The organism is Phycicoccus endophyticus (assembly GCF_011326735.1).
Classification (GTDB): domain Bacteria; phylum Actinomycetota; class Actinomycetes; order Actinomycetales; family Dermatophilaceae; genus Phycicoccus; species Phycicoccus endophyticus.
Genome location: NZ_JAANCN010000007.1, coordinates 57672 through 167766, shown reverse-complemented (window position 1 = coordinate 167766; position 110095 = coordinate 57672). Strand labels below are relative to the sequence as shown.

Annotated in this window: 124 protein-coding genes, 7 tRNA genes and 1 pseudogene (2 of these 132 only partly in view); 75 read left to right on the top strand and 57 right to left on the bottom strand. The window is 72.6% G+C overall.

What is annotated here, in order from left to right:
• Positions 1-1164 carry the 5' portion of an MFS transporter gene (locus G8D98_RS09960; RefSeq protein WP_229661746.1) on the bottom strand. It extends 54 nt beyond the left edge of the window, so only the first 1164 of its 1218 coding nucleotides appear in the window; the start codon lies at positions 1162-1164; the stop codon falls past the left edge of the window.
• Between the two features lie 102 nt (positions 1165-1266).
• On the opposite strand from G8D98_RS09960, the gene G8D98_RS09955 reads away from it, so the two are divergent.
• Positions 1267-2343, top strand: coding sequence for a LacI family DNA-binding transcriptional regulator (locus G8D98_RS09955; RefSeq protein WP_166102410.1), 1077 nt, complete (start codon positions 1267-1269; stop codon positions 2341-2343).
• 40 nt (positions 2344-2383) lie between these two features.
• On the opposite strand, the gene tig is transcribed toward G8D98_RS09955, so the two are convergent.
• From tig to G8D98_RS09940, 3 genes are all read right to left on the bottom strand, one after another.
• Positions 2384-3769, bottom strand: coding sequence for a trigger factor (gene tig / locus G8D98_RS09950; protein ID WP_166102409.1), 1386 nt, complete (start codon positions 3767-3769; stop codon positions 2384-2386).
• Positions 3770-3916: 147 nt separating this feature from the next.
• Positions 3917-4564: a potassium channel family protein gene (locus tag G8D98_RS09945; protein ID WP_229661747.1), complete on the bottom strand. Its 648-nt coding sequence runs from the start codon at positions 4562-4564 to the stop codon at positions 3917-3919.
• Between the two features lie 13 nt (positions 4565-4577).
• Positions 4578-5936, bottom strand: coding sequence for a TrkH family potassium uptake protein (locus tag G8D98_RS09940; RefSeq protein WP_166102407.1), 1359 nt, complete (start codon positions 5934-5936; stop codon positions 4578-4580).
• Positions 5937-6010: 74 nt separating this feature from the next.
• Here G8D98_RS09940 and G8D98_RS09935 point away from each other — a divergent pair, with 74 nt between their 5' ends.
• Entirely contained in the window at positions 6011-6967 is a 957-nt protein-coding gene (locus G8D98_RS09935) for a DUF389 domain-containing protein (RefSeq protein ID WP_166102406.1), read from the top strand.
• 74 nt (positions 6968-7041) lie between these two features.
• On the opposite strand, the gene G8D98_RS09930 is transcribed toward G8D98_RS09935, so the two are convergent.
• Positions 7042-7126: transfer RNA gene (locus G8D98_RS09930), tRNA-Ser, on the bottom strand.
• A gap of 90 nt (positions 7127-7216) precedes the next feature.
• Between G8D98_RS09930 and G8D98_RS09925 the strand changes: the two genes are divergently transcribed.
• Positions 7217-8416: a tyrosine-type recombinase/integrase gene (locus G8D98_RS09925; RefSeq protein WP_166102405.1), complete on the top strand. Its 1200-nt coding sequence runs from the start codon at positions 7217-7219 to the stop codon at positions 8414-8416.
• Between the two features lie 13 nt (positions 8417-8429).
• Here the strand turns inward: G8D98_RS09925 and G8D98_RS09920 are convergent, their stop codons facing one another.
• Both G8D98_RS09920 and G8D98_RS09915 read right to left on the bottom strand, forming a co-directional pair.
• A complete protein-coding gene (locus G8D98_RS09920; RefSeq protein WP_166102404.1) occupies positions 8430-8825 on the bottom strand; it encodes an ImmA/IrrE family metallo-endopeptidase in 396 nt (131 codons plus the stop codon).
• Between the two features lie 68 nt (positions 8826-8893).
• Positions 8894-9217 (bottom strand): hypothetical protein, encoded by a 324-nt coding sequence (locus tag G8D98_RS09915; protein WP_166102403.1) that lies wholly within the window; start codon positions 9215-9217, stop codon positions 8894-8896.
• Positions 9218-9325: 108 nt separating this feature from the next.
• Here G8D98_RS09915 and G8D98_RS09910 point away from each other — a divergent pair, with 108 nt between their 5' ends.
• The 22 genes from G8D98_RS09910 (at position 9326) to G8D98_RS09805 (ending at position 19632) form a co-directional block, all read left to right on the top strand.
• The gene (locus G8D98_RS09910) at positions 9326-9568 is read left to right on the top strand and encodes a helix-turn-helix domain-containing protein (RefSeq protein ID WP_166102402.1); all 243 of its coding nucleotides are present in this window, start codon (positions 9326-9328) and stop codon (positions 9566-9568) included.
• Complete coding sequence (locus tag G8D98_RS09905) at positions 9565-9771, top strand: helix-turn-helix transcriptional regulator (RefSeq protein ID WP_166102401.1); 207 nt, start codon at positions 9565-9567, stop codon at positions 9769-9771. The genes G8D98_RS09910 and G8D98_RS09905 overlap by 4 nt, the downstream gene beginning before the upstream one ends.
• A gap of 136 nt (positions 9772-9907) precedes the next feature.
• Positions 9908-10069, top strand: coding sequence for a hypothetical protein (locus G8D98_RS09900; protein WP_166102400.1), 162 nt, complete (start codon positions 9908-9910; stop codon positions 10067-10069).
• Entirely contained in the window at positions 10066-10338 is a 273-nt protein-coding gene (locus tag G8D98_RS09895) for a hypothetical protein (protein ID WP_166102397.1), read from the top strand. The genes G8D98_RS09900 and G8D98_RS09895 overlap by 4 nt, the downstream gene beginning before the upstream one ends.
• Before the next feature lie 3 nt (positions 10339-10341).
• Positions 10342-10698, top strand: coding sequence for a hypothetical protein (locus G8D98_RS09890; protein WP_166102395.1), 357 nt, complete (start codon positions 10342-10344; stop codon positions 10696-10698).
• Positions 10695-10934 (top strand): hypothetical protein, encoded by a 240-nt coding sequence (locus G8D98_RS09885; RefSeq protein ID WP_166102394.1) that lies wholly within the window; start codon positions 10695-10697, stop codon positions 10932-10934. The genes G8D98_RS09890 and G8D98_RS09885 overlap by 4 nt, the downstream gene beginning before the upstream one ends.
• A gap of 56 nt (positions 10935-10990) precedes the next feature.
• Positions 10991-11398, top strand: a complete 408-nt coding sequence (locus tag G8D98_RS09880) for an LPXTG cell wall anchor domain-containing protein (protein WP_166102392.1) — start codon at positions 10991-10993, stop codon at positions 11396-11398.
• Positions 11395-11712 carry a VRR-NUC domain-containing protein gene (locus tag G8D98_RS09875; RefSeq protein WP_229661748.1) on the top strand — a complete coding sequence of 106 codons (318 nt, stop codon included), beginning with the start codon at positions 11395-11397 and terminating at the stop codon, positions 11710-11712. The genes G8D98_RS09880 and G8D98_RS09875 overlap by 4 nt, the downstream gene beginning before the upstream one ends.
• A complete protein-coding gene (locus G8D98_RS09870; RefSeq protein WP_166102389.1) occupies positions 11712-12755 on the top strand; it encodes a hypothetical protein in 1044 nt (347 codons plus the stop codon). Before G8D98_RS09875 ends, G8D98_RS09870 begins: the two co-directional genes overlap by 1 nt.
• Entirely contained in the window at positions 12752-13756 is a 1005-nt protein-coding gene (locus tag G8D98_RS09865; RefSeq protein ID WP_166102387.1) for a hypothetical protein, read from the top strand. Before G8D98_RS09870 ends, G8D98_RS09865 begins: the two co-directional genes overlap by 4 nt.
• On the top strand, positions 13753-14223 hold the full coding sequence (locus G8D98_RS09860; protein ID WP_166102385.1) for a hypothetical protein: 471 nt from the start codon (positions 13753-13755) through the stop codon (positions 14221-14223). The genes G8D98_RS09865 and G8D98_RS09860 overlap by 4 nt, the downstream gene beginning before the upstream one ends.
• Positions 14220-14603 carry an HNH endonuclease gene (locus G8D98_RS09855; RefSeq protein ID WP_166102383.1) on the top strand — a complete coding sequence of 128 codons (384 nt, stop codon included), beginning with the start codon at positions 14220-14222 and terminating at the stop codon, positions 14601-14603. The genes G8D98_RS09860 and G8D98_RS09855 overlap by 4 nt, the downstream gene beginning before the upstream one ends.
• Positions 14600-14956: a hypothetical protein gene (locus G8D98_RS09850; protein ID WP_166102380.1), complete on the top strand. Its 357-nt coding sequence runs from the start codon at positions 14600-14602 to the stop codon at positions 14954-14956. Before G8D98_RS09855 ends, G8D98_RS09850 begins: the two co-directional genes overlap by 4 nt.
• Positions 14953-15549: a hypothetical protein gene (locus tag G8D98_RS09845; RefSeq protein ID WP_166102377.1), complete on the top strand. Its 597-nt coding sequence runs from the start codon at positions 14953-14955 to the stop codon at positions 15547-15549. The genes G8D98_RS09850 and G8D98_RS09845 overlap by 4 nt, the downstream gene beginning before the upstream one ends.
• A 314-nt stretch (positions 15550-15863) precedes the next feature.
• Positions 15864-16220 carry a hypothetical protein gene (locus tag G8D98_RS09840; protein ID WP_166102375.1) on the top strand — a complete coding sequence of 119 codons (357 nt, stop codon included), beginning with the start codon at positions 15864-15866 and terminating at the stop codon, positions 16218-16220.
• A 304-nt stretch (positions 16221-16524) separates the two neighbouring features.
• A complete protein-coding gene (locus G8D98_RS09835) occupies positions 16525-16968 on the top strand; it encodes a hypothetical protein (RefSeq protein ID WP_166102373.1) in 444 nt (147 codons plus the stop codon).
• A complete protein-coding gene (locus G8D98_RS09830) occupies positions 16965-17663 on the top strand; it encodes a hypothetical protein (RefSeq protein ID WP_166102370.1) in 699 nt (232 codons plus the stop codon). Before G8D98_RS09835 ends, G8D98_RS09830 begins: the two co-directional genes overlap by 4 nt.
• Complete coding sequence (locus tag G8D98_RS09825) at positions 17660-17959, top strand: hypothetical protein (protein WP_166102367.1); 300 nt, start codon at positions 17660-17662, stop codon at positions 17957-17959. Before G8D98_RS09830 ends, G8D98_RS09825 begins: the two co-directional genes overlap by 4 nt.
• Positions 17956-18849 (top strand): hypothetical protein, encoded by an 894-nt coding sequence (locus G8D98_RS09820; protein ID WP_166102364.1) that lies wholly within the window; start codon positions 17956-17958, stop codon positions 18847-18849. Before G8D98_RS09825 ends, G8D98_RS09820 begins: the two co-directional genes overlap by 4 nt.
• Complete coding sequence (locus tag G8D98_RS09815; protein ID WP_166102361.1) at positions 18846-19070, top strand: hypothetical protein; 225 nt, start codon at positions 18846-18848, stop codon at positions 19068-19070. The genes G8D98_RS09820 and G8D98_RS09815 overlap by 4 nt, the downstream gene beginning before the upstream one ends.
• The gene (locus G8D98_RS09810) at positions 19067-19321 is read left to right on the top strand and encodes a helix-turn-helix domain-containing protein (RefSeq protein WP_166102359.1); all 255 of its coding nucleotides are present in this window, start codon (positions 19067-19069) and stop codon (positions 19319-19321) included. The genes G8D98_RS09815 and G8D98_RS09810 overlap by 4 nt, the downstream gene beginning before the upstream one ends.
• A gap of 137 nt (positions 19322-19458) precedes the next feature.
• Positions 19459-19632, top strand: a complete 174-nt coding sequence (locus G8D98_RS09805) for a hypothetical protein (RefSeq protein ID WP_166102356.1) — start codon at positions 19459-19461, stop codon at positions 19630-19632.
• Positions 19633-19638: 6 nt separating this feature from the next.
• On the opposite strand, the gene G8D98_RS09800 is transcribed toward G8D98_RS09805, so the two are convergent.
• A complete protein-coding gene (locus G8D98_RS09800) occupies positions 19639-20145 on the bottom strand; it encodes a hypothetical protein (protein WP_166102353.1) in 507 nt (168 codons plus the stop codon).
• A 25-nt stretch (positions 20146-20170) separates the two neighbouring features.
• On the opposite strand from G8D98_RS09800, the gene G8D98_RS09795 reads away from it, so the two are divergent.
• From G8D98_RS09795 to G8D98_RS09680, 24 genes are all read left to right on the top strand, one after another.
• Positions 20171-20455 carry a hypothetical protein gene (locus G8D98_RS09795; RefSeq protein WP_166102351.1) on the top strand — a complete coding sequence of 95 codons (285 nt, stop codon included), beginning with the start codon at positions 20171-20173 and terminating at the stop codon, positions 20453-20455.
• Between the two features lie 99 nt (positions 20456-20554).
• Positions 20555-20830: a hypothetical protein gene (locus tag G8D98_RS09790; RefSeq protein ID WP_166102348.1), complete on the top strand. Its 276-nt coding sequence runs from the start codon at positions 20555-20557 to the stop codon at positions 20828-20830.
• Positions 20766-22349 carry a terminase large subunit domain-containing protein gene (locus G8D98_RS09785; protein WP_166102345.1) on the top strand — a complete coding sequence of 528 codons (1584 nt, stop codon included), beginning with the start codon at positions 20766-20768 and terminating at the stop codon, positions 22347-22349. The genes G8D98_RS09790 and G8D98_RS09785 overlap by 65 nt, the downstream gene beginning before the upstream one ends.
• 14 nt (positions 22350-22363) lie before the next feature.
• Entirely contained in the window at positions 22364-22627 is a 264-nt protein-coding gene (locus tag G8D98_RS09780) for a hypothetical protein (RefSeq protein WP_166102342.1), read from the top strand.
• A 1-nt stretch (position 22628) separates the two neighbouring features.
• The gene (locus G8D98_RS09775) at positions 22629-23894 is read left to right on the top strand and encodes a phage portal protein (RefSeq protein WP_166102339.1); all 1266 of its coding nucleotides are present in this window, start codon (positions 22629-22631) and stop codon (positions 23892-23894) included.
• A complete protein-coding gene (locus tag G8D98_RS09770; RefSeq protein WP_166102336.1) occupies positions 23891-24583 on the top strand; it encodes a head maturation protease, ClpP-related in 693 nt (230 codons plus the stop codon). Before G8D98_RS09775 ends, G8D98_RS09770 begins: the two co-directional genes overlap by 4 nt.
• 36 nt (positions 24584-24619) lie before the next feature.
• Positions 24620-25783 carry a hypothetical protein gene (locus G8D98_RS09765; protein WP_166102334.1) on the top strand — a complete coding sequence of 388 codons (1164 nt, stop codon included), beginning with the start codon at positions 24620-24622 and terminating at the stop codon, positions 25781-25783.
• Between the two features lie 76 nt (positions 25784-25859).
• Positions 25860-26162 carry a hypothetical protein gene (locus tag G8D98_RS09760; protein ID WP_166102331.1) on the top strand — a complete coding sequence of 101 codons (303 nt, stop codon included), beginning with the start codon at positions 25860-25862 and terminating at the stop codon, positions 26160-26162.
• A gap of 4 nt (positions 26163-26166) precedes the next feature.
• Entirely contained in the window at positions 26167-26637 is a 471-nt protein-coding gene (locus tag G8D98_RS09755) for a hypothetical protein (RefSeq protein WP_166102329.1), read from the top strand.
• A complete protein-coding gene (locus G8D98_RS09750; RefSeq protein ID WP_166102327.1) occupies positions 26634-27014 on the top strand; it encodes a DUF6093 family protein in 381 nt (126 codons plus the stop codon). Before G8D98_RS09755 ends, G8D98_RS09750 begins: the two co-directional genes overlap by 4 nt.
• Entirely contained in the window at positions 27011-27352 is a 342-nt protein-coding gene (locus G8D98_RS09745) for an HK97 gp10 family phage protein (RefSeq protein ID WP_166102324.1), read from the top strand. Before G8D98_RS09750 ends, G8D98_RS09745 begins: the two co-directional genes overlap by 4 nt.
• Positions 27349-27744: a hypothetical protein gene (locus G8D98_RS09740; RefSeq protein WP_166102320.1), complete on the top strand. Its 396-nt coding sequence runs from the start codon at positions 27349-27351 to the stop codon at positions 27742-27744. The genes G8D98_RS09745 and G8D98_RS09740 overlap by 4 nt, the downstream gene beginning before the upstream one ends.
• Positions 27745-27747: 3 nt before the next feature.
• On the top strand, positions 27748-28029 hold the full coding sequence (locus G8D98_RS09735) for a hypothetical protein (protein ID WP_166102317.1): 282 nt from the start codon (positions 27748-27750) through the stop codon (positions 28027-28029).
• Complete coding sequence (locus tag G8D98_RS09730; protein ID WP_166102315.1) at positions 28026-28568, top strand: phage tail tube protein; 543 nt, start codon at positions 28026-28028, stop codon at positions 28566-28568. Before G8D98_RS09735 ends, G8D98_RS09730 begins: the two co-directional genes overlap by 4 nt.
• Before the next feature lie 82 nt (positions 28569-28650).
• Positions 28651-29175 carry a hypothetical protein gene (locus tag G8D98_RS09725; protein ID WP_166102312.1) on the top strand — a complete coding sequence of 175 codons (525 nt, stop codon included), beginning with the start codon at positions 28651-28653 and terminating at the stop codon, positions 29173-29175.
• A gap of 56 nt (positions 29176-29231) precedes the next feature.
• Positions 29232-29534, top strand: a complete 303-nt coding sequence (locus G8D98_RS09720; protein WP_166102310.1) for a hypothetical protein — start codon at positions 29232-29234, stop codon at positions 29532-29534.
• Positions 29527-32301, top strand: a complete 2775-nt coding sequence (locus G8D98_RS09715) for a hypothetical protein (protein WP_166102307.1) — start codon at positions 29527-29529, stop codon at positions 32299-32301. The genes G8D98_RS09720 and G8D98_RS09715 overlap by 8 nt, the downstream gene beginning before the upstream one ends.
• 3 nt (positions 32302-32304) lie before the next feature.
• A complete protein-coding gene (locus tag G8D98_RS09710) occupies positions 32305-33111 on the top strand; it encodes a hypothetical protein (protein WP_166102304.1) in 807 nt (268 codons plus the stop codon).
• Between the two features lies 1 nt (position 33112).
• Positions 33113-34261, top strand: a complete 1149-nt coding sequence (locus tag G8D98_RS09705; protein WP_166102301.1) for a DUF5047 domain-containing protein — start codon at positions 33113-33115, stop codon at positions 34259-34261.
• Entirely contained in the window at positions 34258-35142 is an 885-nt protein-coding gene (locus G8D98_RS09700; protein WP_166102298.1) for a hypothetical protein, read from the top strand. Before G8D98_RS09705 ends, G8D98_RS09700 begins: the two co-directional genes overlap by 4 nt.
• 1 nt (position 35143) lies before the next feature.
• The gene (locus tag G8D98_RS09695) at positions 35144-35866 is read left to right on the top strand and encodes a hypothetical protein (protein ID WP_166102296.1); all 723 of its coding nucleotides are present in this window, start codon (positions 35144-35146) and stop codon (positions 35864-35866) included.
• A 31-nt stretch (positions 35867-35897) separates the two neighbouring features.
• On the top strand, positions 35898-36425 hold the full coding sequence (locus G8D98_RS09690; protein WP_166102293.1) for a hypothetical protein: 528 nt from the start codon (positions 35898-35900) through the stop codon (positions 36423-36425).
• 33 nt (positions 36426-36458) lie between these two features.
• Positions 36459-37424: a hypothetical protein gene (locus G8D98_RS09685; RefSeq protein ID WP_166102291.1), complete on the top strand. Its 966-nt coding sequence runs from the start codon at positions 36459-36461 to the stop codon at positions 37422-37424.
• A gap of 53 nt (positions 37425-37477) precedes the next feature.
• Positions 37478-37834, top strand: a complete 357-nt coding sequence (locus G8D98_RS09680; RefSeq protein ID WP_166102288.1) for a hypothetical protein — start codon at positions 37478-37480, stop codon at positions 37832-37834.
• A 116-nt stretch (positions 37835-37950) separates the two neighbouring features.
• On the opposite strand, the gene G8D98_RS09675 is transcribed toward G8D98_RS09680, so the two are convergent.
• Entirely contained in the window at positions 37951-38544 is a 594-nt protein-coding gene (locus G8D98_RS09675; protein ID WP_166102285.1) for a DUF4352 domain-containing protein, read from the bottom strand.
• Between the two features lie 1282 nt (positions 38545-39826).
• Between G8D98_RS09675 and G8D98_RS09670 the strand changes: the two genes are divergently transcribed.
• A complete protein-coding gene (locus G8D98_RS09670) occupies positions 39827-40600 on the top strand; it encodes a DUF3800 domain-containing protein (protein WP_166102282.1) in 774 nt (257 codons plus the stop codon).
• Positions 40601-40846: 246 nt separating this feature from the next.
• Here the strand turns inward: G8D98_RS09670 and G8D98_RS09665 are convergent, their stop codons facing one another.
• The 3 genes from G8D98_RS09665 to G8D98_RS09655 form a co-directional block, all read right to left on the bottom strand.
• On the bottom strand, positions 40847-41281 hold the full coding sequence (locus G8D98_RS09665; protein WP_166102278.1) for an excisionase family DNA-binding protein: 435 nt from the start codon (positions 41279-41281) through the stop codon (positions 40847-40849).
• An 83-nt stretch (positions 41282-41364) separates the two neighbouring features.
• On the bottom strand, positions 41365-41568 hold the full coding sequence (locus G8D98_RS09660; protein WP_166102009.1) for a hypothetical protein: 204 nt from the start codon (positions 41566-41568) through the stop codon (positions 41365-41367).
• 363 nt (positions 41569-41931) lie between these two features.
• Positions 41932-42002, bottom strand: a tRNA-Gly gene (locus G8D98_RS09655).
• 86 nt (positions 42003-42088) lie between these two features.
• On the opposite strand from G8D98_RS09655, the gene G8D98_RS09650 reads away from it, so the two are divergent.
• Positions 42089-42165, top strand: a tRNA-Pro gene (locus G8D98_RS09650).
• Positions 42166-42382: 217 nt separating this feature from the next.
• Here the strand turns inward: G8D98_RS09650 and trmB are convergent.
• The 4 genes from trmB to G8D98_RS09630 form a co-directional block, all read right to left on the bottom strand.
• Positions 42383-43063, bottom strand: a complete 681-nt coding sequence (trmB, locus tag G8D98_RS09645) for a tRNA (guanosine(46)-N7)-methyltransferase TrmB (RefSeq protein WP_166102275.1) — start codon at positions 43061-43063, stop codon at positions 42383-42385.
• A gap of 54 nt (positions 43064-43117) precedes the next feature.
• A complete protein-coding gene (locus tag G8D98_RS09640) occupies positions 43118-44230 on the bottom strand; it encodes a PP2C family protein-serine/threonine phosphatase (RefSeq protein WP_166102273.1) in 1113 nt (370 codons plus the stop codon).
• Positions 44231-44346: 116 nt separating this feature from the next.
• Positions 44347-44817, bottom strand: a complete 471-nt coding sequence (locus tag G8D98_RS09635) for a ribose-5-phosphate isomerase (RefSeq protein ID WP_166102271.1) — start codon at positions 44815-44817, stop codon at positions 44347-44349.
• On the bottom strand, positions 44814-45452 hold the full coding sequence (locus tag G8D98_RS09630) for a mycothiol-dependent nitroreductase Rv2466c family protein (protein WP_166102269.1): 639 nt from the start codon (positions 45450-45452) through the stop codon (positions 44814-44816). The genes G8D98_RS09635 and G8D98_RS09630 overlap by 4 nt, the downstream gene beginning before the upstream one ends.
• A gap of 111 nt (positions 45453-45563) precedes the next feature.
• Between G8D98_RS09630 and pepN the strand changes: the two genes are divergently transcribed.
• The 5 genes from pepN to G8D98_RS09605 are packed head-to-tail and all read left to right on the top strand — an operon-like array spanning position 45564 to position 52131.
• Entirely contained in the window at positions 45564-48116 is a 2553-nt protein-coding gene (gene pepN / locus G8D98_RS09625) for an aminopeptidase N (protein ID WP_166102268.1), read from the top strand.
• Complete coding sequence (locus G8D98_RS09620; RefSeq protein WP_166102266.1) at positions 48103-49059, top strand: mechanosensitive ion channel family protein; 957 nt, start codon at positions 48103-48105, stop codon at positions 49057-49059. Before pepN ends, G8D98_RS09620 begins: the two co-directional genes overlap by 14 nt.
• Positions 49056-49454, top strand: a complete 399-nt coding sequence (locus G8D98_RS09615) for a globin (RefSeq protein ID WP_166102264.1) — start codon at positions 49056-49058, stop codon at positions 49452-49454. Before G8D98_RS09620 ends, G8D98_RS09615 begins: the two co-directional genes overlap by 4 nt.
• 54 nt (positions 49455-49508) lie before the next feature.
• Entirely contained in the window at positions 49509-51311 is a 1803-nt protein-coding gene (locus G8D98_RS09610; RefSeq protein WP_166102262.1) for a glycoside hydrolase family 13 protein, read from the top strand.
• Position 51312: 1 nt separating this feature from the next.
• The gene (locus G8D98_RS09605) at positions 51313-52131 is read left to right on the top strand and encodes a glycerophosphodiester phosphodiesterase family protein (protein ID WP_166102261.1); all 819 of its coding nucleotides are present in this window, start codon (positions 51313-51315) and stop codon (positions 52129-52131) included.
• A gap of 25 nt (positions 52132-52156) precedes the next feature.
• Here the strand turns inward: G8D98_RS09605 and G8D98_RS09600 are convergent, their stop codons facing one another.
• Positions 52157-52783, bottom strand: a complete 627-nt coding sequence (locus tag G8D98_RS09600; protein ID WP_229661750.1) for a DUF8185 domain-containing protein — start codon at positions 52781-52783, stop codon at positions 52157-52159.
• A 7-nt stretch (positions 52784-52790) separates the two neighbouring features.
• On the bottom strand, positions 52791-53237 hold the full coding sequence (locus tag G8D98_RS09595) for an acyl-CoA thioesterase (protein ID WP_166102259.1): 447 nt from the start codon (positions 53235-53237) through the stop codon (positions 52791-52793).
• A 50-nt stretch (positions 53238-53287) separates the two neighbouring features.
• Between G8D98_RS09595 and G8D98_RS09590 the strand changes: the two genes are divergently transcribed.
• A complete protein-coding gene (locus G8D98_RS09590) occupies positions 53288-54643 on the top strand; it encodes a serine hydrolase domain-containing protein (protein ID WP_187566768.1) in 1356 nt (451 codons plus the stop codon).
• A gap of 216 nt (positions 54644-54859) precedes the next feature.
• A complete protein-coding gene (locus tag G8D98_RS09585) occupies positions 54860-56992 on the top strand; it encodes a RecQ family ATP-dependent DNA helicase (protein WP_166102258.1) in 2133 nt (710 codons plus the stop codon).
• Between the two features lie 9 nt (positions 56993-57001).
• On the opposite strand, the gene G8D98_RS09580 is transcribed toward G8D98_RS09585, so the two are convergent.
• From G8D98_RS09580 to G8D98_RS09560, 5 genes are all read right to left on the bottom strand, one after another.
• A complete protein-coding gene (locus G8D98_RS09580) occupies positions 57002-57721 on the bottom strand; it encodes an ABC transporter ATP-binding protein (RefSeq protein ID WP_166102464.1) in 720 nt (239 codons plus the stop codon).
• On the bottom strand, positions 57711-58493 hold the full coding sequence (locus G8D98_RS09575) for an ABC transporter ATP-binding protein (RefSeq protein WP_166102255.1): 783 nt from the start codon (positions 58491-58493) through the stop codon (positions 57711-57713). Before G8D98_RS09575 ends, G8D98_RS09580 begins: the two co-directional genes overlap by 11 nt.
• Position 58494: 1 nt before the next feature.
• Positions 58495-59670, bottom strand: coding sequence for a branched-chain amino acid ABC transporter permease (locus G8D98_RS09570; RefSeq protein WP_166102252.1), 1176 nt, complete (start codon positions 59668-59670; stop codon positions 58495-58497).
• A complete protein-coding gene (locus G8D98_RS09565; protein ID WP_166102250.1) occupies positions 59670-60671 on the bottom strand; it encodes a branched-chain amino acid ABC transporter permease in 1002 nt (333 codons plus the stop codon). Before G8D98_RS09565 ends, G8D98_RS09570 begins: the two co-directional genes overlap by 1 nt.
• Positions 60672-60759: 88 nt before the next feature.
• On the bottom strand, positions 60760-61902 hold the full coding sequence (locus G8D98_RS09560) for a branched-chain amino acid ABC transporter substrate-binding protein (RefSeq protein WP_166102247.1): 1143 nt from the start codon (positions 61900-61902) through the stop codon (positions 60760-60762).
• A gap of 354 nt (positions 61903-62256) precedes the next feature.
• Between G8D98_RS09560 and G8D98_RS09555 the strand changes: the two are divergent.
• Positions 62257-63438 (top strand): annotated as a pseudogene (locus G8D98_RS09555) (MFS transporter); the annotation flags it as partial.
• 29 nt (positions 63439-63467) lie between these two features.
• Here G8D98_RS09555 and yczE read toward each other — a convergent pair.
• Positions 63468-64292 (bottom strand): membrane protein YczE, encoded by an 825-nt coding sequence (yczE, locus tag G8D98_RS15490; RefSeq protein ID WP_308788810.1) that lies wholly within the window; start codon positions 64290-64292, stop codon positions 63468-63470.
• 62 nt (positions 64293-64354) lie between these two features.
• Here yczE and yczR point away from each other — a divergent pair, with 62 nt between their 5' ends.
• Positions 64355-65818, top strand: coding sequence for a MocR-like transcription factor YczR (gene yczR / locus G8D98_RS09545; protein ID WP_166102244.1), 1464 nt, complete (start codon positions 64355-64357; stop codon positions 65816-65818).
• Between the two features lie 32 nt (positions 65819-65850).
• Entirely contained in the window at positions 65851-66801 is a 951-nt protein-coding gene (locus G8D98_RS09540) for an acyl-CoA thioesterase (protein ID WP_166102242.1), read from the top strand.
• 50 nt (positions 66802-66851) lie between these two features.
• Here the strand turns inward: G8D98_RS09540 and treZ are convergent, their stop codons facing one another.
• The 5 genes from treZ to G8D98_RS09515 all read right to left on the bottom strand — a co-directional run bounded on the left by treZ (position 66852) and on the right by G8D98_RS09515 (position 75330).
• Complete coding sequence (gene treZ / locus G8D98_RS09535; RefSeq protein ID WP_338089126.1) at positions 66852-68585, bottom strand: malto-oligosyltrehalose trehalohydrolase; 1734 nt, start codon at positions 68583-68585, stop codon at positions 66852-66854.
• 233 nt (positions 68586-68818) lie between these two features.
• Complete coding sequence (treY, locus tag G8D98_RS09530) at positions 68819-71401, bottom strand: malto-oligosyltrehalose synthase (protein WP_166102210.1); 2583 nt, start codon at positions 71399-71401, stop codon at positions 68819-68821.
• A 4-nt stretch (positions 71402-71405) separates the two neighbouring features.
• A complete protein-coding gene (gene glgX / locus G8D98_RS09525) occupies positions 71406-73556 on the bottom strand; it encodes a glycogen debranching protein GlgX (RefSeq protein WP_166102208.1) in 2151 nt (716 codons plus the stop codon).
• Positions 73557-73675: 119 nt separating this feature from the next.
• Entirely contained in the window at positions 73676-74188 is a 513-nt protein-coding gene (locus tag G8D98_RS09520) for a nitroreductase family deazaflavin-dependent oxidoreductase (protein WP_205859754.1), read from the bottom strand.
• Positions 74185-75330, bottom strand: a complete 1146-nt coding sequence (locus G8D98_RS09515; protein ID WP_166102205.1) for an acyl-CoA dehydrogenase family protein — start codon at positions 75328-75330, stop codon at positions 74185-74187. The genes G8D98_RS09520 and G8D98_RS09515 overlap by 4 nt, the downstream gene beginning before the upstream one ends.
• Positions 75331-75411: 81 nt before the next feature.
• On the opposite strand from G8D98_RS09515, the gene G8D98_RS09510 reads away from it, so the two are divergent.
• Together G8D98_RS09510 and G8D98_RS09505 are read left to right on the top strand one after the other, a co-directional pair.
• Positions 75412-76080, top strand: coding sequence for a TetR/AcrR family transcriptional regulator (locus G8D98_RS09510; RefSeq protein ID WP_229661753.1), 669 nt, complete (start codon positions 75412-75414; stop codon positions 76078-76080).
• 55 nt (positions 76081-76135) lie between these two features.
• Positions 76136-76858 (top strand): class I SAM-dependent methyltransferase, encoded by a 723-nt coding sequence (locus G8D98_RS09505; RefSeq protein ID WP_166102203.1) that lies wholly within the window; start codon positions 76136-76138, stop codon positions 76856-76858.
• Positions 76859-76866: 8 nt separating this feature from the next.
• Here the strand turns inward: G8D98_RS09505 and G8D98_RS09500 are convergent, their stop codons facing one another.
• The 6 genes from G8D98_RS09500 to G8D98_RS09475 all read right to left on the bottom strand — a co-directional run bounded on the left by G8D98_RS09500 (position 76867) and on the right by G8D98_RS09475 (position 84614).
• On the bottom strand, positions 76867-77820 hold the full coding sequence (locus tag G8D98_RS09500) for an NAD-dependent epimerase/dehydratase family protein (RefSeq protein ID WP_166102200.1): 954 nt from the start codon (positions 77818-77820) through the stop codon (positions 76867-76869).
• On the bottom strand, positions 77817-78812 hold the full coding sequence (locus tag G8D98_RS09495) for a glycosyltransferase (protein ID WP_166102197.1): 996 nt from the start codon (positions 78810-78812) through the stop codon (positions 77817-77819). Before G8D98_RS09495 ends, G8D98_RS09500 begins: the two co-directional genes overlap by 4 nt.
• A 34-nt stretch (positions 78813-78846) precedes the next feature.
• Positions 78847-80529, bottom strand: a complete 1683-nt coding sequence (gene ettA, locus G8D98_RS09490; RefSeq protein ID WP_166102195.1) for an energy-dependent translational throttle protein EttA — start codon at positions 80527-80529, stop codon at positions 78847-78849.
• Between the two features lie 48 nt (positions 80530-80577).
• Positions 80578-81099 carry a single-stranded DNA-binding protein gene (locus G8D98_RS09485; RefSeq protein WP_166102192.1) on the bottom strand — a complete coding sequence of 174 codons (522 nt, stop codon included), beginning with the start codon at positions 81097-81099 and terminating at the stop codon, positions 80578-80580.
• A 144-nt stretch (positions 81100-81243) separates the two neighbouring features.
• Positions 81244-82908 (bottom strand): GTPase, encoded by a 1665-nt coding sequence (locus tag G8D98_RS09480; protein ID WP_229661754.1) that lies wholly within the window; start codon positions 82906-82908, stop codon positions 81244-81246.
• A complete protein-coding gene (locus tag G8D98_RS09475; RefSeq protein WP_166102190.1) occupies positions 82905-84614 on the bottom strand; it encodes a GTPase domain-containing protein in 1710 nt (569 codons plus the stop codon). Before G8D98_RS09475 ends, G8D98_RS09480 begins: the two co-directional genes overlap by 4 nt.
• Positions 84615-84637: 23 nt before the next feature.
• On the opposite strand from G8D98_RS09475, the gene thpR reads away from it, so the two are divergent.
• Complete coding sequence (thpR, locus tag G8D98_RS09470; RefSeq protein WP_229661755.1) at positions 84638-85252, top strand: RNA 2',3'-cyclic phosphodiesterase; 615 nt, start codon at positions 84638-84640, stop codon at positions 85250-85252.
• Positions 85253-85327: 75 nt separating this feature from the next.
• A tRNA-Arg gene (locus G8D98_RS09465) sits at positions 85328-85401 on the top strand.
• Positions 85402-85470: 69 nt separating this feature from the next.
• Here the strand turns inward: G8D98_RS09465 and G8D98_RS09460 are convergent.
• Positions 85471-86553 (bottom strand): alpha/beta fold hydrolase, encoded by a 1083-nt coding sequence (locus G8D98_RS09460; protein ID WP_166102187.1) that lies wholly within the window; start codon positions 86551-86553, stop codon positions 85471-85473.
• Between the two features lie 17 nt (positions 86554-86570).
• A complete protein-coding gene (locus G8D98_RS09455; RefSeq protein ID WP_166102184.1) occupies positions 86571-87233 on the bottom strand; it encodes a TetR/AcrR family transcriptional regulator in 663 nt (220 codons plus the stop codon).
• Positions 87234-87320: 87 nt separating this feature from the next.
• Here G8D98_RS09455 and G8D98_RS09450 point away from each other — a divergent pair, with 87 nt between their 5' ends.
• From G8D98_RS09450 to G8D98_RS09440, 3 genes are all read left to right on the top strand, one after another.
• Complete coding sequence (locus G8D98_RS09450; RefSeq protein ID WP_166102182.1) at positions 87321-88208, top strand: NmrA family NAD(P)-binding protein; 888 nt, start codon at positions 87321-87323, stop codon at positions 88206-88208.
• A complete protein-coding gene (locus tag G8D98_RS09445; RefSeq protein ID WP_166102180.1) occupies positions 88205-88900 on the top strand; it encodes an SDR family NAD(P)-dependent oxidoreductase in 696 nt (231 codons plus the stop codon). Before G8D98_RS09450 ends, G8D98_RS09445 begins: the two co-directional genes overlap by 4 nt.
• A gap of 91 nt (positions 88901-88991) precedes the next feature.
• Complete coding sequence (locus G8D98_RS09440) at positions 88992-89714, top strand: SDR family oxidoreductase (RefSeq protein ID WP_166102177.1); 723 nt, start codon at positions 88992-88994, stop codon at positions 89712-89714.
• Positions 89715-90005: 291 nt separating this feature from the next.
• Here G8D98_RS09440 and G8D98_RS09435 read toward each other — a convergent pair whose 3' ends face one another.
• The gene (locus tag G8D98_RS09435) at positions 90006-90584 is read right to left on the bottom strand and encodes a TetR/AcrR family transcriptional regulator (protein WP_166102175.1); all 579 of its coding nucleotides are present in this window, start codon (positions 90582-90584) and stop codon (positions 90006-90008) included.
• 83 nt (positions 90585-90667) lie between these two features.
• Between G8D98_RS09435 and G8D98_RS09430 the strand changes: the two genes are divergently transcribed.
• Positions 90668-91720, top strand: a complete 1053-nt coding sequence (locus G8D98_RS09430; RefSeq protein WP_166102173.1) for an NAD(P)-dependent alcohol dehydrogenase — start codon at positions 90668-90670, stop codon at positions 91718-91720.
• Between the two features lie 485 nt (positions 91721-92205).
• Here G8D98_RS09430 and G8D98_RS09425 read toward each other — a convergent pair whose 3' ends face one another.
• Positions 92206-93366 (bottom strand): PrsW family intramembrane metalloprotease, encoded by a 1161-nt coding sequence (locus G8D98_RS09425; protein ID WP_166102169.1) that lies wholly within the window; start codon positions 93364-93366, stop codon positions 92206-92208.
• A 68-nt stretch (positions 93367-93434) separates the two neighbouring features.
• On the opposite strand from G8D98_RS09425, the gene orn reads away from it, so the two are divergent.
• The 4 genes from orn (at position 93435) to G8D98_RS09405 (ending at position 95157) form a co-directional block, all read left to right on the top strand.
• A complete protein-coding gene (orn, locus tag G8D98_RS09420) occupies positions 93435-94106 on the top strand; it encodes an oligoribonuclease (protein WP_166102166.1) in 672 nt (223 codons plus the stop codon).
• A gap of 94 nt (positions 94107-94200) precedes the next feature.
• Positions 94201-94273 (top strand) — tRNA-His (locus G8D98_RS09415).
• Between the two features lie 123 nt (positions 94274-94396).
• The gene (locus tag G8D98_RS09410) at positions 94397-95014 is read left to right on the top strand and encodes a copper resistance CopC family protein (RefSeq protein ID WP_166102163.1); all 618 of its coding nucleotides are present in this window, start codon (positions 94397-94399) and stop codon (positions 95012-95014) included.
• A 67-nt stretch (positions 95015-95081) separates the two neighbouring features.
• Positions 95082-95157, top strand: a tRNA-Lys gene (locus G8D98_RS09405).
• A 36-nt stretch (positions 95158-95193) separates the two neighbouring features.
• Here the strand turns inward: G8D98_RS09405 and G8D98_RS09400 are convergent.
• The 11 genes from G8D98_RS09400 to G8D98_RS09350 form a co-directional block, all read right to left on the bottom strand.
• A complete protein-coding gene (locus G8D98_RS09400) occupies positions 95194-95457 on the bottom strand; it encodes a DUF3618 domain-containing protein (protein ID WP_166102161.1) in 264 nt (87 codons plus the stop codon).
• Between the two features lie 2 nt (positions 95458-95459).
• Positions 95460-95939, bottom strand: a complete 480-nt coding sequence (gene bcp, locus G8D98_RS09395; RefSeq protein ID WP_166102159.1) for a thioredoxin-dependent thiol peroxidase — start codon at positions 95937-95939, stop codon at positions 95460-95462.
• A gap of 74 nt (positions 95940-96013) precedes the next feature.
• A tRNA-Leu gene (locus G8D98_RS09390) sits at positions 96014-96095 on the bottom strand.
• Positions 96096-96142: 47 nt separating this feature from the next.
• Complete coding sequence (gene rdgB, locus G8D98_RS09385; protein ID WP_166102156.1) at positions 96143-96778, bottom strand: RdgB/HAM1 family non-canonical purine NTP pyrophosphatase; 636 nt, start codon at positions 96776-96778, stop codon at positions 96143-96145.
• Positions 96775-97521 (bottom strand): ribonuclease PH, encoded by a 747-nt coding sequence (gene rph, locus G8D98_RS09380; RefSeq protein ID WP_166102153.1) that lies wholly within the window; start codon positions 97519-97521, stop codon positions 96775-96777. Before rph ends, rdgB begins: the two co-directional genes overlap by 4 nt.
• A 10-nt stretch (positions 97522-97531) precedes the next feature.
• On the bottom strand, positions 97532-98335 hold the full coding sequence (locus G8D98_RS09375) for an MBL fold metallo-hydrolase (protein WP_166102150.1): 804 nt from the start codon (positions 98333-98335) through the stop codon (positions 97532-97534).
• Positions 98332-99159, bottom strand: a complete 828-nt coding sequence (gene murI, locus G8D98_RS09370; RefSeq protein WP_166102147.1) for a glutamate racemase — start codon at positions 99157-99159, stop codon at positions 98332-98334. The genes G8D98_RS09375 and murI overlap by 4 nt, the downstream gene beginning before the upstream one ends.
• 70 nt (positions 99160-99229) lie before the next feature.
• Positions 99230-99838 (bottom strand): DUF2017 family protein, encoded by a 609-nt coding sequence (locus G8D98_RS09365; RefSeq protein WP_166102145.1) that lies wholly within the window; start codon positions 99836-99838, stop codon positions 99230-99232.
• Positions 99838-100128, bottom strand: a complete 291-nt coding sequence (clpS, locus tag G8D98_RS09360) for an ATP-dependent Clp protease adapter ClpS (RefSeq protein WP_166102142.1) — start codon at positions 100126-100128, stop codon at positions 99838-99840. Before clpS ends, G8D98_RS09365 begins: the two co-directional genes overlap by 1 nt.
• A 44-nt stretch (positions 100129-100172) precedes the next feature.
• Positions 100173-101411: a homogentisate 1,2-dioxygenase gene (locus tag G8D98_RS09355; protein WP_166102140.1), complete on the bottom strand. Its 1239-nt coding sequence runs from the start codon at positions 101409-101411 to the stop codon at positions 100173-100175.
• A gap of 63 nt (positions 101412-101474) precedes the next feature.
• Positions 101475-102851 carry an HNH endonuclease gene (locus tag G8D98_RS09350; protein WP_166102137.1) on the bottom strand — a complete coding sequence of 459 codons (1377 nt, stop codon included), beginning with the start codon at positions 102849-102851 and terminating at the stop codon, positions 101475-101477.
• Between the two features lie 134 nt (positions 102852-102985).
• Here G8D98_RS09350 and fahA point away from each other — a divergent pair, with 134 nt between their 5' ends.
• On the top strand, positions 102986-104191 hold the full coding sequence (gene fahA, locus G8D98_RS09345) for a fumarylacetoacetase (protein ID WP_166102134.1): 1206 nt from the start codon (positions 102986-102988) through the stop codon (positions 104189-104191).
• Between the two features lie 22 nt (positions 104192-104213).
• Here the strand turns inward: fahA and G8D98_RS09340 are convergent, their stop codons facing one another.
• Genes G8D98_RS09340 through hppD form a run of 3 tightly spaced genes read right to left on the bottom strand, consistent with a single transcriptional unit; the run spans position 104214 to position 106672 of the window.
• Positions 104214-104594, bottom strand: coding sequence for an ankyrin repeat domain-containing protein (locus G8D98_RS09340; RefSeq protein ID WP_166102450.1), 381 nt, complete (start codon positions 104592-104594; stop codon positions 104214-104216).
• Positions 104595-104614: 20 nt separating this feature from the next.
• Complete coding sequence (locus G8D98_RS09335; RefSeq protein WP_166102131.1) at positions 104615-105376, bottom strand: RDD family protein; 762 nt, start codon at positions 105374-105376, stop codon at positions 104615-104617.
• A gap of 60 nt (positions 105377-105436) precedes the next feature.
• The gene (hppD, locus tag G8D98_RS09330) at positions 105437-106672 is read right to left on the bottom strand and encodes a 4-hydroxyphenylpyruvate dioxygenase (RefSeq protein ID WP_166102128.1); all 1236 of its coding nucleotides are present in this window, start codon (positions 106670-106672) and stop codon (positions 105437-105439) included.
• Positions 106673-106779: 107 nt separating this feature from the next.
• Here hppD and G8D98_RS09325 point away from each other — a divergent pair, with 107 nt between their 5' ends.
• Positions 106780-107268, top strand: a complete 489-nt coding sequence (locus tag G8D98_RS09325) for an Lrp/AsnC family transcriptional regulator (protein ID WP_166102126.1) — start codon at positions 106780-106782, stop codon at positions 107266-107268.
• Positions 107269-107313: 45 nt separating this feature from the next.
• On the opposite strand, the gene G8D98_RS09320 is transcribed toward G8D98_RS09325, so the two are convergent.
• The 4 genes from G8D98_RS09320 to G8D98_RS09305 form a co-directional block, all read right to left on the bottom strand.
• The gene (locus tag G8D98_RS09320) at positions 107314-109077 is read right to left on the bottom strand and encodes a DEAD/DEAH box helicase (protein ID WP_166102123.1); all 1764 of its coding nucleotides are present in this window, start codon (positions 109075-109077) and stop codon (positions 107314-107316) included.
• Positions 109078-109165: 88 nt separating this feature from the next.
• Positions 109166-109477, bottom strand: coding sequence for a DUF3039 domain-containing protein (locus G8D98_RS09315; protein ID WP_166102121.1), 312 nt, complete (start codon positions 109475-109477; stop codon positions 109166-109168).
• A gap of 21 nt (positions 109478-109498) precedes the next feature.
• Positions 109499-110059: a YqgE/AlgH family protein gene (locus G8D98_RS09310; RefSeq protein WP_166102118.1), complete on the bottom strand. Its 561-nt coding sequence runs from the start codon at positions 110057-110059 to the stop codon at positions 109499-109501.
• Positions 110060-110095: the final stretch of a DEAD/DEAH box helicase gene (locus tag G8D98_RS09305; protein WP_229661756.1), read on the bottom strand. Its footprint extends 1743 nt past the window's final position; the window shows 36 of its 1779 coding nt (coding positions 1744-1779); its start codon lies off the right edge, out of view; the stop codon is at positions 110060-110062.

Sequence of the window (110095 nt, the reverse complement as noted above, 5' to 3'; positions counted from 1 at the left end):
GGCGAGCAGCGCCAGTGCCCCGACGACGAGCAGCGCATGGAGGACGCCGGCGTGGTCGCCGAGGAACCCGAGCAGCGGGGGGCCGGCGAGGAAGGCGACGTACCCGATGGTCGCGACCACCGACATCCGGGCCGTGGCCCGCTCGGGCTCGTCGGCCGAGGCGCTCATCCCGACGGGGAAGCCGAGGGCGGCCCCGACGCCCCAGACCGCCGCGCCGACGAAGGCCAGCCAGGCCGGGCCGAAGACGACGCCGAGCGCCCCGAGCACGGCGAGCGCGAAGCTGACCCGCAGCACGGGGACCCGGCCGTGCCGGTCGAGCAGCGCGGTGCCGACGAGCCGGCCGGCCGTCATCGCCGTGAGGAAGGTCGCGAAGCCGAGCACGCCCGCCCATGCCGGCAGCTCGTGGCCCTCGACGAAGGCCACCGCGAGCCAGTCGTTGGCCGTGCCCTCGGTGAACGCCGCGGCGAGGACGACGACGCCGATCAGGAGGGTGCGCGGCTCGAGCCACGCCGAGGGCGCGGCCTGCGGGGCGCTCACCTGCCCGTCGTCGTCGCGCTCGACCAGGGCCCGGGGCAGGAAGCGCGGCAGGGCCCACGCCGCGAGCACGAGGGTGAGCACCGCGGAGGCGAGGAAGTGGGCGGTGAGGGGGATGCCGAGTGCGGAGGCGGCGGCCCCGGCGAGGGCCGAGAGCACCGTCCCGCCGGAGAACGCGGCGTGGAAGTGGGGCATGACCGAGCGGCCGAGCTCGCGCTCGACCGCGGCACCCTCGAGGTTCATCGCGACGTCCCACACGCCGATACCGAGGCCGACGAGGTAGAGACCGACCATGACGAGGTAGCGCGAGCCCTGGGCGTCGACGACCACCGCCGTCGCGAGCAGGCCGGTGAGCGCGAGGGCCATCCCCCCGAGCACCGCCCGCGCGGCGCCGACCCGGTCGACGACCCGCCCCGCGAGTGGGAGCCCGGTGACCGAGCCGGCACTCGCCGCGAGCAGGGTGACCCCGAGCTCGCCCGCGCTCAGGCCGAGGGCGATCTTGGTGTCGGCGATCCGCGCGGCCCACGAGGCGAAGACGACGCCGGCGAGTGCGAAGACGACGAAGACGGCGGTCCGGGCGGTCACGACCCGCTCGCGCGGGCGACCCGGAGCGGGCACGGTGGTCGTCACGGAGGTCCTTGTCGTCGTCGTCGAATCGATTCGATCGAACCGATTCGATATTGTCGTCGTCATGGACGGCGCTCGTCAACCCGACTCCGGGAGCGGACTCCGGTGAGCCGGAGCGGGGCCGGGCACCGGGCGACCCTGCGCGAGGTCGCCGCGCTCGCGGGCGTGTCGACCTCCACGGCCTCCCTCGTCTTCAGCGGCAAGGGGCCGGTGGCGCCGGCCACCGCGCGGCGGGTCCGGGAGGCCGCCGACCACCTCGCCTTCACCGGTCCCGACCCGCTCGCGTCCTCGCTGCGCCAGGGCCGGGTCGGCACGGTCGCGGTCGTCGTGGAGTCCCCCCTGCGGTTCGCCTTCCGCGACCCCTTCGCCCTCGCCGTGCTCGACGGGCTCGCCGAGGAGCTCGAGGCCGCCGGCCGCTCGATGCTGCTCGTCGCCCAGCCCGCCGAGCACCCGGGCCGGGCCGTCGACCAGCTCGCGACCCTGGCGCTCGACGCCGCAGTCCTGCCACTGTGCGGGGTGCGCGACAACCCCGTCGTGGACCATCTCGCGGCGCGGCGGGTCCCCCTCGTCGGGAGCGGGTCGCCGCTCGACCCGCGCGTCGTCCACGTCCGCACCGACGAGGAGGGGGCCATCGGGCTGACGACCCGGCACGTGATCGGGCTCGGCCACACCCGTCTCGCCCACGTCACGATGGCCCTCTCCCCCGGCGCCTCGACCGCGCCGGTGGCGCCCGGCGGCCCCGAGCGGGCGGACTACCCGGACGCCGAGGGGCGGCTGCGCGGGTTCCGGAAGCTCGCCGGGGAGCGCGCCCCGGTCGTCGAGGCCGCCGACCTGACCGTCGGCGCCGGCGAGCAGGCGGGCCGGCTGCTCCTCGACGTCCCGAGCGGGCGCCGGCCCACCGCGGTCGTCTGCCAGGCCGACCTGCTCGCGGCGGGCGTGCTCCGGGCGGCGGCCGCCCTGCACCTGCGCGTCCCCGAGGACGTCTCGGTCACCGGGTTCGACGGTGTGGACCTGCCGTGGCTGGACCACACCCTGACGACGGTCCTCCAGCCGGGCGTGGCCAAGGGGGCGGCGATGGGTGCGCTCGTGCGCCGCGCCCTCGCCGGAGAGCCGGTGGCCGACGAGGCCTTCCCGGTACGGCTGCGCGTCGGCTCGACGACCGGCCCGGCGCCTGCCGGCTGAGACCGGCGGGCGAGCGGTGGCCGGTCCCGGCCGCGGTGGCTCAGGCCTGGGCCGGCTCCTCGGCCTGCGCACCCTCCTGCGCCTCGGCAGCGGCCGCCGGCTCCTCACCGGTGGCGGCCTCCTCGGCCGTGCCCTCCTCGCCCGCTGCGGCGGTCTCGGACTCCGGCACGAGCTCGTCGAGGTCGACCGGGTTGCCGCTGGCGTCGGTGACGACGGCGTCGTCGAGGACGGCGGCGAGGGCCTTGCGCCGGGCGACCTCCTGGACCATCGCCGACACCTGGCCCTGCTGGTCGACGGCCTGGGCGAACTGGTTGGGGTCCATGCCGTACTGCTGGGCACTCATCACGAGGTACTCGATGAGCTCGGGCTGCTCGACGGTCACCTCGAGCTGCTCGGCGAGGGCGTCGAGGAGGAACTGCGCGCGCAGCGCCTTACGGGTGGACTCCTCCACCTCGGCGCGGTGCTCGTCGTCCTCGAGCCGGTTCTCGCCCTCGAGGTGGGAGTGCACCTCGGCCTCGACGATGCCGTCGGGAACCGGGACCTCGACGGTCTCGAGCAGCTGCTCGAGCAGCCGGTCGCGGGCCTGGATGCCCTGCTCGTACTTCTTGGCCTGCTCGGCCTGGCGCACGAGGTCGGCCCGCAGCTCCTCGAGGGTGTCGAACTCCGAGGCCAGCTGGGCGAACTCGTCGTCGAGCTCGGGCAGCTCGCGCACCTTGACCGACTGCACCGTCACGGTGCACTCGGCCTCCTGGCCCTCGTGATCGCCGCCGGCCAGGGGGGCGGTGAAGGTCGCGGTCTCGCCCGCCGACAGGCCGAGAAGCGCCTCGTCGATGCCCTGGAGCATGTTGCCGCTGCCGACCTCGTAGGAGACGCCCTCGACGGCGTCGATCTGCTCCCCGTCGATCTCGGCGGAGAGGTCGATGGAGACGTGGTCGCCGTCCTCGACCGCCCGGTCGACCCCGACGAGCGTCCCGAAGCGCTCCCGCAGGGCGGTAAGCCGCTCCTCGACGTCCTCGTCGGTGACCGCGACGTCGTCGACGGAGACCGCGACGCCCGTGAGCTCGGGCAGCTCGAGGGTGGGCCGCACGTCGGTCTCGACGGTGAACTCGAGGTCCTGGCCGTCCTCGAGGGGCACGGCGGTGACGTCGACCTCGGGCTGGCCGATGGCGCGCACGTCCTCGGCCTCGGCGGCCTCGGCGAAGTACTTCGGCAGCGCCTCGTTGACCGCCTCCTGGACGACGGCGCCGCGCCCGATCCGCTGGTCGATGATCCGCGCGGGGACCTTGCCGCGGCGGAAGCCGGGGACCTGGACCTGGGAGCCGATGCTGCGGTAGGCGTCCTCGAGCAGCGGCTTCAGCTCCTCGAACGGGACCTCGACGGTCAGCTTGACCCGGGTCGGGCTGAGGGTCTCGACGGCACTCTTCACTTCGGGGACTCCACCTGGGGTGTCGGGTTCACGGTCTCGCGTCGTGGGCGGGCGGCCACGCGGTCCGCGTGGAGCGGCCACCGGACACGACGCAAGGTCCCATGCTAGCGGCCGGGCCCGAGCGGGCCGAATCCGCCGGGTGCCCGGCTACTCCTCGTTGGAGAAGCGCTCGACCTTGGCCCGGTCGCCGGAGACGATGACGACGTCGCCGGCCTCGACGACGGTCTCCGGCACGGCGTAGGTGAAGTCCTGGCCGCGGTTCTTCACGCCGACGATCGTCACACCCCAGCGCGAGCGCACGCCCGCCTCCCCGAGGGTCTTGCCGAGGATGCTCTCCGGGGGCGTGGTCTTGACGATGGCGTAGCCGTCGTCGAACTCGATGTAGTCCATCATCCGCCCGCGCACGAGGTGCGCCACCCGCCGGCCCATGTCGAACTCGGGGCGCACGACGTGGTGCACGCCGACCTGCTCGAGGATCTTGCCCTGCGACTCCGTGGTCGCCTTGGCCCAGATGGTGCGTACCCCGAGGCTGCGCAGGACGAACGCCGTGAGGACGCTCGCCTCGATGTCGCTGCCGATGCCGATGACCGCGCGGCGGAACTCCCCGACGGACAGCTGCCGCAGCGCCTCGACGTCGGTGGTGTCGGCCTGGACGACGTGGGTGAGGCGGCCCGCGAGGTCCTGCACCCGCTTGGCGTCGTGGTCGATACCGAGCACCTCCACGCCGTCGTGCTCGAGCTCGAGGGCGAGCGCCTTGCCGAAGCGCCCGAGCCCGAGCACGGCGACCCCGCCCACGTCCGCGATGTTCTTAGCCAATGATCGGCGCCCCTTCCGGGAGGGAGTAGCGGCGTGCGTGCTCGCGCAGGGCGAGCGCGGACACCAGGGTGATCGGCCCGAGCCGGCCGACGAACATGAGGAAGACGAGGACGAGCTGGCCGGCGGCGCCCATGTGCGGCGTCAGCCCGGTGGACAGCCCGACGGTCGCGAAGGCCGACGTCGCCTCGAACATCACCTCGGGGATCGGGAAGTCGGTCAGCTCGGTGAGCAGCATCGTCGCGCCGACGACCGCCGCGATCCCGAGCAGCGCCACGGTGAGGGCCTGGCGGATGACCCGCGGCTCCACCCGGCGGTCGAAGGCGGTGACCTGCGGCTCGCCGCGCACCTCGGCGACGATGACGAAGAAGAGGAGGATGAACGTCGTCACCTTCAGCCCGCCCGCGGTGCTCGCCGAGCCGCCGCCGACGAACATCAGCAGGACCGTGCCGAGCAGGGTCTCCTGGCTGACCTGCCCGTAGTCCCAGGCGTTGAACCCGGCGGTCCGTGGCTGGACGGCGTGGAAGAACCCCGCGAGCACCTTCTGCAGGGGGTCGAGGGTGCCGATCGTCGCGGCGTTGTCCCACTCGCTGAGCGTCATGAAGAGCGTCCCACCGACGAGGAGGATCGCCGTCATCGTCAGCGTGAGCTTGGTGTGCAGGCTCCAGCGGCGCGGCCGGGTCCGCTTGCTCAGCTCGAGGACCACCGGGAACCCGAGCCCACCGACGATGACGGCCAGGCTCACCGGCAGCAGGACCCAGCCGTCGGTGAGGTAGCGGGTCAGGCTGTCGCTGTACAGGGAGAAGCCGGCGTTGTTGAACGCCGACACCGCGTGGAAGCCTCCGAGCCACAGGGCGTGGCGCACCGGCTGCCCCTCGACCACGAGGCGGCCGGTGAGCACGGCGGCGGTCAGCGACTCGGCGACGAGGCTGATGACGAAGACGCCGCGGACGACGGTGCGGACGTCCCCGAGGCCGACGCTCTTGGTCTCGACCGCCGCGTTGAGCCGGGTCCGCAGACCGAGCCGGCGCGAGACGAACAGCGCGAGCAGGGAGGCCAGGGTCATCAGCCCGAAGCCGCCGACCTGGACGAGCGCGAGGATGACCGCCTGGCCCGTGGTGCTCCAGTAGTGCTCGGTGTCGACGACGGTCAGGCCGGTGACGCACACCGCGCTGGTCGCGGTGAACAGCGCGGTCAGGGCGTCCGCACCGTGCGCACCCGCCCGGCAGACCGGCAGGAGGAGCAGCAGGGTGCCGACGAGCACCGCCGAGCCGAAGGCCGCGACGAGCACCTGGGCGGGGTGGCGGAAGCGGTACTTCTTCCAGCCCTCGCGGCGGGTCGCGCTCGTCGTCACCGGGTCAGCATGTCAGCCGCCGCGCACGTGTGGCGCAGACCCGCCGCCCCGACCGGCTGGGGCAGACTGACCGGGTGCTCGCCCTTCGGGTGTCGGTCCCCGCGGCCCTGACCGAGCCCGTGCTCGCGGTCCTCACCGGCGCGACCGCCGTCACCGGCCTCGCCGTCCTGCGCGGTGCCTCGCTCAGCCCCGAGGGCGACGTCGTCACCGCCGACGTGGCCCGCGAGGGCGCCAACGCCGTGGTCGACGCGCTGCGCGACCTCGGGGTGCACGAGGAGGGCACGGTCCGCCTGACGCCGGTCCCGACCTGGCTCTCGCGCGAGGCCTACGCGGCCGAGCGCCGTGCCCCCGGCGCCGGGGCCGACGCCGTCGTGTGGACCCAGGTGACCCACCGCGCCTACGAGGACTCCGAGCTGAACTGGGTCTACCTGTCGTTCATGGTGCTCGCGACCCTCATCGCCGGGGTCGCGGTCGCCGCGGACAACCTCGTCCTCGTCGTCGGCGCGATGGTGCTCGGGCCGGAGTTCGGGCCGATCGCCGCGGTGGGGCTGGCGCTCGTCCTGCGGCGCGCGCACCTGTTCGGGCTGGCGGTGCGCACCCTCCTCGCAGGCTTCGCCGCCGGGATCGGCGTGACCTGGGCCGCTGCGCTGGTGGCCCGGGCGCTCGGCTGGGTCAGCGCGCAGGAGGTGACCCACGGCCGGACGCTGACGTCGTTCGTGGCGCATCCGGACCACTGGAGCCTCGTCGTGGCGGTCATCGCCGGGTCCGCGGGAGTGCTGTCCCTGACGTCCGGGCGCACCCGCGGCCTGGCCGGGGTCTTCATCTCGGTGGTCACCGTCCCGGCGGCGGGCAACATCGCGGTCGCGGCCGCGGTCGGCGCCTGGGGCCAGGTGTGGAGTGCGGGCGCGCAGCTCGCGGTCAACCTCGTCGGCATGGCCGCGGCCGGGTGGGCGACGCTCGTCGTGCAGCGGGTCCTGTGGTCTCGGGTCTCGCCGCGCCGGGCGACGATGATGGGCCGGCCGCCGCTGTGACCGGTGGGGAGGAGGGGGCTACACGGGGCCGGACGTCGAGCCGGAGCGAGCACGGCGCGCGAGTGCCGGGCGCGCGGAGCGGGCGACGGGAATCGAACCCGCGTAGCCAGTTTGGAAGACTGGGTGGAGTACCATCTAGCCGACCGTCAAAACCGCCCCTGACCTGCCCGTTTACGTGCGGTGCCTATGCACGACATAGGCTGGGCTTGGGTACACCGTAGGGTACAGCGCGGATGATCGGAGGAGACGATGAGCAGCACGCGCACCACCCGCGCACGCCAGCGTCGACCCCAAGGTTCGGGGGGCCTGTTCCAGCGCGCCTCCGACGGACTGTGGGTCGGGCGCGTAGATGTCGGCTTCGACTCCCGTGGCCGTAGAGACCGCCGCCAGGTGTCGGCCAAGACTCGCGCCGAAGCAGCGCGCAAGCTCAAGCAGCTACAGCGCGACATCGCCAGCGGCAACATCCCCACAGCCGGCACCGGGGCCCGCACGACGGTGAAGTCGTGGTCGGACGCCTGGCTCCCCCAGCACGAGCGGACGGTCCGGCCGAACGTCTACGTCACCGACCGCGGAGTCGTGCGCCGGTGGATCGTCCCGACGATCGGCCACCGCCGCCTGGCCGACCTCACCCCCGCAGACCTGCGCCGCCTGGCCGACGCCGTCACCAACGCCGGCCGGTCGAGCTCGACCGCCCTCAACGTCCACGCCGTGCTCGTCAAGATGCTTCGCGATGCTCGCCTGGAAGGTCATGCGGTCCCCGATCGCATCTTCGACGCCCCTCGCCCTCGGCCGGCAGCCAGCGACCGTGACCAGATTCCGCCCGCTCACCTGCTCGCCATCCTGCGCGTGATCGCGGACCGCCCGGACACCTCACGATGGCTGTTCCGCATGCTGTACGGAGTCCGGCAGGGCGAGGCGCTCGGGCTGACTTGGGAGGCCATCGACCTCGACGCCGGCTCGTTCACCATCGAGTGGCAGCTCGAGCAGTTCGCCAAGGACGCCACCCTCCCGACCTGGCTGCGCACCCGACACCTGACCGGGACCATGTGGCTAGTCGAGCCCAAAACGAAGAACCGGAACGTCACGCTGCCGTTGCTGCCCTTCCTTGGGGCGAGTTTCGAGGCCTACCGGGAGACCGCTACGCCCAACCGCTACGGACTGGTGTGGACCGACGCCAGTGGTGAGCCGATTCGGGACCACCACGACCGCCGCGAGTGGCACGCGATCCAGCGAGCCGCCGGCGTCGCCCACCCAGCAGGACGGCCTTGGCACCTGCACGAGACGAGGCACACCGCGGCGTCCATCCTCATCGACGAGGGCACCGACCCGCGGGTCGTCGCCGCGATCCTGGGGCAGTCCAAGGTGGTCCAGGCGTACGTGCACGTCGACGCTGCAGCCACGAGCAAGGCACTCGGCCGCCTGGCCAAGCGGCTCGGCATCGAGGCGTAGGCGGTCCGCCGCATCACGCGGTGAAGTCCGCAGCCGCCACGCGCTCTCGGATGATTGCGAGCTCGGCCGGGTGCAGGTGGGAGGGGTCGAGCCTGACCCGGAGTAGTCGCTCCGTCACCCACAGCACGTCAGCCGCCTCGTCGAATCGCATCCCAGCCCACACGAGTGCGTCGGCGATGACTCGCGGGTCGGGCAGGAGGTAGCGCGCGGCGTACCTGTCGACAGCGTCCTCGACCGGACCCGGCTGACACGTTGAGTGTCCGTGCTCGAGGTGAGCGAGCTCGTGGGCCAGGACGCATCTGCGCTCGACCTGTGAGAGGTCGGATCGCATCCAGATGCGCTCGCCGTCGGTGGCACCTAAGAGGTAGGGAGGGAGGTCACTTCGCCAGTGCAGGTACGTGCCGGTCATCCTTCGTAGCCGGCGCCACGGGTGAGGCGTCTCCATGGCTTCGGACCGTAGGTGCCGGCCCCGACAAGTCACTCCTGGCTGGTGAAGGGACGCTCCCTGGGCGCCCTCGACGCGGCCAACCGGTAGGCGTCCCGTGGCAGGCCCGGATCAGCCGACAAGCGGGCCTCGGCCCGCTGGATGATGTCCGACGCCGACACACCCATGGCCTCGCACACCGCCAAGAGAGCCCCGAACGGGATCGCCCGGTCGCGCTGCACGAAGTAGTGGCCCCAGGCTCGTGCGAGGACGCCGGAATCCGACTGTATCGCGTTGTGCCGCAGCCCCTTACGGGCTGCCTCGGCCAACACTTCCTCGGCCGTGAGGGTCTCCAACCGCGTCTGCTTTTCGGTCACAATGGACCACTTTAGGCCCATACAGGCGCGCGTGCACCGCGAACGTCGTTGACGCCCCACCGCGACGTCGCCTTGCCATGTGGTCCATACGGACCTATCGTGGTTCATATGGACCACACAGCCCCAGGGATCGCCACCGTGATCGGCGATGCCATGGAAGCCGCCGGGCTCTCCGAGCGTGCTCTAGCCGACGAGTCGGGAATCGCCCGGTCGACACTCAAGCGCCGACTTCGCCTGGGCGACTTCACCTTCGCCGAGATCGCGGCCATCGGCGCAGCCCTCGGAACCACCACGTCAGACCTCGCACGACGCTGCGAGGAGCTCACGGCAGCTCGTCGGGAGCCGGCGTGAGCACCGCGACCAAGGCGGTCATGTCGCTGCAGGACGTCGCGGCACAGACCCCGTGGAGCGTCGACACCATCCGCCGCGCCGTCCGCGCGACGGACCCGGACTCGTTCCCACCCCCGCTAAAGGCGAAGCGCGGTCCGAAGGGGTCCTACGTCATCCGCGAGCAGGACTTCCGGGAGTGGATCGACGGGCTCCCGGACGCATGACCCCCGGCCGGGGTGACGCGGGCCCCCCTCCCCTGCGGCCCCCACCCCGGCCGGGCCACAGCCCAGCACAGCAAGCGGCCCCCGCCGAACCGCCAAGTCCACGCGAGGGCCACCCACTCACCAAGGAGTATCCCAGATGGGCAGCAAGAACAGCCGGACTCTCGCGCTGAGCGATGACGCCGTCATCCTCACGCGCACGCACGCCGAGGTCCTCCTCGAGATCCTCAGGAGCCGCGCCAGCCGAGCACCGCACGAGCGCGACGTGCGTGACGCCCTCGCCGAGCAGGTGTCGGCATGACGGCCTCGCTCGATGACGTACTCGTCCTGGCCGACGTCGACGACGCCATCGTGACCACGCTCCACGAGGGCGGCTGCAGCCCGGAAGAGATCGCAGAGCGCGTGTCGGCCTGGGCCGGCTCCGAGGTCGCGCCGGGCTCTGTCACGGCATGGCTGCACGACCACGGCTACCCGCCATGCACCGCCATCTACGGGCCCGCCATGTGCGAGCAGCCCTCCATCCCCGGCAGCGTCCCGCCGCGCTGTCACACCTGCACGAAGGAGGCGTGAGCCATGCCCACCACCGTCACCCCCGAACGCGCCCGCGAAGTCGCCGCCACTGAATTCGTCATGCTCGCGTACTGGCGCACCTGCCTCGAGGTCGGACGTGACTCGGGTCTCGTCGCCGGCATGATCGCCGCCGCGGTGGACTTCGAACCCCTTCTCGGGCTCGGCCGGAGCCTCACCCCATGCGAAGGCCCCGGCTGCGATCTCTACAGCACCGACACCTACTGCTCCCCCGCATGCGCTGACGCCGCGCAGACCGCCTGGGAGGGCCGCGAGGAACACCTGCAAGCGGCCTACAGCGCGGGCACCGGCCGGGCCGGCGCAGAGCCGAGGCCCAGCCTGTGGATCGGGGGCCCGCGATGAGCCTGACTCGTCGCGGTATCGCCGTCGTCTGCGTCGGCGTGGTTCTCGCGGCCGTGTTCAGTCTGGCGGTTCTGGCCGGACTCCTCGCTGCCTTCGGCCTCACCCACCCCACGGGCGCATTCATCGTGCTCGGCCTGCTCGGGTCGACGGTGGCCGTGCTCGCGAGCCTCACGTCGAACGCCCCGTCGGAGCCCGCTCAGCGCGACGGGCTGCTCGACCGCGAAGGGCACTACTGATGTGCGCTGCGCGCCGGATCGCCGCGACCCTAGCTCTTGCGCTCCTCACGCTCGTGGTGTCAGCACCCGCAGCGTGGTCGCTGTGGCAGACGCACCAGCGCGTCACGGTCACCTGGGCGCTCCCGCCCGGCGTCGATCCCCGCACGGCGCCCTACCCCACCTGGTTCCCGCAAACGCTCGCCGGGGGCGGCGACGTGTGCCGCTGGCGCCAGACCGACAGGTACCCCAGGGACGCTGCCGCCTGGATCACCGCGGACGGGCTCCTGACCCTGCGCCCCGACGGCACCGCCGAGGACGCCGACGCGGTGGGCCACACCGGCCGACTCATCCCACCCCGCCACGACTGCCGCGCCGGCGAGCTCGCGCAGACCGGGCCCTCGCACGTCGCGTGGCTCGGCGCCGGCGCGCTACTGGCCATCGCCGCCGGCATCACCCTCATCAACCGCAGGAGGTCCGCGCCGTGACCCACACCACCCGCCCCGATCCGTTCGCAGACGAAGCAGAGTTCCAGGACGCGGTCACCGCCATGGCCCAGACCTTGCGCTGCCTCACGTACCACACCCACGACAGCCGCCGGTCGAACCCGGGGTCCCCGGACCTCGTCATCGCGGGCCGCCGGGGAGTCCTCTACCGGGAGCTCAAGACCGCCACGGGCCGCCTCAGTCGGGCGCAGGACGAGTGGCTTTCCACCCTCGTCCTTGCCGGCGCGAACGCGGCCGTGTGGCGGCCGGAGGACTGGCCCGTGCGGATCCACCGAGAGATCCGGGCGGTGTCCTGATGCGCGCCGAAGGCATCAGCGGCAACGCCGTACCCGAGACGCGGGGTGTCCCGCTGCCTCGCGAGCCTCGCGGTGGCACGCACATGCTCGAGCGCGGCCGCCGGGACCCGCTCGCCACGTCCCCCTTCGCCGGCCAGCAGCGCCCGGAATTCACGCCCGCGCAGCTCGCCAAGGCCGGCTACTCGACAGGCCGCGCAACACCGGCTCGAAAGACGCGCACGGTGGAGCGGCACAAGAAGGCCACCCCGCGGCGCACGGCGAGCAGGCCACGGACGGCGACACCGAAGCCCGCGCCGAAGCCCACCCCCAAGTCCGCGCCGAGGCCGGCGCGGACCCCGAAGCCCAGGCCTCGGCGCTTCGACCACCAGGCTGCCGTCCGGGAGTACCTGGCGGGCGAGACCGCCAGCCAGGTCGGGCAGCGCCACGGCGTCACCGTCCGATCCGTCCTCAACGCTCTGCACGCCGCCGGACACCAGACACGCCCACCCGGGCCCCGCCCCTACAAGCCGCGGGGGCCCCGCGCCACCACCCCCGTCGACGAGATCGTGCGGCTCTACACCGTCGAGCACCTCTCGCCACCCGAGATCGCCCGCCGCGTCGGCGCCAGCCCCAAGGCCGTCCGCGAGAACCTCGACCGCGCCGGCGTCCAGCGCACCGACGCCCGCGCCACCCACTCCGGCGGCCGCAACGGCCACCCCGAGGAGCTCCTGCGTGAGGCCGGCCGGCTCTACGCCACCGGGCTGACCCGCTCCGAGGTCGCCGCTCGGCTCGGGATCGGCGTCAAGGCCGTCGACAAGGGCATCAGGCTCGCCCACATCCAGCCACGCCCGGGCGCGCACATCCCTTCCGGCCGTCCCGGCCGGGACGGTGCCCGCGGCCTCAAGGACCTGATGGCCGAGCACCACGTCACCGCCGCCGAGGTCCGCGCCTACGCCCTTGGCGCCGGCCTCGACTGCCCACTCGTCGGTATCCCACCCGCCAGGCTCGTCCGCTCCTACCTCGCCGCGGCCGGAGTCGAGACCCCCACGGAGGCCAAGCGTTGACCCTCACCACCCGCCGCCCGACTGGCCTCCCCGCCTGGCCCATCCTGCTCATCGCCGGAGTCGAGAAGTCCGGCAAGACCTACGCCGCGGCCGCCGCCTCGGCCTCTGCGCTCGTCGGCCGCACCCTGTGGGTCGGCGTAGGTGAGGACGACCCCGACGAGTACGGCGCCATCCCGGGCGCGCGCTTCGAGATCGTCGAGCACGACGGCACCTACCGCGGCATCCTCGGCGTCCTCGACGAGTGCGTCACAGAGCTGGCCAAGACCACGAAGGGCGACCGTCCCGGCCTCATCGTCCTGGACTCCGCCACCCGCCTGTGGAACCTGCTGTCCGACGAAGCACAGGAGGCGGCCAACCGTCGGGCGCGCAAGAAGGCCCAGCAGAACCGGAAGCCCGAGCCGGAGGGTGACGCGACGATCTCGATGGACCTGTGGAACCTCGCGAAGCAGCGGTGGGACCACGTCATGGACTGCCTGCGCGAGCACCAGGGACCCTCGATCGTCACCGCCCGGCTCGACCTGACGTCCGTGGTCAACGACCGCGGCGACCCGACGCCCGATCGCGTGTGGAAGGTCCAGGCGCACAAGTCCCTCCCCTACGACGTCGGCGCGATCGTCGAGCTCCCAGCGCCCGGCGAGGCGGTACTCACCGGCGTCCGCTCGCTGCGCGTGAAGAACGCACAGGTCGCTCGACGCCCCTTCCCCCAGTTCACCGTCGAGAAGCTGTGGACCGAGATGGGGCTGGCCGAGACCAGCGGCCCACGCCGACACACCACATCCGACGCTGCCGCCTCGGTCACGGCGGACGACCGGGCAGCCCACACCGCGCAGACCCTGATCGCGCAGATCGCCGACCTCACGCAGGCCAAGGGCATCGACCCCAACGTGATCGTCCGCGACTGGATGGACAGCCACAACGGACAGCACATCAAGGACGCCACCGACGTCGGAGCGCTCGAGCTGCTCCGGGACGACCTCGCCGCGAAGGAGACCCCAGCATGACCATGGACCAGACCACCGCGAACAAGCTCGTCACCCTCGCGGTCCTCAAGAAGATCGTCACCCGGCTCGACTCCGAGGTGCGCGCCTCGGTGGCGATGGACCGCGGCGACCGGAAGGCCGCCCAGGCTGCCGGGCGCCGCATCGGCTACGTCACCATGACCGACCCGGCCGATGCCGTGCGCGTGGCCGACCGCGAGGCATTCCAGGCGTGGGTCGCCGAGAACCACCCCGACGAGATCGTCTACCAGCCGTCGGTGCGTGCCTCGTTCGAGAAGGCGATGCTCGAGCGGGGATGCGACGACAGCGGGGAGGCTATCCCTGGCACCGCGCTCGTGAAGGCCGCCCCCGTGCTGCAGGTGAAGCCCACGCCAGACGCCGAGGCCGCGATCCGCCAGGAGCTCTCCTCGACCGGTCTGGACTTCGTCGGCGTGCTCGACGCCCTCGCCGTACCGGAGATCGAGCAGTGAAGTTCCCCGCCTCAGTCCGGGAGCTCATCATCCAGCGGGATGCGCACCGCTGCGCGCGCTGCTCGGCCCTGCTGCTGTCCGCGCCCCACAGCATCCACCACCGCAAGCCCCGCGGCGCCGGCGGCACCCGGGACCACCGCTCGATCGACCCTCGCAATGGGGTCCTCGTGTGCGGCACCGGCACGACCGGCTGTCACGGCTGGATCGAGTCCCACCGTGCCGCCGCGTACGCCACCGGGTGGCTCCTGCGCTCCTACGACCAGCTCGACAAGCCCCTCATCACCCTCGACGGGCACGCCATCTACCTGACCGACGACGGGGGCCGCTCCGAGGTGCTCGCCGCCTGGACGACCGAAGCCGCGAGAGAGGCCCTGCGATGACCCGCGAGTACCGCGTCCTGATCGACGCCCTCCGCAAGGCCGACGCCGGCGAGACCTGGACCGTCGACTCCTGGCGGACCGAGGCCGACGCGGCACAGCTGACGTCGGCCGAGCGAGGCGCGGCGCATGAGCACGCGGTCTGCGACGGCTACCTCGTGCCCCTCGGCACCAGGCTCGACGGCCGGTTCCACACGCTGACGATTCCGACCACGCACCCCGCCGGGAAGGGCCGCCGCGTCATCATCTACGCCCGCACCGGCCATCCCCTGCCCGAGCAGAAGATGCACCTGCCGGCCCGCGAGCGCACCGAGTGCGCGGGGCAGGGCGACCTCCTCGAGGTGATCGGGACGTGAGGCTCGCCATCGCAGACCCGCCCTACCCACCCCGTGTCTATGACAGACCCGACCTCGCCGGCGGAGCGCGCCGGCGCGTCATCCGCTCCCGGGCACGGCGCTGGTACGGAGACCAGGGCCCCACAGACCGCTCGAGCGGCAACGTCGCCGACTTCCACCCGGACGCCGCCGCGTGGGACACCCCCGAGGCGCACCGTGCGCTCATCGAGCGCCTGCACGCCGACTTCGATGGGTGGGCCCTCGCCACATCCCTGGACGGCGCCGAGTGGTACCACCCGCTCCCGGCCGGCACCCGCCACATGATCTGGCACAAGCCGAACAGCATGCCCAATGGCTCCCGTCTCGCCTCCTCCTGCGAGCTCGTCCTCGTCTACATCCCCCACGGCCGCCGCGTCCGATCCGCCGGTCATCAGATGCCCGACCTCCTCGTCGCCGCACCCCCGAACGCGCGCTTTGCCGGGGCCAAGCCGGTCGCCTGGACCCGCTGGGTCCTCGACGCCCTGGGCTACGACCCGGAGGCCGACACCCTCGACGACCTGTTCCCGGGATCCGGTGCGGTCGCCCTCGCGGCGGCCCAGGGGGTGCTGCTGTGACCCTCACCCCAGCCCAGCGGAAGCAGCTATGCCCCGAGTGCGCCACCGACCCGAAGGCCGCACGCGGCCGCTACTGCCCGCGGTTCGCGTGTCTGTGTGGGCACCAGTCCTGCCCAGCCTTCGAGTCGTACATCCCGCGACGCCCACCGGAGCCCCTGCCCGACAACGTGATCCACCTGACGTCCTACCGAGACAAGCACCCCCCGTCCGCATGGGACCAGCGCGACGAGCCCACCTGGATCGACAACCTCTGAGGACCGCACCATGCCGTACCGCCAGCCCACCCCGGGCGCACCTCGACCGGCCACGAGGGGGTGCCGCTGATGGCCCGTATCCGCACGATCAAGCCGACCTTTTGGGGTGACGACAAGGTGGCGAAGCTGACTCGCGACGAGCGTCTGCTGTTCCTTGGACTGGTCTCGATGGCCGACGACGAGGGCCGGTTTCTCGCATCGAACGCGGCCGTTGCGGGCTTCGTTTTCCCCAACGACGAGCTGTCTCCTGCCCGAATCGGGCGATGGATGAAGCACCTAGACGCGGTCGGGCTGATTCGCGTCTACGACGTGGGCTCAGTCCGTTACGGGGTGCTGCCGAAGTTCACGACCCACCAGGTCATCAACCGAAAGACGAAATCTGTTCTGCCAGAGCCTCCCCCGGAGACACTGCTATGACCACACTCACGCGCCAGGCACGTCATGCTCACGCATTCCTCAGTGAGTTACCGGGCGGTAACTCCCGACAGGAAGGGAAGGGAAGAGGAAGGGAAAGGGAAGGGAGGGTCACGCTGTGGTCACCTCCCATCCATCCTCACCTAGGTGACGCGCGTGCGCGCGCAGCGGCGGCTACCGCCGAGCGCAGCTCGCGCGACGGATGGATGGTGACTGACCTCCCCCCACACACCCCAGGACGCCGCGGCGGCCGGCCCCACCCAGCCGAGCGGTCGGCCGCCGTGTGCACCCTGACGGGAGGCCACCGATGAGCACCCTCGACCTCGGGCTCGCCGCCCGTCTCATCGCCGGTATCCGCACCGAGACCGCACGCCACACCGGCTGCCACGAGTGGGACGCCCCCGGCGTGGCCGCGGCGCTGCGCGCCACCCAGGGCTCCCCCGGGTCGGTCCTGGCGGCCGCCGCCCTGGCCGCGGAGGACCCGTCCCTGCGAACCCCCACCGAGAAGGCGCTGCTGCGCCACTGGCCCAAGAACGCCGCCAGCGAGGCGCGCTACACGGCCGCCACACCCTGCCCGGACCACCCCGAGCACGACCTCGCCGGGTGCCCCGCATGCCGGGCCGCCCGCCAGCAGGCCGTTGCCGACCAGGTGCACCTCGCGGGCGCCGAGCTCGTGCGTCAGGCCCTCGCCGAAGCCGCTGCCGAACCGACCCCGGCCCAGCGCCGGGCCCAAGCCCAGGAGGCATCGTGAGCCGCACCGTCAAGAGTCGTCTCGACTTCTTCGACCGCCTCGACGCGCTCCGCAGTGACGAGCGCTTCACCAACGGGCACAGCACCCTCGCCGTCCGCAACTTCATCGAGACCTACTGGTGGTGCCGCTGGCACTCGGACAGCCACGACGAGGCCTGGGAGCGGCTGTGCACCCCCGGTGTCCTGGCGAGGGCGTACGGCCGCGGGCAGACCAGGGACAAGGTCAGTGTCCAGATCGCGATCAGCCGCGTCTACAGCGACGACGCACCACGGTGGGAGCCGGAGACGCTGGACTCCTGGGCCGGCGGGTGTGAGCACACCCTCGCCGCCGGCCCACGCAAGGGCGATCGGTGCGGAAGGCACGCCAGCATCAGCGGCCGCATCAACCACCCCGACGGGACGTGGCGAATCGGCCAATGGTGCAGCACCCACCGCGGCGAACACGCCTCGGCATGGGCTGAGTCCCGCCGCCTCGCCGCGCTCGACCTACCGCAGCCAACGCCGAACCGCGGGGGCCTGCTCCCGGTCTACATCCGGGCGAACAACTGGCCCGACCTCTACGCCGCGCACAGCCCGGGGTGGGCACCCCCCGCCGTCGGGATCAACGCCGACGACTGGCCAGGCATGGAGCGCGTGATCGCTCACGCAGAGCCGGAACGGCCGGCCCTGCGCCTCATCCCAGGAGGTGTCGCGTGAGCCGCACCGTGTGGTCCATGAACCGCGACGACCTGGTCGCCGCGCTGCGCCAGGCCCGCGTCGAGGCCGCCACCGCACAGGCCGTGCTCGCCCGCGTCGAGGCCGAGCGCGCCACCCGCCTCGCCCGCCGCAGGGAGGCACGAGCCGCAGCCCGGGAGAAGGAGCGCACGCTCACGCAGGCCGCGACCGCCTCCGCCGCGCACACCGTCCCCCTAGACCCGATGGCCGCCTACCACCGGTGGGTCCTCGAGCAGGCCCTCACCGACCCCCGACCCCGCCAGGAGCTGCACCGATGAGCCGCCGTCGCCCCGCACGCGCCACCACCGCCCCGATCGACGTCTCCCAGGTCGCTCCGGCGACCGCCGGTGACGAGCCGTGCCCGGGCCCGTGCAACCACACCTTCCGGCGCGCTGAGAACGCCGCACTCGAGGAGACGGCCCGCGCTCACTCCGCCCACGCCGCTCACGGCGACGGACCCTGCACCCCGGACTGCGTACCGGACCGGGCCCTCACCGAGCACGACACGCCTTTCCACCCCGGACGGCCCGTGTGGTGCGTCGACGTCCCCGCATTCAACGACCGCGGCGAACTCCTCGACCGGCTAGCCCACCGCGGCTGCACCAGCAGCATCCTCACGAAGCTGCGCGACCTGCCCGACCTCGCCAGCGCGCTCACCCCCGGCGCGCTCAACACACCCCGCGACGCGGACATCGACCACGGCTCCACCAGCCACGGCGGCGCACGCTCCCTCGCCCACGCCCCATCGCCGTCACCCGGGTGGGACACCGCCGACGAAATCATCCGGTGGGCGCTGCACCTCGAGGACTACCTGCGCCACCGCCTCGAGGACCCTGCCCCACCGCACCCGTACCGCACCCTCGCCGAGGCCGTCGCATACCTCCACCGGCACGGCACGGCACTGCTCGCCACCCCGGACGCGGCCCGCATCGGCCGCGACATCCTCGACACCCACCGCCGGCTCGAACGGCTCGTCGGCCAGGACCGCCTCACCCACCGCATCCCCGAGCCCTGCCCCCGCTGCAAGCGCAAGGGCCTGCGCCGCCGCGACGGCTCCGAGCTCGTCCGCTGCATCTACTGCCCTGCCGTGTGGGACTGGGAGCACCTGCCCCACCTCGCCCGCGTGTACGCTGATTCGATCCGTCCGCGAGGAGGCGACGCGTCGTGAAGTTTCAGGTGAAAATGACGACCACGCGCGAGCAGGTCAGGAACGCAGATTTACGCGATCAGCTCGTCTCCCAGGCGCGATCCAAAGCGCTTTCCTCGGATGTAGGCGATGCTGAGTCGTTCAACTCAGAACCCGAGATCACGATCACCCCGACCCCGGACCCAGTCGACTCCGGCACCTGGTACGACGTCCTGGTCACCTGGGACGGCATCGAGGTGTGAACCTTAGTGTCAGTGCCCTCCTCACCGTCAACGAGGCGGCCCACACCGCGGGCGTCTCCCCCTCCACCGTCCGCGCCTGGATCCACCGCGCGAAGCGCGGCACCCTCCGCGACGCCGACGGCAACCCCCTCACCCTCCGCACCACCCGCGACGCTCGCGGACGCACCCTCATCGCCGAGACCGACCTCCTCGACATCGAGTACGCCACCAGAACCACGACGCGAGGACGCCCCCGACGCGCGCCTGCTTGACCACCGCCAGCACCATTTGCAACACTGAACGTCAACAGGCGACCTATGCCCACCACCCCGGGCAGGTCGCCTGTTGCATGCCCGCAGCGCCCCCGGTTCGCCAGGCGGAGCGCGCACAGTTCAGGCACCGTGGAGACATGCCCTACGGTCCCCGCAACGAGAGCACCTCACGCGAGTGGCTCCTCGTCATCGCGGCCGGATTCACCGTCTTGCTCGTCGATGAAGAGACCGGCATGGGCCCGACAGTCGGCACCTCCCTCGTCGTCGCCGGCCTCGCCGGCCTCGGCTGGAAGCACGGCAGGAAGCGGTAGCACCACTCAGTCCCGGCTCCACTCCCCCAGGAGCTCACGCACCAGCACGACAGTCGAGCGAACCTCGCGCCCAGCCAAGGTCTCGTCGTACGCGTCACGTTGTCGCGGCCCCTCAGCGTCAGGTGGCTTCGGCTTACCCGACTTGCCCGGCTCCAGTGCACGCGCCCCCGGAGCGATCTCACCGGTCGGCCTCCACGCCAACCGCGGGTCGTACCTCAACGGGTAGGTCAATGGGTAACCCAGCCCCTCTACCCGAACCGTGGTCACCCTGCGATGCGCCGCACAGTCCCGAGCGAACCGCAACGCCAGGCCCAGCGAGTCACCCGCCCGCCCACGCGCATCATCCGCGACAGCCCACCAGAACAACACCTCCGCAGCCGCCGCAGCAGCCGCGTCCTCATCAAGCGGGTCCCGCCCCTCACACACCAGCAGCCGGTCACACGCCGCCAACCCCGCCCCCGCAGCGAACGACACGAACCCCCGGCCCCCACTCACGCCGCCCGCGTCACCCATCCCCGCAAGATAGCGAGCACGCGCCGTGACCAAACCCAAGGCCGCCCACCACCGCGGCAACTTCCACGTCCGAGCACGCCACATCCGCGACACCGCCAACGCCGACCCCACAACCACCTGCTGGCGATGCGGCCACACCCTCGCCGAACACCCACCCCACAAGAACGGCAAACCAGCCACCTGGACAGCCGGCCACATCATCGACGGCGACCCCACATCCCCCCTCGCCCCCGAAGCCAGCACCTGCAACTACAGCGCCGGCGCAACCACCGGCAACCAACGACGAGCCACCGGCTACACCTGGCCCTAACCAGGCAGGGGCGTCCACATTTCACCAACCCCCAACAGCCAGAAGAGCCCGGCCGCTTCTGTTCTCTCTCTGGACGGTCCCCGCAGTGCCCTCGAGGGGGTGATCCGCATGGCGTCGGTGCTTGAGAGGACGTCTGACTGGATCGCGTCTCTTGGCGAGCTGGACCCGTACGCGGCGGTGCTCGCGGCGGCTGCGCTCGAGCTCGCGGCGAATGTGGATGACCCGCCTGTGACTCAGTCCGGTACGGCGTCGATCGCGCCGTACGTCAACTCGCTGCGGACGACGATGGAGAAGCTGCGGGAGGCGACCGGTGCGGAAGACGGCGACGACGAAGGCGGGTGGGGCGGGCTCCACGTCATCCCCGGCGCCGGCTGACCTGGTCCTGCCGCGCATCGGCACGCCGCGCAACCCGAAGCGAGAGACGTGGGGCGGGCACGCCGGCGCTGTCGCTCGGCGGATCGGCAAGCCGCTGATGCCGTGGCAGCAGCACGCCGCTGACGTCGCGCTCGAGATCGACCCGAAGACCGGCGGCCTCTTCTACAAGGAGGTCATCATCACGGTCCCGCGCCAGTCGGGGAAGACGACGCTGATCTTGGTGCTGTTCGTGCTCCGGTGCATCCTGTTTGCGAAGGCGTTCGGGCCGCAGACCTGCACGTACATTGCGCAGTCGGGGAAGATGGCGCGCCGGAAGCTGGAACGCGAGTTCGCTCCGATCCTGCGCCGGGCCCGCACGCTGGCCGAGGTACCGCAGGACTCGCGTGCTCGGCCGAAGCGGCAGAACGAGTGGAAGCTCTCCATGAACAACAACGGGGAGCACATCGCGTTCGGCACCGGGTCCTATCTGCAGATCGACCCACCGACCGAGGACGCGTCGCATGGCGACGTACTCGACATGCCGGTCATCGACGAGGCGTTCTCACAGGGCGACGACCTCGTCGAGCAGGCTGTGGATGCGGCCACGATCACGCGGGCGTCGTCGCAGACGTACGTCATCTCGACCGTTGGCAACGCACGCTCGACGTTCCTCGCCGGGAAGGTCACCGCCGGCAGGAAGGCCGCGAAGCAGAAGAAGTCCCGGACCTGCTACCTCGAGTGGTCGGTGCCGGACGATGCCGACTTCCGTGACCCGGACGTGTGGGCGCAGTACCTTCCCGCGCTGGGCCACACGATCACAAAGGCAGACCTGCTCGCCCGGCTGGACAAGGCCGAGCGTGGAGGTCGGGAGGTCGACGACGGGTTCGGCTCAGGCATCGACGGCTTCCGGCGTGGATACCTCAACCAGTGGGTCGACTGGCCGAAGGCGAAGGGCGGCGACGGGCCGATCTCGACCACGCGCTGGTCGGAGCTCACAGACGGCGAGTCGATGGCGACGGACGAGTCGCTGACGCTCGGCGTGGATGCGCCGATGGACCGACGCTCGGTGTGCTTCTCGGTCTCTGGTCGCCGCCCCGACGGGCTGCGCCACGGCGCGATCCGCTACTGGGTGCCGACGCCCGACCTGGGCAAGGTCGTCGAGATCGGGAAGATGCTCGCGGAGGGCCACGGCGTCCCGCTGCACTTCCCGCCGAAGTCGCCGGCCCTGGCGTGGCGTGCCGACTTCGAGCGCGCCGGGGTCGACGTCGTCGAGGTCAAGGCCGCCGCGTTCGTTGAGGCGCAGCAGACGATCGAGCAGGCGATCACCGACGGCACGTTTCGACACCGCGGGCAGCCCGAGATGGTCAAGGCCGTGGAGGGGCTCGCGGCCCGCGTTGCCGGTGACACCGCCCCGTGGTCGCGCCGTTCGTCCTCGGCCAACACCGCCCCGCTCTTCGCCCTTGCCGCAGCTCTCGCCGGCGAGGGCGAGCGCACGTCCACCCGGTCCGCCTACGAGGACCACGACCCGATGTTCGTCTAGCCGAGGAGGGTGGCATGCACCTGTACGTCACGGCTGCCCTCGCGGTGATCCTCGCCGGCGCGTTCGCGCTCCGGTGGTGGACGTGGCGGCCCCTCGTGAAGCGACGCGCCGTGGTGCAGCTCGACGACGGCACGTCGTTTGAGGGTGCCGTGATGTCGCGTCGAGGCCCGCTCCTGGTCATGACCGACGTCACGGCCCGCGTGCCCGGCGGTGAGCAGCGCATCGACGGGACGGTAGTCCTCGAGCGGCCGCGGGTCGTGTTCGTGCAGGTGATCTGACGTGGGCTCGATCACCTACTACGTGGACGGCATCCCTGTCACCCTCAGCGACCGCACCTACTCCCTCGACGAGACGGTCTCCCCGGTAGACCCCGCGGCGTACAAGACGTTCGGCGACTCCGAGAGCGTCGTCGACCTCTGGCGCCGCCAGCCGGCTCTGCGGATGGTCACCTCGTTCCTCGCGGAGAACATCGCCCAGGTGCCGCTGCACGTCTTCGAGCGGCGAGCGAACGGCGACCGGGACCGCCTCGAGCCGAAGCACCCCCTCTCTCGGGTGGTCCGGGCCCCTGACGCCCCGAGGCTGACGATGTACGACCTGATGCGCACGCTCGTGCTCGACGTGTGCCTGTGGGACCGGTACGCCGCTCAGGTGTTCGTCGACGCCGAGGGTCGGGCGCAGCTCGTGCGCCTCCCCCCGTCGTCGTGGTGGTTCGAGCGGGACTCGACGAAGCGGCCGAAGTGGATCACCGCGTTCCGCTCCGACGGGTCGAGCTTCACCGTGCCTCTCGACCGGGCGGTGTGGATCGACGGCTTTCCGTCCGACGACAACACCTCCCCGATCGAGTCACTGCGGGGGATTCTCGCTGAGGCCGACATGGCCGCCGACTACCGCCGTCAGCTGTGGCAGCACGGAGGGCGCATGCCTGGGTGGATCGGCCGGCCCGCCGAGGCGCCGAAGTGGACCACTGAAGCCCGAGACAGGTTCCACACCGGGTGGCAGAAGTACGCCGCCGGGGGCGTGCGAGCCGGGCGGACGCCCCTGCTCGAGGACGGCATGGAGTATCACGAGCTGTCCACGGGGATCACGCCCGAGAACGGGCAGCAGCTCGAGTCGCGGAAGCTGTCGATCGCCGAGGTCTCCAACTCCTACCACGTCCCGCCGCAGATGGTCGGTCAGGACGCGAAGTCGTCCTACAACAGCGTCACCGGCTACCGGGAGATGCTCTACAGCGACACCCTCGGCACCTGGTTCGAGCGGCTTGACCAGGCGTTCAACATGCGCCTCGTTCCCCAGCTCGCGGACCCCGACGAGGTGTTCGTCGAGTTCAACGTCGCGGCGAAGCTGCGGCTCGCGTTCGAGGACCAGGCGCGCATCTTCCAGACCGCCACCGGCGGGCCGGTCATGACCCGCGCCGAGGCCCGTCGCCGCCTGAACCTGCCTCACATCGAGGGCACCGACGAGCTGATCGTCCCCATGAACGTCACCGAGGGCGGGCAGGCGTCCCCGACCGACTCAGGCTCCCAGAACACCGGAGGCAACTCATGAGCAAGGCCGACAAGGTCCTCGCCACCCAGCAGGCCCGCCTGCGGAACGTGCAGCCCCTCAACGCTGCACCACCCGTGAAGGTCGACGGGTCCAAGGCGACGGTGCGCATCTACCAGGACGTCGACGACTGGGGTGGGCCCTGGGGTCTGTCCGCGACCGAGCTCACCGACGAGCTCGACGCCATGCCTGAGGACGTCGACACGATCGAGCTGAGGATCAACTCCTACGGCGGCATGGTCTTCGAGGCCGTGACCATGATGAACGCCCTGCGGGCTCACCGCGCCCGCGTCGTGGCCGTCGTCGAGGGCCTGGCCGCGTCCGCGGCGTCGTTCCTCGCGGTCTCCGCCGACGAGACCGTGATGATGCCGTCCAGCCGGATGATGCTCCACGCCGCGTGGGGCATCGGCATCGGCAACGCGAGCGACATGCGCGCCATGGCCGACCTGCTCGACAACCTCACCCTCGACATCGCCGAGGTCTACGCCGCCAAGACCGGAGAGACCGCCGACGTCTGGCTCGACCGGCTGCAGGAGGACCGCTGGTACTCCGCCCAGGAGGCCGTCGACGCCGGCCTCGCGGACCGCGTCGAGACCCCGAAGAAGACTCCCGACGACGCCGAGTCGTCGGAGGACGGGCAGGCGCAGGCGCGCTTCGACCCGTCGCTGTCCCTGGCTCTGCTCGACCTCTGAGCTGCCACCAACCCCACCCGAGAAAGGACGGCCACGATGCCGACCATCCTGGAGCGGTACACGGCTGCGAAGCAGGCCGCGACCGAGCTGCACAACAAGGCCAAGTCCGAGGACCGGCCCCTGACCGACGAGGAGCGCGCCCAGTTCGACGCGCTCGTCAACGAGGCCACCACCCTGAAGGACCAGCACGAGCGTGCCGCGGCCGACCGTGCCGCCCTGGCCAACCTCGACGACCTCGGCGACGCGCCCGCCGGCACCGACCCCGAGACGGGTCGCCCGAAGGGCTCCCTCGGCGAGCAGTTCGTCAACTCGCCCGAGTACCAGCGGATGCTGGCCTCCTACGGCGGGAAGATCCCCAGCAACCAGCGCGTCCAGATGGACGCCGCGACCCTCGACATCAAGAACGCGCTCGTCACGGACCCGGGTCTGGCGAACCCGGCCGTGCGCGTCTCCCCCCTCGAGCTCGCGGTCTTCGACCTCTTCGACGCGATCACCGTCATCAACGACAGCCCGCAGGCGGTCAAGACGTTCACCTCCACGTGGACCGACGCCGCCGACGTCGTCGACGAGGGCGAGCTCAAGCCCGAGGCGTCGCTGGTGTGGGACCCGGTCGACTTCACCCTCAAGACCGTCGCCCAGCACGTCCCGGTCACCAACCAGGCGCTCGGCCACAACCCGACCCTGCGCAGCCGGATCGACACCTACCTCGTCAACGGCGTCCGCGCCAAGATGCAGGCCCGGGTCGCGGCGTCCCTCAGCGCGGCCACCGGCGTGCAGGTGCAGGCCTACGACACCGACCTGCGCACCACCATGCGGAAGGCGATCACGAAGGCCCAGGTCGCGCAGGCACAGCTCGGCGGCGGCCCGATCGGCACCCTCATCTCGGCGACCGACGCCGAGACCCTCGACCTCGAGGCGATGGCCGCGGCGTTCACCGCAGCCGGTGAGGGGCCGAAGCAGCTCCAGTCGGCGTGGCGCACCCCGCTCGTCGTCTCGGCCGCGATCCCGGCCGGGTTCTCCTACACCGGCGATCTGAAGCAGATCGAGCTCTACGTCTCGGGCGGCATCAACGTCATGACCGGCTGGGTGAACGACCAGTTCATCCGCAACAGCCTCACCATCCTCGGTGAGACCGAGGCCGAGGCGAACGTCTTCAACGCCTCGCTGCTCGTCAAGACGGACCTCACCGCCGGCGCCTGAGCCACACGGGCCGGCCCGCCGCTCTCATGACGGCGGGCCGGCCCACCCCCCGCCCCATCAGCCCAAGGAGAACCCCATGCGACCCGTGATCTGCAACGGCGTGCAGTACGACGCCGACAAGCTCCCCAAGAACGTCAAGGCCGAGGACTGCGTCCCGGCCGACGAGTGGTTCGCGCAGAACCGCAAGGTCGTCAGCAGCCAGCCGGCCGTGACGTCCACGCCCGAGCCGGAGGTGCCCGACGCCGGGACCGCGCCGGTGCCGGACGACACGGCCGCCAACAGCGCGGACGAGACCCCCGAGGGGCCCGCCGAGCCCAAGCCCGCCGAGCCCGAGCCCGAGCCCGCGGCGCCCAAGGCCCCCAAGCGCCGCGGCCGCTAGGTCCATGGCCCCGCCCCAAGTGCCCGCCCCGGCCGGAGTCGACCAGGAGGCGTGGGACGCCGCCGTCGCGGCCATTCGCGGCTACTGCGAGTGGCACATCGCTCCCCGCTTCGAAGAGACCGTGACGTTAGACGGCCCTGGACGAGGCGTACTGATCCTGCCCACCCAGCACGTCGTCGACGTCCTCCGGGTCACCAACGACGGGACGCCCGTCAGCGACCCGGAGTGGTCCCCGGACGGCATGATCCGCGGCGGGTGGACGACGAAGTACCGAGGCGTCGAGGTCACCATGCTCCACGGCTACGACGAGTGGCCGGCCGAGCTCGGCGCGGTGGCCAAGGCCCTGATCTCCGATGCAGCGCGCGGCGGGGTCTCGTCAGTCGTCAAGGGCACCCACCAGGTCCGATACGACACCACGCTGTCCCCGCTGTACGCATCGGCGCTGGACCGGTACCGGCTGGTGGCACTGCCATGATCGGGGAGGCGATCGCAGCAGCCCTGCCGCTCATGCGTGAGCAAGCCGCTTCCCTCAGAACCGACACCTGCACCATCGAGCGTCAGTCCTCGAAATGGGACGCCGAGAATCGGAAGACAGCCGCGGTGTGGACGCCGATCCACACCGACGTCCCATGCCACGTCGAGGACTCGCCCGGAACGTCACGGTCCCTGGCCACCGACGAGCGCGTGACGCCCGGCACCCCCCTCGTGGCCGTCGACTGGACCTTCACCGACATCCAGCCCGACGACCGGGTGACCGTGCCCGGGCATGACCCGATGTGGGTGACCAGCGCCGCCCACGACGACGCAACCCACCCCGTCGAGACCCTCATCCAGTGCCGGAGGACGCGGTGAACGAGATCACCCGCTGGGCCCAGGCACTGCGCCGGGCCGCGTCCGGGCTGGAACGGAAGGCCGAGCAGGCCGTCGACAGGGTCGGCCGTGGGGCGCTGCGCGACGCCGAGCTGTACGCGCCCGTCGGCGCGACCGGGAACCTTCGGCGCGGCCTTCGTCTGCGCCGTGACGGCCACAGGGCGGTCATCACGTCGTCGGAGTACTACTCGGCGTTCCAGGAGTACGGCACGTCGCAGATGGCGCCCAACCCGTTCATCGACCCAGCCGCCCGGGAGTGGGGGCCGCGCCTGGTCCTCGAGGTGGAGCGCCTGCGTGACGGGATCGAGAGGGACCTGTGACCCCGGACGCCGTCCACGAGCTCATCAAGGACACCCTTCTCGCGGCCGGCGTCGACGCCGACTACGGGCCCCGCCCCACGCTGCCGGTCGAGGACGGCCTGGTCGCGCAGGCCGCGGTCCTGTACCCGGCGGCGCCGTTCCACCGGTACTCACGCTCAGCCGGCACTGCCTCCGGGCGGGAGGACACGCTCACGATCGTGTGCGTCGGCGCGACGGTGCTGGACGCGCTGAACGTCGCCCACGAGGTCGAGCAGGCAATCGGCGGCATGAGGGTCACCAGCAAGGGGGGCACTCTCCGCCAGACGGTCGCGACGGCCCCGGCGCCGGAGCCCAACACCGACCCCGTCCGGGTGTCCATGGCCGTCGAGTACACCACCGTCACGAAGGGATAACCCATGGCTGAGAACCCGGCCCTGTTCGTACGCGTCTCGACCAAGAAGGGGCACTCGACGGCACCGCGAGCGGTGGCCGAGCGCGACGGCTCGTCGATGCGGGTGCTGAAGCAGGCCGCAGTCGACGCGGCCGGCCGGCCCCTGCCGCCCAAGCCCCGCGACGAGCTTGCCGCGGCTCGACGCCGTCGGCGGCAGGACAAGAAGCCCCGCGGCGCACAGGTCGCGGTCACACCCACCCCCGAGCCCGAGACCGTCTCGGGTGAGACCTCCGAGGAGACCTCATGAGCAGCATCACTATCGACGGCGTGACCGCAGGCGGCCACACCCCCACCTGGATCATCCCGTCCGCCCTCATCACGACCGACCCGGTCGACGGCACCTGGTCGATCCCCCTGGCCGCCCTCACCGACGAGTCGACGGTCCAGATCGACTGCTACCAGGACTTCGGCGACACCACGGTCACCCGGACGCCGCAGACCCGGACCAGGCAGCGCATCTCCCAGATCGTCGCCCAGACCAGGAAGACCGGCGAGACGATCGACGTCACGATCGCCGGCGTGTACGACCAGCAGGAGGCCATGACCGACGACGTGAACCTGGCCTACGCGGCGCTGCCCGAGGGCGCGGAGGTCTACGTCGCGCAGGCCTTCGGCCACCCCTCGGGCACCGCGCCGACGGCCACCACGGTCATCGACCTCGTCAAGGGCGAGGTGCAGACCCGGTCGAAGAGCCAGCCGACGGCGGCCGACGAGGACCTCAAGTTCGCGGCGACGCTCTCGGGCTCCGGGTTCTGGGCGGACGTCGCGCTCACCGACGCCGCCTGACACCGGACGGGTGGGTGCGCGGCCCCGGGCTGAGCCGCGCGCCCACCTCTCGGCCCCCCTCAGCCCAACCCCAGGAGCACCGATGCGCACCCAAGTCCTGAACCACTTCCACACCTTCTACCCGGAGGCGCAGGCCGAGCACGACCGGCTCGCCCGCGAGGAGCAGCGCCTCACCCTCGCCATCGCCCGTCAGGGCACCGACGACGAGGAGCCGCGCAAGCCGAGGCGCATGTCCCTGCCCCCCGAGGACCTCGAGTCTGAGCTGGCGCAGGTGCGTGCGCAGATGGACGCCCACAAGGCGACCATCGCCTCCGGGGTCGTGCGCATCGTCATCAAGGGCCTCACCCGGGGCGAGTTCCGCCGACTCCTCGTCGAGCACCCACCCCGCGAGGACGACCCCCTCGACGTGCGGCTGGGGTACAACTCCGACACCTTCGGTGACGCGCTCATCCAGGCCTGCATCCTCCACACGGAGAACCTCGACGGGGAACCCGTGGAGAACCGGTGGCCGGACTGGGCCGACGACATGACCAACGGCCAGTGGGAAGAGGTCTTCCGGGCCTGCATGGACCTCACGAACGAGGGCGCCCCGGCTTTCCCTCGGTAGCGCGCCACCTGCACGACCACGCCCCGGCCCGTGCCGAGGCGCGGGTGGCGCGCGCCATGGGCCTGACCATGTCGCAGTGGGACGCGCTCGACGAGCACGACCGGGCATGGGCGCTCGGAGCAGACGTCGCCGAGGCGGAGGACGCTGCCGAGCGATGCACCCAGTGTGGTGGCCCGGCCGCTCTCTGTCAGGACCCGGACAACCAGCACGCCTTCGTCGTGACGTTTACCCGCTGCTACCGCACGCGCGCCATCCGCGAGGCGGAGAAGAAGCGCACCGACCACGACGGCGTCATCGCGCACGTGACCTTCGACCCGACCCGGAAGAAGTCCGCACGGAAGGGGGCGCGCCGTGGCTGACCGCACCGTCCGCGCCATCTTCGAGGCCCGCGTCTCCGGCGCCCGGAAGGGCATGACGGACCTCTCCCATGACGTGGACCAGGCCGGCCAGAAGGTCGACGACCTCACCAAGGACCTCAAGACCCTCGACGCGCAGAAGGCCGCGCCGGAGATCGACGTCGAGATTGACGAGGCGAAGAAGCGGCTCTCCGACCTGACCCGCGAGCTCGGCGACCTGAAGAAGGAGCCGTCCTCACCTGAGGTCGACCTCAAGATCGAGCAGGCGAAGGCCAACATCGTCGAGGTCCGACGAGAGATCAAGGACCTCACACAGGCCAAGACCGAAGTCCGCATCGACGCAGGGATCAAGGACGCCAAGAAGGCGATCGCGTCCATCACCAACGAGCTCGGGCTGCTGCGCACCCTCGACGTCACGCCCGAGGTGTCCGCCGACATCCGAGACGCCCAGAAGCGCCTGCGGGAGGCGCGGGCCAGCCTGCGCGAGCTCAACGCCGCCAAGGCCGAGGTCACCGTCACCGCCGACACCACAAAGGCCGAGAACGCCGTCGACGACCTCGCCGGCGACATCGCCACCAAGGGCGACGAAGCGGGCGACGCCGCCGGTGAGAACGTCGTCTCCGGCATCCTGGGCGCACTGGCGACCATCCCCATCGCGGGGGCCGTGATCGGGGCCGGGGCGGCGATCGCGGCCGGCCTGGTCGCCGGCATCCGGCAGGGTCTGTCGATCGAGGCCGAGCGGGACCTGTTCTCGGCACGCACGGGCCTGGATGAGGCGACCTCGGCCCGGTTCGGCCGGTCTGCGGGTGAGGCCTACGCCAACGCCTACGGCGACTCGGTCGAGGGCAACCTCGACGCGGCGCGCCGCGCGCTCGCGGGCGGCCTGATCGACGAGGACGCCACCAGCGCCGAGATCGAGAACGTCATCGCCAAGCTGACCGGCCTGCAGGACCTGTTCGACTACGACATCCCGATGTCGGTGCAGGCGGTCGGCAACGCGATGAAGACCGGGCTCGTGCGCGACGCCGACCAGGCCTTCGACCTCATCACCGCGGCCTCGCAGAAGCTGCCCTCGGATGACCTGCTCGACACCGTCAACGAGTACAGCAACCAGTTCGTCACGCTGGGACTGAACGGCGACCAGGCCTTCGGTCTGATCGTGCAAGGCGCCCAGGCCGGGGCGCGGGACACCGACAAGGTCGCCGACGCGCTCAAGGAGCTCGGGCTGCGGGTGCGGGAAGGCACCGACCCGGCGATCCAGGCGCTCGAGCTGCTGGGCCTGAACGCGCAGGAGACGATCGCGGCCTTCCAGAAGGGTGGCCCTGAGGCCGCGACGGCGATCGGTGACGTGTTCGACGCGCTGCGGGAGGCGAAGAAGGAGGGCAAGAACGTCCAGTCGGCGATCGCCAACCTCTTCGGCGGGCCGGGTGAGGACCTCGGCGCTGCCCTGTTCTCCCTGAACCTGGGCAAGGTCGAGAGCGCCCTGGGTGGCGTCAACGGCTCCGCCGGGGCTGCGGATCGTGCGCTGTCGACGATGGCCGACAACACGGCCACGAAGATCGAGTCGGCCCGCCGCAACGTCGAGATCGCGATGGACGGGATCAAGGGTGCCCTCGCGGAGGCCTTCGGTGACGAGATCTCCGGCGCAGCCGACTGGGTGTCGAGGAACCGCGCCCCCCTCATGCAGTTCTTCCTAGACGTCATCAACGGCACCATCGACATGGCGGAGGGCTTCGCCGACTTCTCCGCGTCCGCCCTCGACGGCATCGCCAGCGTCGCCGCCAGCCTGTCCGGGCTGCTCGACATCCTCCCGGGCACGGACGGCATCGTCGACCCGCTACGGGACCTGGCCGCCAGCGCCCGGGAAGGCGCCGACACGCTACGCACCGAGGTCCCGGAAGCGCTCGAGGTGACCCGAGACAAGATCAACACGTGGGCCGGGCCGGAGCTGCTGAAGGCACGAGTCCACGACGCGACCATGGCGATGACGGCCGACATGGACGCCTTCTCCGCGGCGGTCGACGAGTCCGGCGGCACGGTCACCATCAACGGCGACAAGAAGAACGCCGACCAGGCCCTCAAGCTCATCGTGAAGAACATCAACGGCGAGGACGGCACGGTCACCATCAACGGCGACCGGGTCCCAGCGGAGTCGGCCCTGGACCGGGTCATCCACCTGATCCGCAACAGCAAGGGTGACGTCACGATCGGTGGCGACTCGTCCAAGGCGCGCGCGACGGTCGACGGCCTGAGGTACAAGATCGACCGCACGTCGGGGCGGGTCACGGTGACGGCTAACGCGACCGCCGCCGAGCACGAGCTGAACTACACAGCGCGCGACCGTACCTCGACGATCAGGGTGAACTACGCCTACTCCTCCGGTGGGTCGGTGTACCGGTCTCAGGTCCCCGGCTACCACGGCGGCGGGCGGCTTACGGGCCGCTACGCCGGCGGGTGGGTGCCAGGGTCCGACCCCGGCTACGACAACGTCCTGTGGCCGCTCAACAGTGGCGGCCGGACACTCAGCCAGCCCCTCGCCGGCAAGGAGTTCGTCGTCAACTCCCGCCAGGCGGAACCGTGGGGTCCCTTCCTCGAGTGGATCAACGCCGGCGGCATGCCCTCCGCCGGCTCGGCGGCACTGTCCGAAGGCATCGACTACGAGCGGCTCGGTCGAGCTGTCGCGGCCGCCATGAGTGGTGTCCGGCTGGCGGTAGGCGTCGATGAGGTCGGACACGCAGTACAGCTGCACGACCGGAAGAAGAGGCGGTGACCCGTGGCTCAGGTGGTCTCGAGTGACGGCGTGGTGACCGCGGTCACCGACGAGGTCAACGCCAGCGTGCTCCTCAAGGTGACGGCGGCGATAGCCGGCGGGTCGTGCACGGTGTACCGGCGCGACGTGGCTGGCGCCCGGGTCCCGGTCCGGTCGGGCGACCCGTGCCGGCTGGTTGACGGTGTCGGCGTCGCCTACGACCATGAGGCCGCCCCGGGGGTGCAGTACCGCTACACGGCTGTCATCGACGAGGTCGAGTCCGCCGCAGCCTCGGTGATGCTTCCGTGGGCGAGCGCGTGCACGGCGATCGTCAAGGACGTGCGGGACCCCAGCCTGTCCCGGGTGGTCGACCTCATCCACCCGTGGGAGGAGTCGTGGGAGGACCCCTCCCTGTTCCTGAGTGTGGATGAGGCGGCCCCTCCCTTCGTCACGGAGAAGCGTCGAGCCGCTCCCACCGGTGAGTTCACCGTGCAGACGCAGGGACGTGAGCCCCTAGAGAGGCTGGGGGCTCTGCTTCGGCACCCTGGCGCCAAGCTGCTTCAGGCGCACCCGTCGCACGGTGTCCCGGACAGGTGGGTGCACCTCGGCGGAGTGCGGCAGCCCTCCTCGGGGCGCGCGTCGGGCTACGGCCCGCGTGATGTCACCGTGGCGTGGGCGGAACTTGATCGGCCCTACCACGTCGGAGCGCACGTGCGCATGCCCCGTTGGGGGTGGGTGGACGCAACCGCCGGGTACTCCGACCTGGCGGCAGTGCGAGCCGCCTACCCCCGCGGGGTGTGGGACATGATGCTCGCCGGGGTGGGCGCCTGAGATGGCCGCCCCTCCAGCCGCCGTCCTGCCGCTCCTGGTGGCCGGCCAGGCCGTCCACGCCACCGACGAGGCGTGGGTCTCCCCCGCCGCCGGCGGCTGGGCTCCCACGCACATCCTCGACGGCGCGGTCACGGTATCCGCGGAGAACGTGTGGCGGCGCGAGGCCTCGCTGACGCTGCACCCGGACACCGACCGGTCCCTGGTCGTGCCTTCCGGGCAGCGCATCCGCCTCCGCCGCACCTACCACCTGCCGTCCGGGGCAGACGTGAGCTGCGGGCTCGGAGTGCTGCGCGTGACGGGGTACGACCACGAGCGCGACGGCGCATGGACCGTCACCGGGCGCTCACTCGAGTACGAGGTGCAGCGCGCGAGGTTCCTCACGGCCCGGATCGTGGCGGGCCGCACCGTCGTCGACCAGATCGAGGCCCTGGTTCGGGAGGCCGTCCCTGATGCAGCGATCGCCTCGAGCGCGACGCGGGATCGGTACGCCAGGCCGATGACGGTCGAGGATGACCGGTGGGGCGCCGTGGACGGCACAGACGAGTCTCTCGCCCGCGCGATCGGCGCACGCGTGTGGTGCGACGGAGTCGGCGCCTTCCGAGTGACGGACCTGCCCGCCGCCGGCGACTCCCCCGTGTGGATCCCCGACTTTGGCGCTGCGGTCGTGGACGCTCGAGAGTCCTCCGACGAGGACGGCACCTACAACGTCGTCGTCGGCCGCGGCAACCGGCCCGACGACGACGGGCCGGTGCCCTTCGGTCTGTGGTGGGACGACAACCCGAACTCCGGGACGTACGTCGGGGACGCCGTGGACGCGCTGCTGCGCGGCACGGTCTCCGTGCAGGAGATCGACGGCCTGCCGTGGGGCACCCGCGGCTTCGGCGCGAGCCCCTACTTCCTCGACTCCCCGCAGTTCTCGTCCGACTTTGAGGCGCGCATGGGTGCGACCACGTTCGGGCAGTCGCAAGCCGGGGTGCTGCGCAGAGTCGAGCTGTCGTGCATCCCTGTGCCGTGGCTCGAGCCCGACGACACCATCGACGTCCCTACCGCGGCTGGCCACGAGCGGCACGTCATCGAGTCCTACACCCTCGGCGTGGCCGCGTCCTCCGGGGCGCCCATGTCGCTGCAGACACGGGAGGTGGCGACGTGATCGGGGTGCTCGAGTCCGCGAACGACGACGGGACGGTCAACGTGACCGTGCCTGGCGCGACACTGGCGTCCCTGCCGGCGCCACGGGAGATGCCCCGCCGCGAGGGCGACCGTGTCGTCATCGAGATCACGGGCGGCAACGCGCGTGTCACAGGAACCACGAAGGGCTCCCCCGTCACCGACGACGTCGCGGCAGAGTTCACAGCCGTCCGAGGTGAGCTCGCCTCCGAAGTCGACACGCTCGAGCAGTCCATCGTCGACGTCGACGCGAAGATCTGGACGATCACACAGTCCGCCAAGGCCCCGGGCTCGGCGTTCACCAAGGCCACCGACGTGTACGTCGACGAAGCCGGGAAGCGGCTGCGAATCGTCACCGCGACCTACACCCCGCCCGACCCGCCGGACCCGCCGACGCCGCCGGCCGTCACCAAGGGCACCGTCACCGCGAAGCGCAAGGAGACCGGCACCTACCGGGGCGGGAAGCTCATCAAGCGCGGCCACATGGAGCAGGGCTACTGGTATGGCTACGGGCCGGACATGGGAATCGCCGTCTTCCCCGCCAACGCTTTCGGCGCGCTCTCCGGGAAGACGGTCACCCGCCTGTACGTGGACCTGCACCGCGTCTCCGGGGAGGGCATCACGGCCCGCCAACCGGTCTACATGGGCTGGCACACCCTCACGTCCCTACCTGGGTCGACGCCGACGCTGCGCGGCATCACACAGATCGGGTCGCTCGGCTGGAACGAGTCGCGCACCTTCACCCTGCCCACGGACTGGCACGCCGCGTTCAAGAACGGCACCGCCAAGGGCGTGGGCATATACCACCCGCAGATCAACGTCACCCTCGACCGGGTGACCCTGCACGCCGATTGGAGCACCTGAGATGGCATCCGAGCCGCTGACCGGCACCACGTACTGGGACCCGTCGTCGGTCGACGGCGCGACGTACCTCAACGACGCGATCGACCAGCTGCGGAGGTACGGCGTGGCCCGATTCCCCTCGGCGACCGCCCGGGACCAGGCGCTGACCGCGGCGAACCTGACCCCGGACGTCGTGCCGGTGTGCCGACTGGACGACTCCCCCTCGTCCCTGTGGGTGTGGGACGGCACCGAGTGGTGCGAGCACGTCAAGGACACCGAGCGGGTCGTGACCATGTGGAAGGGGTACGTCAGCGACTCCTCGACCGCAGTGCCCCCCGGGGCGAACTACACCCTTCCCATGACCGAGGAGATCTCCTCGGGCGCGGCGTGGGACGCCGCCGGCGCCACGAGCATCCGCACCGTGCCCCTCGATGGGATCTACCGCCTCCGGGTGCAGATCTCCACGGCACAGGTCGCCAACGTCAACGGCAACCTGCAGGTCGGGGTCAAGCTCAACGTCACCGACACCGACATGGACACCGGATCGCTCATCGTGTGGAAGCAGCTCGACGTGTCCACGTCCGGGCGGCTCGGGGTCTCGGCCGAGGAGTCGGTCGCGCTCTCCGCTGGGGACACCCTCGCGTACTACGTCCGACACGGAATCGGCACCGGCACCTTCGACCTGATGGGTGGCAACACCTACGCCAGCTTCATGGAGATCGAGTACGCGGGGGTCCAGTCGTGACCCGGACGACAACGCCGGGCGGGGGCAAGGCATGGACCTGATCGCCGGCCTACACCCCGCCGTGGCGTGGATGCTCGGCGGCCTCGCGGCGGTGACTGTCGCAGGTACCGCGTGGCGCACCGTGCTCGGGCCCAGCGCGCGGCGCATCACCCAGGTCGTGCGCCGTTTCGACCGGTTCCTGGACGACTGGTACGGCGAGGACGCCCGCGACGGTCGACCGGCTCGCCCCAGCATGACCACCCGCATGTCCAACGTCGAGCACGAGGTCACGTTCAACGGCGGCTCCTCGCTCAAGGACTCGGTGCGTCGAGTCGAGCGGGCCGTCGAGAAGAACACCACGACGCTCCACGAGCTCTCCGGCAACCTGCGCGAGCACATGTCCGAGGCGGCCGTGCGAGACCGCCGCCTCGACGCCCTCGAGGGGCACGGCCGAGAGGCCGTCGCGGAGTACGTCCGCACCGTCATGGGCTGGGAGAAGGAAGGGCGGCACGACCCACCCGGCGCCCCACCGACCTCGCAGCAGGTCCGCGACTTCCTCGACCGGCCCGACAGCCACTGAACCACCCACCTCACTGCACGCCTAGGAGGCGTCATGTCTGCGTGCCCATTCGCTGACCAGTCCCGCCGCTACGACCGGGACTTCTCCGGCAGCTACACCGGCGGCCCGAACAAGGGCGTGGCGCACACCACTGAGACGTCCACACTGCCGGGCTACGACGGCGGGTCCATGGCCCCGCACCTCACGCTCCTACCGGACATCGCCCGAAAGATCGTCATCGGGTACCAGCACTTCGACAGCGCACGTCCGGCCCGAGCCCTGGTCAACGCCGACGGTGGCGTCCAGACCAACAACGACGGCGCGTTCCAGATCGAACTGGTCGGCACGTGCGTGCTGGGCGGCCCCGGACTGTTCTGGCCCGACGCACCGGACTGGGCCATCGAAGGGGCCCGACGGTTCATCGAGTGGGCCAACGACGACCGCGGCATCCCCGACCACGGCCCGCCCCAGGGCTGGCTCCCGTACCCCGACTCCTACGGCGCCACCCGGGTGCGGTTCAGCCAGTCCGGGTGGGACAGCTACGCCGGCTGGTGCGGACACCAGCACGTCCCCGAGAACGACCACGGCGACCCGGGCGACATGAGCGCCCTGTTCATCACCCCCAAGGAGGAACCGGACATGACCCCGGCACAGGAGAAGCAGCTCGCCCAGGTGGCGAAGCAGATGGCCAGCCTCACCACGAAGGTGGACCGGCTCTACGACGACTACGCCTTCGGGCGCAAGGGCGTCCACAGCGACAAGCGCGTCGCCCGGTGGCTCAAGGGCATCAACAACCGCACCCAGTGGACCTACGACCGGATCCGTCGCGCGAACGACGTGACGGAGAAGACCCTGACTACCGCGGCAGGGGTTGTGCCGGCCGTGAAGGCCCTGGCCGAGTCCAGCGACGTCGACGCCAAGGCCATCACCGTCGCGGTCGAGCAGGCCATCCAGGAGGCCTTCTCCCAGGTCGCGTCCCGGCTCGCAGCCGAGGAGCCCGACAAGGAGCTCGAGGACTGACCCAACGGCGCCCCAGCACGCCACCACCCGCGCAACCCGACCAGGAGGTCACCATGCTGCAGAAGATCAAGCCATTCCTGCCCGTCATCGCGATGGTCGTCGCGGCCGTACTGCAGGCCCTCGTGGCCGTGTGGAGCGACGGCATCACCCTCGCCGAGGGCCTCGTCGTCGTCGTGGCCTTCGGGGGTGCGCTGACCACGTACCTCGTGCCGTCGATCTCCGGCGTTGCGCCGTGGGCCAAGACCGTCGTCGCCGCGTTCACCGCCGGCGCGGTCGTCCTAGCCGACGCGGCCGCCGCGGGCGGTCTGGACGGTGCCGTCGTGATGACGGCCGCGGTCGCGGTTCTCTTCGGGCTGTTCCCGACGGCAGCCAGCGAGTCCGAGGCCCGGGACTACGCCCTGGCTGCCTGACGCCGACGGTGGCCACCACGACCAAAGCGTGGCCGAGTAGCGAACGTCGGCGCAGACACGGCAGAGCCCCCGCTCGGTCCCCTAGGGATCGGGCGGGGGCTCGTTCGTCGTCCGCATCACGGATCGACCGTCCACTCGACGGCCTCGTCCATGCTCCCGCCCTGATACCGCACGGTGGTGATCTTCACGCCCTTGGGCACGTCGAAGAACATCCAGCCCTTCACGCAGTCGCCGGCGTGCCAGCGTCCGTCTATCTCCCCGTTCGGGTACACCGGCGTCGGCAAGGACCCGCCGCTCGAGCCGGTGTCCGGGTAGCGCCCCGCGTCGTCGTCGACCAACGTCCACGGGTCCCAGCTGAGAGTGAAGTAGGGGTAGTCGCCGGTGCTCTTGATGCACGTCTTCACGAGCACCCCGGAGTAGCGACCGCCAAAGTCGAGGCGCTTGCGTATCGCCACCTGCTGGACGGTCACCTCCACGTGCTTGTCGGTGTACGTATCCCCGACCGTCTGGCCCGAGGGGCTGGGCGTGGCCGTCTTCGTGACCGACGGGCTGGCACTCGCTGGCGCAGTCGCCGGCTCACTCGTGGTCGAGGTGCTTGGAGGCTCCGTCGCGGTGTTCTCAGCACCCCCGCCACACGCCGCCACGGAGGCCGCTGCAAGCCCAACGAGCACCGCTCGATGGATTCGTGCCCTGCCGATCCTGCTCCCCATCACAGGCTTCCCTCCTTGCCGCATCGCGCGGCTCACGGTACACACGCCCTCTTCGTGCATGTGTTGCGCACGCGCACCCGAGAGCTGCGGCAACTACGCTGGTCGACGATGCCCGAGTGCCGGGACTTGAACTCTGCTCTCGCGTAGCCCAACCGGCGCCAACCACGACGCCGCGCCATGACAAATGGCAGGGGCCCGTTCGGCTGATCGGGCGTCCACCGTTCTGCTCAGTACGCGGACACGCCGAGGCATGGAAGGTAAAGCGGGAGTAAAGTCCACGCATAGCGGTGGTCAAGTCGCAGGGGACGCGACCACCCGCGCACTTCGGCCACTGCAGGGAGGCCGCTGGTGCACGACACGACGCCCCCCTCTCGCAGCTGAGGGGGGCGTCGCGCGTCACGCCACACGGAACGTGGGCTGTTCCCCAACGTAACGCGACACGCGCCCTGACAAGGCCAAACGTGCTCACGAGTTCCCTCGCGCACCCGTACCGCGTCGGTGTTTCAGCGCGACGTGATGAGCCATCGACCGCGGCCTCGCCCCACAGATGCAACATGCGTGTTGCGGAGCCTGCGTCTCGAGCCACGCCTCGACAGTCGCGGGGAGCCACAACGGGCGTCCGGCGCTGGTCGTGAAGTCCGGCGGAGGCAGGACACCCGCGTCACGCCAGCGGATCACAGCCGGCGCCGCCATCCCGAGAGACCGAGCGATCGCCGTAACCCCAAGGACACCCTCGGGAAGCCGCGCCCCCGGCACTCTGAACGGGCCGTACGGTCCGGTCGCTCGCCGTACGACCCCGACCTGCACTCCAGCCTCGTCAGCGATCGCTGCGAGGGTTCGTCCGGCGTGGCGGGCCGCGACCCACGACTCGACGACCTCCCGAGCCGGGTAGGGGCCACGCTCCGCCGTGGCTCGACTGACGAGCTGGTGGCGCACACCTTCGTCACGCGCGATCTGCATAACCGTCCGGCCCCGCCGGCGCGCCTCTACCCATCGGCGGGCCCGTTCCGACAGCGCGTCATCGGAAAGCTGCGTGCGCCCGACGTGCCGTGATGCCCGCGGGAACGGCCCATAGGGCCTCGTGGCCCGCTCGACCGCCGCGGGCGGCACGCCCGCTCGGCGGGCGATCAGTGCTATCGACTCTCCGTCATGGCGGCGCGCAAGCCAGTCCAGTGACACATGAGATGGCACAGACGCAAACTAATCGGGGTGAGACCGCGACAACAACCGGGACTTCGACGACCCGGCGACGGGGCGTCCCGACTCGTTCTAGGGTGACTGAGTGACCTTGCCCGTGCTGCGCGCCTACGTCGACGAGACCGGAGACCGTGGGCTAAGCCCATCAGCGAGCCCCTTCTACGCGACGGCGACCATTCTCCTACCAGCGGAGGACGAGCCAGAGCTTCTCAGGTGCGTTCGGGATCTGCGCGCCAGACTTAACGTGCCGTCGACGAAACCGCTGCACTGGGTCGACCATGTCAAGACCTTCCCCCGCCGCCGAACCGTCGCCCAGGCACTTGGCCGGTTGGATGGGCTCTCCGTCAACTACGTGTTGATGGCCAAGGCGTCAGTCCCACCGCAGGCGAGTGGTCTTCGTGGCAGCACGAAGACCTTCTACAACTACATCGCTGGCGTCACCCTTGACCGCGCCCTGCTGGCAGCTCAGCACTGGCCGGGTGGTCGCCGGCGGCTCGAAATCGTGTTCGGTCACGTCCGAGGCTTTGGCCAACACGAGGACACCATGGCCTACTTCGAGATGAAGAAGTCAGGTCGGGCGGAGACCCAGGCCGACTACGGCCTGCTCGATGACGTTAAGTTCGACTCGACCGGGACGTGGCTGGGGCTGCAGGCCGCGGACCAGTACGCGGGGATTCTCTCGGCAGCGATCCTGCCAGATCGCGTGCACGGAACGTACGAGGAACCCCATCTTCTCGACATCCAGCATCAGGTTCGACGCGGACCGGGTGCTCGAGTCCTCAACTACGGCTTCAAAGCCTTCGTCGGACCTCACACGCTGCCTGCGCTCCCGTGGTGGCCGCCACGTGGCTGGCGTTAAGACCGAAGACGGTTCGGGCGCCCCATCCGGTTGGCCCGGACGGATCTGGCAGCAGATCTGGCGCTGACTCCGCAACCGTCTTCGGTCTACGACCAACATAACGGCTCTGGTAGCAATCTTTGTTCCAAATCACCCAAGGATCTCGCGATCCTCGCGAGGCGACCGTCATACGACACTGCCCGGCACGACGAACCGCGCGCCGTCCCTGTTTCTCTAGGGCCTGCCCGTGGCGCAGCGCCACAGGGGTCACGCCATCTGCTCGAGCGCACGTCTTCCTGCGAACGCAGACGCGGGGATGGCGTGCACCTTCCCGACACGCACGGCGGGAACCTTTCCTTCGTCGATCATCTGCAGCACCCGCTGCCGGCTCACACCGAGCGCCTCGGCCGCCTCAGCGACGGACATGAGCTCGGGGACACGGGGCCAGCCCTGGCGCTCGTCGCGCATGGACTCGGGCTGAGCGGTGATCGCCACGGGCGTAGCGAGCCCAGCCACGATGGCCAGGCCGGTCGCGGTGGCCTGGGCCAGACCCTCAGCAGGCAGGCTCAGGGTCACGACCAGGGCTCCGGTCGGACCCGCCGAGACGACGCCGTGCCAGGCTGCGAGCTGGTCGATCCACTCGTCGGCCAGCTCGGGGTCACGCTCGGTGGTCTCGATGTCGATGACGTACTGCTGTGCCATTCCTGCTCCTCCAGTTGGTGTGTCACGATGGAGACCGCCCGGGCCGCCGGGGGCAGTTCCCTTGCCCCCGGCGGCCCTTCTCGCTACCGCTTCTCGGGCCAGGTGAACCCGGCCCGCCTCGCGGCGGCGAGGGCGTTGCGCATCGACCGCCAGTCGCTCGGCGTCCCGGCGAACACGACCACGAAGCGGCCGTTCTTGCTCACCGAGATGTGGCCCCGCTTCGTCACGCGAACGTCGAAGCCCTGCCGCTCGAGCGCCTTGGCGATCTTGCGCATCTCCTTGTCCATCTTCATACCTCCTTTCCCTTTTGACAATCTGATTCTATCAGTGTGCTTGTCGTATGACAAGGTAGACGTACGATGCTCTCGTGACCACGGAGGCTTGGGAGTACCGGCTGCACGACTTCGACCCCGCACGCGACGGCGACGAGGAGGAGTGGGCTCAGGCTCGAGCCGCCGAGGGGTGGCAGATGTGGGCATCCCCGGGAGCGTGGGTCTCGATCGAGGGCCGGCGTCTCCGGCGATGGTCCCTCAGGCGACCCGCTGACGAAGGCCGCTCGGCGTCGTAGGGTGCATCTGTGGGTACACCGGGGGTGATGGCCGTTGCCGCTGCGAACCTGCCCACATGGTCTGACCTGGGTCTTTATGCGGAGCGGGCGACGGGAATCGAACCCGCGTAGCCAGTTTGGAAGACTGGGGCTCTACCATTGAGCTACGCCCGCGCACCTCGTCGGCGTCCACCGCGAGGGCAGCGCTAGCCTAGGGCGGCGCGCGCGGGAACCGAAATCACCACGGCACCCGCGCGCCCCGGGGTATGGCGCAGCTTGGTAGCGCGTCCGCTTTGGGAGCGGAAGGCCGCCGGTTCGAATCCGGCTACCCCGACCACCGTCCCCCACGTGACCAATAGGTCACTCCAGGCACACCCGGCCCCCACCGCACTGTGCCCACCGTGACCTATTGGTCACTCCAGGCACACCCGGCCCCCACCGCACTGTGCCCACCGTGACCTATTGGTCACTCCAGGCACACCCGGCACCCACCGCACTGTGCCCACCGTGACCTATTGGTCGATCTGGGAACGGGACGGGACGGCCGGCCCGGGTCAGGCGCGCAGGGTGCAGCGCAGCTCGGAGACGGTCCGACCGCGGCGCAGGCCCTTGGCCTCGAAGCCGTCGTCGGGCCGCCACGGCGGACGCTCGCCCTCGACGACGTCGAACGCGCCGTGCGCGGCGAGCTGCTCGCGGCAGTGCTCGGCGTAGGCGTCGATGTCCGTCGCGACGAGCAGGACGCCGCCGGGGCGCAGCCGGGAGGCCAGCAGCGTCAGCGTGTGCTGCTGGACGAAGCGCCGTTTGGCGTGCCGCCGTTTGGGCCACGGGTCGGGGAAGAAGAGGTGCACGGCACTCAGGGAGCCCGGGGAGACCCGGTCGGTGAGCAGCGGCAGGGCGTCGCCGGCGTGCACCCAGAGGTTGCCGACGCCGGCCTCGTCCGCGGCCGCGAGCATCCGGGCCACGCCGGGCAGGTGGACGTCGACGGCGACGACGTCCGCCTCCGGGTGGGTGCGCGCGTAGGCGATCGCGGCGGCGCCGTGCCCGGAGCCCACCTCGAGCACGACGGGAGCCTCGCGACCGAACGCCTCCGCCGGGACGAGCGGCCCCTCGGGCAGCGCCCGGGCGGGCAGCAGGGCCGCCAGGCGCTGGTCGGTCAGCGGACGGTTGCGCCAGCGCGGGGTGAAGGTGCGCACGCTCTCGCGCGGCTGGTGGTCCAGGACCGGTCCGGAAGCCACGGGCGGGGCCTTTCGGGTCGGAGGCGGGCGGGCAGGCGGGCCGGCCCCCGGCCCTCAGGTGCGCCGGACGGCGAAGGCGGCCCGGTCGTCATCCTCCCCCGAACGGGCCGACTCGGCCACATCCCGGGCGACGTCACCGTCGCGCAGCACCGACATCGCCGCCACCCCGAGCATCCGGTCGATGCCGTCGGTGAGGTCGCGGTCGCGCGCCTCGATGACGCCGTCGGAGTAGACGAGGACCGCGTCGCCCCGCCCGAGGCGACCCCGCTGCCGAGGGAAGTCGACGTCCGCAAGCAGCCCGAGCAGCGGCCCGCGGAAGCCCTCGAGGACGGTCCAGCGGGCCCGCCCGGAGGTGTAGACCGCCGCGGCGGGGTGCCCCGCGTTGCCGATGGAGTACTCGCCGCTGCGCAGGTCGAGGTCGACGTGCACCGCCGTGGCGAACCCCTCGTCCCAGCCCTGGCGCACGAGGAAGTCGTTGGCCGCGCGCAGGAAGTCCGCCGACGGCACCGCTCCGAGCAGACCACCGAGGGCGCCGGAGAGCAGCAGCGAGCGGGTACCCGCCCCGGTGCCCTTGCCGCTGACGTCGACGAGGGCGACCTCGAGCCGTTGCCCCTCCGGGGAGAGGTGGACGATGACGAAGTCGCCGGAGAACCGGTCGCCGTGGGCCGAGAGGATGCTCGAGCTCGCGTGCCAGCCGTCCGGCAGCGCCGGCACCCGGCCGCCCTGGATGATCCGGTCGCGCAGCTCGGCGAGCATCCGGTCGCCGGTCATCCCCCGGGTTCCCACGAGGTCGCGGGAGCGGGCGATGAGCACCGCCTGCCACATGACGACGAGGACCGCGAGGACGACGCCCGCGACCCGGGCCGGCTGCAGGAGCGAGACCGGCGACCAGGCGAGGACCACGGCCGCGGCCGCGGCGAGGACCACGGCGAGCCGGCGGGGCTCGAGCACCAGGCCGGCGACGACGAGCAGCGGGAAGACGAGCGAGATGGGGACGAACTCGGGCAGCAGCACGACGCCGAGACCGAGGAGGACCACCGCGAGCACGAGGGCGACGGTGAGCCGCGGCCCGTTCTCCAGGACCGTGAGCCGGCGGGCGAGGGCGCGGCGGCGCTGCGGCTCGCTCTCGGCCCGCCCCGCCACGACCGGGTCGACCTCGGTCGCCATGCTCACTCCCTGCGTCGTCGTCCGGCCGCGCTCACAGTAGTGCCAACGTCGGCGCGACCGCCAGACATCCGTGCAGGTCAGACCCGGGCCGGGCGAGGCCGGGCCGGGCCGGGGTCTCAGGGCGCCGGCGGCAGGGTGCCGTCGGTCTCGAACGCCTCGATCATCGCCAGGCGCCGGGCGTGCCGCTCGTCACCGCTGAACGGGGTGGCGAGGAAGGTGCGCACCATGGCGCGCGCGACCTCCGGCTCGCTCATCCGGGCACCGATGGACAGCACACGGGCGTCGTTGTGCTCGCGGGCGAGCCGGGCCAGCTCCTCGTCGTAGCACAGGGCGGCACGGATGCCGGGCACCTTGTTCGCCGCCATCTGCTCGCCGTTGCCGGAGCCACCGAGCACGATCCCGAGGCTCTCGGGGTCCTGCGCGACCGCCCGCGCGGCGCGCAGGACGAAGACGGGGTAGTCGTCGAGCGGGTCGTAGGCGTGCGGGCCGTGGTTGGTCACGTCGTGCCCGTCGCCCTCGAGGAGGGAGACGAGGTCGCCGAGCATCTCGAACGCGGCGTGGTCGCCGGCGATGTGGACGCGCGTCATCGGCGGTCCTCGGTGTCGAAGATGGGGCCGTCGGTCCGGCTGCGCTTGAGCTCGTAGAACCCCGGGGTGCGCGCCAGCAGCAGGCAGCCGTCCCAGAGCAGCCCGGCCGCCTCGCCCTTGGGTGCGGGGGTGACGACCGGACCGAAGAACGCGACGCCGTCGACGGCGACGACCGGGGTGCCGACGTCGTCGCCGACGAGCTCGATGGCACGGGCGTGGCTGGCACGCAGCTCCTCGTCGTAGTCGCTCGAGGTGGCGGCCTGCGCGAGTGAGGCGGGCAGGCCGAGCTCCTCCAGCGCCCCGGCGATGGCGTCGGGGTAGTCGGCCTCCTCGTGGTGGATCCGGGTGCCGAGGGCGTCGTAGAGCGGCTTGACGACCTCCTCGCCGTGCTCCCGGCGGGCGGCGACGACGACCCGGACCGGCCCCCACCCCTTCTCCATGAGGGCGGCGTACTCCTCGGGCAGGTCGCGGCCCTCGTTGAGCACCGCGAGGCTCATGACCGACCACGTGACGTCGACGTCGCGGACCTGCTGGACCTCGCCCATCCAGCGGGAGGTCATCCACGCCCAGGGGCACAGGGGGTCGAACCAGAACTCGGCGGAGGCACGGGTGGACGAGGTGGTCTCGGTGGTCACCGCACCATCCTGCCACCGGCCCCACCCCCGTGGGGCGCCCAGCCGCGCGTGCCAGGATGGGCGGGGGCGCCCGGTGGGCGCCCGGCCACCCACCCCACGCAAGGAGAACCCGTGCCCGGCACGAACCTCACGCGCGAGGAGGCCGCCGCGCGCGCCGCCCTCGTGACCGTCGACACCCACGACGTCGTCGTCGACGTGACGACGAGCGAGGAGACGTTCTCGACGACGAGCACGATCCGCTTCGCCTGCTCCTCGCCCGGCGCCGAGACCTTCCTCGACTTCGTCGGGGCCTCGGTGGAGCAGATCACCCTCAACGGCACCGACCTCGACCCGCGGGAGCACTTCGCCGACAGCCGGGTCCGGCTCACCGGGCTCGCCGAGGACAACGAGGTCGTCGTCGCGGCGACCGGCCGGTTCACGAACACCGGCGAGGGGCTGCACCGGTTCGTCGACCCCGTCGACGGCGAGGTCTACCTGTACACCCAGTTCGAGGTGCCCGACAGCCGGCGGATGTACCCGGTCTTCGAGCAGCCCGACCTCAAGGCCGCCTTCGGCGTCACGGTGACCGCCCCCGCGCACTGGCAGGTCGTCTCCAACTCTCCGACCCCCGAGCCCCGGCACGCCGGTGACGGGGTGTCCACGTGGGCCTTCGAGCGCACCCCCCGGATCTCGAGCTACATCACCGCGCTCGTCGCCGGCCCCTACGACGTCGTCCGGGACTCGGTCTCCACCCGAGGCGGCGAGGTCCCGCTCGGCATCTTCTGTCGGCGCAGCCTCACCCCGTACCTCGACGCCGACAACCTCTTCGCCCTGACCAAGGCGGGCTTCGCCTTCTTCGAGGAGGAGTTCGACTGCGCCTACCCCTTCGCCAAGTACGACCAGCTCTTCTCGCCGGAGTACAACATGGGCGCGATGGAGAACGCGGGCTGCGTGACCATCGCCGAGGTCTACGTCTTCCGCTCCAAGGTGCCCGAGGCCCTCGTCGAGCGCCGCGCCCTCACCGTCCTCCACGAGCTGGCACACATGTGGTTCGGCGACCTCGTGACGATGCGGTGGTGGAACGACCTGTGGCTGAACGAGTCCTTCGCCGAGTGGGCCTCGACGACCTGCCAGGCCGAGGCCACCGAGTGGACCGACGCATGGACCACCTTCGGCACCTACGAGAAGGACTGGGCCTACGCCCAGGACCAGCTCTCGACGACCCACCCCATCGTCGCGCAGATCCGTGACCTGCAGGACGTCGAGGTCAACTTCGACGGCATCACGTACGCCAAGGGTGCCTCCGTCCTCAAGCAGCTCGTCGCCTACGTCGGCCGCGACGCCTTCCGTGAGGGGCTGCGCACCTACTTCCGCAAGCACGCGTGGGGCAACACCACGCTCGCGGACCTGCTCGTCGAGCTCGAGGCGACCTCGGGGCGCGACCTGCGCTCCTGGTCACGCGCCTGGCTCGAGACCGCGGGCGTCAACACCCTGCGGCCGCTCGTCGAGGTCGACGAGTACGGGCGGGTCACCTCGGCCGTCGTCGAGCAGACCTTCGCCGAGGGCTACCCGACGCTGCGGCCCCACCGCCTCGGCATCGGGCTCTACGAGGTCCGCGACGGCGCCCTGCACCGCACCGACCTGCTCGAGGTCGACGTCGAGGGCGCCCGCACGCAGGTCCCCGCACTCGTCGGGCGCCAGCAGCCGGACCTGCTGCTCGTCAACGACGACGACCTCGCCTACGCCAAGATCCGCCTCGACGAGCGGTCCCTGGCGACCGCCCTGGCCCATCCGCGCGGCTTCACCTCCTCCCTCCCCCGGGCGCTCGTGCTCGCCTCGGCGTGGGACATGACGCGCGACGCCGAGATGGGCGCGCGCTCCTTCGTCGAGCTCGTCCTGGCGAGCCTGCCCGGCGAGAGCGACTCCACCCTGCTGCGCACCCTCCTGCTCCAGCTGCGCACCGCGGTCTTCTCCTACACCGCGCCGGCCCACCGCGAGCAGACCCGGGAACGGACCCGGGACACCCTGTGGGAGGTCGCCCGCGGCGCCGCCCCGGGCAGCGACGCCCAGCTGCAGCTCGTCACCGCCGCCGCCGGCTTCACCGCGGCCGGCGACGACACCGGCACGCTGCGCGGCCTCTACGAGGGCACCGAGGTCCTCGACGGGCTCGAGGTCGACTTCGAGATGCGCTGGACGCTGCTCACCGCGCTCGCCGCCGCCGGCGGCGCGTCCGCGCAGGAGGTCGCCGCCGAACAGGCACGGGAGGACACCGCCACGGCCCGCGAGCGCGCCGCACGCACGCGCGCGGCCGTCCCGACGCCGGAGGCCAAGGAGCAGGCCTGGCGCGAGGCCGTCGAGGGCGGCGACCTGCCCCCCGCGGTCGTCTCGGCGACCGGTCTGGGCTTCGCCCGTGCCGGCACCCCCGCGGAGCTGCTGCGTCCCTACGTGCAGCGTTACCACGCCATGCTCGACACCGTCCAGGGCAAGGGCTCGCACGCCCTCGTCGAGGCCGTCGTCCTCGGGTTCTACCCGCGCGCTCTCGCCGACGCCGACCTGCTCGCGGCCACCCAGCGCTGGCTCGAGGAGCACCCCACCGCCCCCGCCGCGCTGCGCCGCCTCGTCACCGAGAACCGCGACCCGGTGGTGCGCGCGCTCGCCGCCCAGGAGCGTGATGCCCGTGACTGAGACCGTCCTGCGCTTCCCGGACCTGTCCACCCTCGACGCCCAGGCGGTCGTCGGGGTCGTCGAGGACACCCAGCGATGGCTGCTCACCGACGGCGTACGCGTCGTGGCCACCATCGTCATCGCCCTTGTGGCCCGCTGGGCCCTCAACCGGCTCGTCGACCGCACCGTCGCCCGGATGACCGCCCGCTCCACCGAGCGCGCCGGCGAGACCGACGCCGAGGGTCACCTCCTGGCGACGAGCACCGGCCTGGCCGGTGAGCGGCACCGGGCCCGCGTGCAGACCGTCGGCTCGCTGCTGCGCAGCGTCGGCACGGTCGTCATCGGCGTCGTGGCCGGGCTGACGGTCATGGACCTCATCGACCTGCCCGTCGGCCCGGTCCTGGCCTCCGCGGGGGTCGGCGGCGTCGCCATCGGTTTCGGCGCCCAGAGCCTCGTCAAGGACTTCCTCTCGGGGATCTTCATGATCTTCGAGGACCAGTACGGCGTCGGGGACGTCGTCGACACCGGTGAGGCCATCGGCACCGTCGAGGAGGTCACCCTCCGGGTCACCCGGCTGCGCGACTTCGACGGTGTCGTCTGGTACGTGCGCAACGGCGAGATCGTCCGGATCGGCAACCGGTCCCAGGGCTACGGCGCCGCCTGGATCGACATGCCCGTCTCCTACCGCAACGACATGGACGAGGTGCTCTCGGTCCTGCGCGAGGTCTGCGACTCCTTCGCCGCGGACGACGCCTGGGCCGGCAAGCTCATCGAGCCGCCCACCGTCCTCGGCGTCGACTCGATCAGCGGGCAGACCGTCACCGTGAAGATCCTCGCCAAGTGCCTCGCCGGTGAGCAGTTCGGTGTCCAGCGCGAGCTGCGGGCGCGGATCAAGGCCGCTTTCGACGAGCACGACATCCAGGCGCCCCCGCTGCCCCCGTACACGCCGGGAGGCACGCTGTGAGCCTCTACGACGAGGTCGGGGGCGCGCCGACCTTCGAGCGGCTCGTGCACGCGTTCTACGAGGGGGTCGCCGCCGACCCGCCGCTGCGTGCGCTCTACCCCGAGGAGGACCTCGTGCCGGCCGAGCGTCGGCTGCGGATGTTCCTCACCCAGTACTTCGGCGGCCCCACCGAGTACAGCGAGGAGCGCGGTCACCCCCGGCTGCGGATGCGTCACGCCCCCTTCCCGGTGACGATGGACATGCGCGACCGCTGGATGCGGCACATGCTGCACGCCGTCGAGGTCGCGCAGGTCCCCGAGCCGCAGGCCGAGGCGATGCGCGACTACTTCCTGCGCGCGGCGCACATGCTCGTCAACACCGACGACGGGCAGGGCCACCCGCCGCTCACCCCCTGAGCACCGCCTCGTGCGCGCGGGCGGGGTTTCGTCACCGCTCACCGATGAGGAAGCATGGGGCGGGTGACTGCCGAGACGACCGAGACCACCCAGGCCATCACCGCCCCCGGGACCCCCGTCCACGGGGCCGTCGCCGACCCCCCGTGGTGGGCCGACGCCGTGATCTACCAGATCTACCCCCGCTCGTGGGCCGACGCCGACGGCGACGGCATCGGTGACCTGCCGGGCATCACCGCCCGGCTGCCCTACCTGCGCCGGCTCGGGGTCGACGCCGTGTGGCTCAGCCCCTTCTACGTCTCGCCGATGAACGACGCCGGCTACGACGTCGCCGACTACCGCGATATCGACCCGCGCTTCGGCACGCTCGCGGACGCCGACGCCATGGTGGCGGCCGCCCACGACCTCGGGCTGAAGGTCCTCGTCGACCTCGTGCCGAACCACACGAGCAGCGAGCACGCCTGGTTCCGGGCCGCGCTGGCCTCCCCGCCGGGCAGCCCGGAGCGCGACCGGTACATCTTCCGCGACGGCCGCGGGAGCGAGGGCGAGCTGCCCCCGAACAACTGGCCCTCGGTGTTCGGCGGCCGCGGCTGGTCCCGGGTCACCGAGGCCGACGGCCGCCCCGGGCAGTGGTACCTCCACCTGTTCGACGTCACCCAGCCGGACCTGAACTGGGCCAACCCGCAGGTGCGCGAGGAGTTCCTCTCGGTCCTGCGCTTCTGGTGCGACCGTGGCGTCGACGGCTTCCGGGTCGACGTCGCCCACGGCCTCGTCAAGCGCGAGGGCCTGCCGGACTGGCACGGGAAGGTCGGGCTCTACGACGACGTCGTCTCCGAGGAGGGCCCCACGGACGGTCCCGGCGGCGGCGAGGACCCCAGCGTCCTGGACCACACCGCGACCGGCGCCTCCCCCATGTGGGACCAGGAGGGCGTCCACGAGATCTACCGCGGGTGGCGCCGGCTGCTCGACTCCTACGGCGAGCCGGCCCGCATCCTGTGCGCCGAGGCCTGGGTCAAGCCCGAGGAGCGCCTCGCCCGCTACGTCCGCGGCGACGAGATGCACCAGGCGTTCAACTTCGACTTCCTCGAGACGCCGTGGGACGCGGCCGCCCTCGCGGCGGTCATCGAGTCCTCGCTGCGCGTCAACGACGAGGTCGGGGCGCCGACGACCTGGGTGCTCTCCAACCACGACGTCGTGCGGCACGCCTCCCGGCTCGGGCTCGAGCAGGGCGGCCCACGGCGCAACGGCGTCGCCGCCGACGACCCGCAGCCGGACGCCGCCCTCGGCCTGCGCCGGGCCCGGGCGGCGAGCGCCCTGATGCTCGCCCTGCCGGGCAGCGCCTACGTCTACCAGGGCGAGGAGCTCGGGCTGCCCGAGCACACGACGATGCCGCACGAGGCCCGCCAGGACCCCACCTTCCACCACACCGGCGGTCGGGTCGTCGGGCGTGACGGTTGCCGGGTCCCGATGCCCTGGGCGAAGGCCGAGCCGTCGTTCGGCTTCGGCCCCGGCGACGAGCCGTGGCTGCCGCAGCCGGAGGTCTACGGCGAGCTCGCGGTCGACCAGCAGGAGGGCGTGCCCGGCTCGACCCTCGAGCTCTACCGCACCCTCCTGCGGCTGCGCGGCGACCTCGCTCTCGGGTCGGGCTCGCTCGCCTGGGACGAGCTGACCGGCGAGGGTGTCCTCGCCTTCCGCTCGGCCCGGGCCGACGGCTCCGGGGAGGTCCTCGTCGTGACGAACGCCGGCGCCCGGCCGCTCGCGCTGCCCGACGGCGAGGTCCTCGTGGCCTCGGGCCCGCTGGGCGACGACGGCGTGCTGCCCACCGACACGACGGTCTGGGTGCGTCCGGCCCGAGGCTGACGTGCGCGCCGACGACTACGCCTACCTGCGCGCACCCCGCCCCATCGCGCTGGCCCACCGCGGCGGGGCGGGGCTCGCCGAGAACGTCGGGCTGGAGAACACCCTCGCCGCGTTCCGCCGTGCGGCGGCGCTCGGCTACCGCTACCTCGAGACCGACGTCCACGCGACCCGCGACGGGCGGGTCGTCGCCTTCCACGACGGCTCCCTCGACCGGGTGACCGACGCCTCGGGTGCCATCGCCGACCTGCCGTGGGAGCGGGTGCGCCGGGCCCGGGTCGGCGGGGTCGAGCCGGTGCCCCTCCTCGAGGAGCTCCTCGAGGAGCTGCCCGAGGCCAGGGTCAACATCGACGTCAAGGCCGACTCCGCGCTCGGGCCGACCCTGGAGGTCCTGCGGCGCCAGCGCGCCCTCGACCGGGTGTGCCTCGGGTCCTTCTCGCCGCGACGCATCCGCGCGGTGCGGCGGGCGCTCGGCCCCGGGGTGGCCACCGCGGCGGGGCAGGTCGGCACCGCGCTCCTGCGGTTCTCGCCGCCGCTGCTCTCCGCGCTCCTGCACACCCCGGCGCCGGTCCTGCAGGTGCCCGGCGAGCACGTCGTGGCCGGCCGCCCCGTCACGCTCGTCACCCCCGGGCTCGTGCGCCGAGCCCACGCGCTCGGCAAGCAGGTCCACGTGTGGTTCCACGGGCCGCAGGAGGAGAACGCCGCCGAGTACCACCGGCTGCTCGACCTCGGCGTCGACGGCCTCGTCGCCGACCGCGTCGACCTCCTCGCCGCCGTGCTCGCCGAGCGCGGCCGTCCGCTGGTGGCCGCCCCCGGCGGCTGACCGGTGCGGCGGCGCGGTGGCGCGCTCAGCGCATGAGGACGTGCCCGCCCGGCGCCGTCAGCCGGGTCCACCGCGCCGAGCGCAGGACGGTGACGCTCGAGCCGGGGGCGAGGAAGCCGAGCGCGAACGCGGCGAACGCCCCACCGGCGCGCACGCCGGCGACCTCCCGGCCCCACACCCGGTCGCGGACGAACCCCGCGGCCGCGCCCCGCTCGCGCACCGCGTCCCCCACCTCGGCCAGCCCCTCCCGGGCGACCCGTGCGAGGTCGTCGGCCGGAAGCCGGCCGCCGGGCTCCCATCCCGAGCGCGGCGGGGTGAGCGCCGACCACGGGGCGAGGGCCCGCGTCGGCGGCACCCGGAGGTCGCCCGTGCCGTCCGGGCGTGCCGTGCGGTCGGTGACCGCGCCCAGCGGGACGACGACGTCGCACCGGGCCGGCCGGGCGAGCGCGAAGGTGCGCAGGCCGAGCACGGTCCCCTCGGAGAGGATGCCCCGCCCCTCGAGCACCCCGACCCAGGCGGCCAGGACCTCGCCGGAGGCCTGCAGGCGCATCGCTCCCTGGGTGTCCAGGGCCCGCGCCCGTCCGGCATAGCGGCCCAGGTCGGCCAGGGCAACCGGGTCGACGAGCCGCAGGACCTCGGTGCGCTCGCTCACCGCAGGGTCACCGTCGGTCCCAGCGGAAGGCCACGGGGTCGCCGACGTGCGCCCCGAGGACCTCTCGGGCGGTCGGTGCGAGCCGGCGCGGCCGGCCGGCGTCGAAGTCGTAGAGGACCAGCCCGGTCTCGGCCACCGCGTAGACCGACTCACCCACCGAGGCGGGGTCGCGCACGACGTAGCCGAGGTCGAACCCGCAGCCGTGGACGTGGGTCACCCACAGGTCCACCCGGACCGGCGCCGGCCGGTAGGTCAGCGGGGCCCGGTACTCGATGGCGTGCCGGGACACGACGATGCCCTCCTCGAGCATCGTCGCGCCGGTCGGGAGCCACTCGCGCAGGCCGACGACCCGGGCGTCCTCGAGCAGGCGGAGGTACTGCACGTTGTTGACGTGCCCGTAGGCGTCCATGTCCGACCAGCGCAGCGGCACCTCGACGGCGTAGGGCTCGGTCATGGGGTCATCCTCGCAGCCGGCCACCGGGGCCCGGGTCCTAGGGTGGGCCGGTGACGACCGCCGACCGCACCACGGCCCTGCTCGACCACGCGCTCGCGAGCGCCCAGCACGAGGGCCGGCTGCCGTCGGTCGTCGCGGGGCTCGTCCGCGACGGCGAGCTCGTCTGGCACGGAGCGGCCGGCACGCTCGACGGGCGGGCCGGCGGACCGGCGGCGGACGCCGACACCCAGTACCGGATGGGCTCGATCACCAAGACCTTCGTCGCCGTGTGCGTCCTCCGGCTGCGCGACGCCGGCCGGCTCGACCTCGCCGACCGCTTCGAGGAGCACGTCCCCGGGTCCGCGCTCGGCGGGGTCACCCTCGAGCAGCTGCTCACCCACGCCGGGGGGACGCAGGCCGAGACCCACGGCCCGTGGTGGGAGCGCACCCCCGGAGGCGACTGGGACTCCCTGGCCGCCTCGCCGGCCGGGCAGCGCTTCCGCGCCGGCCGGCGGTTCCACTACTCCAACGTCGGCTACGCCGCGCTCGGCCGCCTCCTCGAGGCCCACCACGGCACCGGGTGGGCCGACGTCGTGCACTCCGAGCTGCTCGAGCCCCTGGGGATGGGTCGCACCACCCCGCGGCCCACGGGGCGGGCCGCGCCCGGGCTGGCCGTACACCCGTTCGCCGACGTGCTGCACGTCGAGCCGGAGCACGACGCCGGGGCGATGGCGCCCGCGGGACAGCTGTGGACGACCGTCGGCGACCTCGCCCGCTGGGCGGCCTTCCTCGCCGGAGACACCGCGGGGCTGCTGGACGCCGAGACACTCGCCGAGATGTGCGAGCCGCACCACGTCGTCGACGAGCCCGGGCAGCCGTGGACGGGGGCGCACGGGCTCGGCTGGCAGGTGTGGAACGTGGACGGCGTCCGGTACGCCGGCCACGGGGGGTCGATGCCCGGCTTCCTCGCGGGGCTGCGGGTGCGCCTCGAGGACGGCGACGGCGTCGTCACCCTGACGAACACGACCTCCTCGACCGCGCCGCGGGGGCTCGCCGAGCGGCTGCTGCAGGTGCTCGGCGAGAACGAGCCCCGGCCGGTGGCCCCGTGGTCGGCGACCGGTGACCCGGGGCTGCTCGAGCTCGTCGGCACCTGGCACTGGGGACCGGCGACGACGACGGCCACGCTCGCCGGGGAGCACCTCGTCCTCGGCGAGCCCGGCACCGGGCGGGGGTCGCGCTTCGCACGCACCGGTGAGGACACCTGGGTGGGGCTCGACGGCTACTACACCGGCGAGCCGCTGCGCGTGCTGCGCCGGGCGGACGGGAGCGTCTCCCACCTCGACCTGGCCTCGTTCCGCTTCACCCGGGTGCCCTACGACCCCGCGGCCGACATCCCCGGCGGCGTCGACGACCGCGGCTGGCACTGACCCGCCCCCGCCGGCTTCACCCGCACGCCCCGCCGGAAGACCTCTCCCTCCCCTGGCTCCTTCGGCCGACCGCGCGCATCTCGCTGGTCCATGCCGCTACAGCGCCTCGGATCGACGATGTCGCCTCGGGTGAGCGAGGGGCGCAGGAGTCGGAGAGGTCTTCCGGGGCCGGCGGGCGGCGGGGTGTCGGGTGGCGTGCGTACGGTGGGGACCACGATGACGACTCCCCCGGATGCCCCCGCTCCTCCCGCCCCGGTGACCGCCGAGCGCGCCCGCGAGGCGCTGCGCCGGCTCGTCGGCCGGCAGGACGCCGACTTCCGTGACGGCCAGCTCGAGGCGGTGGCAGCGCTCGTCGAGGGCCGCGCCCGCGTGCTCGTCGTGCAGCGCACCGGGTGGGGCAAGTCCGCGGTCTACTTCGTCGCCACCGCACTGCGCCGGGCCGAGGGCGCCGGGCCGACCGTCATCATCAGCCCGCTCCTGGCCCTGATGCGCGACCAGGTCGCGGCCGCCGAGCGGGCCGGCATCCGGGCAGTGACGATGAACTCGGCCAACGCCCAGGACTGGGACGAGGTGCGCACCGCCCTCGCCGAGGACGCCGTCGACGTCCTCCTCGTCAGCCCCGAGCGGCTGAACAACCCGCGCTTCCGCGACGAGCAGCTGCCCGACCTCGCCCGTCGCTGCGGGCTGCTCGTCGTCGACGAGGCGCACTGCGTCAGCGACTGGGGCCACGACTTCCGCCCCGACTACCGGCGCATCCGCGACCTGCTCGCGGGCCTGCCGGCCGACGTACCGGTCCTCGCGACGACGGCCACCGCCAACGCCCGGGTCGTCCACGACGTCGAGGAGCAGCTGGGCGCCGGTGGCCGCCCGGTGACCACCGTCCGGGGCGGCCTCGCGCGCGACAGCCTCCGGCTCGGCGTCCTGCCGTCGATGTCGCCCGAGCAGCGCCTCGGCTGGCTGCTCGCCCACCTCGGCGAGCTGCCGGGATCGGGGATCGTCTACACCCTCACCGTCTCGGCCGCCGAGGACGTCGCGGCGAGCCTTGCCGACGCGGGCCACCCGGTCGCCGCCTACACCGGCCGCACCGACCCCGCCGACCGGGAACGCCTCGAGAACGCGCTGCGGCACAACGAGGTCAAGGCGCTCGTCGCCACGTCCGCGTTGGGTATGGGCTTCGACAAGCCCGACCTCGGCTTCGTCGTCCACCTCGGCGCCCCGAGCAGCCCGGTGGCCTACTACCAGCAGGTGGGCCGCGCGGGGCGCGCCACCGAGCGGGCCGACGTCCTCCTCCTGCCCGGGCCCGAGGACCGCGACATCTGGCGGTACTTCGCGAGCGTCTCGATGCCGCGCGAGGAGCAGGCTCAGGCGGTGCTGCGCGCCCTCGCCGAGGCCGGGCGACCCCTGTCGACGGCCGCCCTCGAGACCACCGTCGACGTCCGCCGGACCCGGCTCGAGCTGCTCCTGAAGGTGCTCGACGTCGACGGTGCCGTCCAGCGGGTCCCCGGAGGGTGGGTGGCCACCGGGGTGCCGTGGGAGTACGACGCGCAGCGCTACGAGCGGGTCGCGGCCGCACGGCGCGACGAGCAGCAGCTCATGGTCGACTACGAACGGGCCGACGACTGCCGGATGGCCTTCCTCCAGGCATGCCTCGACGACCCGACGGCCGCGCCGTGCGGCCGCTGCGACGGGTGCGCCGGCCCCTGGTACCCGACCGACGTCCCGGACCGCGTCATCGGGGCCGCGCGCGAGCGCCTGGCCCGGGTCGGTGTCGACGTCGACCCGCGGGCCCAGTGGCCGACGGGGATGGACCGCGTCGGCGTCCCGGTCAAGGGCCGCATCCCCGCCGAGGAGCAGGTGCTGGCCGGGCGGGCTCTGGCCCGGCTCTCCGACCTCGGCTGGGGGCAGCGGCTGCGCGAGGTGCTGCGCGAGGATGCTCCGGCCAGCCCCGAGCTGCTGCGCGCCTGCGTGCCGGTGCTGGCCGGCTGGGGGTGGGCCGAGCGGCCGGTGGGCGTGGTCGCCGTCGCCTCACGCACCCGCCCGCAGCTCGTCGAGTCCCTCGCCGCGGGCCTCGCGGAGATCGGCCGGCTGCGCCTGCTCGGCACCCTCGACCTCGCCCACGGCGGCCCCACCGGCGAGATGGGCGGCAACAGTGCCTTCCGGCTGGCCGGCGTGTGGGAGCGCCTCGTCGTCGGCCCGGGCCTCGCGGCCGAGCTGGCGGGATGCCCGGGCCCGGTCCTCCTCGTCGACGACGTCGTCTCCTCGCGCTGGACGCTCACCGTCGCGGGCCGGGCCCTCCGCCGCGCCGGCGCCGCGGCCGTGCTGCCGTTCGCCCTGGCCGTCGACGGCTGAGCCGGCCGCTCAGACGTCGCCGCCGAGATAGGCCGCCTTGACCGCCTCGTCCCCGGCGAGCTCGGCGCCGGTCCCCGAGCGCACGATCTCGCCGGTCTCGAGGATGTGGGCGCGGTCGGCCAGCTTGAGTGCCTGGGCGGCGTTCTGCTCCACGACCAGGACGGTGGTGCCCTGCTCGTTGATCTCCTTGATGATCGCGAAGATCTGCTGGATCAGCTTGGGGGCCAGCCCCATCGACGGCTCGTCGAGCAGCAGCAGGCGGGGCCGGGCCATGAGCGCCCGCCCGATGGCGAGCATCTGCTGCTCACCCCCCGACATCGTCCCGGCGACCTGCTTCTCCCGCTCGGCGAGCCGCGGGAAAAGGGAGAAGACCCGCTCGAGGTCCTCGCGGTAGGCCGAGGTCTTCCGGTCGGTGCGCACGTAGGCCCCCATGTCGAGGTTCTCGCGCACCGACATGCCGACGAAGACGCCCCGGCCCTCGGGAGCCTGGCTGAGCCGCAGCGCCACCCGCTCGTAGGCGGGGACCTTGGTGATGTCCCGCCCCTCGAAGACCACGCGCCCCTCGCGGACGGTGCGCAGCCCCGAGATGGTCTTCAGGGTCGTCGTCTTGCCGGCGCCGTTGGCCCCAATGAGCGAGACGACCTGCCCCTCCTCGACGGAGAAGGAGATGTGCCGGATCGCCTCGATGTGCCCGTAGTTGACGCAGAGATCCTCGACCTCAAGAAGCATCCTCATCCACTCCCAGGTAGGCGGCGATGACCGCCGGGTTGTCGCGGATCTCCGCCGGCGTGCCCTCGGCGATCTTCTTGCCGAACTCCAGGACGACGATCCGGTCGGTGACGCCCATGACGAGGCGCATGTCGTGCTCGATGAGCAGGACGGTGAACCCGCGGTCGCGCACCCGGCGGATGAGCTCCATGAGCTGGGCCTTCTCCTGCGGGTTGAAACCGGCCGCCGGCTCGTCGAGGCAGAGCAGCTTCGGCCCGGTGGCCATCGCCCGCGCAATCTCCAGCCGTCGCTGGTCGCCGTAGGAGAGGTTGGCGGCCAGCTCGTCGGCCCGGGAGGCCAGGCCCATGAACTCGAGCAGCTCCATCCCCCGCTCGTGGCCGTCGTCCTCCTCCCGGCGGTGCTTCGCGGTGCGGAAGAGCGCGGAGAGCACGCCGGTGGAGTGGTTGGCGTCCGCCCCGACGAGCACGTTCTCCAGCGCGGTCATCGAGCCGAACAGCCGGATGTTCTGGAAGGTGCGTGCGATGCCGAGCTTGGTGATGGCGTGCCGCTTGAGCCCGGCGAGCGACCGGCCGGCGAACCGCACCTCGCCCGAGGTCACCTGGTAGACCCCGGTGATGGCGTTGAAGGCGGTCGTCTTCCCGGCGCCGTTGGGGCCGATCATGCCGAGGATCTCGCCCTCGTCGATGTGGAAGGAGACCGAGTCCAGCGCCGTGAGCCCGCCGAAGCGCAGCGTGACGTCGTCGAGCTCGAGGACGCGGGTTCGCTCGCTCATCTCAGACCACCTCCGTGGGTGCCTCGTCGCGGCCCTCGAGGTGCTCGATCTCCTCGGCCGCGGCGCGCGCCCGGATGGTGCGGCGTGGCGGCAACAACCCCTGGGAGCGGTAGACCGGCAGGATCATCAGCGCCAGGCCGAAGACGAGGAGGCGGAAGTCGGCGAACTCGCGGAACCGCTCGGGCAGGTAGGCGACGAGGGTGCCACCGATGATGGCACCCCATCGGTTGCCGGCGCCGCCGACGATGACCGCGGCGACGAAGAGGATCGAGAGCAGCAGCGGGAAGCTCTGGGGGTTGATGTAGCCGCTCTGGCTGCTCGCGTAGAGCGACCCGGACAGGCCGCCGACGGCCGCCCCGAGCGCGAAGGCGAGCAGCTTGAACTTGAAGGTCGGCACGCCCATGTGCTCGGCGGCGTCCTCGTCCTCGCGGGTGGCCTCCCACGCCCGCCCGACCCGGCTGTCCTTGATCAGCCGGTCGGCGAAGAGGATGAGGATGAGGAAGCTGAGGACCAGCCAGTAGTACGGCACCGCGCTCACCGCGCCGAAGACGAGGAAGGTCGTCTCGCGCCCCGAGTCCAGCGAGGGGACGATGCCGTCCCACTGGAGGCTGGGGATGGTGAACAGCCCCCCGTCGCCGAACGGCGGCTCGGGGTCCGGGCCGATGTTCGGCGGGTGCGGGATGTCCTTGATGCCGCGCGCCGCGCCGACCCACTCGACGTTGGTCACGGCGATCCGGATGATCTCGCCGAACCCGAGGGTGACGATCGCCAGGTAGTCCCCGCGCACCCGGAGCGTGGGCCAGCCGAGCAGGACACCGGTGACCATGGTGACCGCGATGGCCACCGGCAGCGCGAGGAAGAAGGCCCAGTGCGCGTGGTAGGAGGTGAGCACGCCCGTCGTGTAGGCCCCGACGGCGTAGAACCCGACGTAGCCGAGGTCGAGCAGCCCGGCGTAGCCGATGACGACGTTGAGCCCGACCGCGACGAGCGCGAAGGCCGCGATGGCGAACATGACGCCGCCGAAGTCGATCTGGTTCGTCGTGATGATCGGCGGCCGCAGCAGCGGCAGGAGGTAGACCAGGACCACGAGCAGGACGACGAGCGCCACCCGGGCCGGGCCCGGGAGCGCGCGGTAGCGGCGGGCCACGCGGTCGAGGTTCTCGCGGACGACTCCCATCACGCACGCGCCTTTCCGAGCGACTCGCCGAGGATGCCGGAGGGTCGCACGAGGAGGATGAGGATGAGCAGGACGAACGCGACGACGTCCTTCCACTGGGTGCCGAAGATCGCCGCGCCGTAGTTCTCCGCGACCCCGAGGACGAGCCCGCCGAGGAGGGCGCCCCGGAGGTTGCCGATGCCGCCGAGGACGGCGGCGGTGAAGGCCTTGACGCCGAAGATGAACCCGGCGTTCTGCCGGGTGGAGCCGATCTTGACCATGTACAGGGTGGCCGCCGCGCCGGCCATTATCCCGCCGAGGATGAACGTGCCGCGGATGACCCGGGTCGCGTTGACGCCCATGAGGGCGGCGGACTCGGGGTCCTGGGCGACCGCCCGGATGCCCCGCCCGAAGCGGGTGCGCCGCACGAACTGGTCGAGGGCGACCATCATGAGCAGCGAGGCGACGATGACCATGATGTCGACGTCCTTGACCCCGTACCCGCCGACCGTGAAGACGGTCTGGGGCTGGATGGTGACCGGGTTGGTGTAGACGTCGCGGGCCTTGGACACGTAGTTGTCCAGGTCGTCGCGCAGCCCGACCCAGCCGACGACCCGGTCGCGCAGCCCCATGAGCTCCGAGAGGGCGAACGAGGCACCGATCGCCGAGATGAGCGCCATGAGCCGGGGCGCCTTGCGCTTGAGCAGCGGCCGGTAGGCGACCCGCTCGAGCAGCATCGCGATCGCGGCAGACATCGCCATCGCGGCCAGCAGGGAGAGCAGGAGCAGGCCGGCGGTGCCACCGAGGGTCTGGTTGACCGAGGTCGTGCCGTGGACGAAGACGAACACCCACGCCACGGCGAACGTGCCGTACATGAACACCTCGGAGTGCGCGAAGTTGATCAGCTGCAGCACGCCGTAGACCATCGTGTAGCCGAGGGCGATGAGGGCGTAGATCGCCCCGAGGGCCAGGCCCGTGATGCTCAGCTCGACGATGTGGTTGACGAGGAACGAGAAGTTCACCGCACTCCCCTACTCGGGCAGCGACCGCGGCCGGGGGCTTCGTGGCCCCCGGCCGCGGGTCGACGGTTGACGGTTCGGAGCCGGCCGGTCACTCGATGGCGGTCGGGTTCTCCGTGTCGAGCTCGCCGTCCTTGACCATGTAGGCGTAGATCGTCGAGGTCTCGATGTCGCCCTTGTCGTCGAACGAGATCGGGCCGCTCACGCCGTCACCGCTGTAGGAGCCGATGAAGTCGTTGATGTCCTTCGGCTCGGTGTTGCCCGCCTTGAGCGCCTCGAGGAAGATGTTGGCCGCGTCGTAGGACTGGGTCGTGTACAGGCCCGCCTCGCTGCCGGTGTCGTCCTTGACCTTGGCGGCGAAGTCCTCGGGCGCCGGGGCTGCCGGGGCCGAGAGCACCGCCCCGTTGCCGGCCTGGCCGGCGACCTTGACGAACGCCGGGTCCTCGGCGCCGTCACCGGACATGAAGGTGCCCCTCCAGCCCGCCTGGCGCAGCTGCTTCACGAGCAGGCCGGCCTCGGTGTAGTACCCGCCGTAGAAGACGGCGTCGGACTTGGCGGCGGTGACCTTGGTGACCGTCGCGGACATGTCGGTCTGGCCCACCTGGATCTCGTCGTAGCCGACGGCGGTGTCGCCGAGGGTGTCCTTGACGACCGTGGCCAGGCCCTTGGAGTAGTCCTGGGCGTCGTCGATGACGTAGACCTTGGAGGCGCCGACGGTGTCGGTGAGGTACTTCGCGTCCGCCGCGCCCTGGGCGTTGTCGTTGCCGATGACGCGGTGCCAGGTGGTCCAGCCCTGCTCGGTGATCGTGACGTTCGTCGCCGACGGGGAGATCGAGGGCAGGCCGGCCTCGAAGAAGGTCTTGCCGGTGGCCAGGGACTCACCGGAGAAGCCGGGGCCGACGAGCCCGATGATCGTGTCGTCGCCGACGATCTCGGTGGCGAGCGCGGGCGCCTTGTCGGGGCTGCCCTGGGAGTCGAACTTCTTCAGGCCGACCTCGCACTCCGCGTCCTCGTTGTACTCGTCGACGGCCAGCTGGATGCCGTTGGCCATGTTGACGCCGAGCGCGCCCGCGTCGCCGGTGAGGGCACCGAGGAAGGCGAGGTTCTGCTCGGTGCAGTCGCCGCCGCTGCTGCTGCCGTCACCGCTGGAGTCGTCGCTGCCGCAGGCGGTCAGTGCCAGGCCGGCCGCGAGCACGACGGCCCCGGCGCGCCAAACGCGGGTGGTGCGGTTCATCTGCCCTCCGAAGGATGGTACGAGTCGATCGGATGAGCAGCACTGCGCACCCGTGGTGGGCGGGAAACTAGCACGGCGACCGGCCGCGGCCGAAGGGGTCGAGGACTTTCGGGCCCGCGGCGTGACGAAGTTGTGACCAAGGGGGTCACCTGCTCACGGCGCCCGGCGTGACCCGCCGAGGGCGGCGACCTTCGGCGGGCCTGGGCTCGCCAGGACCCTCCGCCACCTGCGCCGACGCCGACCACCTAGCGTGGAGCGGTGACCCAGAAGACCCCCGAGCGCACCGAGCCGCGCGAGGACCGGCCCGACCCGCACCGCTGGCGCGTGCTCGGGGTGACCCTCGCCGTCGGGTTCATGGTCCTGCTCGACGTCACCATCGTCAACGTCGCCATCCCCTCGATGCGCGAGGGGCTGGACACCTCCACCGGCACCATCCAGTGGGTCGTCTCCGGCTACGCCCTCGCGCTCGGGCTGACCCTCGTCACGGGGGGCCGGCTCGGCGACACCTACGGACGCCGGCGGCTGATGGTCCTCGGCCTGAGCGGGTTCGTCCTCGCCAGCGCGACCGCGGGGCTCGCCCCGCACGTCCTCGTCCTCGTCGTCGCCCGGCTCGTCCAGGGCCTGGCGGCCGGGCTGCTCACGCCGCAGAGCTCGGGGCTGATCCAGTCGCTCTTCCGCGGACCCGAGCGGGGGACGGCGTTCGGGCTCTTCGGGCTGACCGTCTCGATCTCCTCGGCGATCGGACCGGTGCTCGGGGGGCTGCTCATCGCCGCCTTCGGCCACGAGCAGGGCTGGCGCTGGATCTTCCTGGTCAACGTGCCGATCGGGCTCGTGCTGCTCGTCGCCATCGCGCGCCTCGTCCCGGGCCGACCCGACGACGAGAGCGAGGTACGCCTCGACCTGCAGGGCTCGGCCCTGCTGGGGCTGACCGTCGTCGCCCTGCTCTACCCCGTCGTCAGCCTCGAGCGCGGGTCCGTCCTCCCCCTGCTCGGGCTGGTCCTCGTGCCGCCCCTGGCGTGGGCGTTCGTGCGCCGTGAGCGGGACCTGGTGCGCAGCGGCGGCTCGCCGCTGCTCGACATCGGTCTCCTGCGCCGCGTCCCGGGCTACGCGAGCGGGATCGCCGTCGGTGGGCTGTACTTCATGGGCTTCACCGGGGTCTTCCTCGTCCTCAGTGTCTTCCTCCAGGACGGCCTGGGGTTCTCACCGCTGCACGCCGGGCTGCTGCTCACCCCGTTCGCTCTCGGCTCGGCGGTGGCCGCGCCGCTCGCCGGCCGGCTCGTCAGCAGGGTCGGACGGGTCCTCACCGTCCTCGCGCTGTCGGTCATGCTCGTCGGCCTGCTCGGCATCGCCGTCGTCGTGCCGATGTTCGACGGCAGCGACCGGCTGTGGCTGGCCCTCGTCCTCCCCCTGCTCGTCGCGGGCTTCGGGGGCGGGGCGACGGTGTCGCCGAACATCACCCTCACCCTGGAGCGGGTACCGCCCCGGATGGGCGGCGCGGCCGGGGGTGCGCTACAGACCGCCCAGCGGATCGGTGCGGCCATCGGCGCGGCCCTCGTCATGACCGCCTACCAGCTCGTGCTGTCCTCGACCGACGCCCCGGGGACCGGCCTGCGCACCGCGCTGGGCACCTCGTTCGTCCTCGTCTCGGCGGCGCTCGCGGCGGCCGTCTGGTCCTGGCGTCGCGAACCGGACGCCGCCGAGCCCTCCTGAGGCCGGGACGGCGGCCGGACGCGCACGGTCAGCAGCGGCAGGAAGGCCTGGACCACCGGACCGATGAGCAGCGCGTAGACGAGGGTGCCCACCCCGACGACACCACCGAGCAACCAGCCGAGGAGCACGACGCCCACCTCCAGGCAGGAGCGCACCAGCCGGATCGAGCGGCCGGTGCGCCGGTGCAGGCCGGTCATCAGCCCGTCGCGCGGGCCAGGACCCAGCTGGCTGCCGATGTACAGGGCCCCGGCGATGCCGTTCCCGACGACGCCGACGAGCATCGTCGCCACCCGCCAGCCGATCGACTCGATCGGGGGGACCACCGAGAGGGTGGCGTCGGTCGCCAGCCCGATGACGACCGCATTGAGGACGGTCCCGAGGCCGGGCCACTGCCGCAGCGGGATCCACAGCAGGAGCACGACGAAGCTGCTCGCGATGACCATCTGCCCGTAGGACATCGGGATGTGCAGCGTCAGGCCGTAGGTGAGCACGCCCCAGGGCTCGAGCCCGAGGGTGGCCCGGAGCATCAGGGCCATCGTCACGCCGAACAGCCCCAGCCCGACGAGCAGCTGGACGATGCGGCGCACGAGGTGGCCCGCCCGCAGCTGCTGCACCGGTGTCATCGGGACGAGGTCGACGCGGCGGCGGGCCCCGCGGCGCACGAGCTGGAGCGGTGTCATGGGATCCATCGTCGGTGAAATTGGCACTTGAATCGAGGGCCAATCGTGGCACAGTGGCCCTCATGAGCGACACCTCGCCCGTCGTCGGAGCCCAGCGCACGGCCCGTCTCGTCGGTGACGTGTCGGCCAGTCGGCCGGTCTACCGGGCGGTGGCCGACGCCCTCCGGGTGGCCGTCGCCGACGGGCGCGTCCCGTTGGGCAGCCGACTCCCGAGCGAGCGCGAGCTGACCACCGCCCTCGGGGTGAGCCGGACGACCGTCAGCCGGGCGTACGACCTCCTGCGCGAGGGCGGGTACCTGGTGTCGCGCCGCGGTTCCGGCTCGGTGGTGACCCTGCCTGAGGGGTCACGGCATCGCGGCACCTCCAGCCTGTTCGGATCGGAGCCCCTCGAGGACGTCATCGACCTCACGTGCGCGGCCACCCGCGCACCCGTGGGCGTCGTCGAGGCCTACGAGAGGGCGGTGGCGGCCCTCCCCCGCTACCTGACCGGGGCGGGCTACCTCGCCCTCGGTGTGCCCGAGCTGCGCGAGGCGATCGCCGGCCGGTACACGGCCCGCGGCCTGCCGACGGGGCCCGAGGACGTCGTCGTCACCTCCGGCGCGCTGGCCGGGATCAGCCTCGTCACGAGCGCGCTCGTGGGCCACGGCGACCGGGTCGTCGTCGAGAACCCCGGCTACCCCAACACCCTCGACGTCCTGCGCCGGGCCGGCGCCCGTCTCGTGGCCCTCCCGGTGGACCCCGAGGGCTGGGACGTCGCGGAGTCGGTGGCCACCGTGCGGTCCGCGGCCGCCGGGGTCGCCGTCCTCGTCCCCGACTTCCAGAACCCCACGGCCGCACTGCTGTCCGACGAGGGCCGGGAGCGCCTCGCGGCCGCCCTGCGCCGCGCCGGCACGACCCCGGTCATCGACGAGACCATCGTCGAGATCGACCTCGAGGGCGGGTCGATGCCCCTCCCCTTCGCGGCTCATGCCCCGGGCGCCATCACCGTCGGGAGTGCGTCGAAGTCCCACTGGGGCGGCCTGCGCACCGGCTGGCTGCGCGCCCCCAACGGACGCGTCGCCCACCTCGTCGAGTCGCGCGCCTCGAGCAACCTCGGGCCCCCCGTCCTCGAGCAGCTCGTCCTCCTGGAGCTGATGCGCGCCGCCCCGGGCATCACCGAGGGCCGACGCGCCGATGTGCGTGGCGCCCGCTCGTCGCTCGTCGCCGCCCTGGCCGAGCACCTCCCCGACGTGTCGTTCACGCTCGGCCGTGGCGGCCTCTCCCTCTGGTGTCAGCTGCCCGCCGACCTCCCGTCGACGCGGCTGGCGGTGGCGGCCGAGGACCACGGCCTGCTCCTGGCCGCCGGGCCGCGCTTCGCCGTCGACGGCGGGCTCGACCGGTGGCTCCGGCTGCCCCACGTGCTGCCGGGCGGGGCGATGGCCGACGCCGTCGTGCGCCTCGCCCGGGCCGCCGAGCAGGTCCGGTCCGAGCGCGGTCGCATCGCACCGGCGCGGCGCTCCCGGCCGGGCGGCGCCCTCATCGCCTGAGCCCCGGCTCCCGGGTGGATATCGTGGCCCGCGTGACCGACCCCCACCCCGACCCGCTCACCGACCTCCTGCAGACCCTCGACCTGGACGAGCTGGGTTCGGCCCGGGTGAGCGTCCAGCCGCGCGCGGGCGAGGGCGACCTCGACATCGCCATCCCCGAGACGTTCGCCGAGGACGTCACCCTCTTCCGGGGCCGCAGCCAGCGCCAGCCGCACGGGCGCGTCTTCGGCGGCCAGGTGCTGGCCCAGGGGGTCCTCGCCTCGGGGCGCACCGTCACCGGCGTGGGCGAGACGCCACGCCGGCTGCACTCGCTGCACGCGTACTTCATGCGGCCGGGGGACGACACCCAGCCGATCACCTTCAGCGTCGAGCGGATGCGCGACGGGCGCTCGTTCTCGACCCGACGGGTGCACGCCATCCAGCACGGCAAGCCGATCCTGTCGATGAGCGCCTCCTTCCAGGCGCCCGACGCGGGGCTGGACCACCAGGACGCACCGCCCGCCGCGCCGCCTCCGCAGGAGGTGCGCTCCCTGCGGGAGGTGCTCGACGGCATCGACGACCCGCGGGCCCGGCACATCTCCCGGCGGGCGATCGAGCTGCGCCACGTCGAGGGCAACCTGTTCACCGGGCCTCCCGAGGAGGCGGTGGCCGCACAGCGGGTGTGGATGCGCGCCGTGGGGCGGCTGCCCGACGACCCGCTCGTCCACGACGCCGTCCTCGCCTACGCCTCGGACTACAGCCTGCTCGAGCCGATCCTGCGCCGGCACGGGGTCCCGTGGGCGACGCCCGGCCTGAAGATGGCCAGCCTCGACCACGCGATGTGGTTCCACCGCCCGGCCCGGGCCGACGAGTGGGTGCTCTACGCGCAGGAGTCGCCCTCGGCCCAGAGTGGCCGCGGTCTGGGCCTGGGGCGGATGTTCACCGCCGACGGCACGCTCGTGGCGACCGTGGCCCAGGAGGGCATGGTCCGCGTCCCCGGCTGAGCCTCACCGCCCCGGGGCTGCGGCGCCCGGCCGTGGTCGGGACCTGTGGCTCAGGGGTGCCCGTCGGGATGGACCGAGACGCCGCGCCGCCGGTGGGTGACGGCCTCGTCCGTGACGGCCACGGCGGCTGCGTCCCAGGCGAGCCATGGGATCCCCGCCCCGGCCAGGGGCACGCTCGCCCCGTCCTCACCGAGGGTGACGAGAACCGCATACTGCCGACCGCCGGTCGGCCGGTGCCGCAGGAGGAGCCAGCGGGCGGCCTCGTCGGCCTCGACCTCGACGTCGGCCAGGCGGGTCGCCCCCGTGCCGACGAGCCGGCGCCGGAGCGCGACGAGGTCGGTGTACCAGCGCAGCATCCGGGCGTGTGCCGGCTCCCCGAGCTCGGACCAGGGCAGGACCGAGCGGTCGCGGGTGGCCGGGTCCTGGGGGTCGGGCACCTCCTCGGCCGACCAGCCGTGGGACCCGAACTCGGCGCGTCTCCCCTCTCGGACGGCGTCGGCGAGCCAGTCCTCGGCGAAGCTCGTGAAGAACTGCCAGGGCGTCGAGGCGGCCCACTCCTCGCCCATGAAGAGCATCGGGGTCGTGGGCGCCAGGAGGTAGAGCGCCGCCCCGGCGGCCTGGAGCGCGGGGTCGGCGACGAGGGCGGAGATCCGCTCGCCGGTGGCCCGGTTGCCGACCTGGTCGTGGGTCTGGAGGTAGCCGAGGAGCCGTCGGGCGTCGAGGCCCTCGCGGTCGACCGGGGCGCCCCAGTCCCGCCCGCGGAACGAGGAGTGCGTGCCGTCGTGGAGGAAGCCCCGGGTGAGCACCTTCGCGAGCACGGCGAGGGGCCCCTGCTGCGGGCCGTCGGGCGCACCGGCGAAGTCGGCGTAGTAGCCCTGGGTCTCCCCCGTGAGCGCGACGTGCAGCGCGTGGTGGAGGTCGTCGTCCCACTGCGCCGTCATCCCCCGGCCGCCACTCGTCGTCGGCGTCACCATCATCGTGTCGTTGAGGTCGGACTCGGCGACGAGGTCGAGCGTGCGGCCGAGCTCGTGCGCCAGGGCCGCGACCTCGTCGGACAGCTCGGCGAGGTAGTGCCGCGGGGAGTCGTCCTTGAGCTCGTGGACGGCGTCGAGGCGCAGGGCGTCGACGTGGAAGTCGCGCAGCCAGCGCAGCGCGTTCTCGAGGAGGAAGCGCCGCACGACCCCGCAGCCGTCGTGGTCGAGGTTGACCGCGGGGCCCCAGGGCGTCTCGTGGGCCTGCGTGAAGTACGGGCCGTAGCGGGCGAGGTAGTTGCCGCTCGCCCCGAGATGGTTGTGGACGACGTCGAGGCACACGCCGAGGCCGCGCGCGTGGCAGGCATCGACGAAGGCCGCGAACGCGGCGGGGCCGCCGTAGGAGTCCTGGACGGCGTACAGGGCGACCCCGTCGTACCCCCAGCCGCGGTCGGTGGGGAAGGCAGCCACCGGCATGACCTCGACGACGTCGACCCCGAGCTCGACGAGGTGGTCCAGCCGCGCGGTGGCGGCCTCGAAGGTCCCCTCGGGGGTGAACGTGCCGACGTGCAGCTCGTAGAAGACGCCGCCGAGCGAACCGGCACCGCCGCGTGGGCCGCGCCATCCGTCGTCGCTCCACGCGAAGGCACCGGTGTCGACCGTGCGGCTCGGACCGTGGACGGTGCGGGGCTGCCAGGCGCTGCGCGGGTCGGGCAGAGCGGGCTCCTCGCCGTCGAGGACGAAGGCGTAGTCGACCGCCGCCACCCCCTCGGGAAGCGGCCACCGCCACCAGCCGTCCCCGGCCGCCTCCATCGCCTCCCGCCGTCTCCCATTCGACCAATAGGTCACGTCAGCGACGGGAGGGTGTGCCTCTCGTGACCTATTGGTCGAATCAGCGACAGGAGAGTGTGCCTCTCGTGACCTATTGGTCGAATCAGCGACAGGAGGGTGTGCTTCTCGTGACCTATTGGTCGAATCGGGGACGGGGGACCACTCGATGTCGACACGCTGCGGGTAGGGCGCCCAGACCCGGATCTCCGGTGTCGTCATGACGGGTACCCCGCCACCTCGTCGTCGGCCGGCTCGTCGGCCGCCGCGCCGGTCGTCTCCCCGTCGGTTGCCGCGCCGGTCGGCTGGCCGCCGGCCCCGTCGTCGGGCGCGGGCGGCGGGTCCTGGCGAGCAGGCCGCACGAGCAGCGCCACCGGGCGCTCGGCGAGCAGCTCGGCGAGCGCCAGCCCCTCGGCACCGACGGTGAGCACCCGGCCGGAGAGCACCTCGTGCCACTCACCCGGCGGCACCGCTACCCGCGCCGGCCCGAAGCCGCCGGCCTCGGCGAGCCGGCCCGCGGCCCGGGTGACGACGCTGACGGCACGCGGCCCCTCGGCGTCGCCCCGGGCGAAGGCGAGCGCGTGCCCGCTCTCGCAGCCCACCGGCGTGTACGTTGCCCCGTCGCCGACGAAGGCACCGGGGTGCTCGCGCCGCAGCCGCAGCGCCAGGGCGGTGAGCCGCATCTTGTCGTCGTCGAGGTCGAAGCACGGCTCGTCGTCGTCGACCCGGGCCAGCCGTTCGGCACGGTCGGCCCAGTCGACCGGGCGACGGTTGTCGGGGTCGACGAGCGCGAGCATCCCCAGCTCACACCCCTGGTAGACGTCGGGGACCCCGGGCATCGTCAGCTGGAGCAGCTTCTGGCCGAGGATGTTCGCCCGCACCGAGGCCTCGTGGGGCCCGGTCCACGCGTCGAGGTGCTCGTGCACCGCGAGGTCGCGCCCGAGAGCGCGCGCGAAGGCGACGATCTCCGCCTCGTACTCCGCGTCCCCGTCCACCCAGGCCGTGTGCACCTTGGCCTCGCGGACCGCCTTGAGCAGGTACTCCTCGAGCCGCGCCCCGCTGATCGGCCAGGTGCCGACGAGGGTCTGCCACACGAGGTACTCGGTCGGGAGGTCGACCCTCGGGGTGCGGTGCGGTGCGGCGAGCTCGCGCGCCTGCCCGAGCCACCGCTCCCACCCCGGGGCGTCCTCGGCGAGGACCATGAGCCGGGCGCGGGTGTCCTCCGAGCGCTTCGTGTCGTGGGTGGTCAGGGTGGTCATCGACGTGGGCCACTCGGCCTGCTGCCGCGTGCACCACGCATGGAAGCCGTCCACGTCGAGCGAGAGCGTGCGGGGGTCGCCGCCCACCTCGTTGGCGCCGGCGAGCCGGAACCACCGGTAGAAGGCGGTGTCCTCGATCCCCTTGGCCATGACCGGCCCGCAGGTCTGCTGGAAGCGCACCCGCAGCTCGTCGGCGGCCCGGCCGCTGTCGGTGGCCGCCTCCGGCAGCTCGCGGTCCAGGACGAGACGCACGACGAGGTCGAGGGCGTCGTGGTCGCTCGGGGCGAGCTGCCCCCGCGCTCGGGCGGCCGCGTCGTCGACGACGGCCGCCTGCTCGGGGTCGACCGCCCGGCCGGCCACGACGTAGGCCCGGTAGCGGTCCATGGCGACGAGCAGCGCCTCGAGCGCGCGGCGCAGCGCCGCCGCATCGGCGTCCGGGACGACGCGGCGCGCGAGGCGCATGAGCCGGTCGACCTCGGCAGCCTGGACGTCGTCGACGACGAGCCGCTTGGACTCGGCCACGACGGCGTCGAGGTCGACCAGGTCGGGCGCGGCCTGGGCCCACAGCCGGTCCAGGGTGCCACCGTCGTCGCTCGGGGTGAGGACCTGCTGGACGCGCAGCAGCGCGTCGTAGCCCGTCGTCCCCGCGCAGTGCCACGCGTCGGGCAGCTGCTCGCTCCCTTCGAGGATCTTCTCCACGACGACCCAGGCCCGGCCGGTGGCCTCGGCGAGGCGCTCGAGGTAGCCCCCGGGGTCGGCGAGCCCGTCGGGGTGGTCGATCCGGAAGCCGTCGACCGCGCCGTGCCCGTGGAGTGCGAGGAGCAGGGCGTGGGTCGCGGTGAAGACGACGGGATCCTCGACGCGGACGGCGACGAGCGAGGTGACGTCGAAGAAGCGCCGGTAGTTCAGCGCGTCGCCCTCGCGCCAGCTCGAGAGCCGGTAGGCCTGGGCGTCGACGACCTCGGCGAGCGGCAGCTGCTCGGTCCCGGGTGCCACGGGGAACTCGTGCTCGTAGTAGCGCAGGACGTGCTCGCTGCCGCTCGGCCCCCCGTCGTCGGCGAGCACGAGCTCGCCCCGGTCGATGACCTGCTCGAGGGTGCCGCCGAGCACCGGCATGAGGATGCGCTCGTCCTCGGCCAGCCAGTCGACGTCGAACCAGCCCGCGTACGGCGAGCGGGTCCCCTCGCGCAGGAGTGACCAGAACGGCGCGTTGAGGTGCTCGGGCGACGGGACGGCCATGTGGTTGGGGACCACGTCGACGACCACGCCGAGGTCGTGCTCGCGGCACGCCGCCACGAGCCGGTCGAAGGCCTCCCGGCCGCCGGCCTCCTCGCTGACGCGGGTGTGGTCGAGGACGTCGTAACCGTGCGTGGACCCGGGGGCCGCCTGGAGCACCGGGGAGAGGTAGACGTGCGAGACGCCGAGCGCGGCGAGGTAGGGCACCTGCGCCGCGGCGTCCTCGAAGGTGAAGCCGCCGTGGACCTGGAGGCGGTAGGTCGCCGTCGGGACGACGCGGGCGGGGCCGGGCCGGTGGAGCGCCACGGCCTCAGACCCTCGTCGCCCCGGCCGCGCCGGCCGCGGGGGTGGTCGTCTCCCGCGGGTTGCGCAGGACGATGACCGACCGCCCGGTCACCCGGATGCTCGAGCCGGCCTCGTGCCACTCGGGCTCGACGGCGGCCGCGGCCGTGTCGACCTCGGTGCACCAGGAGGCACCCCACTCCTGCGGCGGCAGGACGAAGTCGAGGTCGTCGCCGTCGGCGTTGAACAGGACGAGGAAGTCGTCGTCGAGGACCCGCCGGCCCCGCACATCCGGGCCGGGGATGGCGTCGCCGTTGAGGAAGACCGTCATCGCCCGGGCCGCGCCGTCGGACCAGTCCTCCTCGGTCATCGGCTCGCCCGAGGGGTGCAGCCACGCGATGTCGCCCATGTCGGACTCGCCGCCGTGGTCGGCGCTGCCCGCGAAGAAGCGGCGGCGCCGGAAGACCGGGTGCTCGTGCCGCAGCCGGGCGACGGCCGCGGTGAACGCGAACAGGTCGCGCTGCTCCTCGCCGAGGTCCCAGTCCATCCAGGAGACCTCGTTGTCCTGGCAGTACACGTTGTTGTTGCCGCCCTGGGTGCGGCCGATCTCGTCACCGTGGGCGACCATCGGCACCCCCTGGCTGAGCAGCAGGGTCGCGAGGAAGTTGCGCTGCTGACGCTGGCGGAGCGCGTTGACCTCGGGGTCGTCGGTCGGGCCCTCGACGCCGCAGTTCCACGAGCGGTTGTGCGACTCGCCGTCCTGGCCGTTCTCGCCGTTGGCCTCGTTGTGCTTCTCGTTGTAGGAGACCAGGTCCCGCAACGTGAAGCCGTCGTGGGCGGTGACGAAGTTGATCGAGGCGATGGGCTTGCGGCCGCTGTGCTCGTAGAGGTCGCTGCTGCCGGTGAGCCGGGAGGCGAACTCCCCGAGCGTCCTCGGCTCGCCCCGCCAGAAGTCCCGCACGGTGTCGCGGTACTTGCCGTTCCACTCGGTCCACAGCGGGGGGAACCCGCCGACCTGGTAGCCGCCCTCGCCGATGTCCCAGGGCTCGGCGATGAGCTTGACCTGGGAGATCACCGGGTCCTGCTGGATGAGGTCGAAGAAGGCGGAGAGCTTGTCGACCTCGTGGAACTGCCGGGCAAGGGTCGCCGCGAGGTCGAAGCGGAAACCGTCGACGTGCATCTCGGTGACCCAGTACCGCAGGCTGTCCATGATGAGCTGGAGGACGTGCGGGTTGCGCATGAGCAGGCTGTTGCCCGTGCCCGTCGTGTCGTAGTAGTGCTCCTTGGCGTCGTCGACGAGCCGGTAGTACGCGGCGTTGTCGATGCCCCGGAAGCAGATCGTCGGGCCGAGCTCGTTGCCCTCGGCCGTGTGGTTGTACACGACGTCGAGGATGACCTCGATGTTCGCCTCGTGGAGGGCCTTGACCATCGCCTTGAACTCGCTGACCTGCTCGCCGCGGTCGGCGCTCGCGTAGCCGTTGTGCGGCGCGAGGAACCCGATGGTGTTGTAGCCCCAGTAGTTCGACAGCCCCTTGGCCTGCAGCGAGGTGTCCTGGACGAACTGGTGCACGGGCATCAGCTCGATGGCGGTGACCCCGAGCTCGGTGAGGTGCTCGACGATGGCCGGGTGGGCCAGCGCCCCGTACGTGCCGCGGATGTCCTCGGGGATCTCCGGGTGGGTCATCGTCATCCCGCGCACGTGGGCCTCGTAGATGACGCTCTCGTGGTACTCGTGCCGCGGCGGCCGGTCGTGGCCCCAGTCGAAGTAGGGGTTGGTGACCACACCGAGCATCGTCTTGCCCAGGCTGTCCTCGGTGTTGCGTTCGGTGGGGTCCTCGAACCGGTAGCTGAAGAGCGCCTGGTCGTTGGTGACCTGGCCCTCGACGGCCTTGGCGTACGGGTCGAGGAGGAGCTTGCTCGGGTCGCAGCGGTGGCCGTTCTCCGGGTCGTAGGGGCCGTGGACGCGGTAGCCGTAACGCTGCCCCGGCTGCATCCCGTAGACGTACCCGTGCCAGACGAACCCGTCGGTCTCGGGCAGCTCGAGCCGGGTCTCGGCGCCGTCGTCGTCGACGAGGCACAGCTCGACCCGCTCGGCCACCTCGCTGAACAGGGCGAAGTTGACGCCGCTGCCGTCGTAGGTGGCGCCGAGGGGGTACGCCGTACCGGGCCAGATCTCCACTGAACACCTTCCCTGGGGCTGTCGTCGCAGGCCAGCGACGCTGCCGGCACCGCGGGCAGCACCCGCGGGATGCCCAACCTACCTGCCGCGACGCAGCGGGACGGCGCCGGCAGCCCGCCTCAGGGTCGGGAGGCTGCCGGGGTGAGGCGGACCATCGGCAGCTCGGCGGCGAGCCGGCGCCGGTCGGCGTCGCTGCCCGTGTACCGCCAGCCGACGAGGGCGCCGAGCGCCCGGCGCACGAGCGGGCCCGCCAGCCGGTTGCGCCCCTCGTAGCGGCGCAGGACGGCGACGGCCTCCTCGAGCGGCAGCACCTGATGGTCCGCGAGCCGTGGGCCGCGGCCGAGGTCGACCGCCACCGGACCGCCCGCGGTGACGTTGCGGAACCAGTCTGCGGAGCGCCCGAAGCCCGAGACGACGGTGACCGCACCGGTCACCGGGTCGTGCTCGACGACCTCGAGCACGACGTGCCGGCTGCGCCCCGTGCGCCGCCCGGTGTGGGTCAGCCGCAGGAATCGGTGGCCGAGCAGCCGGCCGAGCCCCCGGTCGTAGAGGCCGTTGGGGAGGCGGAAGGCGGTGGCCAGCCACGGCGGGGCCGTGCGCCGCCGCGTCGAGGGCGTCCCGGTGGTGCTCACAGGCCGAGATCCCGGCCGATGAGCTCCTTCATGATCTCGTTCGACCCCGCCCAGATCTTCGAGACCCGGGCGTCCCGCCAGGCCCGGGCCACCCGGTACTCGTTCATGAACCCGTAGCCGCCGTGCAGCTGGACGCACGCGTCGAGCACCTGGTTCTGCACCTCGGCGCTGAACCACTTCGCCTTGGCGGCGTCGACCGGGGTCAACCTGCCCGCGGCGTGCGCGGCCACGCAGTCGTCGACGTAGGCCTGGGTGACCTCGAGGCGGGTCAGCAGCTCGGCCATCGTGAACTTGTTGTACTGGAAGGCGCCGACCGGCTGGCCGAAGGCCTTGCGCTCCTTGGTGTACTCGACCGTCTCCCGGAAGATCTGGAAGGCGTGCGCGGTGTTCGCGACCGCCGCCCCGATGCGCTCCTGCGGAAGGCGCTGCATCATCGCGACGAAGCCCATCCCCTCCTCGCCGAGCCGGTTGGCGTCCGGCACGCGGACGTCCTCGAAGAACAGCTCGGAGGTGTCGGCCTCCTCCTGGCCGACCTTGTCCAGCTTGCGCCCGCGGGTGAAGCCGGGCATGCCGGCCTCGACGACGAAGAGGGTGATGCCCTTGGCGCCCTTGCTCGGGTCGGTGCGGGCCGCGACGATGACGAGGTCGGCCTGGTAGCCGTTGGTGATGAAGGTCTTGGACCCGTTGAGCACCCAGTCCTCGCCGTCGCGGACCGCGGTGGTCTTCAGCGCGGCCAGGTCCGAGCCGCCGGAGGGCTCGGTCATGGCGATCGCCGCGATCAGCTCGCCCTGGGCCATCCCGGGCAGCCAGCGGCGCTTCTGCTCCTCGGTGCCGAGGTCGACGATGTAGGGCGGGCAGACGTCGGAGTGGATGCCGAAGCAGGAGGAGACCGCGAAGTTGAAGCCGGCGATCACCTCGGCGGCGACGGCGTTGAACCGGTAGTCCTCCGCGCCGGCGCCCCCGTACTCCTCGGGGATGTCGAGGCCGAACAGGCCGACCGCCCCCGCCTCCTTCCAGATGTCGCGCTCGACCGACTTCACCTGGAGCATCTGCTCGGCGCGCGGGCGCAGGGTGCGCTCGACGAACTCCTGGACGGAGGCGCGGAAGTCCTCGTGCTCGGCGTCGTAGACGTTGCGGGGCATGGTGCTCCTGACCGGTCGGGCGGCGTGCCCGTGGCCCGCCACCATTGAGTAAGCGCTTGCTTAGTGTGTCGAGGATGGGGCATGCTGTCAACCGTGCCGAGCACGCCACCGCTCACCGAGACCGCCGTCCTCGCCGCACTCGCCCCCGAGGGGGGCCGGGCCGGCGGGCCGCTCGACATGCCGGACACCGCGACCCGGATCATGCTCGCGGCCGCGGACGCGTTCGCCGAGCACGGCTTCCCCGCGACGACCACCCGCGACATCGCCTCGCGCGCCGGGCTCTCCCCCGCCGGGGTGTACGTCCACTTCGCCTCCAAGGAGGTCCTGCTCTTCGAGATCAGCCGGCGCGGGCACGCGCGGGCGCGCGACCTGCTCGTCGCCGCGGCCGAGGAGGCGCCCTCCCCGACGGCGGCGCTGCGTGCCCTCGTCGGCGGCTTCTCCCGCTGGCACGCCGAGCACTTCCAGCTCGGGCGGATCGTGCAGTTCGAGTTCCGGCACCTCTCGGGTGAGCACCGGGCCGAGGTCATCGGGCTGCGCAAGGACATCGACCGGGTCCTCGCCGACGTGCTGCGCGACGGGGTGCGCACCGGCGAGCTGGACGTCGAGGACGTCCAGACCACGGCGCTGGCGCTGATGTCGATGGCGATCGACGTCGCCCGCTGGTACGTGCCCGGGGGGCGGCGCACCCCGGAGTCCATCGAGCGCACCTACGGCGACCTCGCCGTCCGGCTGGCCCGCGGCGCCGGCTGACGCCCGTGGCCGGGCCCCGGTCGGGCACGGGCGCTGCCGACAGTAGCCTGAGCCGGTGACTGCCCCCGGCCACGGTGGATCCCCGTCGATCGCGGCGCCCGACTACTGGTGGTACCGCGCCCGCGCCGACCTGCTCGAGACCGCGCTGCGCGACCTCGTCGAGGGCGCCGGCACCGCCCTCGACCTCGGCAGCGCCGACGGGCCGAGCGCGGGCTGGTTCCGACAGGCGGCGGCGCGCGTGGTCTCCCTCGACATCGACCCGCGAGGGCTCGGCGCCGACGGCGTGTGCGCCTCGGCCCTCGCCCTGCCCTTCGCGGACCACACCTTCGAGGCGGTCGCCGCCTTCGACGTCATCGAGCACTGCGCCCCGGAGGCCGAGGCCCTGGCCGAGGTGCGCCGGGTGCTGCGGCCGGGGGGGCGCTTCCTGATGTCGGTCCCGGCCTACGCGTGGGCGTGGACCGACTTCGACGTCGCCAACGGCCACCACCGCCGCTACACCCGTGCTCGGGCGGTGGCCGCGCTCGAGCGCGCCGGCTTCACGGTGGAGAGGGCCACCTACGGCTTCACGACCGTCTTCCCGTTCTTCGTCGCCGAACGGGCCGCGCGCCGGCTCTCCCGGCGGCCCGACGGTCCGCACGACATCGTCGAGGTCCCCCAGGTGCCCCGCCCGGTCAACGCGGCGCTGCGCGGCCTGTGCGGCCTGGACCGGATGCTGCTCGCCCGCACCGACCTGCCCTTCGGCTCCTCGGTGTTCGTCGGCGCCACCCGCGCCGGCTGACCCTCCCCTCAGCCCCGCGGACGGCCACGGGCGAGCACCCGCTCGCGCACGTCGGCGGCGGTCGCGGCGAGGCCGGCCGCCAGCGGCGTCGCGGCGAGGGCGTCGACCTCGGCCCAGCGCACGGAGGCCAGCCGCAGGTCGAGCACCTGCCCGGGGCGGCCGGGGGCGAGGACGGTGCGCAGCGGACGGTGGAGGACACGACGCGCCTCGGCCACGAGGTGCCCCACGGTGACCGGCCGGCCCGAGGCGAGCACCTTGACCACGCCCGTCCCGGCGGGCTCGTGGCGCGCGAGCGCGGCACAGCGTACGAGCATCCGGGCGGCGTCGGCGACGAAGAGGTAGTCCCGGATGGTGTCGAGCGCGACGAACACGGGCACGGGCCGCCGCGTCGCGTCCGCGAGGCACAGCTGGGAGAGCAGGCCCTGGGGCTTGTCGAGGCGCTGGCCCGGGCCGTAGACGTTCGCGAGGCGGGCGAGCACGGCGCGGGAGCCGGTGCGTGCCACGGCGGCCGAGAGCACCGTCTCCATCGCCAGCTTGGTGTGCCCGTAGGGGACGAGCGGTGCCGGCACGGAGTCCTCGTCGAACGGTGGCCCGGCCGACCCGGCGTAGACCCCACCGGCGGAGGACGCGAGCAGGACCACGCCGTGGCCGTCGTCGTCGCGCTCGGCGCCGAGGAGCGCCGTGAACCGCTCGAAGACCCGGCGCTCGCTCTCAAGGCGTGCGCCGTCGGTGGCGACGACGCCCGCTCCCGCACACCAGGCGAGCAGCCACGGACGCCCCGCACGGTCGGCCACGAACCGCAGCAGGTCCGCCTCGAGCACCGCGAGCGTGGCGTCCTCCTCCGGCCACGGCACGCGGGAGGTCCGCACCGCATACCCGCTGCCGGCCAGGGCGGCGACGACGTGGCGCCCGAGCAGCCCCCCGGCGCCCACCACCCAGGCCAGCGGCGGGGGCTCGCTCACCGCCGGTCCCGGCCGAGGGGGCCGTCGGCGCGGTCGCGCACCGGCAGGTAGAGCGGTTTGCCCATCGCCATGTTCACGGCCATCCCGACGTACTCGGCGATGACCCCGAGGGCGAAGAGGATGGCGCCGGTGGCGACCATGAGCAGGATCATCGTCGAGGTCCAGCCGGGCACGTCCCACCGGCCGCCGGCCCGGCCCACGGCGAGGACGAGGGCGACGACCGGGGCCAGCACGAGGGCGCTCGCCCCGGTCAGGCTCACCCAGCGCAGCGGTGTGGTCCCGCTGGAGAGCACGAGCCGCCAGAAGTGCGAGACGAGTCGGTGCACGTCGTAGCCCGAGGCGCGTCCGCCCTCGCGGCGCATCGGCACCCGCGCGGTCGCCGTGCGCCGGGCCACCCAGGCGATCGCCACGTCGAGGTAGATCCCCGGGCCGGCGTACGCCGCCACCGAGCGGGCGACCTCGCCGAGGAGGAGCCGGTAGCTGTGGAAGCGGGCCGCGGGTGCGCCACGGGCGAGGGCGGCGACGAGACGCTTGGCCGACCACGACGCCGCGTTGCGCAGGGCACCGTGCGGCGGCGGGTCGGCCGGCTCGGCGTAGACGACGTCGGCCTGCTCCTCCATCGCCACGTCGAGGAAGGTCCCGAGGTGGCCGGGGTCGTGCTGGCCGTCCTCGTCCATCGTCACGACCCACTCCCCGCCCGAGGCCGAGATGCCGGCGAGCGTCGCCGCGTGCTGGCCGAAGTTGCGGCTCAGCCAGACCGGTCGCACCCACGGGTGCTCGGCGGCCAGCGCACGGATCACGGCGTCCGAGCCGTCCGGCCCGCAGTCGTCGACGAGCACGACCTCCTCGACGACGAACGGCCGGCCCTGCGGGGTCACGCCCCCGCCGGTCAGGCCCTCGAGCTCGGCGAGGAGGCCCGGCAGGGTGCGTGCGCCCTGGTAGACCGGGATGACCACCGAAAGACGGTGCGGGCTCGGGTCCGGCGGCGACACGGCCACACCCTAGCCGTGGCCGGCGCGCAGGCCCTCAGTCGCGCGTCAGCTTGCGGTAGGTGACCCGGTGCGGACGGGCGGCCTCCTCGCCGAGCCGCTCGACCTTGTTCTTCTCGTAGGCCTCGAAGTTGCCCTCGAACCAGTACCACGACGCCGGGTTCTCCTCGGTGCCCTCGTAGGCGAGGATGTGGGTCGCCACCCGGTCGAGGAACCAGCGGTCGTGGCTGATGACGACGGCGCAGCCGGGGAAGGCGAGCAGCGCGTTCTCCAGCGACCCGAGGGTCTCGACGTCGAGGTCGTTGGTCGGCTCGTCGAGCAGGAGCAGGTTGCCGCCCTCCTTGAGCGTCAGCGCGAGGTTGAGCCGGTTGCGCTCCCCGCCCGAGAGCACCCCGGTCTTCTTCTGCTGGTCGGGGCCCTTGAACCCGAACTGGCTGACGTAGGCGCGGCTCGGGATCTCGACGCTGCCGACCTGGATGTAGTCGTGCCCGCCGGAGACGGTCTCCCAGAGGTTCTTGGTCGGGTCCAGACCACCGCGGCTCTGGTCCACGTAGGAGATGCTCACCGTCTCACCGACGTCGACGGTGCCGGCGTCGGGCTCCTCGAGGCCGACGATCGTCTTGAACAGCGTCGTCTTGCCGACGCCGTTGGGTCCGATGACGCCGACGATGCCGTTGCGGGGCAGGGTGAAGGACAGGTCGTCGATGAGGACCCGCTCACCGAAGCCCTTGCGCAGGCCGCGCACCTCGATGACCTTGCTCCCGAGGCGCGGCCCCGGCGGGATCTGGATCTCCTCGAAGTCCAGCTTGCGGGTGCGCTCGGCCTCGGCCGCCATCTCCTCGTAGCGCTGGAGGCGGGCCTTGGACTTGGTCTGCTTGGCCTTGGCGTTGCTGCGCACCCACTCCAGCTCCTCGGCGAGGCGCTTGGCGAGCTTGGCGTCCTTCTTGCCCTGGACCTCGAGGCGGGCCTGCTTCTTCTCCAGGTAGGTCGAGTAGTTGCCCTCGTAGGGGTAGGCCCGCCCGCGGTCCAGCTCGAGGATCCAGCCCGCGACGTTGTCCATGAAGTACCGGTCGTGCGTGACGGCGACGACCGCCCCCGGGTAGCTCGCGAGGTGCTGCTCGAGCCACAGCACGGACTCGGCGTCGAGGTGGTTGGTCGGCTCGTCGAGCAGCAGCAGGTCCGGCTTCTGCAGGAGCAGCTTGCACAGCGCGACCCGGCGACGCTCACCGCCGGAGAGCACCGAGACGTCGGCGTCCGGCGGGGGGCAGCGCAGCGCGTCCATCGCCTGCTCGAGCTGGGAGTCCAGGTCCCACGCGTCGGCGGCGTCGATGGCCTCCTGCAGCTGGCCCATCTCGGCCATGAGCGCGTCGAAGTCGGCGTCGGGCTCGGCCATCTCGGCCGAGATCTCGTTGTACCGGTCGAGCTTGGCCTTGATCTCGCCCGCACCCTGCTCGACGTTGCCGAGCACGGTCGTGGACTCGTCGAGCTCCGGCTCCTGCATGAGGATGCCGACGCTGTAGCCCGGGGTGAGGCGCGCCTCGCCGTTGGACGGCTGGTCCAGCCCGGCCATGATCTTCAGGACGGAGGACTTGCCGGCACCGTTCGGGCCGACGACGCCGATCTTGGCACCGGGCAGGAACGAGAGCGTGACCTCGTCGAGGATGACCTTGTCGCCGTGCGCCTTGCGGGCGCGCGACATCACGTAGATGAACTCGGGCATGCCGCCAGGGTATCGACCACCCCCGGCAAGGCCCGAATCCGCGCGCGCTCAGGCCGCCTGCCCGCGCCCCGGGGGCACGAGCGGGCCGGTGTCCGGGGCCGGGGGGCCCTCGCCGCCGGGGTCGTCGACGACGTACCGGTCGGTCGCGGGGTCGCCGGCGGGCTGCGGGGGGTCGGCCGGTGCCTGCGCGGGCGGCGCGGGGGCGAGGTCGCCGTTGCGCACGTACGAGGTGCACCCCCAGCGCAGGTCGTGCCCGAGCGCGGCGGCGTCGAGCTCGACCGCCGTGCCGGGCGAGCCGTCGCCCCGTTGGAACTGGCGGACCCGCAGGCGCCCGTGCACGACCACCGGTTGCCCCTTGCGCAGCGAGCGGGCCGCGTTCTCCCCGACCGCGCGGAAGGCGGAGACGTCGTAGAAGCTCGGTGGCGAGTCGGTCCACCGCCCGGGGTCGGCCCGGTCGGGGTGCCGCTCGGACTGGGCGACCCGGAAGGTCGTGAACCGGCCGTGCCGGCCGTCCTTGACGACGGGGTCGGCGACGAGCCGCCCCTGGACGGTCACGTAGGTCTCGTACATCGCATGCCCTCCTGCCCGGCCCCGCCGCTCGGGGCCCCAGGTCCACGCTCGGCCACCGCCGCCGGGGCGACAACGGGTGGGCCGCGGTCTGTGGACAGGGCGCGGGGCAGGGGTCGGCTGTGGAGGACCGGGCCCGCGGCCGGCTCAGATCTCGGCCGCGCTCCGCAGCGCCTCACGGGTGGCCGTGTGCCGGTCGAGGACGCGCTGGACCGGCCCCACGATCTCCCGGTCGGCGACCGTCTCGATGGCGGCCCGCAGCCGGCCCTCCATGACCCGGCCACGGCGCCGGGCACCGAGGCGGGCGAGCCACGCGGCGAGCGCGGCCAGCAGCGGCCCGAGCACGAGCCCGCCGGCGAGCAGGAGGAACGGGACGGGCAGCACCCCGACCGTGGGAGCGTCGGGGACGACCGCGTCCAGCTGCAGCCAGCCGGCGACCGCGTACGCGCCGAGCCAGAGGATCCCCGCGACCACCGCCGTGGCGAGCAGCAGCTGGAGGCCGCCGACGACCCGCCACCAGCCCGGGGCCCGGGCGTGCAGCGAGGTGCCGACGACGGCCTGGTCGAGGGCGTCCCCGAGACGGGGACCGGGCGGCGTCGCGGCCTGGTCGAGCGCCTCGGCCCACGGGACCGGCAGCTCGGCCCCCGCCCGGTCCGCCAGCCGCCGGGTCGCGAGCTCGACCGCCGAGCGGGCTGCGGGCGAGGGCGGGGGCAGCGAGGAGCGCCCGAGGACCGAGCGCAGGTCGGACTCGGTGACCCGCACGTCCCGGCCGTCGAGGCGCAGCCGGCGCAGCGGCCGGGCGCGCAGCCGGTGCACCCAGCGGGTGAACGGCCAGCCGGTCCGGGTGGCGGCCTCCATCCGGTAGTCGCGGGCGACGGCGTCGACGACGGTCGGGACCCCGGCGGCGCGGGCGAGGGCGTCGACGAGCTCGGTGCGGGCGCCGGGGTCGACCGCCGGCTCGCCGGCCCCGACGTGCCGCTCGAGCGCGGCAGCGACCGTGCGGACGTCGGCGGCCAGCCGCGCCCGCGAGACCGCCCGGCTCGCGACGGCGTTGGCGAGGCGCTGACGCAGCTCGTCGGTCCCGGCACCGGTGCGGGCCGACGTCGTGAGCACCGTGGCGCCGGGCAGCCCGTCGCGCTCCATGAGGCGGGCCAGGTCGGTACGGCACCGCGCGAGGTCCTCCGGCGAGAGCCGGTCGGCCTGGTTGAGGACGACCATGGTCACCGCCTCGTGCGCCGAGAGCGCCGAGACGTGGTCGTCGTGCAGCCGGGCGTCGGCGTACTTCTGCGGGTCGGTCACCCAGACGAACAGGTCGACCAGCTCGAGGACCCGCTCGGCCTCGACCCGGTGGGCGGTCTCGCGCGAGTCGAGGTCGGGCAGGTCGAGCAGGACCAGGCCGTCGAGACTGCCCACCTGGGGCCCCCCGCCCGCCTCCCCGACGTGGTGGCGCGCACCGACCCCGAGCCAGTCGAGCAGGTCGCCGGCCGGCTCGGCGCCCCAGACCCCGGCCGTGGGGGTGGCCGTCGTGGGCCGGCGCACGCCGACCCGGGCGACCTCCTCGCCGACGAGCACGTTGAACAACGAGGACTTGCCACTGCCGGTGGCGCCGGCGAGGGCGACGACCGTGTGGCCGCCGACGAGGGCGGTCCGCTGGGCCACCTTGGCGACGACCTGCCCGGCCCGGGCGCTCTCCTCGGCGGGCAGCTCACCGGCCCCCGCGTCGACCGCCGCGGAGAGGGCGTCGGCGGCGGCCGAGAGCCGCTCCGGCGAGACGCCGGGCCCGGTCGCGCTCCCCATGACGAGCGGGCTCATACCGAGACCGTCCTCAGCGTCGTCGCGGTCGCCGCCAGCCGCTCGGCCTGGTCCGCCGGGGCGGCGTGCGCGGCGAGCGCCTCGAGGAAGCGGGCGCGCTCGGCCGCGTAGAGCTCCTCGGCATGGGCGAGCAGCAGCGTGCGGGCCTTGGCCGCCATGTCCCGAACGGCCTGGTCACCGAAGATCGCCTCGAGGACGCGCTGGGCGAGCAGCGAGGTACCACCCGCGATGCCGATCTCGGCACCGACGAGGCCACCGGTCTGCGCGAACGCCACGAGCATGAGCAGCAGCCCGATCGCGTTGACGCCGTAGGCGGCCACCCGGGCGTTGGTCCGCCGGCTCTGGCCCTCGCTGCGCACCAGCTCGAGCACCTCGCCCTGCCAGTCGCGCACGAGCCGCTCGACCGCGGCGCCGGTCTCGGGCGCGCGGACACCGCGTGCCGGCACCTCGGCGAGCACGGCCGCGCCGCCGGGCAGCCGGCGCCAGGTGCGGGTGGCGTCGGCGTCCGCGGACTCGAGGTTGGCCACGAGCAGCGCGGCCACGCCCGTGTGCAGCGCCTCCCCGAGGGAGTCCGCCGGCGGCGGGGTCCCCCGGACGGCTGCGGCGATCCGGTCGCGCCACCGGCCGATCGTCGACTCCACCTGACGGAAGAACTCGCCGGTGCCGACGAACTCCTGCCACCGGGCCAGGACCTCCCCCCGCAGCAGGGTCCCGTCGGTCATCCCGTCGCCCACCCGGCGCAGGGCGGAGCCGAAGGCGTCCGTCACGGCGTCCTCGAGGGCCTGGCGCGACTCCTCCTGCTCACGGCTGGCGGCCACGAGCTCCTCGGTCCGCCCGGTGAGCGAGGCGACCGCGCCCCGGAGGGTCTGGGAGACGACGATGTCACGGGCCCGGGCGTCGCCGGCGAGCGCCTCGAGCCAGGCGCGCAGCCGGGCGAACGCAGGGGCGGGCAGCCGGCCGTCCTCCTCGAGCGGGGTCTCCGGGACGGTGAAGACCGGTGCGGTCGGCAGGCCCTGGTCGCGCAGCATCGCGGCCAGGTGCGGGCGGATCTCCTCGACCGCGTCCGGCGCCACCCGGTCCAGGACGATGGCGACGGCCGTGCCCCGCTCGGCCGCCGTGCGCAGCAGCCCCCAGGGCACGGCGTCGGCGTAGCGGGCGGCCGTCGTGACGAACAGCCACAGGTCGGCGGCCGCGAGGAGCTGGGTGGCGAGCTCGCGGTTGGCCGAGACGACCGAGTCGATGTCGGGCGCGTCGAGCAGCGCCAGCCCGGCGGGCAGCGCGGTGGAGGCCACGAGCCGGACGGTACCCGGCGCCTCCTCGCCGGTGTCCACCCCGGTGACCCGGGCCAGGCCGGGCAGGATGCGCTCGCCCTCGAACCAGTGCCGGTCCTGCGGGTGGTGGACGAGCACCGGGGAGGTCGTCGTCGGGCGCAGGACACCGGGCCGGCTGACCTGCTCCCCGACGACGGAGTTGACCAGCGTGGACTTGCCGGCGCCGGTCGAGCCGCCGACGACGCCGAGCAGCGGGGCGTCGAGCGAGCGCAGCCGTGGGAGGACGTAGTCGTCGAGCTGGGCGAGCAGCCCGCGGCGGGCGGCCTCGGCCGCGGCCCGGCCCGGGACCTCGAGCGGCAGGGAGGTGTGCTCGACCTCCTCCCGCAGCACCTCGACGGCGGAGACCGCGGCCTCCACGTCCCGGTCCGCGCCCACGGCCGAATGGTAACGAGAACCGGGTGTCCCGGTCCGCATTGCCCGGCGTGGCCGCCGATGATGTCGGGATGCGGGTCTTCGTCGCCGTCGTGCCGCCCGAGCCGGTGCTCGAGCACCTCGAGCACCGGCTCGAGCCTCGCCGGGCGACGCCCGGGCCGCGCTGGACGCCCCCCGGGCAGTGGCACCTCACCCTCGCCTTCGCCGGCGACGCGCCGGCCCGCACCCTCGAGCCACTCCTGGAGCGGCTCCGGGAGGTGGCCGCGCGGCACCCCGCACCGCACCTGCGGGTCCGGGGCGCCGGCTGCTTCCCGGACGTCACCCGTGCCCGGGTCCTGTGGGCAGGGCTCGCCGCCGACGAGGGCCTGGCCCGGCTCGCGGCCGCGGCCCGCTCCGCGCTGGCCGTCGCGGGCGCGGCGCCCCAGGGCGGTCCTTTCGTCCCCCACCTGACCCTGGCCCGCTTCCCCCGCCCGCTCGAGGCGACCCGGTGGGTGCGGGTCCTGCACGGCTACGAGGGGCCGCCCTGGGTGGCCGACGAGCTCGTCCTCGTCGAGTCGCACCTGCCACGCTCGGCGGGGCACCGGCCGCGGCACGAGACCCTCGCCGGCTTCCCGTTCGCGCACGCGCCGACCACCGGGTGAGCCCGCCCGCGCTCAAGGGCGAGCGCCGTCCACGGTGCTCCTAGACTGGCCGCGGCGTCCCGCGCGGGGCGCCGGGCCCCCGTAGCTCAGCCGGATAGAGCAAGAGCCTTCTAATCTCGAGGTCGCAGGTTCGAGTCCTGCCGGGGGCACGAAAAGTTCGAGCCTTGTGCGGTGCCTCCGCCCGATAGGAGAGTTCTCGAACTTTCCCGATCGGCGGGTCAGAGGCTCTGGTCGAGGAGGAAGTCTTCCAGTAGTCGGGTGAAGAGACCGGGGTCGGCGAGGTGGATGACGTGGGTGGTGTTGATCTTGCGGTATTCGCCGCGTTGGAGGAGAGAAGTGGCCTTATCGGCGTCTGCCTGGCTCATGGCGCCGTCGAGGGTCCCGTCGGGCAGAATCGTGAATTCGGCGTGAAGCAGGATTGCCGGGCACGTGATTCGGGTGAGGGCGGTGGCGTGGTCGAAGTCTTGGTTCCAGGTGCCGTCGTGGAAGGCGGCACCGAATCGTGGGTCGAACCGGTCCATGCCGCGCAGGAACAGTCGGACGGTGTCGTCGGGCGGCAGTCCGAGCTCAACAGGTTGACCGGGGTGTGCGTGCCGGTATGCCTTGATCGCCCAGGCGAGTGCGGTGGCGGAACCGGGGGCGATGTTGGTGGTGAAGAAGTTCGTGTTGCTGCGGATCCAATACAGCAGGAAGTCGTCTTCGCGTGTGATTCCGTCGCGGACGGCGTCGGCGCAGGTGGCGAAGGACCGGTTGGCGATGGTGGTCGTGATGCGCGGATACTCGGCTGAGAACAGTGGTGGATCTTCGAGCGCGATGGCGCGGACGAGGTCGGGTCGGTGCGCAGCGAGCCAGGCGGTAAGCAGACCGCCGGATGAGTTGCCGGTCGCGAAGACGGGTTCCCGGATCTCCTGCTGAATGAAGGTCGCGAGATCGGCCCCGATCCGGTTCGCGGTCATCGGATAGTCGGACGGGACGACGGTGGCGCCGTGGCCGGGGTAGTCGATGTCGAAGACGTGGAAGTGCTCGGACAGGGCGGGTAGGACGCGGCTGTAGCTGAACCAGTCCATGTGCTGGGCGTGCAGCAGGACCAGAGGCGGTCCGTTGTCCGGGCCTTCCGCATAGCTCAACTCGATCTCGCCCACGCGCGCGGCCTTCAGAACGAAGCCGGCATCGGCGACCCGCGCTTTCCACGGGTCGAGATACCCGACGATGCGGCGCCGGACGACCTCGGCGCCAGCGGCTGTGATCATCGTGGCGGCCGCGAGGGCGGCCAGCGTGATCGTGGCAGCCCTACTGCCCATCCGACTCCTGGATGCCCTCACCTCGACCCCTTGTCATGGCCTGACTGCTTCGCCTCTATTATCGCGCTCCGCGACGCGCGCCCCTCTCGTGGGCTCTGGGGCAGGAGGGCCGTGACGGCGTGCTCGATCGTCGCGTGGGGGGTGAGTGGGGTCGCCGTTTCGTCGGGCATCTCCTGTTGCAGTGGGACGAGACCGTAGAGGACGTCTGTCAGTAGGGGTCCGACGGCGGCGCCGAGGATGAGCGTCGCGTTTTCTCGTGCCAAGTCCGGGGTGGCTGCCCAGCATTTTTCGATGTGCCTTGCGAGCCCTGTGGTGGCGGTGCCGAGGAAGGTGTCGTGGATCTGGGCGGCGGCCTCGGGCAGGCGAGCGGCTTCGGTCACGCCCATACGGCAGAAGCCAGCGATCGGGGCGTAGGTCAGCAGTTGCCCGAATCTGACGCAGTACCGCACGATTGCCTCGATCGGTTCGTCGCTGTAGTGCGAGGGCACCGCGAGTCGTCCTTCGAAGAGCTCGTGGCTGCGGTCCACGCAGGCGGTGAAGAGCGCTTCCTTGCTGGGGAAGTGGGCATAGAGGGAGCGCTTCGAGGTCGAGGCGGCGGCGGCGACGGCGTCCATGGAGGCGCGGTCGTAGCCCGACTCCAGGAAGACGGTCTTGGCCGTGTCGATGATGTGGGCGTGCAACACGTCCCCTCGACGAGCCATAGTTGTCCTCCCTAAAAGTATACGGTACGGTAGAGTATACTTGAGTTAGATGTTCTGGAGGATTTCATGATCGTTGTTACCGCGCCCACGAGTCAGATCGGGGGCGAAGTGTTGCGGCGCCTGTTGCAGGGTGCCGAGCAGGTTCGTGTGGTCGTGCGCGACCCGGCGAGGCTTCCGGAGGAGGTCCGCTCCCGCGTCGAGGTGGTGCAGGGCAGTCACGCCGATCCGGCGGTGGTCGAGCGTGCATTCGATGGTGCGGACGCGCTGTTCTGGCTTGTCCCTGCCGCGCCCGCTGCACCCACGATCTTCGACGCCTACATGGGATTCGCGCTGCCGGCGGCGGATGCGATTCGCCGTCACCAGGTGTCGCGGGTTGTCTCGGTCTCGGCGCTGGGAGCCGGAGTTCAGACGTTCGCCGGTCATGTGTCGGCCACCCTGGCGATGGACGCACTGATCCGAAGCACGGGCGCGAACACCCGCGAGCTGGCGAACCCGTCGTTCATGGACAACATGCTGCGGGACGCGGCCTCGATCCGCGACCGGGGTGTCTTCACCGGCACCCTGCCCGCCGACCTGGCGCTGCCGACGGTCGCCACCAGAGACATCGGCGCCGCTGCCGCCACGTTCCTGGTCGACCAGACCTGGACGGGGCAGGAGATCGTGCCTCTCCTCGGCGCGGAGGATCTCTCGCCGAACGATCAGGCGAAGATCCTGACCGAGGTACTCGGCGCGCCGATCCGGTACGAGCAGGGTGACCGTGAGGCCTCGAAGCGGCGGCTGATGGGCTTCGGCATGTCCGAGGCCGTCGCCGGCGCCTTGATGGCGATGGACGAGGCGAAGGAGCATGGCCTCGACACTGCCGTGCCTCGGACAGCGGCCAACACGACGCCGACGACGTTCCGGCAGTGGGCCACCGAGGTGCTCAAGCCCGCCGTCGAAGGCGCCGGGAGATGACCGACGCTACAGGAACCGCGCTGATCGTCGGCGCGAGTCGTACGCTCGGACTCGCCCTGGCCGAGGAGCTCGCTGCCCGCGACTGGACCGTGGTCGCCACCACCCGCGGTGATCGTCGGACCGGTCTGCACGATCTGGCCGAGCGCGCGTCCGGCAAGGTCGGGATCGAGACGCTCGACATGACCGACGCCGACCAGATCGCCGACCTGGGTGGCCGCCTGACCGGGCGTCGTATCGATCTGCTGTTCATCAACGGCGCGATCGCGGGAGCCAACGTTCCCGCCTCCGAAGTGCCTGCCGAGGAGTTTGCGACCGTGATGATCACCAATGCCCTCAGCCCCATGCGGGTGATTGCCGCACTGGAGCATCTCGTACCGCCCACCGGCGCCATCGGCGTGATGTCCTCGCGCCAGGGGAGCATCAGCCTGAACACCAACGGCGGGAACGACGTCTACCGTGCCAGCAAATCCGCGCTGAACCAGCTCATGCGCAGCCACGCCGCACGACACCCCGACGACCCGCGAACCTTGTTGCTGATCCATCCCGGCCACGTGCAGACCGACCTCGGCGGGGCAGGCGCACCACTCACCATCGCCGACAGCATCCCCAAAGTCGCCGACGTCATCCTGACCCACCGACACGACGGCGGCCTGCACTTCCTCTCCTACACCGACGAAACCGTCCCGTGGTAGCCCGCGGCGGTCGTGGAAGGCGGCCGATTCAGACGCTGAGCGTCAGGTACCGAGAAGTGGCAGCAACAGGACAAGAGACAAGGAGCAGAGTATGGATCTGAGCAACGATGTCATCCTGATAACCGGCGGCACCTCCGGCATCGGACTTGAGATGGCGGAGCAGCTGGCGGCACGGGGGAATACCGTGATCGTCACCGGGCGTGACGAAGACCGGTTGAGCCAGTTCCGTGAGTCTCATCCGGGGCTGTTCGCTTATGCGGTGGAGGTGACCGACCTCGCCTCGGTTGAGACGCTGTATCGCCAGATCGTGTCCGACTTCCCGAATCTGAATGTTGTGATCAACAACGCGGGCCTGATGCAGAACATCGAGTTTCAAAGCTTTGCCCCGGCAAGGGTGACCGATGAGGTCGCCGTCAACCTGGCGGGGCCGATCCTGGTGACCCAGGTGTTCCTGCCCCATCTGCTGAAGCAGTCCGAGGCGGCGGTTCTCAACGTCACTTCCGGCATCGCCTACTTCGCCTTCGACAAGGCCCCGGTCTACAGCGCCTCGAAGCTTGGCCTGCACTCCTACACGCAAACCTTGCGCAAACAGCTGGCGGGCACCTCCGTGAAGGTGTTCGAGCTCGCGCCCCCGCGCACCACGAAGCCCATGTTCAACGGGTCCGATGAAGACAACCGTGAGGTCGACCGCATTCCGAAAATGCCCATCGAACGGGTCGTGGCAGCGATGATCGGCGGCATGAAGAGGAACCGCTGCGAGATCCTGCCGGGAATGAGCAAGCTGCTACGCCTTATAGGCAAAATCCGCCTCTGACACCCCCGAGATTTGGTGGAGCAGGAGGTCGGCAGGCGTGCCGCGTACACGACGCGAGGCCCGCGCTGACGGTCGTCTTCAACTCGTCGAAGGGCGGCTCGGCCTCCCAACACTCGGCATCGGCCACAGCCAGATCTCGCCCCGTCTGGGTCCGCGACGGTCATGGGGCGGCCAGCCAGCGGCGCGGTCATGGCCGATGTTGAGGGGTCATCGGCGAGTGCACCGGGAGTGGCTCCGCGGCAAGCATGACCGGGCAAGGCGGATGCTCGCGCGGGCACGCGCCGAGACGGCTCAGCGGGTGGTGCGGAGTCCGGTGAGGTGGATGTGGAGGAAGCGTCGCCAGGCGGTGTTGTCTCCGTCCGGTGAGGCGGCGACCACGGCGCGCAGGGCAACGATGAGCGCTTTGATGTCGCGGGCCAGCACATGGGGCGCGAGGGCCCCGGCGTCGACCGCGGCCTGAGTGAGCTGCTGAACCCTGTCGGCTGTTCGGGCGCTGACCTCGTCGCTGGCAACCCGGTCGATCAATGCGGCGGCGTAGCGACGCTTCTCCGCGTTGAAGGCGCCGACGAAGTCGAGGAAGCGCTCCAGGCCGTGGGCGGGGTCAGGGTCGGCGGCGGCGGTCTCGGCAGCCCGGTCCATCTCGTCGACGAAGGTCTGCGCGATCGCGTCGAGGAGGGCGTCCTTGCCTGCGAAGCGCCGATAGATCGTCCCGACTCCGAGCCCGGCCCTGGTCGCGATGGCCTCCATGCTGGCCTGCGGTCCCTGTTCGGCGAAGACCGCGCGAGCCGCCTCGATCACGATGGCGTCGTTGCGCAGGGCGTCCCGGCGCGGCGCACGGAGCGTACGTGGGGCATCGGAGAGGGAGGGCACGGGTCCATTCTATCAAAACGGAATGCAGATTCATGATCGTGCTAAGATGAATCAAGATTCCGTTATAGAGGAGGACACCGTCCATGAGAACCACCACCGGCTGGCAGAGCCTCGACCCCGACACCAACGCGCTCACCCGCGTCACCATCGAGCGCCGGGACCTGCGTCCCGACGACATCGCGGTGCGCATCGACTACTGCGGGGTCTGCCACAGCGACCTGCACCGCATCCACGGGATGCTCGGCGAGAAGGACCTCGTCCCCGGGCATGAGGCCACCGGGGTCGTGACCGAGGTCGGCCCAGCGGTCACCGGGTTCGCCGTCGGGGAGCTGGTGGCGATCGGCACGATCATCGACTCCTGTGGAGAGTGCGCCATGTGCCTGGCGGGGCAGGAGAACTACTGCTACAACCGTCCGACGACCACCTACGGCGGCACCGACAAGATCGACGGCACCCCCACCAAGGGCGCCTACAGTCGCGAGTACGTCCTGCGGGAGAAGTTCGCGTTCCACCTGCCCGACGGTCTCGACCCTGCTGGCGCGTCTCCGCTGATGTGTGCCGGTGTCAGCGTGTGGGAGCCCATGCATGCCGCCGGCGTGGGCCGCGGAACCAGGGTCGCGATCGCCGGACTCGGGGGACTCGGGCACCTCGCGGTCAAGATCGCCGCCGCCCTCGGCGCCGAGGTCACCGTCCTGAGCCGCAGCACGGCCAAGGAACAGGATTCTCTGGGGCTTGGGGCGCAGAGCCTGCTCGTCACTACCGACGAAAATCAGGTGGCCGCCGCGCGGGGACGGTTCGACTTCATCCTCGACACCATCTCCGGCGACCACGACCTCCTGCCCATGATCAGCATGCTCGACCTGGACGGCACTCTCTGCGTTCTGGGCAATCCTCTTCTCGACGGGCCCAAGCTGTGGGCGCTCAGCGCCGGCCGCAAGAAACTCACCTCCTCCGGCACCGGCGGGCTCACACAGACCGAAGCCATGCTGCGGTTCTGCGCCGCACACGGCATCACCGCCGACATCGAACTCCTTCCGTCCAGCCAGGTCGAGACCGCCCTGGACCGCCTCGCCGCCGGCGACGTCCACTACCGCTTCGTCCTCGACATGTCCGACCTCGACCAACCCGCCGCCTGACCTTGCAGTTTCAGGTCGCAAGTCGCAGACGATGGCCGCGAGGGCGGATCTCGACGCCTTCCGCGGCCACCGCCCTTCTTACTGCCTGCTGGCTAACGCCGAACCGCAGCCCAACCTCCACGAGAGTCAGCCCGCTCTCGTACAGACGCACGGCCGCACGCGTGTCCTCCGCCGCGAGTCCTCTCTGACGTAACGGCACCGAGCGACGGACCAAGTGCGCAGCCGCCGTCCTGGTGAAAATGCCGAGTTTCCGGCTGACCTCAGCGATGCTCAGCCCCTCGCCGTAGAGAGCTACCAGTTCGTCCACCTGGGCGGCGCTTAGAAAGGCTTGAGTCTTCCCAACTGCACGTACCACCCGACCCCGAATATCCGTGATCGAGTTCTCAGAGGGGCGTTCACTACGCTTGTAGACGCCACGAGAAAGCCGCGAAGCCGCGGTTTTCAGCGCCGGGGAAGGGTCCTCAAACTCTCTACGAAGGTGCGCGTCACCGCACCGGCATGCCGACGAACTCGCCGCGCCGGGCGGCGAGGTCGGCGAGCAGCTCCCGCTCGTGGGCGAGGGCTCGGGCGTCCGCCGCGTCGTGGTACATCCGGCGGCGCAGGAGCGCCAGCTCGCTCGCAGTGTCCTGGAAGTCGCGCATCGCGGCGAGCCCGCGGGGCCCGGCGTTGGCGCGGGCCCACATCCGGGCCTCCCGGCGGTGACCCATCGAGGAGAGCATCGTGACCTCGGAGCGCGAGAGCCAGCCGGCGTCGGCGTACGGGCGCAGGAAGCGGCCGATGAGGCGCCCCTCGCGACGGCGGGCCCACACGACGAACACGACGTAGCCGAGGAAGACGGGCACCTCGACGAGCACGTAGACCGCGACGAGGCCGGAGCCGCCGGAGACCGCGGCGAGGTTCCACAGCCCGTGGAGGACGACCGCGAGGAGGTACCCCGCGACCGGGGCGAGCAGCCGGGGCGCCCAGGACCTGCTCGTCGCGGCGACCCCGACCCCGACGCCGGTGAGGACGGTGAACATCGGGTGCGCGAACGGCGAGAGCAGGCAGCGCGCGACGAAGGTCGCGGTCAGCGCCTGTCCACCGCCCTCGGTGTAGGCCTGGGCGAGGTACTGGATGTTCTCGGTGAAGGCGAAGCCGGCCGCGGTGATGCCGGCGTAGACCATCCCGTCGGTCACGCCGTCGAACTCGCGCCGCAGGAACCACCAGACGAACAGGACGAAGGCGCCTTTGAGGGCCTCCTCGACGACCGGCGCGACGAGGACCGCGGTCGTCGCGAGCGCGGCGTCGGGGTCGGTGGCGGACTCCAGGACGACGACCGCGCTCGTGTTGAAGACGGCCGCGAGGAGGGCCGCGACGAGCGCGCCCCAGAGGAAGGCCGCGACGAGGTAGCGGGTCGGCTCGGACTCGAAGCGGTCCAGCCACAAGAAGGTGGGGATGACGATCCCGAGCGGGATGACCGCCACGGCGAGCGAGAGCAGGGCGGTCTGCACGCCGAAGGTGGCCCCGAGGTAGGAGGAGAGCACGAGCGCGGCGACGAGGAAGCCGACCCCGCCGACGCCCGCGACCACCCAGGAGCGGATCGCCCGGCGGCTCGTGGGCCGCGTGCGCACCGCAGGGCGCGGCGGCGCTCCGAGGTCCCCACTCATGGCCCGCACCCTAGCCGCAGTCCCGCCGACCCCGCCCGCCCGTCGCGCCAGCGCCTACCATGGCCGGCATGTCCTCCACGCCCGACCGCGCGCACACCGACCGCATCGTGTGGATCGACTGCGAGATGACGGGGCTCTCGCTCGAGGCCGACGCGCTCGTCGAGGTCGCCGCCCTCGTCACCGACTTCGACCTGACCGTCCTCGGCGACGGGGTCGACGTCGTCGTCCGCCCGCCGGAGGAGGCCCTGGCCCAGATGGGCGACTTCGTCCGCGAGATGCACACGACCTCCGGCCTGCTCGAGGAGCTCGCGGAGGGCACGAGCCTCGAGCAGGCCCAGTCGATGGTCCTCGACTACGTCCGGGCCTGGGTCCCCGAGCCGGGCAAGGCCCCGCTCGGGGGCAACACGGTGGCGACCGACCGGGCCTTCCTCGCGCGTGACATGCCCGACCTCGAGGCGTACCTGCACTACCGGATCATCGACGTCTCCTCGATCAAGGAGCTCTCCCGGCGTTGGTTCCCGCGGGCCTACTTCGCCGCGCCGACCAAGTCCGGCGGCCACCGCGCCCTCGCCGACATCCGCGAGTCCATCGCCGAGCTGCGCTACTACCGCGAGGCCGTCTTCGTGCCACCGCCGGGCCGCTCGAGCGACGAGCTGCGCACCCTGGCAGCCCGGCACGTCGTCGACCACGCCGTGGCGGTGGCCGGGACCCGAGGCCCGTCGCCCGAGCCGGCCGGGTGAGCACCCGGGGTGGTCCGGAGCACCCCCGCACACCCGGTACGATGGTCCGCGCTGCGGGCGCACGACCTTCCTCGCGAGGTCGGCGCCCGCCGTGGTGGGTGTAGCTCAGCTGGTAGAGCACCTGGTTGTGGTCCAGGGGGCCGCGGGTTCAAGTCCCGTCACTCACCCCGATGTCGAAGCCCCCGACCCGCGCACGGGTCGGGGGCTTCGGCGCAGGGTCCTCGACCCGACCCGGGCAGGACGCCGTACCGGGCGACGCCCTGCCCGGCGCCCCTGGGAGAATCGGGCCCATGTTCTCGCGCCGGACGTCCACCGTGGTCACCCTCGTCGTGGTCGCGCTCGTCGCCGTGGCGCTCGTCGCGTCCGCCCTGCCGGTGTTCGCCGCCCCTGCTGCGGCACTGCCGGCGCACGCCCAGCTCGTCTCGACCGACCCCGAGGACGGCGCGAGCGTCGGGACGCTCGAGCAGGTCACGCTGACCTTCAGCGAGGAGGTCAACGACCGCTTCCTCCAGGTCCGGGTGGAGGGCCCCGACGGCGACGAGACCGACGGCGCGCCCCGCGTCGAGGGCACGTCGGTGGAGCAGCAGCTGGTCACCGACCTCCCGGCCGGGGAGCACACCGTTACCTACCGCGTCGTCAGCGTCGACGGCCACCCGGTGTCCGGGTCGCTGTCCTTCACGACGACCGAGGCGCCCGCCCGCCCGAGCGGGACGCCGAGCTCCTCGCCCACGTCGTCGCCGGCCACCACGAGCGCCTCGCCCTCGCCGTCATCCTCCTCGGAGCCGCCCTCGGCGAGCGCCTCGAGCGAGCCGGGCTGGCTGGTTCCCGCGCTCGGCGTGCTCGTGCTCCTCCTGCTCGTGGCGGGAGTCGCGCTGGCCCTGCACCGGCGCCGCTCCGCCCGCGGCTGAGACGGTCCCTGCGGGGCCTCGGCCGATTTCACGGGGCGGGCACGCGGCTGATAATGTCAGCCCTCGCGCGCCATTAGCTCAATTGGCAGAGCAGCTGACTCTTAATCAGCGGGTTCGGGGTTCGAGTCCCTGATGGCGCACCACCCCCGGGCTCACAGGTGGCGGCCCGGGCTTGCACCTCAGCGGCGACGCAGCGTGCGGTAGGCCACGACCCCCCCGACGACGGCGACCACCGCCGCGAGCGCGGCGAGCCGGTCGACCCGCAGCTGCCCCTCGGGGGTCGTCGCGACGTCGGCGAAGCGCGCCTTGGCCGCGTCGGCCTGCCGGCGCAGGACCGCGGCGGGCCTGGCCCGGCCGACGAGCTCGTCGACGGTGTGCGCCAGCCGCTCGCGGCGGGCGACGATCTCGGCCTCAAGGGTGTCGGCGGACGGGGTCTGGCTCATCGTCACTTCCCTCCGTCCAGGCCGAGGTCGCGCCGCAGCTTGGCGACGTGGCCGGTGGCCTTGACGTTGTACCAGGCGTGGGTCACGGTGCCCTCCTCGTCGAGGACGACCGTACTGCGGATGACGCCCTCGACGGTCTTCCCGTAGAGCTTCTTCTCCCCGAAGGCCCCCCACCGGGTCATCACGGCCCGGTCGGCGTCGGAGAGCAGCGTCAGGGTCAGGTGCTCCTTCTCGCGGAAGCGCGCGAGCCGCTCGGGCGAGTCCGGTGAGACGCCGAGCACGGTGTAGCCGTCGGCGGCGAGGGAGTCGAGCGACTCGCTGAAGTCACACGCCTGCGTCGTGCAGCCGGGCGTCATCGCCGCGGGGTAGAAGTACACGATGACCTTGCGCCCGCGCAGGTCGCTGAGGGTGACCTCCCCGCCGGTGTCGTCCGGGAGGGTGAAGTCGGGGGCGGTGTCGCCGGGGGCGAGCCGGTCGCTCACAAAGGCCTCCTGTCGGTGGTGGGTGCCGGTGTCAACCTATCGCGCGGCCCGAGGTCGGGATGCGCACCGGCCGGTGCGCAAGGCGGGACTCGAACCCGCACGCCCGAAGGCACCAGGACCTAAACCTGGCGCGTCTACCAGTTCCGCCACTTGCGCCGGAGGTTCTGCATGCTAGCCGGACCCGAGGCCGATGCCCGTCCCGGTCAGCCGAGGCGCTCGCGCAGGACCGGCGCGAGCGCGCGGAAGGCGTTGCCCCGGTGCGAGACCGCGTTCTTCTCCTCGTCCGTGTACTCGGCGAGGGTGCGGGTGTCCCCCGTGGGCACGAAGACCGGGTCGTACCCGAACCCGTGCTCGCCGCGCGGAGCCCGGGCCAGGCTCCCCTCGACCCGGCCCTGGACCCCGTCGACGCGCCCGTCCGGCAGGGCGAGGACCGCGGCACACACGAACGCGGCAGCGCGGTGCTCGTCGGGGACGTCGGCCACCTGCTCCAGGAGCAGGTCGAGGTTGGCCCGGTCGACCTGCGCGCGGGAGGCGCCGACGCCGGCGTGGGACCCGGACCACCGAGCCGAGAAGACGCCCGGGGAGCCACCGAGCACCTCGACCGCGAGCCCGGAGTCGTCCGCGAGGGCGGGCAGCCCGCTCGCGCGCGCGAGGGCGACCGCCTTGAGCCGGGCGTTGCCGAGGAAGGTCACCTCGGTCTCGGGGACCTCGGGCGCCTCCGCCAGTTCGCCGGCGCCGACCACCTCGAGGTCGAGCTCCTCGACGAGGTCGGCGAGGATCCGGCGCAGCTCGTGGACCTTGTGCTCGTTGCGGGTCGCCAGGACGACGCGGGCGCTCACCGGACGCGCTCGCGAGCCGGCGCCTCGAGAGCCGCGCCCTGGAGCCGGGTCAGCTGCGCGCAGCCGGTGCTCGCGAGGTCGAGGAGGCGGCCGAGCAGCTCGCGGTCGAACGGCTCGCCCTCGGCGGTGCCCTGCACCTCGACGAACCGGCCGTCGCCGGTCATCACGACGTTCATGTCGGTGTCGGCGGTGGAGTCCTCCGGGTAGTCCAGGTCGAGCACCGGCTCACCCGCGACGACGCCGACGCTCACCGCGGCGACCGACCCGGTCAGCGGCTTCGCCCCGGCCGCGAGCAGGCCGCGGGCCCGGGCGTCGGCGACGGCGTCCGCGAGGGCCACGTAGGCGCCGGTGATCGCCGCCGTGCGGGTACCGCCGTCGGCCTGGAGCACGTCGCAGTCGAGGACGACGGTGTTCTCCCCGAGGGCCGCGGTGTCGATGACCGCGCGCAGGCTGCGCCCGACGAGCCGACTGATCTCGTGGGTGCGTCCCCCGACCTTGCCGCGGCGGGACTCGCGGTCGCTGCGGGTGTTCGTCGAGCGCGGGAGCATCTCGTACTCGGCGGTGACCCAGCCCGTGCCCCGGCCCTTGAGCCAGCGGGGCACGCCCTCGGTGAAGGAGGCCGCGCACAGCACCCGGGTGCGGCCGAACTCGACGAGGACGCTGCCCTCGGCGTGGTCGAGCCAGTTGCGGGTGAGCCGCACCTCGCGGAGCCGATCGGTGGGGCGTCCGTCGTGTCGCGTCATGCCGAGCAGGCTAACGGCCGGCGGCGCGGGCGGCGCGGGCGCCACCGACGTCGACGACGAGCCCCCCGCGGGCGAGCTCGACCTCGCCGGGCCACACCGCGGCGGCCTGGGCCCGGCAGGTCTGCGGGTCGTTCCAGGCGGGCAGGTGCGTCAGCACCAGCCGGCCCACCCCGCCGGCCCGCACCGCCGCGGCCGCGGCCCGCGAGCCGCTGAGGTGGATGCCGCGGGTGGCGTCGTCGCGACCGTCGACGAACGCGCAGTCGAGCAGGGCCACGTCCGCGCCGGTGAGAAGGGGGTCGAGGTTGGGGCAGTCGTCGGTGTCACCGGTGAAGGCCAGGACGGCGCCGTCGGCCTCGACCCGGTAGCCGTAGGCCTCCACCGGGTGCCGGACCGCGTACGGCGTGACGCGGAAGGGGCCCACCGTGAAGGGCTCGGCGTCGGCGACCGGCGTGAAGGCGTACTCACCGTCCATCCCACCCGGCTCGAGACCGTGGTACATCACCGCGAGCCGGGCCGCGGTACCGACCGGGCCGTGGACCGGCAGCTTTGCCGCCAGCGGGCCCTGGGGCCGGTAGCGCCGCAGGACGTAGAGGCCGAGGAGGTCGGCGCAGTGGTCGGGATGGAGGTGGCTGAGCACGACGGCATCGAGGTCGGCGGGGTCGACGTGGCGCTGCAGCGGCCCGAGCGAGCCGCTGCCGAGGTCGAGCACGAGCCGCCACGGGCGCCCCTCGTGGTCGGCCTCGAGCAGGTAGCAGGACGCCGGGGAGTCCGGGCCGGGGAAGGAGCCCGAGCAGCCGACGACGGTGAGCCTCATGCGATCCCCGCCCGGACGACGGTCGGCGGGGAGGCGAAGACCGGGCCGACGGAGGAGCCCACCCCGAGGAAGCGCACCGCGAGCCGGCGGAACTCCTCGGGGTCGCCGGTCGTGGTGAAGCCGTGCCCCGGTGGCGGCAGGTGGTCCGGCCGCAGCAGCCCGGTGTCGGCGAGCACCCGGTAGACGTCCTTGGCGGTCTCCTCGGCCGAGGAGACGAGCGTGACGTCCTCGCCCATGACGTAGGAGATGACCCCGGTGAGCAGCGGGTAGTGGGTGCAGCCGAGGACGAGCGTGTCGACGTCGTGGGCACGCAGCGGGTCGAGGTAGTCGTGGGCGACCCCGACGAGCTCCGGGCCGCCGGTGACGCCCGCCTCGACGAACTCGACGAAGCGCGGGCACGGCGTGCTCGTGACGTCCAGGTGCGGCGCCGCGGCGAACGCGTCGAGGTAGGCGCCGGACTGGTGGGTGCCCCGGGTGGAGATGACGCCCACCCGGCCGTTGCGCGTGGCCGCGGCGGCGCGGCGCACCGCCGGCCGGATGACCTCGACGACGGGCACGTCGTAGCGCTCCCGCGCGTCGTGGAGCACCGCGGCGCTCGCCGTGTTGCACGCGATGACGAGCACCTTCACCCCGTGGTCGACGAGCCGGTCGAGGCACTGCAGGGCGAGCTCGCGGGTCTGGGCGATCGGCCGCGGCCCGTAGGGAGCCCGTGCGGTGTCGCCGAAGTACGCGACCGACTCGTGGGGCAGCTGGTCGAGGATCGCCCGCATGACGGTCAGTCCGCCGTAGCCGGAGTCGAAGACCCCGATGGGTGAGTCGGTCACCCGCCCCAGCGTAGGTGCGTCCGGCGACCTGCCCTCGCCCGGAGGGCGGTCTGGCGCGTCACACCGGGGCTCAGGAGCGCAGGAGGGCCTCGGTGAGGGTCTCCTGCAGCCAGGTGAGGAAGTCGTAGAGGGCGAGCGCGTGGACGAGCGGGTCGTCCGCCCCCAGGGCGTCGGCGGCCACCTCCAGCCGCTCGTGGTCCTCGTCGGCGCGCAGCCCCAGCCGCTCCCCGAGCACGAGGCGGACGTCGGTGAGCGCGGTGAGGAAGGCGTGTGCCTGCGGCTCGTCGAGGGCCACCCGGTCCCCGTCGCCGAGCACCGCGGCGGAGGCCGCGAGGGCGCTGCCCTTGCGGTGACGCAGGCCGCCCTCGGTGAGCCGGCGGAACTCGGCGGCGGCCCCCTCGTCCTCCCGGTGGGCGGCCGGGAGCAGCCGGTCCAGCGCGGGGTCGCGCTCACCCGCCTCCAGGGACGCCGCCTCCTGACCCTCGCCACCCTCGGCGAGGGTCAGGCCCGCGACGAGGTCGTCGAAGGCCGCGTCCCCCGTCCCCGGGCCCTGCGGCGGCTCGAGGAGGTCTCGGACCTGCGCCATGAGCGAGGCGACCACCGAACGCTCCTGGGCGTCCAGGGTGGCGACGAAGCGCCGCTGCCCGCCCCGCCCGCTGCGACGGAACCCCTGGGCCATCACGCGTCCTTCTGGAAGGTCGCCCACAGCCCCCAGCCGTGGAGGGCCTCGGTGTCGGCCTCCATCGCCTCGCGGCGGCCGGTCGCGACGACCGCCCGGCCCTCGGTGTGCACCTTGATCATCAGCTCCTCGGCCTTCTCGCGGGCGTAGCCGAAGTGCTGCTGGAGGACGAACGTCACGTACGACATGAGGTTGACCGGGTCGTTCCACACGATGGTCACCCACGGCACGTCGGGGGCCACGTCCTCCGCGGGGCGAAGGACCTCCTCGGTCACGGGCGCGAGCGACACGGCCCCAGGATAGGAGCCGCCGTCGGCTCGGGCGCGCCCGCGGGTCAGGAGCGCCCGCGGCCCCAGGAGCGCGCGTACTCCCCGTCGTCGACGGTTCGCCCGCCCTCGCCGAGCTCGAGCGGGCGGAAGGTGTCGACCATGACGGCCAGCTCGTCGAAGAACTCCACCCCGATCGAGGCCTCGGCCGCACCGGGCTGGGGCCCGTGGGCATGCCCGCCGGGGTGCACGGTGACCGAGCCCTTGCCGATGCCCGACCCCTTGCGCGCCTCGTAGTCGCCGTCGACGTAGAACATGATCTCGTCGCTGTCGACGTTGGAGTGGTAGTACGGCACGGGGATGGCGAGCGGGTGGTAGTCGACCTTGCGGGGGACGAACGCGCAGACGACGAACGCCGGGCCCTCGAAGACCTGGTGGACCGGCGGCGGCTGGTGGACCCGCCCGGTGATCGGCTCGAAGTCCCGCACGTTGAAGGCGTACGGGTAGAGGCAGCCGTCCCAGCCGACGACGTCGAGCGGGTGGAAGGGCAGCTCGTGGACCGTGCCGACGATGCCGCCGGGACCGGAGCCGCGGTGCTTGACGTAGACCTCCGTGGCGTCGCCCTCCTGCGCGCCGACGTCCTCGGCGAGCAGCGGGCCCTGCGGCGGGCGCAGGTCCCGCTCGCAGTAGGGGGCGTGCTCGAGGAGCTGGCCGTAGCGGCTGAGATAGCGCCTCGGCGGCGCGATGTGGCCGGCGGCCTCGATGCAGTACGCGCGCAGCGGCTCCCGGCGCGAGCGCCGCGGCAGCCAGCGGTGGGTGGTCGCGCGGGGCAGGACGAGGAAGTCGCCCTCGGCGACGTCGAAGGCGCCGAAGACCGTCTCCACCCGGGCCGCGCCCCGCTCGACGTAGACACACTCGTCGCCGACGGCGTTGCGGTACCAGGGGCTCGGCGCTCCGGCGACGACGTAGGAGAGGCGGACGTCGCCGTTGCCGAGGACGAGGCGTCGCCCGGTGACGACGTCGGTGGCCGCGACGTCCTTGGCGGAGAAGAGGTCGTGCAGGCGCAGGTGGCGCGGCCGCAGCGGGTGGTTGGGGGTGGTCGAGAGGTCGCCGACGGCCCACTCCCGGGCGCCGACGGTGGCCGAGGGGATGGCCCGGTGGTAGAGGAGGCTGGAGTCGGAGCTGAACCCCTCCTCCCCCATGAGCTCCTCGGAGTACAGCGCGCCGGGGCGGCCGCGCCGGCCCGGCCTGCGGTGCTGGGTGTGCCGCTTCGGGGGGATGGACCCCATCGCCTGGTAGTACGCCACCGTGCTGCTCCACCTCGTCGTGGTCGGCCGTTCGGACCTGCTCGGCCCACCCTAGGACGCGGCTCAGGCGGCGTCGAGCAGGGCGGCCAGGTGGCTCTCCAGGGCCGAGGTGCCCGGGGGTGGGTCGCTGCCCCAGCCGAGCAGGGGTGGTGCCTGGGAGCGGTGGCGGCGCCCGGTCGGGTCGACGAGCTCGAGCTCGAGCGGGGAGCCGCGGACCACGTGGACCCGCCACCCCGGTGCCTCCTTGACCTGGTTGCACCGGGCACAGCGCCCGGCGCCGTTGGCCAGGCTGGTGGGCCCTCCGGCACGGACAGGGTGGGTGTGGTCGGCGTGGACGATGGCCGCGTCGCACCACGGGGTCGAGCAGACATCGTCACGCAGCACGAGCAGACGGCGCAGGAGGCCGGAGAACCCCCGGCGGCGGGAGTCCATCGCGACGAGGTCGCGCCCGCCGGGGGCGGTGTAGAGCCGCCGGACCCAGACCGCACCGGCACCGGCGGCACGGACCCAGGCCCGGCCCACCGGGGCCGGGACGGGGCCGTGGCCGGGCACGCGGCCGGGTTCCATCGGCGAGCGCAGCGGGTCGCCCGTGCCGAGGAGGGCTCGGTCGGTCATCACGAGCTGGACCTCCACAGGCGTCACGGTGCCGCGCGCCCGCCCGGAGAGCAGCCGTAGCGCGGTGTCGGCAGCGACCGCACCCGCGGCCCGCCCGTCGGCGGCCTCGTCGGCGCACCGGCCGCCCGCGACGGCCCGGGCGTGGACCTGCAGCGCGGCCTGGGCGCCGACCACGTCGCGCAGGGGGCCGAGCACGGTGAGGTAGGCCATGCCGTCGGGAGCCGGGCGGACCGTGACCCGCCGGGAGGCGACGGCCCGCTCCATCCGGCGCACGACGCCGGCGGCGTCGAGCTCGGCCGCGACGCGCTGCGCGGCACGCCCGGCGGAGCGCCAGCCGAGCCGGGGCAGCAGGGGTGCGACGCGCTCGTCGACGACGGCGCGGTGCTCGCGAGAGAGGGTCGCCGTCTCGCGGACGACCTCGAGGACGTGGCGCTCCCCGACGAGCCCCTGCTCGAGGGCCCGCATGGTGGCCGGCATCTCGTGCACGAGAACGTGCGACAGCCCGACGAACCGGTCGCCGAGCACCGGCGACTCCCGCCGTGCCAGGGCGACCTGCGAGCCGAGGCTGCGCCGGGCGTCCTGCGACCGGAGGCCGCGCCGGGCGCCCTGCGACCCGTCGCGCGTCTGGGAGGCCCGCACCTCCTCCACGGCCCGCGCCTGGAGGGCGCAGGCGGCCCCCTTCAGCCGCTCCAGCTCGGTGACGAGCTCGAGACGCTCGCGGTCGGTGAGCGCGGCGAGGTCGACCGCGGCGAGCGAGCGGCGCACGCGGGCCACGCCCGCCCCGGCCGGCGGCCGTTCGGTGGCTGTCGCCGCACTCCCGTCCATGAACCGAACCTAGCCGCGACCACCGACAGCGCCCCCTGCCGAGAAGTGCACGCCCTCGACGTCCTGCCGGCACCGGTCGCGGCGACCGACGACACCGCGCGGTAGGTTGCGAGCATGTCGACGAGGAGGCGCCGATGAGCTGGCTGGGCCTCCCCGCCGAGCACCCCTTCGGGGTCGACAACCTGCCCTACGGCGTCTTCTCGACCGGGGGCGGCCCGCGCCGCGTCGGGGTGCGGGTGGGCGAGCACGTCCTCGACCTCGCCGCCTGCGCCGAGCGCGCCGGGATGGAGTCCGCGGCGGTGTGGCGCGCGGGCAGCCTCGACGCGTTCCTCGCCGAGGGCGCCCGCGCCTGGACCGCCGCCCGCGAGTGGCTCCTCGAGCAGCTGACGTCAGCGGCCCACCGGGACGCCGTCGAGCCGTACCTCGTCCCGCTCGAGCAGGTGGCGATGCACCTGCCGTTCTCCGTCGCCGACTACGTCGACTTCTACGCCAGCGAGCACCACGCGAGCAACGTCGGGCGCATCTTCCGGCCCGACGGCGAGCCGCTGCCGCCGAGCTGGCGGCACCTGCCCGTCGGCTACCACGGACGCGCCGGCACCGTCGTCGTCTCCGGGACCGACGTCGTGCGGCCGGTCGGCCAGCGCCGGGCACCGACCGAGACCGCGCCCACCCTCGGCCCGAGCACGCGCCTGGACCTCGAGGCCGAGCTGGGCTTCGTCGTCGGCGGAGGGACCGAGCTCGGCCGGCGGGTCGACCTCGCCGAGGCCGACGACCACCTCTTCGGGACGGTCCTGCTCAACGACTGGTCCGCCCGCGACCTCCAGGCCTGGGAGTACGTGCCGCTCGGCCCCTTCCTCGGCAAGTCGTTCGCGACGAGCATCAGCCCCTGGGTGGTCACGACCGACGCGCTGCGCGCCGCCCGCGTGCCCCTCCCCCGCCAGCACCCCGCACCCCTGCCCTACCTGCGCGGCGAGGCCGCCTACGGGCTCGAGGTCCACCTCGAGGTGGAGTGCAACGGCACCGTCGTCTCCCGGCCCGAGTACCGCGACATGTACTGGTCGCCGGTGCAGATGCTCACCCACCTCACCGTCAACGGCGCGAGCCTGCGCCCGGGTGACCTGTTCGGCTCCGGGACGGTCAGCGGCCCGGACCCGGGCAGCCGGGGCAGCCTGCTCGAGCTGACGTGGAGCGGGCAGGAGCCCCTGACCCTCGCCGACGGCAGCACCCGCACCTTCCTCGAGGACGGCGACACCGTGACGCTGCGGGCCACGGCTCCCGGGCCGGACGGGGCGGTCATCGGCTTCGGGGCCTGCACGGGGACGGTCCGCCCGGCGCGCTGAGGCGGACCGGGGGCGACCCGCCTCAGGGAGCCCGCGGCGGCAGCAGCGCGGCGAGCTCGGAGCCGAACATCGCGGCCGCCTCCCGCGCGGTCGGGACCCCGGCGTCCGGGTCGGCGCCCCCGGCGAGCAGGGCCTCGGCGACCGCGCGCTCCCCCTTGAACACCGCACCGGCGAGCGGGGTCTGCCCACGCAGGTTGGGGCGGTCGGGGTCGGCGCCGCGCGCGAGCAGGCCGCGGACGAGGCCGTCGTGTCCGTGGTAGGCGGCGAGCATGACGAGGGTGTCGCCCGAGCCGTTCGCCAGGTCGATCGGCGCGCCGGCGTCGACGTAGTCGAGCAGCCAGGACGACCCGCGGCGTGCCAGGTCGAACAGCCGGCCGGCGAGCTCGGCGACCTCCGGCGGCATCCCGGCCGGCAGGTCCTCGCTCACCGGCGCAGCACGACGACGGTGCCGGCCACCTTGTCGTGCAGTGTCTGGCGCCGCGGGTCCCAGAGCAGCCAGGCGGGGTCGAGGACGGTGAGCACGAAGGCCGGCAGGCCGAGCAGGGGGACGAGCCCCAGCACCTGGGTGGCGATCTCGACGAGCTGCCGGCGGACGGCGACGCCGCCGCTCACGGGGCCCGGCCCGTCCGCGGGGCGCACGCGGGTGCCGAGCAGCATCTTCCCCGGCGTGGCGGCCCGCCAGGTGAGGAAGCCGACCTCGTAGACGAGGTTGACGGCCAGCCCGATGAGCGTGACCGGCAGAGTCGCCTCGGTGAGCGCGCTCTGCAGGGCGGTGAGGTCGGGGTTGGCGTCGCCGGCGACGGCCTGGGAGAGCAGGTCCTCGACGGCGGCGGAGAGATCGCCGAGGAAGGGCAGCGAGAGCAGGCCCGCCACGATGCTCTTCAGCACGGCGTCGACGACGCGCGCGAGCAGCCGGCGCCACCACTCGGCGAGCACGTCGCCGTCGGGCAGCCGCTCCCCCGCGACGGAGGCGGGGCCGTAGGCGGGGGGCGCGCCCCAGCCGCCGGCCGAGCCGGGCCCGCCGGCCGGCCCGCCCGGTGCCGCCGGGGGCGGCTGCGAGGTGACCGGCGGGGGCGGCGGGTTGCGGGGGGTGACGTGCTGGGTCCACACGACACCGTCGAAGTACCTCAGCTGGTCGGCGTCCTCGGGGTCGGTGTACCAGCCCGGGGCGGTCGGCTCGCTCATGTCCCCAGCCTCGCACGCCGTGGCCGCGGCCCGGTGACCGATCCGGGCGGCGAGAGCACCTCAGAGGTTGCCGCGCCGCTCCTGCTCGCGCTCGATGGACTCGAAGAGCGCCTTGAAGTTGCCCTTGCCGAACCCGAGCGACCCGTGCCGCTCGATGATCTCGAAGAAGACCGTCGGCCGGTCCCCGAGCGGCTTGGTGAAGATCTGCAGGAGGTAGCCGTCCTCGTCGCGGTCGACGAGGATGCCGCGCCGCTGCAGCTCCTCGATGGGGACGCGGACCTCGCCGATGCGGGCCCGCAGCTCGGGGTCCTCGTAGTAGGCGTCCGGGGTGTCGAGGAACTCCACGCCCTCGCGGCGCAGCTCGTCGACGGTGCGCAGGATGTCACCGGTCGCGAGCGCGAGGTGCTGGGCACCGGGGCCGCCGTAGAACTCGAGGTACTCGTCGATCTGGCTCTTCTTGCGAGCCACCGCCGGCTCGTTGAGGGGGAACTTCACCCGGTGGTTGCCGTTGGCCACCACCTTGGACATCAGCGCCGAGTAGTCGGTCGCGATGTCGTCGCCGATGAACTCGGCCATGTTCACGAAGCCCATGACGCGGTGGTAGAAGGAGACCCACTCGTCCATCTTCCCGAGCTCGACGTTGCCGACGATGTGGTCGAGAGCCTGGAAGAGGCGCTTGGGGGCCCCCTCGCGCTTGACGAACGTGGACTGCGCCGGCAGGTGGCCGGGCAGGTACGGGCCTGCGTAGCGCACGCCGTCGACGACCCGCTGGACGAGGCTGTGACGGGTCTCGCCGTACGTGGCGATCGCCGCGACCCGGACGGTGCCGTGCTCGTCGGTGAGCTCCTGCGGCTCCTGGAGGACCGTGGCACCGGCGCGCCGCGCCTGGGCGACGCACACCTCGACGTCGGGCACCTCGAGGGCGATGTCGACAACCCCGTCCCCGTGCCGGGCGTGGTGGCCGACGAGCGGGCTGTCCGGGGTGACCGCCCCCTGGAGGACGAAGCGGATCGAGCCCGACCTGAGCACGTAGGACTTGTGGTCGGCGGTGCCGTTCTCGGGGCCGGCGTAGGCGACCAGCTCCATCCCCCACGCGCTCTGGTAGTAGTGCGCGGCCTGGGTGGCGTTGCCGACGACGAAGACGATGGCGTCCCAGCCGGTGACCGGGAAGGGGTCGCGGCTCTCGTCGTACTCGACGAGCCCGACGAGCTGCTTGAGCTGGTCGAGGTCGAGGTCGGCCTCACGCTCGCTCGCGGTGAGGTCACGGCCGGCGGACGTCGTCGTCGTGTCAGTCATCCCGTCACTGTCCGGACGCGGAGCACGGTGTGCAACCGCACCACCTCGACCTGGGCACGGTGCGCACGGTGTTGCCAGGAGGCCCCACTGCACTGGACGATGTGACCATGCCTCGACCCGACGGTGTGGACGCCCTCGACGCCCGGATCATCGCGCTGTTCACCGAGGACCCGCACGTCGGGGTCCTCGGCGCCTCGCGCCGCCTGGGGGTGGCCCGCGGCACCGTGCAGGCGCGGATCGACCGGCTCCAGGAGCGCGGCGTCATCGCCTCCTTCGCCCCCCGGGTCGAGCCGCGGGCTCTCGGGTACCCGGTGAGCGCCTACTGCACGCTCGAGATCCGTCAGCGCCAGGGGCACGGGCCGGTCGTCGCCCATCTCTCGGCGATCCCGCAGGTGCTCGAGATCCACTCCATCACCGGCGCCGGGGACCTGCTCGTGCGCGTGGCCGCCCGGGACAACGCGGACCTCGGGCGGGTCATCGACGAGATCATCGACGACGTCCACGTGCTGCGCGCCAACACGGCGATCTGCCTCGTCACGCACCTGCCGCACCGCACCGGGCCGCTCGTCGAGGCCGCCGCCGGCGAGGACGGGTGAGGCCGTGGCGGAGGGCCCGAGCGCCCAGGGTGGTGTCCAGCGCCCTCAGCGGCGGCCGACGAACCAGCGCCGGATCCGCGCGATGCGCTCGGTCACCTGCTCGCTCGTCGCGGCCGCGAGCTCCGGGCCGCCACACGCACGACGCAGGTCGAGGTGGACGGTGGCGTGCGGCGCACCCGTCTTGGCGGAGTAGGCGGCGACGAGCTTGTTGAGCTCCTTGCGCTGCGCGGCGAGGGCGCGGTGCTGCGCCGGGGGCGCGGGTGCCGCCGCGCGGGCGGGGCGGGCGGCGGTCGCCTGCTTGGTCTGCCGCTCGTGCAGGAGCATGGCGACCTGGTCGGGCTCGAGCAGCCCCGGCAGGCCGAGGTAGTCCTGCTCCTCGGGCGAGCCGGCCGCCGCGTGCAGACCGTACTGCTGGGCGTCGAAGAGGACGTGGTCGAAGTGCGCGTCGGACTCGAGCGCCTCGAACCGGGACTCGTCCTCGAAGGCCGCGGCCGGCTCGGACCGGTTCGCCGCGGCGACAAGGCCCTCCTCCTCGGCCCACAGCGAGGCCTCGTCCTCGTCGCTGCGCGGCCGGTCGAGGGCGTGGTCGCGCTCCTCCTCCATCGTCGCTGCGAGCTGGAGGACGACCGGCACCGAGGGCAGGAAGACCGACGCGGTCTCGCCGCGCCGACGGGCGCGCACGAACCGACCGACGGCCTGCGCGAAGAACAGCGGGGTCGAGGTGGAGGTCGCGTAGACGCCCACGGCGAGGCGGGGGACGTCGACGCCCTCGGAGACCATCCGCACCGCGACCATCCACCGGGACTCGTCGGCGGCGAACTGCTCGATCCGCGCGCTCGCGCCGGCGTCGTCGGACAGCACGACGGTGGCGGGCTCGCCGGTGACCCGCTCGAGGATCCTCGCGTACGCCCGGGCGGCGGTCTGGTTCGAGGCGATGACGAGCCCGCCGGCGTCCGGGACGTGGCGGCGCACCTCGGTGAGCCGCTTGTCGGCGGCCGCGAGCACCGCGGGGACCCACTCCCCCTTCGGGTCGAGCGCCGTGCGCCAGGCGTGCGCCGTCTGGTCCTTGGTCAGCGGCTCGCCGAGCCGTGCCGCGACCTCGTCACCGGCCTTGGTGCGCCATCGCATCGCGCCGCCGTAGGCGAGGAAGAGCACCGGGCGGACCACGCCGTCGCGCAGGGCGGCCGCGTACCCGTAGGTGTAGTCGGCCGCCGAGCGCAGGATGCCGTCCTCTCCCATCGCGTACCGGACGAACGGGATGGGGTTGGTGTCCGAGCGGAACGGGGTCCCGGTGAGGGAGAGCCGGCGGGCCGCGGGCGTGAATGCCTCGCGGATGCCGTCGCCCCACGAGCGCGCGTCGCCGCCGTGGTGGATCTCGTCGAGGATGACGAGGGTCGCGGTGGCCTCGGTGCGCCGGCGGTGCAACGCGGGGTTGGCCGCGACCTGGGCGTAGGTCAGGGCCACGCCGTCGTACTCGCTGGACTGCACGCCGGCGGTGTTGGCGAACGCCGGGTTGAGCTGGATGCCGACCCGCCCGGCCGCGTCGGCCCACTGGGTCTTCAGGTGCTCGGTCGGCGCGACGACGGTCACCGCACCGACCACCCCCCGGTCGAGCAGCTCGGTCGCGATCCGCAGCGCGTAGGTGGTCTTCCCGGCGCCGGGGGTGGCGACGGCGAGGAAGTCACGGACGTCCTCGCGCAGGTAGGCGGCCAGCGCCTCCTCCTGCCAGGCGCGCAGCTTCGCCGCGGTCCCCCACGCGGCACGCTCGGGGTAGGCGGGGGGGAGGTGTCCGGCGGCTGAGGTACTCATGGGCGAGCGCCACCCTAACCGCCGCACCCGGACCGGCCGACGGGCGACTCGCCGAGGCCGGTCGGCTCTGCCTCGAGCGGCCGTCCGGCTACTCCCCGCCGTCCTCCGGGGGGCGCAGCCCGTCGTAGATCTCCTTGCACGTCGGGCACACCGGGAAGCGCTGCGGGTCCCGCCCCGGGACCCAGACCTTGCCGCACAGGGCGGTCACCGGCTCGCCGGAGAGCGCGCTCTCGAGGATCTTCTCCTTGCGCACGTAGTGGGCGAAGCGCTCGTGGTCACCCGGCTCCGCGACCTCGGGGGTGGTCTCGGTGCGCTCGAGGACGGCGGTCTGGGTCTGCGGGCCGCCCGGGTCGCCGTCGGGGGCGTCCGGGTCGCTGGGCCGCGGCGTCGTCTCGCTCATCGCCTCAGGGTACGCCGGGGCTCAGTTCAGCGCCGGGTCCGGCGGGTACCACGCCATCCAGCGCAGCGGCTCGGGCTGGCGACGCAGCACCCGCTGCCAGAGGTCCTCGGGGTGGTCGGTGAAGGCGTCGGCGCTCTCCCCGTCGACGACGAACCAGGAGCCGGTCGCGAGCTCCTCCTCGAGCTGGCCCGGCGACCAGCCCGCGTAGCCGGCGAAGATCCGCAGGCCGGCGAGGGCCTGCGCGACCGACCCGGGTGGGGTGTCGAGGTCGACGAGCGCGACCGAGCCGAAGAGCCGGCGGACGCCGGCGGGCTCGGGCGCGTCACCGGGGACCGCGACGAGACCGAGCGCGGAGTCCAGCTGGACCGGGCCGCCCTGGAACATCGTGGCCGGCCGGCTGGCGTGCTGCTCCCAGCCGGGCAGGACGGCCTCGATGCCGGCCTCGATCGGACGGTTGAGGACGAGACCCTGGGCCCCGTCCTCACCGTGGTGCAGGACGAGGACGACCCCCCGCCGGAAGACGCCCTCCTCGATCTGCGGTGTCGCGACGAGGAGGCGCCCGGTCGTGGAGGTCGCGCTCACCTACGCCATTGTGCCCCCACGGCCCGAGGAGCGCCG

Excerpts from the sequence above, each read along its gene's own strand:
- G8D98_RS09925 (WP_166102405.1), top strand. The coding sequence starts at position 7,217 with ATGAGCAGCACGCGCACCACCCGCGCACGCCAGCGTCGACCCCAAGGT.
- G8D98_RS09920 (WP_166102404.1), bottom strand. The coding sequence starts at position 8,825 with ATGACCGGCACGTACCTGCACTGGCGAAGTGACCTCCCTCCCTACCTC.
- G8D98_RS09910 (WP_166102402.1), top strand. The coding sequence starts at position 9,326 with ATGGACCACACAGCCCCAGGGATCGCCACCGTGATCGGCGATGCCATG.
- G8D98_RS09900 (WP_166102400.1), top strand. The coding sequence starts at position 9,908 with ATGGGCAGCAAGAACAGCCGGACTCTCGCGCTGAGCGATGACGCCGTC.
- G8D98_RS09895 (WP_166102397.1), top strand. The coding sequence starts at position 10,066 with ATGACGGCCTCGCTCGATGACGTACTCGTCCTGGCCGACGTCGACGAC.
- G8D98_RS09890 (WP_166102395.1), top strand. The coding sequence starts at position 10,342 with ATGCCCACCACCGTCACCCCCGAACGCGCCCGCGAAGTCGCCGCCACT.
- G8D98_RS09885 (WP_166102394.1), top strand. The coding sequence starts at position 10,695 with ATGAGCCTGACTCGTCGCGGTATCGCCGTCGTCTGCGTCGGCGTGGTT.
- G8D98_RS09870 (WP_166102389.1), top strand. The coding sequence starts at position 11,712 with ATGCGCGCCGAAGGCATCAGCGGCAACGCCGTACCCGAGACGCGGGGT.
- G8D98_RS09860 (WP_166102385.1), top strand. The coding sequence starts at position 13,753 with ATGACCATGGACCAGACCACCGCGAACAAGCTCGTCACCCTCGCGGTC.
- G8D98_RS09850 (WP_166102380.1), top strand. The coding sequence starts at position 14,600 with ATGACCCGCGAGTACCGCGTCCTGATCGACGCCCTCCGCAAGGCCGAC.
- G8D98_RS09835 (WP_166102373.1), top strand. The coding sequence starts at position 16,525 with ATGAGCACCCTCGACCTCGGGCTCGCCGCCCGTCTCATCGCCGGTATC.
- G8D98_RS09820 (WP_166102364.1), top strand. The coding sequence starts at position 17,956 with ATGAGCCGCCGTCGCCCCGCACGCGCCACCACCGCCCCGATCGACGTC.
- G8D98_RS09805 (WP_166102356.1), top strand. The coding sequence starts at position 19,459 with ATGCCCTACGGTCCCCGCAACGAGAGCACCTCACGCGAGTGGCTCCTC.
- G8D98_RS09800 (WP_166102353.1), bottom strand. The coding sequence starts at position 20,145 with ATGGGTGACGCGGGCGGCGTGAGTGGGGGCCGGGGGTTCGTGTCGTTC.
- G8D98_RS09780 (WP_166102342.1), top strand. The coding sequence starts at position 22,364 with ATGCACCTGTACGTCACGGCTGCCCTCGCGGTGATCCTCGCCGGCGCG.
- G8D98_RS09770 (WP_166102336.1), top strand. The coding sequence starts at position 23,891 with ATGAGCAAGGCCGACAAGGTCCTCGCCACCCAGCAGGCCCGCCTGCGG.
- G8D98_RS09765 (WP_166102334.1), top strand. The coding sequence starts at position 24,620 with ATGCCGACCATCCTGGAGCGGTACACGGCTGCGAAGCAGGCCGCGACC.
- G8D98_RS09760 (WP_166102331.1), top strand. The coding sequence starts at position 25,860 with ATGCGACCCGTGATCTGCAACGGCGTGCAGTACGACGCCGACAAGCTC.
- G8D98_RS09755 (WP_166102329.1), top strand. The coding sequence starts at position 26,167 with ATGGCCCCGCCCCAAGTGCCCGCCCCGGCCGGAGTCGACCAGGAGGCG.
- G8D98_RS09750 (WP_166102327.1), top strand. The coding sequence starts at position 26,634 with ATGATCGGGGAGGCGATCGCAGCAGCCCTGCCGCTCATGCGTGAGCAA.
- G8D98_RS09735 (WP_166102317.1), top strand. The coding sequence starts at position 27,748 with ATGGCTGAGAACCCGGCCCTGTTCGTACGCGTCTCGACCAAGAAGGGG.
- G8D98_RS09730 (WP_166102315.1), top strand. The coding sequence starts at position 28,026 with ATGAGCAGCATCACTATCGACGGCGTGACCGCAGGCGGCCACACCCCC.
- G8D98_RS09725 (WP_166102312.1), top strand. The coding sequence starts at position 28,651 with ATGCGCACCCAAGTCCTGAACCACTTCCACACCTTCTACCCGGAGGCG.
- G8D98_RS09720 (WP_166102310.1), top strand. The coding sequence starts at position 29,232 with ATGGGCCTGACCATGTCGCAGTGGGACGCGCTCGACGAGCACGACCGG.
- G8D98_RS09705 (WP_166102301.1), top strand. The coding sequence starts at position 33,113 with ATGGCCGCCCCTCCAGCCGCCGTCCTGCCGCTCCTGGTGGCCGGCCAG.
- G8D98_RS09695 (WP_166102296.1), top strand. The coding sequence starts at position 35,144 with ATGGCATCCGAGCCGCTGACCGGCACCACGTACTGGGACCCGTCGTCG.
- G8D98_RS09690 (WP_166102293.1), top strand. The coding sequence starts at position 35,898 with ATGGACCTGATCGCCGGCCTACACCCCGCCGTGGCGTGGATGCTCGGC.
- G8D98_RS09685 (WP_166102291.1), top strand. The coding sequence starts at position 36,459 with ATGTCTGCGTGCCCATTCGCTGACCAGTCCCGCCGCTACGACCGGGAC.
- G8D98_RS09680 (WP_166102288.1), top strand. The coding sequence starts at position 37,478 with ATGCTGCAGAAGATCAAGCCATTCCTGCCCGTCATCGCGATGGTCGTC.
- G8D98_RS09675 (WP_166102285.1), bottom strand. The coding sequence starts at position 38,544 with ATGGGGAGCAGGATCGGCAGGGCACGAATCCATCGAGCGGTGCTCGTT.
- G8D98_RS09665 (WP_166102278.1), bottom strand. The coding sequence starts at position 41,281 with ATGGCACAGCAGTACGTCATCGACATCGAGACCACCGAGCGTGACCCC.
- G8D98_RS09660 (WP_166102009.1), bottom strand. The coding sequence starts at position 41,568 with ATGGACAAGGAGATGCGCAAGATCGCCAAGGCGCTCGAGCGGCAGGGC.
- G8D98_RS09640 (WP_166102273.1), bottom strand. The coding sequence starts at position 44,230 with ATGGCGACCGAGGTCGACCCGGTCGTGGCGGGGCGGGCCGAGAGCGAG.
- G8D98_RS09635 (WP_166102271.1), bottom strand. The coding sequence starts at position 44,817 with ATGACGCGCGTCCACATCGCCGGCGACCACGCCGCGTTCGAGATGCTC.
- G8D98_RS09620 (WP_166102266.1), top strand. The coding sequence starts at position 48,103 with ATGCCCGTGACTGAGACCGTCCTGCGCTTCCCGGACCTGTCCACCCTC.
- G8D98_RS09610 (WP_166102262.1), top strand. The coding sequence starts at position 49,509 with ATGGGGCGGGTGACTGCCGAGACGACCGAGACCACCCAGGCCATCACC.
- G8D98_RS09595 (WP_166102259.1), bottom strand. The coding sequence starts at position 53,237 with ATGACCGAGCCCTACGCCGTCGAGGTGCCGCTGCGCTGGTCGGACATG.
- G8D98_RS09585 (WP_166102258.1), top strand. The coding sequence starts at position 54,860 with ATGACGACTCCCCCGGATGCCCCCGCTCCTCCCGCCCCGGTGACCGCC.
- G8D98_RS09580 (WP_166102464.1), bottom strand. The coding sequence starts at position 57,721 with ATGCTTCTTGAGGTCGAGGATCTCTGCGTCAACTACGGGCACATCGAG.
- G8D98_RS09575 (WP_166102255.1), bottom strand. The coding sequence starts at position 58,493 with ATGAGCGAGCGAACCCGCGTCCTCGAGCTCGACGACGTCACGCTGCGC.
- G8D98_RS09570 (WP_166102252.1), bottom strand. The coding sequence starts at position 59,670 with ATGGGAGTCGTCCGCGAGAACCTCGACCGCGTGGCCCGCCGCTACCGC.
- G8D98_RS09560 (WP_166102247.1), bottom strand. The coding sequence starts at position 61,902 with ATGAACCGCACCACCCGCGTTTGGCGCGCCGGGGCCGTCGTGCTCGCG.
- yczE (WP_308788810.1), bottom strand. The coding sequence starts at position 64,292 with ATGACACCGCTCCAGCTCGTGCGCCGCGGGGCCCGCCGCCGCGTCGAC.
- yczR (WP_166102244.1), top strand. The coding sequence starts at position 64,355 with ATGAGCGACACCTCGCCCGTCGTCGGAGCCCAGCGCACGGCCCGTCTC.
- treZ (WP_338089126.1), bottom strand. The coding sequence starts at position 68,585 with ATGGAGGCGGCCGGGGACGGCTGGTGGCGGTGGCCGCTTCCCGAGGGG.
- G8D98_RS09515 (WP_166102205.1), bottom strand. The coding sequence starts at position 75,330 with ATGCCCCGCAACGTCTACGACGCCGAGCACGAGGACTTCCGCGCCTCC.
- G8D98_RS09510 (WP_229661753.1), top strand. The coding sequence starts at position 75,412 with ATGCTGTCAACCGTGCCGAGCACGCCACCGCTCACCGAGACCGCCGTC.
- ettA (WP_166102195.1), bottom strand. The coding sequence starts at position 80,529 with ATGCCCGAGTTCATCTACGTGATGTCGCGCGCCCGCAAGGCGCACGGC.
- G8D98_RS09485 (WP_166102192.1), bottom strand. The coding sequence starts at position 81,099 with ATGTACGAGACCTACGTGACCGTCCAGGGGCGGCTCGTCGCCGACCCC.
- G8D98_RS09480 (WP_229661754.1), bottom strand. The coding sequence starts at position 82,908 with ATGAGCCCGCTCGTCATGGGGAGCGCGACCGGGCCCGGCGTCTCGCCG.
- G8D98_RS09460 (WP_166102187.1), bottom strand. The coding sequence starts at position 86,553 with ATGGGCAGTAGGGCTGCCACGATCACGCTGGCCGCCCTCGCGGCCGCC.
- G8D98_RS09450 (WP_166102182.1), top strand. The coding sequence starts at position 87,321 with ATGATCGTTGTTACCGCGCCCACGAGTCAGATCGGGGGCGAAGTGTTG.
- G8D98_RS09445 (WP_166102180.1), top strand. The coding sequence starts at position 88,205 with ATGACCGACGCTACAGGAACCGCGCTGATCGTCGGCGCGAGTCGTACG.
- G8D98_RS09440 (WP_166102177.1), top strand. The coding sequence starts at position 88,992 with ATGGATCTGAGCAACGATGTCATCCTGATAACCGGCGGCACCTCCGGC.
- G8D98_RS09430 (WP_166102173.1), top strand. The coding sequence starts at position 90,668 with ATGAGAACCACCACCGGCTGGCAGAGCCTCGACCCCGACACCAACGCG.
- G8D98_RS09425 (WP_166102169.1), bottom strand. The coding sequence starts at position 93,366 with ATGAGTGGGGACCTCGGAGCGCCGCCGCGCCCTGCGGTGCGCACGCGG.
- orn (WP_166102166.1), top strand. The coding sequence starts at position 93,435 with ATGTCCTCCACGCCCGACCGCGCGCACACCGACCGCATCGTGTGGATC.
- G8D98_RS09410 (WP_166102163.1), top strand. The coding sequence starts at position 94,397 with ATGTTCTCGCGCCGGACGTCCACCGTGGTCACCCTCGTCGTGGTCGCG.
- G8D98_RS09400 (WP_166102161.1), bottom strand. The coding sequence starts at position 95,457 with ATGAGCCAGACCCCGTCCGCCGACACCCTTGAGGCCGAGATCGTCGCC.
- rph (WP_166102153.1), bottom strand. The coding sequence starts at position 97,521 with ATGACGCGACACGACGGACGCCCCACCGATCGGCTCCGCGAGGTGCGG.
- G8D98_RS09375 (WP_166102150.1), bottom strand. The coding sequence starts at position 98,335 with ATGAGGCTCACCGTCGTCGGCTGCTCGGGCTCCTTCCCCGGCCCGGAC.
- G8D98_RS09365 (WP_166102145.1), bottom strand. The coding sequence starts at position 99,838 with ATGGCCCAGGGGTTCCGTCGCAGCGGGCGGGGCGGGCAGCGGCGCTTC.
- G8D98_RS09350 (WP_166102137.1), bottom strand. The coding sequence starts at position 102,851 with ATGGACGGGAGTGCGGCGACAGCCACCGAACGGCCGCCGGCCGGGGCG.
- fahA (WP_166102134.1), top strand. The coding sequence starts at position 102,986 with ATGAGCTGGCTGGGCCTCCCCGCCGAGCACCCCTTCGGGGTCGACAAC.
- G8D98_RS09340 (WP_166102450.1), bottom strand. The coding sequence starts at position 104,594 with ATGCCGCCGGAGGTCGCCGAGCTCGCCGGCCGGCTGTTCGACCTGGCA.
- G8D98_RS09335 (WP_166102131.1), bottom strand. The coding sequence starts at position 105,376 with ATGAGCGAGCCGACCGCCCCGGGCTGGTACACCGACCCCGAGGACGCC.
- hppD (WP_166102128.1), bottom strand. The coding sequence starts at position 106,672 with ATGACTGACACGACGACGACGTCCGCCGGCCGTGACCTCACCGCGAGC.
- G8D98_RS09325 (WP_166102126.1), top strand. The coding sequence starts at position 106,780 with ATGCCTCGACCCGACGGTGTGGACGCCCTCGACGCCCGGATCATCGCG.
- G8D98_RS09320 (WP_166102123.1), bottom strand. The coding sequence starts at position 109,077 with ATGAGTACCTCAGCCGCCGGACACCTCCCCCCCGCCTACCCCGAGCGT.
- G8D98_RS09315 (WP_166102121.1), bottom strand. The coding sequence starts at position 109,477 with ATGAGCGAGACGACGCCGCGGCCCAGCGACCCGGACGCCCCCGACGGC.